This window comes from Shimia sp. R11_0 (assembly GCF_017744035.1).
GTDB lineage: Bacteria > Pseudomonadota > Alphaproteobacteria > Rhodobacterales > Rhodobacteraceae > Shimia > Shimia marina.
Map to the genome: position 1 here is coordinate 394863 of NZ_JAGHQY010000003.1, position 97023 is coordinate 491885.

102 protein-coding genes (1 of these 102 cut by a window edge) are annotated in these 97023 nt (G+C 58.3%); 50 read left to right on the forward strand and 52 right to left on the reverse strand.

Going from position 1 to position 97023, the window contains the following annotated elements:
- The 3 genes from plsX to J7382_RS08820 all read right to left on the reverse strand — a co-directional run.
- Positions 1-399: the 5' end (the start) of a phosphate acyltransferase PlsX gene (gene plsX, locus J7382_RS08810; protein WP_058239171.1), read on the reverse strand. Its footprint begins 690 nt before the window's first position; only the first 399 of its 1089 coding nucleotides appear in the window; the start codon lies at positions 397-399; the stop codon falls past the left edge of the window.
- 20 nt (positions 400-419) lie between these two features.
- Positions 420-626: a 50S ribosomal protein L32 gene (gene rpmF / locus J7382_RS08815; protein WP_058239172.1), complete on the reverse strand. Its 207-nt coding sequence runs from the start codon at positions 624-626 to the stop codon at positions 420-422.
- Between the two features lie 138 nt (positions 627-764).
- Positions 765-1325, reverse strand: a complete 561-nt coding sequence (locus J7382_RS08820) for a DUF177 domain-containing protein (protein WP_209068674.1) — start codon at positions 1323-1325, stop codon at positions 765-767.
- A gap of 111 nt (positions 1326-1436) precedes the next feature.
- Between J7382_RS08820 and bamE the strand changes: the two genes are divergently transcribed.
- The 3 genes from bamE to J7382_RS08835 all read left to right on the forward strand — a co-directional run bounded on the left by bamE (position 1437) and on the right by J7382_RS08835 (position 4597).
- Entirely contained in the window at positions 1437-1910 is a 474-nt protein-coding gene (gene bamE, locus J7382_RS08825; protein ID WP_058239174.1) for an outer membrane protein assembly factor BamE, read from the forward strand.
- A gap of 96 nt (positions 1911-2006) precedes the next feature.
- Positions 2007-2753, forward strand: coding sequence for a GNAT family N-acyltransferase (locus tag J7382_RS08830; protein WP_209068774.1), 747 nt, complete (start codon positions 2007-2009; stop codon positions 2751-2753).
- 32 nt (positions 2754-2785) lie between these two features.
- Positions 2786-4597: an ATP-binding cassette domain-containing protein gene (locus J7382_RS08835; protein ID WP_209068675.1), complete on the forward strand. Its 1812-nt coding sequence runs from the start codon at positions 2786-2788 to the stop codon at positions 4595-4597.
- A gap of 104 nt (positions 4598-4701) precedes the next feature.
- Here J7382_RS08835 and J7382_RS08840 read toward each other — a convergent pair whose 3' ends face one another.
- The 3 genes from J7382_RS08840 to J7382_RS08850 all read right to left on the reverse strand — a co-directional run bounded on the left by J7382_RS08840 (position 4702) and on the right by J7382_RS08850 (position 9305).
- Entirely contained in the window at positions 4702-5541 is an 840-nt protein-coding gene (locus J7382_RS08840) for a CDP-glycerol glycerophosphotransferase family protein (protein WP_209068676.1), read from the reverse strand.
- 249 nt (positions 5542-5790) lie between these two features.
- Complete coding sequence (locus J7382_RS08845; protein ID WP_209068677.1) at positions 5791-6975, reverse strand: MFS transporter; 1185 nt, start codon at positions 6973-6975, stop codon at positions 5791-5793.
- Between the two features lie 173 nt (positions 6976-7148).
- The gene (locus J7382_RS08850) at positions 7149-9305 is read right to left on the reverse strand and encodes a S8 family peptidase (protein ID WP_209068678.1); all 2157 of its coding nucleotides are present in this window, start codon (positions 9303-9305) and stop codon (positions 7149-7151) included.
- Positions 9306-9766: 461 nt separating this feature from the next.
- Here J7382_RS08850 and J7382_RS08855 point away from each other — a divergent pair, with 461 nt between their 5' ends.
- Both J7382_RS08855 and J7382_RS08860 read left to right on the forward strand, forming a co-directional pair.
- Positions 9767-11011 carry a GTP-binding protein gene (locus tag J7382_RS08855; RefSeq protein WP_209068679.1) on the forward strand — a complete coding sequence of 415 codons (1245 nt, stop codon included), beginning with the start codon at positions 9767-9769 and terminating at the stop codon, positions 11009-11011.
- Positions 11012-11098: 87 nt separating this feature from the next.
- Positions 11099-12496, forward strand: coding sequence for a M20 family metallopeptidase (locus tag J7382_RS08860; RefSeq protein ID WP_209068680.1), 1398 nt, complete (start codon positions 11099-11101; stop codon positions 12494-12496).
- Positions 12497-12504: 8 nt separating this feature from the next.
- On the opposite strand, the gene J7382_RS08865 is transcribed toward J7382_RS08860, so the two are convergent.
- On the reverse strand, positions 12505-13323 hold the full coding sequence (locus J7382_RS08865; protein WP_209068681.1) for a LytTR family DNA-binding domain-containing protein: 819 nt from the start codon (positions 13321-13323) through the stop codon (positions 12505-12507).
- A gap of 197 nt (positions 13324-13520) precedes the next feature.
- Between J7382_RS08865 and J7382_RS08870 the strand changes: the two genes are divergently transcribed.
- Positions 13521-14327 carry a phosphatase PAP2 family protein gene (locus tag J7382_RS08870; RefSeq protein WP_209068682.1) on the forward strand — a complete coding sequence of 269 codons (807 nt, stop codon included), beginning with the start codon at positions 13521-13523 and terminating at the stop codon, positions 14325-14327.
- On the opposite strand, the gene J7382_RS08875 is transcribed toward J7382_RS08870, so the two are convergent.
- A complete protein-coding gene (locus J7382_RS08875; protein WP_209068683.1) occupies positions 14324-15241 on the reverse strand; it encodes an AraC family transcriptional regulator in 918 nt (305 codons plus the stop codon). The two genes, J7382_RS08870 and J7382_RS08875, sit on opposite strands and share 4 nt — an antisense overlap.
- A 139-nt stretch (positions 15242-15380) precedes the next feature.
- Between J7382_RS08875 and J7382_RS08880 the strand changes: the two genes are divergently transcribed.
- On the forward strand, positions 15381-16214 hold the full coding sequence (locus J7382_RS08880) for a cysteine hydrolase (protein ID WP_209068684.1): 834 nt from the start codon (positions 15381-15383) through the stop codon (positions 16212-16214).
- A gap of 227 nt (positions 16215-16441) precedes the next feature.
- Here the strand turns inward: J7382_RS08880 and J7382_RS08885 are convergent, their stop codons facing one another.
- Positions 16442-17458 carry a ribose-phosphate pyrophosphokinase gene (locus J7382_RS08885; RefSeq protein WP_209068685.1) on the reverse strand — a complete coding sequence of 339 codons (1017 nt, stop codon included), beginning with the start codon at positions 17456-17458 and terminating at the stop codon, positions 16442-16444.
- A 107-nt stretch (positions 17459-17565) separates the two neighbouring features.
- Here J7382_RS08885 and J7382_RS08890 point away from each other — a divergent pair, with 107 nt between their 5' ends.
- Entirely contained in the window at positions 17566-18165 is a 600-nt protein-coding gene (locus J7382_RS08890; protein ID WP_209068686.1) for a 2-hydroxychromene-2-carboxylate isomerase, read from the forward strand.
- Positions 18166-18168: 3 nt separating this feature from the next.
- Entirely contained in the window at positions 18169-18972 is an 804-nt protein-coding gene (locus tag J7382_RS08895) for an alpha/beta fold hydrolase (protein ID WP_209068687.1), read from the forward strand.
- Positions 18973-19087: 115 nt separating this feature from the next.
- Here the strand turns inward: J7382_RS08895 and J7382_RS08900 are convergent, their stop codons facing one another.
- The 12 genes from J7382_RS08900 to tyrS all read right to left on the reverse strand — a co-directional run bounded on the left by J7382_RS08900 (position 19088) and on the right by tyrS (position 28947).
- Positions 19088-19444: an ester cyclase gene (locus J7382_RS08900; RefSeq protein ID WP_209068688.1), complete on the reverse strand. Its 357-nt coding sequence runs from the start codon at positions 19442-19444 to the stop codon at positions 19088-19090.
- 52 nt (positions 19445-19496) lie between these two features.
- Positions 19497-20117, reverse strand: coding sequence for an RNA ligase family protein (locus J7382_RS08905; RefSeq protein WP_209068689.1), 621 nt, complete (start codon positions 20115-20117; stop codon positions 19497-19499).
- Between the two features lie 105 nt (positions 20118-20222).
- Positions 20223-20870, reverse strand: a complete 648-nt coding sequence (locus J7382_RS08910; RefSeq protein ID WP_209068690.1) for a hypothetical protein — start codon at positions 20868-20870, stop codon at positions 20223-20225.
- Between the two features lie 149 nt (positions 20871-21019).
- On the reverse strand, positions 21020-22069 hold the full coding sequence (locus J7382_RS08915; protein WP_209068691.1) for an aminotransferase class V-fold PLP-dependent enzyme: 1050 nt from the start codon (positions 22067-22069) through the stop codon (positions 21020-21022).
- Positions 22069-22545, reverse strand: coding sequence for a YcgN family cysteine cluster protein (locus J7382_RS08920; RefSeq protein WP_209068692.1), 477 nt, complete (start codon positions 22543-22545; stop codon positions 22069-22071). Before J7382_RS08920 ends, J7382_RS08915 begins: the two co-directional genes overlap by 1 nt.
- Complete coding sequence (locus J7382_RS08925; protein ID WP_209068693.1) at positions 22542-23474, reverse strand: bifunctional riboflavin kinase/FAD synthetase; 933 nt, start codon at positions 23472-23474, stop codon at positions 22542-22544. Before J7382_RS08925 ends, J7382_RS08920 begins: the two co-directional genes overlap by 4 nt.
- A gap of 228 nt (positions 23475-23702) precedes the next feature.
- A complete protein-coding gene (locus J7382_RS08930; protein WP_058239194.1) occupies positions 23703-24146 on the reverse strand; it encodes a MaoC family dehydratase in 444 nt (147 codons plus the stop codon).
- A 101-nt stretch (positions 24147-24247) separates the two neighbouring features.
- The gene (locus tag J7382_RS08935) at positions 24248-25123 is read right to left on the reverse strand and encodes a TIGR01459 family HAD-type hydrolase (protein WP_209068694.1); all 876 of its coding nucleotides are present in this window, start codon (positions 25121-25123) and stop codon (positions 24248-24250) included.
- Between the two features lie 101 nt (positions 25124-25224).
- Complete coding sequence (locus J7382_RS08940; RefSeq protein ID WP_209068695.1) at positions 25225-25959, reverse strand: hypothetical protein; 735 nt, start codon at positions 25957-25959, stop codon at positions 25225-25227.
- An 88-nt stretch (positions 25960-26047) separates the two neighbouring features.
- A complete protein-coding gene (locus J7382_RS08945; RefSeq protein WP_209068696.1) occupies positions 26048-26662 on the reverse strand; it encodes a hypothetical protein in 615 nt (204 codons plus the stop codon).
- Between the two features lie 70 nt (positions 26663-26732).
- Positions 26733-27488 carry an SDR family oxidoreductase gene (locus J7382_RS08950; protein ID WP_209068697.1) on the reverse strand — a complete coding sequence of 252 codons (756 nt, stop codon included), beginning with the start codon at positions 27486-27488 and terminating at the stop codon, positions 26733-26735.
- 205 nt (positions 27489-27693) lie between these two features.
- Positions 27694-28947 carry a tyrosine--tRNA ligase gene (gene tyrS, locus J7382_RS08955; protein ID WP_058239211.1) on the reverse strand — a complete coding sequence of 418 codons (1254 nt, stop codon included), beginning with the start codon at positions 28945-28947 and terminating at the stop codon, positions 27694-27696.
- Positions 28948-29177: 230 nt separating this feature from the next.
- Between tyrS and J7382_RS08960 the strand changes: the two genes are divergently transcribed.
- The 3 genes from J7382_RS08960 to J7382_RS08970 all read left to right on the forward strand — a co-directional run bounded on the left by J7382_RS08960 (position 29178) and on the right by J7382_RS08970 (position 32689).
- Positions 29178-30923, forward strand: coding sequence for an alpha/beta fold hydrolase (locus J7382_RS08960; RefSeq protein ID WP_209068698.1), 1746 nt, complete (start codon positions 29178-29180; stop codon positions 30921-30923).
- A gap of 96 nt (positions 30924-31019) precedes the next feature.
- The gene (locus J7382_RS08965) at positions 31020-31364 is read left to right on the forward strand and encodes a hypothetical protein (protein WP_058239200.1); all 345 of its coding nucleotides are present in this window, start codon (positions 31020-31022) and stop codon (positions 31362-31364) included.
- A 215-nt stretch (positions 31365-31579) separates the two neighbouring features.
- On the forward strand, positions 31580-32689 hold the full coding sequence (locus J7382_RS08970; RefSeq protein ID WP_209068699.1) for an anhydro-N-acetylmuramic acid kinase: 1110 nt from the start codon (positions 31580-31582) through the stop codon (positions 32687-32689).
- 7 nt (positions 32690-32696) lie between these two features.
- Here the strand turns inward: J7382_RS08970 and J7382_RS08975 are convergent, their stop codons facing one another.
- From J7382_RS08975 to J7382_RS08985, 3 genes are read right to left on the reverse strand one after another with little or no spacing between them, the layout of a single operon-like run.
- Positions 32697-33605, reverse strand: coding sequence for a fatty acid desaturase (locus tag J7382_RS08975; protein ID WP_209068700.1), 909 nt, complete (start codon positions 33603-33605; stop codon positions 32697-32699).
- Positions 33602-34039, reverse strand: coding sequence for a cupin domain-containing protein (locus tag J7382_RS08980; protein WP_209068701.1), 438 nt, complete (start codon positions 34037-34039; stop codon positions 33602-33604). Before J7382_RS08980 ends, J7382_RS08975 begins: the two co-directional genes overlap by 4 nt.
- Positions 34040-34099: 60 nt before the next feature.
- The gene (locus J7382_RS08985; RefSeq protein WP_209068702.1) at positions 34100-34996 is read right to left on the reverse strand and encodes an alpha/beta hydrolase; all 897 of its coding nucleotides are present in this window, start codon (positions 34994-34996) and stop codon (positions 34100-34102) included.
- A gap of 286 nt (positions 34997-35282) precedes the next feature.
- Between J7382_RS08985 and J7382_RS08990 the strand changes: the two genes are divergently transcribed.
- On the forward strand, positions 35283-36005 hold the full coding sequence (locus J7382_RS08990) for a hypothetical protein (protein WP_209068703.1): 723 nt from the start codon (positions 35283-35285) through the stop codon (positions 36003-36005).
- An 80-nt stretch (positions 36006-36085) separates the two neighbouring features.
- On the opposite strand, the gene eno is transcribed toward J7382_RS08990, so the two are convergent.
- Entirely contained in the window at positions 36086-37360 is a 1275-nt protein-coding gene (gene eno, locus J7382_RS08995; RefSeq protein ID WP_209068704.1) for a phosphopyruvate hydratase, read from the reverse strand.
- A gap of 230 nt (positions 37361-37590) precedes the next feature.
- Positions 37591-38904 carry an HlyC/CorC family transporter gene (locus J7382_RS09000; protein WP_209068705.1) on the reverse strand — a complete coding sequence of 438 codons (1314 nt, stop codon included), beginning with the start codon at positions 38902-38904 and terminating at the stop codon, positions 37591-37593.
- 186 nt (positions 38905-39090) lie between these two features.
- Here J7382_RS09000 and J7382_RS09005 point away from each other — a divergent pair, with 186 nt between their 5' ends.
- Positions 39091-39951, forward strand: coding sequence for a metallophosphoesterase family protein (locus J7382_RS09005; RefSeq protein ID WP_209068706.1), 861 nt, complete (start codon positions 39091-39093; stop codon positions 39949-39951).
- Here J7382_RS09005 and J7382_RS09010 read toward each other — a convergent pair.
- Genes J7382_RS09010 through J7382_RS09020 form a run of 3 tightly spaced genes read right to left on the reverse strand, consistent with a single transcriptional unit; the run spans position 39915 to position 42525 of the window.
- Entirely contained in the window at positions 39915-40856 is a 942-nt protein-coding gene (locus J7382_RS09010; RefSeq protein WP_209068707.1) for a site-specific tyrosine recombinase XerD, read from the reverse strand. The two genes, J7382_RS09005 and J7382_RS09010, sit on opposite strands and share 37 nt — an antisense overlap.
- Before the next feature lie 4 nt (positions 40857-40860).
- Entirely contained in the window at positions 40861-42375 is a 1515-nt protein-coding gene (locus J7382_RS09015) for a hypothetical protein (RefSeq protein WP_247744915.1), read from the reverse strand.
- Positions 42376-42525 carry a hypothetical protein gene (locus J7382_RS09020; protein ID WP_188128131.1) on the reverse strand — a complete coding sequence of 50 codons (150 nt, stop codon included), beginning with the start codon at positions 42523-42525 and terminating at the stop codon, positions 42376-42378.
- A gap of 119 nt (positions 42526-42644) precedes the next feature.
- On the opposite strand from J7382_RS09020, the gene J7382_RS09025 reads away from it, so the two are divergent.
- The 3 genes from J7382_RS09025 to trpB all read left to right on the forward strand — a co-directional run bounded on the left by J7382_RS09025 (position 42645) and on the right by trpB (position 45641).
- Positions 42645-43196 carry a shikimate kinase gene (locus tag J7382_RS09025; RefSeq protein ID WP_209068708.1) on the forward strand — a complete coding sequence of 184 codons (552 nt, stop codon included), beginning with the start codon at positions 42645-42647 and terminating at the stop codon, positions 43194-43196.
- A 4-nt stretch (positions 43197-43200) separates the two neighbouring features.
- The gene (aroB, locus tag J7382_RS09030) at positions 43201-44313 is read left to right on the forward strand and encodes a 3-dehydroquinate synthase (RefSeq protein ID WP_209068776.1); all 1113 of its coding nucleotides are present in this window, start codon (positions 43201-43203) and stop codon (positions 44311-44313) included.
- Positions 44314-44432: 119 nt separating this feature from the next.
- Entirely contained in the window at positions 44433-45641 is a 1209-nt protein-coding gene (gene trpB, locus J7382_RS09035; protein ID WP_058240269.1) for a tryptophan synthase subunit beta, read from the forward strand.
- A gap of 54 nt (positions 45642-45695) precedes the next feature.
- On the opposite strand, the gene pepT is transcribed toward trpB, so the two are convergent.
- Both pepT and ssb read right to left on the reverse strand, forming a co-directional pair.
- The gene (gene pepT / locus J7382_RS09040) at positions 45696-46970 is read right to left on the reverse strand and encodes a peptidase T (RefSeq protein WP_348540018.1); all 1275 of its coding nucleotides are present in this window, start codon (positions 46968-46970) and stop codon (positions 45696-45698) included.
- 133 nt (positions 46971-47103) lie between these two features.
- Positions 47104-47628 (reverse strand): single-stranded DNA-binding protein, encoded by a 525-nt coding sequence (ssb, locus tag J7382_RS09045; protein ID WP_209068709.1) that lies wholly within the window; start codon positions 47626-47628, stop codon positions 47104-47106.
- A 226-nt stretch (positions 47629-47854) separates the two neighbouring features.
- On the opposite strand from ssb, the gene J7382_RS09050 reads away from it, so the two are divergent.
- Complete coding sequence (locus J7382_RS09050) at positions 47855-48451, forward strand: lytic transglycosylase domain-containing protein (RefSeq protein ID WP_058240272.1); 597 nt, start codon at positions 47855-47857, stop codon at positions 48449-48451.
- Between the two features lie 2 nt (positions 48452-48453).
- Here the strand turns inward: J7382_RS09050 and J7382_RS09055 are convergent, their stop codons facing one another.
- Both J7382_RS09055 and miaA read right to left on the reverse strand, forming a co-directional pair.
- The gene (locus tag J7382_RS09055) at positions 48454-49221 is read right to left on the reverse strand and encodes an AraC family transcriptional regulator (RefSeq protein WP_247744916.1); all 768 of its coding nucleotides are present in this window, start codon (positions 49219-49221) and stop codon (positions 48454-48456) included.
- A 208-nt stretch (positions 49222-49429) separates the two neighbouring features.
- On the reverse strand, positions 49430-50305 hold the full coding sequence (gene miaA, locus J7382_RS09060) for a tRNA (adenosine(37)-N6)-dimethylallyltransferase MiaA (protein WP_209068711.1): 876 nt from the start codon (positions 50303-50305) through the stop codon (positions 49430-49432).
- A gap of 118 nt (positions 50306-50423) precedes the next feature.
- On the opposite strand from miaA, the gene pyrH reads away from it, so the two are divergent.
- On the forward strand, positions 50424-51158 hold the full coding sequence (pyrH, locus tag J7382_RS09065) for a UMP kinase (protein ID WP_247744917.1): 735 nt from the start codon (positions 50424-50426) through the stop codon (positions 51156-51158).
- Between the two features lie 68 nt (positions 51159-51226).
- On the opposite strand, the gene J7382_RS09070 is transcribed toward pyrH, so the two are convergent.
- Positions 51227-52045, reverse strand: a complete 819-nt coding sequence (locus J7382_RS09070; RefSeq protein WP_209068713.1) for a formate/nitrite transporter family protein — start codon at positions 52043-52045, stop codon at positions 51227-51229.
- 235 nt (positions 52046-52280) lie between these two features.
- Here J7382_RS09070 and frr point away from each other — a divergent pair, with 235 nt between their 5' ends.
- The 12 genes from frr (at position 52281) to J7382_RS09125 (ending at position 63199) form a co-directional block, all read left to right on the forward strand.
- Positions 52281-52844, forward strand: coding sequence for a ribosome recycling factor (gene frr / locus J7382_RS09075; RefSeq protein ID WP_058240277.1), 564 nt, complete (start codon positions 52281-52283; stop codon positions 52842-52844).
- A 4-nt stretch (positions 52845-52848) separates the two neighbouring features.
- On the forward strand, positions 52849-53571 hold the full coding sequence (locus J7382_RS09080; protein WP_209068714.1) for an isoprenyl transferase: 723 nt from the start codon (positions 52849-52851) through the stop codon (positions 53569-53571).
- Positions 53568-54353 carry a phosphatidate cytidylyltransferase gene (locus tag J7382_RS09085; RefSeq protein ID WP_348540019.1) on the forward strand — a complete coding sequence of 262 codons (786 nt, stop codon included), beginning with the start codon at positions 53568-53570 and terminating at the stop codon, positions 54351-54353. Before J7382_RS09080 ends, J7382_RS09085 begins: the two co-directional genes overlap by 4 nt.
- A 175-nt stretch (positions 54354-54528) precedes the next feature.
- Positions 54529-55875, forward strand: a complete 1347-nt coding sequence (rseP, locus tag J7382_RS09090; RefSeq protein WP_209068715.1) for an RIP metalloprotease RseP — start codon at positions 54529-54531, stop codon at positions 55873-55875.
- Positions 55876-55971: 96 nt separating this feature from the next.
- Positions 55972-56103 (forward strand): hypothetical protein, encoded by a 132-nt coding sequence (locus J7382_RS20120; protein WP_280638108.1) that lies wholly within the window; start codon positions 55972-55974, stop codon positions 56101-56103.
- Between the two features lie 192 nt (positions 56104-56295).
- Positions 56296-58638, forward strand: a complete 2343-nt coding sequence (gene bamA / locus J7382_RS09095; RefSeq protein ID WP_209068716.1) for an outer membrane protein assembly factor BamA — start codon at positions 56296-56298, stop codon at positions 58636-58638.
- Positions 58639-58644: 6 nt separating this feature from the next.
- Positions 58645-59226: an OmpH family outer membrane protein gene (locus tag J7382_RS09100; RefSeq protein WP_209068717.1), complete on the forward strand. Its 582-nt coding sequence runs from the start codon at positions 58645-58647 to the stop codon at positions 59224-59226.
- Positions 59227-59372: 146 nt separating this feature from the next.
- On the forward strand, positions 59373-59837 hold the full coding sequence (gene fabZ / locus J7382_RS09105; protein WP_209068718.1) for a 3-hydroxyacyl-ACP dehydratase FabZ: 465 nt from the start codon (positions 59373-59375) through the stop codon (positions 59835-59837).
- Between the two features lie 5 nt (positions 59838-59842).
- Entirely contained in the window at positions 59843-60640 is a 798-nt protein-coding gene (gene lpxA, locus J7382_RS09110) for an acyl-ACP--UDP-N-acetylglucosamine O-acyltransferase (protein WP_209068719.1), read from the forward strand.
- 20 nt (positions 60641-60660) lie between these two features.
- Positions 60661-61461, forward strand: coding sequence for a UDP-2,3-diacylglucosamine diphosphatase LpxI (gene lpxI / locus J7382_RS09115; RefSeq protein WP_209068720.1), 801 nt, complete (start codon positions 60661-60663; stop codon positions 61459-61461).
- Positions 61461-62618 carry a lipid-A-disaccharide synthase gene (gene lpxB, locus J7382_RS09120; protein WP_209068721.1) on the forward strand — a complete coding sequence of 386 codons (1158 nt, stop codon included), beginning with the start codon at positions 61461-61463 and terminating at the stop codon, positions 62616-62618. The genes lpxI and lpxB overlap by 1 nt, the downstream gene beginning before the upstream one ends.
- Positions 62615-63199, forward strand: coding sequence for a hypothetical protein (locus J7382_RS09125; RefSeq protein WP_209068722.1), 585 nt, complete (start codon positions 62615-62617; stop codon positions 63197-63199). Before lpxB ends, J7382_RS09125 begins: the two co-directional genes overlap by 4 nt.
- Here J7382_RS09125 and mnmA read toward each other — a convergent pair.
- Entirely contained in the window at positions 63196-64341 is a 1146-nt protein-coding gene (mnmA, locus tag J7382_RS09130) for a tRNA 2-thiouridine(34) synthase MnmA (protein ID WP_058240287.1), read from the reverse strand. The genes J7382_RS09125 and mnmA overlap by 4 nt on opposite strands.
- Before the next feature lie 124 nt (positions 64342-64465).
- Between mnmA and J7382_RS09135 the strand changes: the two genes are divergently transcribed.
- The 5 genes from J7382_RS09135 (at position 64466) to J7382_RS20125 (ending at position 70222) form a co-directional block, all read left to right on the forward strand.
- The gene (locus tag J7382_RS09135; protein WP_058240288.1) at positions 64466-64744 is read left to right on the forward strand and encodes a DUF1153 domain-containing protein; all 279 of its coding nucleotides are present in this window, start codon (positions 64466-64468) and stop codon (positions 64742-64744) included.
- Between the two features lie 94 nt (positions 64745-64838).
- Complete coding sequence (locus J7382_RS09140; RefSeq protein ID WP_058240289.1) at positions 64839-65555, forward strand: response regulator transcription factor CtrA; 717 nt, start codon at positions 64839-64841, stop codon at positions 65553-65555.
- A 99-nt stretch (positions 65556-65654) separates the two neighbouring features.
- Positions 65655-67907 (forward strand): NAD-dependent DNA ligase LigA, encoded by a 2253-nt coding sequence (gene ligA / locus J7382_RS09145; RefSeq protein WP_209068779.1) that lies wholly within the window; start codon positions 65655-65657, stop codon positions 67905-67907.
- Entirely contained in the window at positions 67904-69994 is a 2091-nt protein-coding gene (gene recG / locus J7382_RS09150; RefSeq protein ID WP_209068723.1) for an ATP-dependent DNA helicase RecG, read from the forward strand. The genes ligA and recG overlap by 4 nt, the downstream gene beginning before the upstream one ends.
- A 105-nt stretch (positions 69995-70099) precedes the next feature.
- Entirely contained in the window at positions 70100-70222 is a 123-nt protein-coding gene (locus J7382_RS20125) for a hypothetical protein (RefSeq protein ID WP_262975172.1), read from the forward strand.
- 286 nt (positions 70223-70508) lie between these two features.
- Here the strand turns inward: J7382_RS20125 and J7382_RS09155 are convergent, their stop codons facing one another.
- The gene (locus J7382_RS09155) at positions 70509-70961 is read right to left on the reverse strand and encodes an iron-sulfur cluster assembly scaffold protein (protein ID WP_209068724.1); all 453 of its coding nucleotides are present in this window, start codon (positions 70959-70961) and stop codon (positions 70509-70511) included.
- Positions 70962-71029: 68 nt separating this feature from the next.
- Between J7382_RS09155 and hisI the strand changes: the two genes are divergently transcribed.
- On the forward strand, positions 71030-71392 hold the full coding sequence (gene hisI / locus J7382_RS09160) for a phosphoribosyl-AMP cyclohydrolase (RefSeq protein WP_209068725.1): 363 nt from the start codon (positions 71030-71032) through the stop codon (positions 71390-71392).
- On the opposite strand, the gene gluQRS is transcribed toward hisI, so the two are convergent.
- The 3 genes from gluQRS to J7382_RS09175 are packed head-to-tail and all read right to left on the reverse strand — an operon-like array spanning position 71389 to position 74470.
- Positions 71389-72231 carry a tRNA glutamyl-Q(34) synthetase GluQRS gene (gene gluQRS, locus J7382_RS09165; protein WP_209068726.1) on the reverse strand — a complete coding sequence of 281 codons (843 nt, stop codon included), beginning with the start codon at positions 72229-72231 and terminating at the stop codon, positions 71389-71391. The genes hisI and gluQRS overlap by 4 nt on opposite strands.
- 46 nt (positions 72232-72277) lie before the next feature.
- The gene (gene trmFO, locus J7382_RS09170; protein ID WP_209068727.1) at positions 72278-73633 is read right to left on the reverse strand and encodes a methylenetetrahydrofolate--tRNA-(uracil(54)-C(5))-methyltransferase (FADH(2)-oxidizing) TrmFO; all 1356 of its coding nucleotides are present in this window, start codon (positions 73631-73633) and stop codon (positions 72278-72280) included.
- A 51-nt stretch (positions 73634-73684) separates the two neighbouring features.
- On the reverse strand, positions 73685-74470 hold the full coding sequence (locus tag J7382_RS09175; RefSeq protein WP_209068728.1) for an enoyl-CoA hydratase: 786 nt from the start codon (positions 74468-74470) through the stop codon (positions 73685-73687).
- Between the two features lie 56 nt (positions 74471-74526).
- Here J7382_RS09175 and J7382_RS09180 point away from each other — a divergent pair, with 56 nt between their 5' ends.
- Positions 74527-74949 (forward strand): PaaI family thioesterase, encoded by a 423-nt coding sequence (locus J7382_RS09180; RefSeq protein WP_209068729.1) that lies wholly within the window; start codon positions 74527-74529, stop codon positions 74947-74949.
- A complete protein-coding gene (locus tag J7382_RS09185) occupies positions 74946-75584 on the forward strand; it encodes a DUF2459 domain-containing protein (protein WP_209068730.1) in 639 nt (212 codons plus the stop codon). The genes J7382_RS09180 and J7382_RS09185 overlap by 4 nt, the downstream gene beginning before the upstream one ends.
- Before the next feature lie 64 nt (positions 75585-75648).
- Here the strand turns inward: J7382_RS09185 and J7382_RS09190 are convergent, their stop codons facing one another.
- Positions 75649-75879, reverse strand: coding sequence for a DUF1127 domain-containing protein (locus tag J7382_RS09190; RefSeq protein ID WP_247744918.1), 231 nt, complete (start codon positions 75877-75879; stop codon positions 75649-75651).
- 89 nt (positions 75880-75968) lie between these two features.
- Here J7382_RS09190 and J7382_RS09195 point away from each other — a divergent pair, with 89 nt between their 5' ends.
- The 4 genes from J7382_RS09195 to J7382_RS09210 all read left to right on the forward strand — a co-directional run bounded on the left by J7382_RS09195 (position 75969) and on the right by J7382_RS09210 (position 79353).
- A complete protein-coding gene (locus J7382_RS09195) occupies positions 75969-77360 on the forward strand; it encodes a PLP-dependent aminotransferase family protein (protein WP_209068731.1) in 1392 nt (463 codons plus the stop codon).
- A 158-nt stretch (positions 77361-77518) separates the two neighbouring features.
- Positions 77519-77980, forward strand: a complete 462-nt coding sequence (gene rplM / locus J7382_RS09200) for a 50S ribosomal protein L13 (protein WP_058240296.1) — start codon at positions 77519-77521, stop codon at positions 77978-77980.
- Positions 77981-77983: 3 nt separating this feature from the next.
- A complete protein-coding gene (rpsI, locus tag J7382_RS09205; RefSeq protein ID WP_058240297.1) occupies positions 77984-78469 on the forward strand; it encodes a 30S ribosomal protein S9 in 486 nt (161 codons plus the stop codon).
- Positions 78470-78699: 230 nt separating this feature from the next.
- Entirely contained in the window at positions 78700-79353 is a 654-nt protein-coding gene (locus J7382_RS09210) for a class I SAM-dependent methyltransferase (RefSeq protein WP_209068732.1), read from the forward strand.
- Between the two features lie 53 nt (positions 79354-79406).
- Here the strand turns inward: J7382_RS09210 and J7382_RS09215 are convergent, their stop codons facing one another.
- The 8 genes from J7382_RS09215 to secG form a co-directional block, all read right to left on the reverse strand.
- Complete coding sequence (locus tag J7382_RS09215) at positions 79407-79892, reverse strand: pseudoazurin (RefSeq protein WP_209068733.1); 486 nt, start codon at positions 79890-79892, stop codon at positions 79407-79409.
- A gap of 207 nt (positions 79893-80099) precedes the next feature.
- Positions 80100-81368 (reverse strand): alpha/beta hydrolase, encoded by a 1269-nt coding sequence (locus tag J7382_RS09220; protein ID WP_209068734.1) that lies wholly within the window; start codon positions 81366-81368, stop codon positions 80100-80102.
- A 2-nt stretch (positions 81369-81370) separates the two neighbouring features.
- Complete coding sequence (locus J7382_RS09225) at positions 81371-81988, reverse strand: TetR/AcrR family transcriptional regulator (RefSeq protein WP_209068735.1); 618 nt, start codon at positions 81986-81988, stop codon at positions 81371-81373.
- Positions 81981-82850 (reverse strand): polyphosphate kinase 2, encoded by an 870-nt coding sequence (gene ppk2 / locus J7382_RS09230; protein ID WP_209068736.1) that lies wholly within the window; start codon positions 82848-82850, stop codon positions 81981-81983. Before ppk2 ends, J7382_RS09225 begins: the two co-directional genes overlap by 8 nt.
- A 92-nt stretch (positions 82851-82942) precedes the next feature.
- Complete coding sequence (gene metA, locus J7382_RS09235) at positions 82943-83887, reverse strand: homoserine O-succinyltransferase (RefSeq protein ID WP_209068737.1); 945 nt, start codon at positions 83885-83887, stop codon at positions 82943-82945.
- A 36-nt stretch (positions 83888-83923) separates the two neighbouring features.
- Complete coding sequence (locus tag J7382_RS09240) at positions 83924-84793, reverse strand: ATPase (RefSeq protein WP_209068738.1); 870 nt, start codon at positions 84791-84793, stop codon at positions 83924-83926.
- 332 nt (positions 84794-85125) lie between these two features.
- Complete coding sequence (locus J7382_RS09245; protein WP_209068739.1) at positions 85126-86769, reverse strand: CTP synthase; 1644 nt, start codon at positions 86767-86769, stop codon at positions 85126-85128.
- Positions 86770-87030: 261 nt separating this feature from the next.
- Positions 87031-87393 carry a preprotein translocase subunit SecG gene (secG, locus tag J7382_RS09250; RefSeq protein ID WP_058240306.1) on the reverse strand — a complete coding sequence of 121 codons (363 nt, stop codon included), beginning with the start codon at positions 87391-87393 and terminating at the stop codon, positions 87031-87033.
- A gap of 177 nt (positions 87394-87570) precedes the next feature.
- Here secG and nthA point away from each other — a divergent pair, with 177 nt between their 5' ends.
- The 3 genes from nthA to J7382_RS09265 are packed head-to-tail and all read left to right on the forward strand — an operon-like array spanning position 87571 to position 89182.
- Complete coding sequence (nthA, locus tag J7382_RS09255) at positions 87571-88185, forward strand: nitrile hydratase subunit alpha (protein WP_209068740.1); 615 nt, start codon at positions 87571-87573, stop codon at positions 88183-88185.
- Positions 88182-88859, forward strand: a complete 678-nt coding sequence (nthB, locus tag J7382_RS09260; protein WP_209068741.1) for a nitrile hydratase subunit beta — start codon at positions 88182-88184, stop codon at positions 88857-88859. The genes nthA and nthB overlap by 4 nt, the downstream gene beginning before the upstream one ends.
- Positions 88856-89182: a nitrile hydratase accessory protein gene (locus tag J7382_RS09265; RefSeq protein ID WP_209068742.1), complete on the forward strand. Its 327-nt coding sequence runs from the start codon at positions 88856-88858 to the stop codon at positions 89180-89182. Before nthB ends, J7382_RS09265 begins: the two co-directional genes overlap by 4 nt.
- A 6-nt stretch (positions 89183-89188) precedes the next feature.
- Here J7382_RS09265 and J7382_RS09270 read toward each other — a convergent pair whose 3' ends face one another.
- Entirely contained in the window at positions 89189-90064 is an 876-nt protein-coding gene (locus J7382_RS09270) for a transferrin-binding protein-like solute binding protein (protein WP_209068743.1), read from the reverse strand.
- A 343-nt stretch (positions 90065-90407) separates the two neighbouring features.
- On the opposite strand from J7382_RS09270, the gene J7382_RS09275 reads away from it, so the two are divergent.
- From J7382_RS09275 to J7382_RS09285, 3 genes are all read left to right on the forward strand, one after another.
- Complete coding sequence (locus tag J7382_RS09275) at positions 90408-91721, forward strand: adenylosuccinate synthase (RefSeq protein ID WP_209068744.1); 1314 nt, start codon at positions 90408-90410, stop codon at positions 91719-91721.
- Between the two features lie 32 nt (positions 91722-91753).
- Complete coding sequence (locus J7382_RS09280) at positions 91754-91999, forward strand: DUF2842 domain-containing protein (protein ID WP_058240312.1); 246 nt, start codon at positions 91754-91756, stop codon at positions 91997-91999.
- Between the two features lie 120 nt (positions 92000-92119).
- Positions 92120-92587, forward strand: a complete 468-nt coding sequence (locus J7382_RS09285) for a DCC1-like thiol-disulfide oxidoreductase family protein (protein WP_247744920.1) — start codon at positions 92120-92122, stop codon at positions 92585-92587.
- 62 nt (positions 92588-92649) lie between these two features.
- Here the strand turns inward: J7382_RS09285 and J7382_RS09290 are convergent, their stop codons facing one another.
- Complete coding sequence (locus J7382_RS09290; RefSeq protein WP_209068745.1) at positions 92650-94962, reverse strand: hypothetical protein; 2313 nt, start codon at positions 94960-94962, stop codon at positions 92650-92652.
- Between the two features lie 142 nt (positions 94963-95104).
- On the opposite strand from J7382_RS09290, the gene J7382_RS09295 reads away from it, so the two are divergent.
- Positions 95105-95785, forward strand: coding sequence for a thiamine diphosphokinase (locus tag J7382_RS09295; protein ID WP_209068746.1), 681 nt, complete (start codon positions 95105-95107; stop codon positions 95783-95785).
- Here the strand turns inward: J7382_RS09295 and J7382_RS09300 are convergent.
- The gene (locus J7382_RS09300; RefSeq protein ID WP_209068747.1) at positions 95742-96653 is read right to left on the reverse strand and encodes a DMT family transporter; all 912 of its coding nucleotides are present in this window, start codon (positions 96651-96653) and stop codon (positions 95742-95744) included. The two genes, J7382_RS09295 and J7382_RS09300, sit on opposite strands and share 44 nt — an antisense overlap.
- A 173-nt stretch (positions 96654-96826) precedes the next feature.
- A partial coding sequence (locus tag J7382_RS09305) for a hypothetical protein (RefSeq protein WP_209068748.1) occupies positions 96827-97023 on the reverse strand: 197 nt, incomplete at its 5' end.

Genomic DNA, 97023 nt, shown 5'->3' on the forward strand with positions numbered 1-97023 from the left:
CAGTATTTTGCGCAACCGAACCACGGACAGCATCATGAGGGCACCGGTATTGCCGCAGCTCACGACACCGTCGGCTTCACCACTGCGCACGCTTTCCAAAGCGGACCACATGGAGGTGCTTTTGCCGCGGCGGATCACATCGCGCGGCTTGTCTTCCATGGAGACAACATCTGGGGCGTCGCGAATCTCCACACGGCCTTCAAGATTGCGCTTGCGCGCCACCAGACGTTTGAGTTCGTCTTCGGGGCCGTGAAGAATAAACGCAATATCCGGGTTTTTATTGGCCGACAGCGAAATGCCGGCAACAACAGCTGCCGGCCCGCGATCGCCACCCATGGCGTCAACAGAGATCACTGTACGCCCGCTATCGGGGTTTGCTGATGTAGTCAAACCGGCCATGCGGGCGATGATCTCACTGTTTATGCTGCGTCGTCGTCCAGATCGACGTCGTCGACCATAGCGATCACTTCACGCTCGGCATAGGTGCCGCAGGATGGGCAGACGTGGTGGGGGCGCTTCAGCTCACCACAGTTGTCACATTCGTTAGGGTTCGCTGCAACCAGGGCGTCGTGTGCACGGCGGTTGTTGCGGCGCGATTTCGATACTTTGTTCTGCTGGACAGCCATGTCGCAACCTTTGATTTACGGGGGCCGAAGGCCCGATTTCCTGAGCGTTGTGAGCCTCTACGCGTTCTGCGCGCCTGAGTCCAACGCTAAATTCGAATGAGCGCGCGAAAATACTGCGATTTCCGCTCAACGCAAGCCCTATTCGTCGTCTTTTGCCGTCAGTTGATCCCGCAGGGCAGCCAATCCGGCGAAAGGGCGCGCATCTTCGTCGGTCATGGCCTTTTTTCCGGCCTCCGTAAAGACTGATTCCTTCAGTTGAGCGCCCTGGGCTCTCGGGAACTGTGGAATGAGCAGGGCTAAGGCCTCCTGAAGGACGGCATTGAGATCGATATGAGATTGGAGCGGCTCGGCGTTTTCATCATCGGGCATTTCAACTTCCTCCTCGTCAGAGCTGAACTCTGGCATGGTTTTGAGGAAGCGACGCTCGACGGGCTCATCCAGCCGGGTGGTCACCGGAGACAGGGTGACGACGCAGGGCTGCACCACCGTTGCGCCCAATTGCCCTTTAAGCTCCCAGTCAGTGTCGCCAAAGGCCCGCACTTCGCCGGTGAACACAAGTTTCTTGATTTGTTGCAGGTCAAGTTCTTCTGCCAGTGCGATCAGCGCGCCGGCATCGGGTTTGACTTCAAAGGCGGTGGGGCGGTTCTGCGGAAGATCCGCGACACGCAGCGAGGTTTGCGGGAGGGAAGATTGGGACATACGGCGGGACTTTGCACTGAAGTGTTGAAACGGCGCTTAGTTTCTTGAACGTCGCGCATTCATTCTATAAGCGAGATAAAAGGCAAGACGAGCCAACACAAGAGGGCAAGCATGAAGACGCGCAACACGGTGATCAAATTGTCGGTCATGGGAGTGCTTGTTTTGACGCTTGCGTCCTGTGCTACGCGCTATCGCAATCACGGCTATGTTCCTACAACAGAAGAGCTTTCTTCTATCACGCTGGGGGTTGACACACGCGATACCGTCACTGAGACGATCGGGCCGCCCTCCGCAACGGGGGTGCTTGATGGCAATGTGAATCTCTATGTGCGCACGCGGGTCAAACACTTTGGGCCGCGTAAGCCGGAAGTGGTGGAACGGCAGATTGTGGCGATCGGATTTGATGCTAATGGCATTGCACGAAATGTTGAACACTATGCGCTGGAGGACGGTCAGGTTGTTCCTCTGACGCGTCGGATCACTGACAACGGAATTGAAAGTGGCGGGTTGCTGCGTCAGTTGGCAGGTAACATTGGCAACTTCGGCCCGACGGGCGTGCCAAGCTCTTCAGGTGGTGGCTTCTAAGGTTTGTGTCTGCAAAGGCGGCGCTTTGTCATTCGGGTGTCACCGCATCTCTGTTAGGGTGCCGATGTGAAGCAACAACAGGGTGCATATGGCGTCATGCTGACAAAAGGCCGGTATTGCGTGAGAACTGCCGCGTCTGCGGCTGATCTGCAGGCGGCACAGCGTTTGCGGAATCTCGCATTTCACGGCTCCGACGCTGCGCTGGATGTGGATGCCTATGATGATCAGTGCATACACTATTTGATCGAAGAGACGGCGACCAATCGTTTGGTCTGTGTTTTCAGGATGTTATCCCTTAACGGTGGGCAGGACATTGGGCGCTCTTATGCGGCGCAGTTTTACGAGCTTGAGGCGCTTAAGACCTTTCCGGGACCGATGGTGGAAATGGGGCGTTTCTGTATGCATCCGGACGTCCATGACCCGGATGTGCTGCGGATCGCATGGGGGGCCATGACCCGTTATGTGGATGACCATGCTGTGGAGCTTCTGTTTGGTTGTGCCTCCTTTGAGGGTACGGATACCAGTCACTATCTGGACAGTTTTGCCATGTTGCGGGACCGTCATCTGGCACCACCACGCTGGTTGCCGCGTGTCAAAGCCCCCAAGGTTTTCCGTTTTGCCAACCGGTTGCGGCGCAAGCCCAATCTGAAGGCCGCGCAATTGGCGATGCCGCCGATGCTGCGCAGTTATCTTATGATGGGTGGCTGGGTCAGCGATCATGCGGTGGTTGACCAAAAAATGAATACACTTCATGTGTTTACGGGCGTCGAAGTGAAAGCCATTCCGCCTGCGCGCAAACGTCTCTTGCGCGCGATTTCTGGCGAGGGGCTGCGTCGAGGTTGACGCTGGCCGCCGGGCGAGCTACGCGCTTTCTCATGGCACGTATACCTCTTTTGCAGATGAGTGATATCTCCCTGACTTTCGGCGGAGATCCCGTATTTGATCAGCTGAGCCTTGTGGTGCAGCCTGGCGACCGTGTGGCGCTGGTGGGGCGCAATGGGTCTGGCAAATCCACCCTGATGAAAGTCATGGCAGGGTTGGTGGAAGCGGATCGTGGCGACATCGTTGTGCCCCCTGGCGTGAGTGTCGGATATATGGAGCAAGATCCTGATATGACAGGGTTTGCGACGCTTGGGGATTTTGCCTCTGCCGGCCTTGATCCGGGCGAACTCTATAAAGTGGAGCGCGCGGGAGAGGGGCTCAAGTTTGATCCTGCACGGCCGGTAGAGACGGCGTCTGGTGGAGAGCGTCGGCGTGCGGCGCTGGCGCGGCTGATGGCGGAGGCGCCGGAACTTATGTTGCTGGATGAGCCGACCAACCACCTAGATATTGAGGCGATTGCCTGGCTTGAAAGTGAGCTGAAGTCCACCCGCGCGGGCTATGTGCTGATCAGCCACGACCGCGCCTTTTTGCGGGCTTTGACGCGGGCAACCCTTTGGATTGACAGGGGAATGGTGCGTCGTCAGGAAAAGGGATTTGAGGCATTTGAGGCCTGGCGTGATAAGGTCTGGGACGAAGAGGATCTTCAGCGCCACAAGATGGACCGTAAGATCAAATCCGAGGCCCGCTGGGCTGTGGAGGGCATCAGTGCACGCCGCAAGCGCAATCAGGGGCGTGTGCGGGCGCTGAAGGATTTGCGAGCAGAGCGCGCTTCGATGATCAAGCGCCAGGGATCTGCTGCGATGGAACTGGCCGCAGGTCCGAAGTCTGGCAAAAAAGTTATGGAAGCCAAAGGCTTGTCCAAATCCTACGATGGTAAGAGCATTGTGCGTGACTTCTCTCTGACGGTGCAGCGCGGGGATCGCGTGGCCTTTGTAGGGCCGAATGGCGTTGGGAAGACCACCCTGATCAAGATGCTGATGGGGGATGTCGCACCGGACAGTGGCGCGGTCACTTTGGGCACCAATCTGTTGCCTGCGGTGTTTGATCAGGCGCGGGCCAAGCTGGACCCGGAGATGACCCTGTGGGACAGTCTTACAGGGGATCCTGAGATGCGGGTTTCGGGCAAGGCCGATCAGGTGATGGTGCGTGGAACCCCCAAGCATGTGGTTGGTTATCTTAAAGAATTTCTGTTTGACGACCGGCAGGCGCGGGCGCCGGTGCGCTCTCTTTCTGGGGGTGAGAAGGCGCGGTTGCTGCTGGCGAAACTGATGGCCAAAGAGAGCAATTTGCTGGTCATGGATGAGCCGACCAACGATCTTGATGTGGAGACACTCGATCTGCTGCAGGAATTGCTGGATGACTATGATGGCACGGTTCTGTTGGTGAGCCACGATCGGGATTTTCTGGACCGTGTGGCGACTACAACCATCGCCATGGAGGGCAATGGGCAGGCTGTGACCTATGCGGGTGGCTGGTCTGACTATCAGGCGCAACGGCAGGAAAATACGCCTATAAAGGTAGAAAAATCAAAGCCGAAAGCGGAAAAGGTCAAGCAGGAAAAAACGGTATCTTCCGGGTTGAGCTTTACGGAGAAGCACCGGCTTGAGGCCTTGCCTGCGGTCATGGAGCGGCTTGAGGCGGAGATTGCCAAGCTGGAAGAATTCATGGCGGATCCGGAGCTTTTCACCAAGGAACCGGTGAAGTTTCAGAAGGCCACAGAGGCGTTGGTGGAGCGGCAGAAAGCCTTGGCGGAGGCTGAGGAAGAGTGGCTGATGCTGGAAGAAAAAGCGGAAAGCAACGGCTGAAATCAACGTCGGTATCGCGTCTGTATTGTGGCGGTAACGCGGAGGTGCGCGTTTTCTGAATATATTGCGCCTGCGACGCCTGCTTCAGACCTTGGTAAGGGTTTTCAGCCTTGGGGCAAAAGCGGCGCGATGCGGGCCCATGCCCGTGCCTCAAAATCGGGAGCCTGCGGCTCCAGCATGTTCTGGCCCAAGAACCAGTAGAGATACTTTTCGTAGGCGCTCTTTGGATGAGGGTGGTCCGCGTTGCGCAGAGCTTTGCGCAGCTCCTGCGGCGTCTTTGCGATGGTCGCGATATGGCCGTAGTCAGAGCGCGCACAGAGGATCACGGGTTTCTTCTGCATCAAGGCTTCAAAGCCAGCGGCGGAATTCTGGGTGACCACCACATCTGAGGCGGCGGTGAGTGCATGGATGCTCTCTTCTGACACCACAACATTGTCAAAGCGGCGACAGATGCTGCGGTAGCGATTGGCCATGACCTCTGATTGTGCCGGATGCAGTTTCACATAAACGCGTGCGGTGGTGCTTTTGGCGACGGTTGCGATCATTTGCTGGCTGTCGAGAAAATGCACCGGCGTCGCATAGCTGTCGATCTCTTGCAGAAAGATCACGGCACGCGCAGGTGGCAGAGGCTCTGTGGTTTGGGGGGCTTGGGAGAATTTGGAGATGTTCTCTCGCAGCATATGGCCTGTGACACCGTTGAAGAAATAGCGCGCTTTGGCGGCGTCTGTGTCATCCGGAACAAAATCCGCATTTTCCAGTGAAGAGTCCCAGTTCACGCCAAGCGGGTCGAGATACCAAAATCCCCAGATATAGGAAGGAATGGCATAGAGGGCAGGGCGGGTGATACGCTTTGTTTTGCCAAGGAAGATATGCGCGTGATCTGCTGTGCAGAGGGTTTGGGACACCGGGCTGTCATAGGGCACGGCATAGGTTTGATGCCCCATCTGAGCGGCTTTTGCCGCAATCTTTTCAACGAAATCAAATTTCCCTTCACAAAGCGATTCAAACCAAGATTCCTTGGCATGAAAGATGAGGCTTGGCTGGTTTTGAAGGGAGGGATGTTTTGAAGACGCAAAGGTTGGAGGTAGGATCTCAATCACGGAGGAGCTTTAATGACTTTTGTTCTGTGAAAACGGCTGCGCCCGTTCTGCCATTTTGTGCGCGACCTGTACAGAGGCTAGGCGGCTTGTGCTTTAGGTCGCGTCTGTGAGTGGGGAAGATGGGCGTATGGGGGCCGCTCCCAAGTAGCGTGTCAGGGTGAAGCTGATGCAGAGGCCGGGCAGGAGAGCGGCCAGCGCGGCTGCCATGCCCCAGTTGTCCGCAAGCAGGCCGATGACGGGGGGCGCAATCACCGAGCCGCTGACCGCAACGATGGAGAGCAGGGCGATGTTGTCTGCCTCATGGTGATCATCCAGCGCGGCGGCGGCTGATACCGCCAGAGGAAATCCCACGGAGACGCCAAGCCCTGCCAAAGCAAAGCCCACAAAGGCCAGAGGCAAAGGCAAGGGCGCAATGAGTGACAGGAGCCCTATGATGGCGATGCCAACGGTGAGCTGGGCAAGGCGTGCGCCACCCAGGCGTGTTTTGAGGAAGTCACCTACAAACCGTCCGAGCGCGAGGAAGCCGGAATAGACCGTGACCGCCAACCCGGCAAGGGCGCTGTCGGCTGCCAGACGATCCGCCATATAGACAGCGGCCCAGTTGTTCATTGTGCCCTCTGCCATCGTGACGGAAAACACAAAGAGCGCCACGAGATAGAGTGTCTTTGGGTATTGGAAGGCGTTTCTGCGCTGTGTTGGCTGCGCAGGATCTATGGGGCGGGTGATGTTTGGCAGTTTGCGGGCCAGCAGGATGCCGACGCCTGCGGACCCGGCGGATTGCAACATCAGCATACCAATGGGCGTCAGCGGTGTGGCGAGCAGCGATACCAGCAGGGATCCTGTCATCAGCCCCAGCGCCCAGAAACCGTGGCAGCGGTTCATCACCGAAGCTTTCACGGCTTTTTCTACCTGACCGGCATAGACGTTAAGCGCGACCGTAAGGCAGGCGGCAGACGCGCCAAACAGGAACAGTGCGATCAAGAGGCTGACTTGGTTATAGGCCAGCATGGGCAATAGGACAGTGGCCGTTTGTAGAGGAAAAGCTGCCTTGAAGACCAGAGGGGCACCGCGTTTCGCGACCATAGCGGCGGCAAATTTGGACATCAGCACAAAGGCGGCCGGCATGCCCAGAAGTGCAAGCGCAAGTTCGGCGTTGCTCAGGGCAAGTTTGGTTTGCACCATTGGAATTTGCGCGAACCAGCCCCCCAGTGCGAAAGGCTGTAGAAAGAACAGCGCCATGGTCTGGCGGGCGGTGGCCGGTGGCAATGGGGCGCTCATATGGGGATCCTATGTACGGATTGCGACACTGCGTGGCAGCTAGCCGGATCTTGTGATCGCTATCAAGCCAAATGCGTGTGTCTTCATGTATGATTAAATCATGAGTTGATTGGTGGTCTGACCGGGACCACCATCTGGGAAAATTGGTGCTGTTTTTCCGGTCCGGCTATGGATCAGAAGCGGGTGCGCAGCCCCAGCAGCACGGCGGTTTCATCCACGCCGGAAATATGGCCCCGGTTCTGAGCATGGGCGAGGGAGACGTCGATGTTTGTGCGCGGGGTCAGGGGGCGATGATAGGTCAGCGCCAGACGCACTTCGCGGCTGCGCGGGGCAAGATCGATGCGCACGTCCTGATGCCGTGTCCCGCCGTCGTGGGTGGCCACCGGCAAAGACAGCGATGTGCTGCCGGAGGCAATTGCAGCGGGCAGAGACAGGGAGAGCGACAGCGCGTCATTGGCGGTCAGAACATGGTCATGGGCATAAGACAGCGCGGTGGCGTTGAGCAACACGTCGGCGGATTGCCCCAGATTGGAGTCTTCCTGCCCATAGGCATATCCCATCATCAGGCTGAGACGGGAACGATCGGTCAGAGCGGTTGAAAGCGTCATGTCCATGGCGGCCAGCGCTCCGCCGGAACCGCCATTCCATTCCGACAGCAGCGCAGCGGTATCAGCACCGTAGCTGGTGCTCAGTTGTAGGTTTGTGCGCCCAAGATCAAAGCCACGGGACAGACCAAAGCCAAGCGCATCTGTGCCGGAGGACTGGCCGTGGTAGAGCGTGAGATGGATGTCATCTGCGCCCAGCATCACCGGCAGGCCACGCTCTGTGCCAAAGAAGGCGGTTGCGGCGGTCGTGGGGCTTGGTGTTTGGGCAATTGTGAGCAGGTCCCGCGTGGAAAACAGCGGATCGGCCTGACGGGTGGCGACCAGTTGACCTGCGTTCACGGCGAAAGAGGCGGACAGGGCGTCGGTGCTTTGGATTTGCACTTTGGCGAGGGCACGGGTTACCGCGTCGCCGCTGGCGCTGCCAGCAACGACGAGGGGTTTGCTCATGTCCAATACGGTGCCGTTTTCCATGGTGGCGGTGGCCCGACCAATGGGCAGAAGGGCGGCGGCCACATCGAGAAACCCATGGCCCCATTCTTCGCTGTAATTGTGTGTAAAGCCGGGGGCGAGTTCGACACTGCCTTCGGTGGTGAAGCCGTCAAATGTGTTATCTGCGGAGGCCAGAAGGCGCACCCGCAGCTGTTGGTGGGTCATATTGGGGAAGGCCTCTGCGAGCAGGGCCAGGGCGCCGGATACCGTTGGGGCGGCATAGGAGGTGCCGGTGCCAAAGCCGTAGCTGCCGCTGCTATCTGCGGTTGCGCTTGTCCAGCTGCCATTGGCGGAGAGGCACCAAGCGGCGGCCTCCAGACAGGGCTCAGATACCCGGCGGGCGCCGATGACATCATCGCCGTTCATTTCCGGCACGCCATTCACCACGGCGATCCAGCTCTGTTCCAAAGAGGGTTCAAACAGCGGCAGGGCTGGCATCAGACCGGTGCTTGAAAAGTTGGAATTGTTGGGCACGGAGAACACCACAATACCCTCATCCGCATAGCTTTTGAGAGCATTGAGGTAAGCTCGCCCAGAGGAGGTGCCCAGAATGTTGTTGTAGTCAGAGCGGGTGGCGCGGGTGTTGGAAAAGCCCCAGGAGTTGTTGAGGGCAACGGCCCCTGCGGCTTCGGCGGATTCGGCGGTGGCGCGCAGCTGGGAGAGGCTGTCAAAGCTGCCAAAGATGAGATCTGCCGCCGGGGCGACGCCAATCATATCATCAGAATTGCCCGCCGCGATGGAGGCCACGAAGGTGCCGTGGTCGGCCACGGCCAGACCAGACCCTCGGGTGATGGCGCGGCCGGAGAAGGCCTCATGGCTGGTCAGAAAGCCGTTGTCAGAGAAGGCAATCACCTGACCTGCGCCGGTCAGCCCTGCGGCGTGGGCGTAGTGAATGCCGGCATCAGAAAGGGGATTGCCCCCCAGTTCCACATCGATACCGCTGTCAAAACGGCCATTGCTGTTTTTGTCCACATAGCGGCCGTCCGGGGCGGTTTGGCGGGTGTAGCGCGAATCCTGTCGGATCAGACGCGTGGCGCGGGCGCGTATGGGATCAAGACTGTCGATAAAAGAGGTCAGCAGCGTGGCGCTGTCGGTGATGGGGAGAGAGGAGCTGCCGCCACTGCCGGACTGATTGCTGCTGCTGTCGGTGTCGTCGCCTTCCTCGCCGCCGCCACATCCTGCCAAAAGGAACGGTGCCAAGAGAACTGTGGTCAACAGCAGGGTTTTGCGCGGCATCATCAGGTCACCTCAGAAAAATATGGGTGACGGCAGGCTAGAAAGTAACCCTTAAACAAGGCCCAATAATTGGGCGTTGGATCCAATTTTAAAGAGATAGATGGCTTGGCGTGGTGATGGGGGACAGCAAATGCGCGCTTGTATTTTTGGTGATGATATTACATATCAAAATAGATCAGGGCAAGGCAGATGCCCCACCTGAGCCTGTCACGGATGCGACGCTGTCCTGCCTGTGACAGACGGCATTTTTGTCCTGATCACCTCTGCCTGCCAAGCAACAGCGGGTCAAAGTCAGAGCCAATCAGAGAGCGCCAATGCCCTTTCATGCGCAAACCTTTGCAGACTGTGAGCTGTGCGTCACCGACACATGTGACCTCTGTCCAATGGGGGACAAGCTTCTGGCGCGCACTGCGCTTGCGTCAACCGCGCGCATGTCTGTGCGCAACAATCGGAGACAATAGATGAGCCGATCTGTGCCTTCTTCCTGTGCTGCGTCTGTGTCCGCGACGGTGCCGGTCACTGTTCTCAATGGTTTTTTGGGCGCGGGGAAGACAACGTTGTTGCAGAGCCTGTTGGTGCAGGCCCGCCAACTGCCGCATGTGCGCTTGGGGGTGATTGTGAATGAGATGAGCACGTTGGATGTGGACGGTGCCATTTTGGATGGCAGTGAAGTGCTGTCACGACAGGATGCACGGTTTGTTTCTATTGCTGCAGGGAGCATCAGCGGCCCTGAAGGTTTGGCGCAATTTGGCGCGGCGGTTGACAGGCTACTGGCGGCGGATGTGACCCATGTGTTGATTGAAACCTCAGGGAGCACACATCCCTGGCCGCTGCTGGAGGCCCTTCGGGCCCATGATGATCTGCGCCTGCATGGGTTTCTGTCGGTGGTGGATTGCCTGACGCTGGCGCAGGACCATGATTTTGGCCACACCATTGTACCGGGGGCATCGCGCAATCTTGCGGCAGGGCAGCGGGGCATCGAAAACCTGCTGGCGGAGCAGATCATGTTCTGCAACCGCATCCTGCTGAGCAAAATGGACCGTGTGGATCAGAGCGCGCTGCACAGGATTGCTCAGGCGGTACATCCCATCAATCGGGGGGCGGATGTGATGGGGATGCAATGGGGCAATCTGCGGCTTGAGAGTATTTTGCAGATGGGGCCTTATGATCATGACCGGGTGGCGCAGTTGGGGGCAGAGCTGACCGCTTGGGATGTGGAACACGACACCAGCTCTATGGCCAGCGCGGCGGATTACCGGATCGAGAGTGTTGTGATTGCAGATGCGCGGCCGTTTCATCCGCAACGCCTTTGGGATGTGTACAATCATTATCTTGGCACGGGCATCTATCGCAGTAAGGGTTTTTTCTGGTTGCCCTCCCGAGATCAGTATCAGCTTTTGTGGAACCAGACGGCGGGCAGTGTCGGGCTTGAGGTGGTGAATTTCTGGAAAATTGCCACGCTGGAGGATGACAGCCTGAACCTGTTGCCACAGGAGCGCGCCGAGATGCGTCGGCGTTTGCAGGGGCAGTCGCAGGCCTTTGGGGACCGGCGCTGTCGGTTGACCGTGATTGGGGACCGGGACGGGCTTGCAGACTTTGCGACGGCTGTGCGCGCCTGTTTTTGCACAGAGGCAGAGATTGCTGCATGGAAAGCGGGCATCGCCTTTGAGGATCCTTGGCCAAAGACGCTGGTGACCCTGTCCTGAGCGATTTGTGCATATCTGGAGATTGCACCTGGGCAGCAACTGTTCCTAAGGTGCGGCAGATTTTTTTTGCCACGAGAGGGTGATCTCATGACGCGTCGGACGGCCATCGCAGGTGCGGAAACCTATTTTGACGATGGCGGTTTTCAGTCAGACCTTGCTGCTCTGGTGGCGTTTGAAACCGAGAGCCAGAACCCGGCGCAGGCGGCGGAGCTGTCGCGCTATCTGACGGAGGCGATGGTGCCGCGTTTGCATGCGATGGGGTTTGAGACGGTGCTGCATGCCAATGCGGTGGCAGGGGCGGGCCCAATTCTGGTGGCGCAGCGCCATGAAGGCGCGGCTTTGCCAACAGTGCTGACCTATGGTCATGGGGATGTCACCCATGGGCAGGCAGGGCAGTGGCGAGACGGGCTGCATCCGTTTGAGCTGACCGAAGATGGCGCGCGGCTTTATGGTCGGGGGACGGCCGACAACAAGGGGCAGCATCTGATCACTATTGCCGCGCTGGAGGCGGTGCTTCGGGCGCGCGGGGCGCTGGGCTTTAACTGCCGGTTTGTGGTGGAAACAGGGGAGGAAACCGGCTCGCCCGGTTTGGCCGCCTTGTTTGCCGCTCAGAAAGACGCGCTGAAGGCGGATGTGCTGATCGCTTCGGATGGGCCGCGGCTGCAACCGGAGACTCCTACGATGTTCATGGGCGCACGTGGCTGTCTGGATTTTGATCTGCTGTTGGATCTGCGAGAGGGGGCGCATCATTCCGGCAACTGGGGTGGCTTGCTGGCAGATCCGGCGATTATTTTGGCACAGGCGCTCTCGGTGATCACCGATGCACGTGGGCAAATCCGGGTGGCGGAGTGGCGGCCCAACAGCCTGAGTGAGGAAATCCGCGCGGCGCTGCGCGACCTGCCTGTGTGCGAAGGCGCGGGACCTGCGGTGGATGAGAACTGGGGGGAGGCGGATCTGAGCCCGGCGGAACGTGTGTTTGGCTGGAACAGCTTTGCCGTGCTCGCGATGCAGAGCGGCATTCCGGAGGCACCGGTCAACGCGATCAGCGACAAGGCGCGTGCGCATTGCCAACTGCGCTATGTGGTGGGCACAGACACGGAGGAAATCTTACCGGCGCTGCGGCGGCATCTGGATGCGCATGGGTTTGCACAGGTGCAGATCCGTGCCAGTGAGGCAGGCGCTTTCAGCCCGACACGGCTGTCGCCAAGGCACCCCTGGGCGCAGTTTGTGGCGCGCTCCATTGAGGAGACCACGGGCAAAGCCCCCCATGTTCTGCCCAATCTGGCGGGCTCGCTGCCCAATGATATTTTTGTGGACCACCTTGGGCTGCCGACCATCTGGGTGCCCCATTCTTATCGTGGCTGCTGCCAGCATGCGCCCGATGAACATGTGCTCAAGCCACTGTGCCGTGAGGCGCTGGGCCTGATGGCGGGCGTGTTTTGGGACATCGGCGCGGGGGATGCGCCCGATGCGGAGCGCAGGTAAGGGCGCTGTCAGGACGGCTTCGGCGTGGCGGAGAGCCGGGCTTTGATCTCAGCATATTTGCGGCGGCTGATGGGCACTTCGTCCCCATTGCTGAGTTGGCAGCTGTAGGCGCTGCCTTTGCGGGTGATGCTGCGCAGATGATCGAGGCAGATCCAGTGGGATCTGTGACAATGAATGCCGTTGAGATGATCCAGCTTCTGCAGACAGTCGCCAAATTGCTCTGACAGCAGGCTGCGCCCCTGTGTGGTGGTGACCTCCACATAGTGATCCTGTGCGTGCATGCGGATGATCTCATTTCCCAGATCAAAAGGCAGGCCCGGCAGCAAAGCGCGCAGGTTGATTTCAACGGGTGTTTCGATGGGCTGTGGGGGCGGCGTATCTGCATTTTGGGCCGCCTCGGTGTGCTCGTCACTTTTGAGCAGGAAGATCAAGGCCAGCGCTATGGTCAGGCTGGCGGGGGTGACGGCGATGATTTCGCTCAGCACCAGCGCGATGCCCGTGAGGTTTTCTGCGCTGTCTTCATCCAGATTGCCAAAGCCGTAATCCAGAGCCAGTGACACCAGTGCAAAGAGGAGTGGCAGCACGGCGGTTGCGATCATGGCGGGCAAGGGATCTGACCAGCCGAGCCGCTGCACCAGATAGATCGCGGCGACAAAGATCGCGGCACCAAAAAACAGATGCGTGGCCCAAAGACCATAGGCTGTCAGAATGGGCAGGTGGGCGGTGTGTTCCGGGTTCAGAACAGACACAAAAAGCGCCCCGACCAAGGAGGCGATCAGCGTGTTTTTCAAGAGCGTCGCATTGGGCGCGATGGTCTGTAGCTTCATGTGCCTTGGTTAGCAGGTCGCGCGCGAGCGGTCCAGAAACGACCGTTCACGAAATTGCACCAACCATCAACGCAGGACACAAGCCGTTTGTGCATGCGGGCTGGCCTGTGGCTTGGGGCGCAGCGCAGGTGGGCAGTCATAGAGGACCAGCGTCTGTGCGGCGTGACGCCGTTGGACGCTTTGAGAGGAAAGATAGCATGCCCATGTCAAAACCACGCGGATCTGAGCACACACGCCCCTATGTGCCCCCCTCTGTTGTTGAACAGATAAGGGAGAGACGCAGGCATGCGCTGAATTGGCTGTTGTTACTGACCTTGGCCTGTCAGGCGCTGTTTGCCTCCATGCCGTGGATTGATCCGTGGGTGTCTGGGATTTTTGGCAGCGCGGAGCAGGGGTTCCCGATCGCGCAGGGGACCGGTTTTTTGATTTATCGAGAGTTTCTCAACCATCTGTTCACGGCACTGGGGTTGCTCGCGCTGTTTGGCGTATTGCTGGCCGCAATCGGGCGCAAGCTGTTTGCTCTGCCACAGCAGGTTTGGGTGTTTATTGTGGGGGTGTATCTTTTGGGGCCCGCTGTTTTGGTGAACGGCATTCTCAAGGCCAATTGGGGACGTGCGCGCCCGGTGCATACGGTTGAGTTTGGTGGAGACCGGCTGTTTTCGCCGCCCTTTGAGATTGCCTCGCAATGTGTCAGCAATTGCTCTTTTGTTTCCGGTGAAGCGGCGGCGGCCACGGCCTTTGCGATTTCCGCTTTTGTTCTGACCCGCTTCCTGGCCAGCCGCGTCTGGCGTAATGGTCTGTTTGGGGCCGCGCTGTCCTTTGCTGTCTCCGGCGCGCTGTTGCGTGTGGCGTTTGGCAGACATTTTCTGTCGGATGTCATCTTCTCGGCGCTGTTTGTGTCATTGATTGCGGTGGCGCTGTCGTTCATATTTGTCCGGCGAAAAGACCGTGTCACAGGAGATGCAAGCCGGAATGGGTCACCGGGGCTTCAGCGCGCAGGTTAGCGGTCTTTCAGAGCGGTGCGGAAGCTGCGCGGGCTTTGGCCGGTGGTCAGTTCAAACTGTCTTGAGAAGGCGCTGCGGCTAGCAAAGCCGACCTCTGCGGCAATGGCTTTGACGGGCTTGTCGGTTTCGCTCAGAAGCCGCCCAGCCTTGCGCATGCGCAGATCGCGCAGCAGCTCCATGGGGCCAGAGCCATAAGCCTGAGAGAAGCGCTTGGCAAAGCAGGAGCGGCTCATGCCCGCCAGTTCAGAGAGGCTTTCGACGGAATGGCGCGCTTGTGGCGCATCGAGCATGGCTTTCAGGGCCTTCCAGACGGCGGGGTCGCGCAGGGCGGCCATCCAGTGGAGTGCGCCGTCTCCCATCGCCATTCTCTGACGCAGCATTTCGATCACCGCCTGTAACAGGATGGCCCGGACCATGGCGCGGCTGCCCAGATCGGGACGGGACAGTTCGCCCAGCAGGGTTTTGAGCCCACCAAACAGCGGATGTTGTTGCGAGATGTGCATATGCAGCGGGTCATGCAGCAGGTCGATGAGATTGCCAGAACCTTTGAGGCCAATGACTATATGTGCGCAGAGCGCGAGCAGAGGCGCCTGTTCGGCTTCATCCGGCCCCCCTTTGGTGAGCACATGGCGCAGTTCCAACTCGGCGGGCTGGCAGGCCGGGGTCGGGATCGTCCCTGTGGCGGTGCTGCGGATCTCATGTTGCACAAGGGCGGGCACAAGGATCAGGCTGCCCGGCGAAATGGAGATCGCCGCACGGCGGGGCATGATCACATTGCCTTCTCCGGACAAGACATAGTGCAGGGTCACTGCGCCATCTGCGGGCAGGGCCACTTTGCGCACGCCTGCGATTTCACACAGGGCGAAGGGTTTGGTCTCGATCTCAAGACTGTCGAATATGTGATCGTACTTCATGAGAGTAGCATGGGCCAATTCTGGACGAAAAGACACGTTTGCTTCTCTGCGAGGTCAAATTCTGGACCCAAAGGCACATTGGGCCGCCCGATAGTCAGGGGGCAGGTGCTGAGGCCTGCGAATGCTAAGGAGATGACCAATGTGTGATTGTCATGATCATGATCCCAAGAAACTGTCACGCCGGGAGGCACTGCGTGGTGGGTTGATGGCTTCTGCGGCCGGAGCGGCTGCGGTGGCGGGGGCTGGTGCGGTTCAGGCGCAGGCCAAGGAAAACCCTTACGCCGACCCCGCACAGCCCGCCCTGCCGCCATCCGATATGAAGCTGGATCTGAGCCGTGCGGCACTGGTGGTGACCGACCCGCAAATCGACTTTCTGCATCCGGAAGGCGTGACCTGGGGTGTGATTGGTGCCAGCGTGGAAGAACATGGGACGGTGGAAAACATCGAGACACTGTTTAAGGCGGCCAAAGCGCATGACATCACCACAGCCGTGTCGCCGCATTACTATTATCCCACCGATCACGGCTGGAAGTTTGAAGGCGCTCTGGAAAAACTGATGCACAAGATTGGCATGTTTGACCGCAAAGGGCCTTTGATCATCGATGGGTTTGAAAACTCCGGCGCGGATTGGATGCCGCAGTACAAGAAGTACATCGAAGATGGCAGAACCATCGTCACCTCACCTCATAAGGTCTATGGCAATGACACCAATGATCTGAGCCTGCAATTGCGCAAGAACGGTGTGGATCAGGTGATCCTGGCAGGGATGTCTGCGAACCTCTGTACGGAAAGCCACCTGCGCGAACTGCTGGAAGATGGATTTGAAGTGGCTGTTGTCAAAGATGCCACCGCTGCGGCGATGTTGCCGGAGGGCGACGGCTATCTCGCGGCGCTGACCAACTTCCGCTATATGGCCAATGCGGTTTGGACCACTGAGGAGGCGGTTGCGCAGCTCAAAAAAGCGGCAGGCTGATCTGGAGAAGCCCCATGTGTTCGGTGTGCATGCATCTGTTGCGTCGCGTGGATGTTTAGGGCTTTGGGAGGAGGTCTTTGCCTTGCCTGTGTGGCAGGTTCTGACAGGGAAGCATGGGTCCTTTGCTGAGCGCGGTGCCCAGAGGTGCGGGTGAATGACCTTCTCCGCAAAAACAAAAAGCCCCGGCGTTTGTGCCGGGGCTTTGCTGTGTTGGGGCGGCGTGTCCGTTAGGAGGTGAACAGACCTTCGTAGGCTGGTTCCAGCGTCTCGGTTTCAAACAGGGAGCTGACGGAGGTGCCATTGGCGGTGTTCATGATCGCCTGTGCAAACATCGGTGCGGTGGGCACGATGCGGATGTTGCTGGCGCCCTTCACGGCTTCGGTGGGCTCAATGCTGTCGGTGATGACCAGAGACTTCATCACGGAGTTGGTGATGCGCTCAATCGCGGGACCGGACAGAACACCGTGGGAGATGTAGCTGTGTACCTCGGTTGCGCCATGCTCGATCAGCACTTCGGCGGCTTTGCAGAGCGTGCCTGCGGTGTCGCAGATGTCGTCTACAATGATACATTTCTTGCCGGTCACATCGCCGATCACGGTCATTTCGGCCACTTCGCCGGGTTTTTCGCGGCGTTTGTCGACGATGGCGAGCGGCGCGTTGATGCGCTTGGCCAGCTCACGGGCGCGGGCTACGCCGCCCACATCTGGTGAAATCACCATGACATCAGAGAGCGTGTCTTTGAACTGGGCTTTGATATCCAGTGCAAAGATTGGGGAGGCATAGAGGTTGTCGACGGGAATGTCGAAGAAGCCCTGAATTTGCGCGGCGTGCAGATCCATGGTGAGGATACGCTCAATCCCGGCTTCGACCATCATATTGGCCACAAGCTTGGCGGTGATGGGGGTGCGCGCCTTGGTGCGGCGATCCTGACGGGCATAGCCGAAATATGGGATCACGGCAGTGATGCGGCTGGCAGAGGAGCGGCGCAGGGCGTCGGCCATGACCAGCAGTTCCATCAGATTGTCGTTGGCCGGATTGGAGGTCGACTGAATGATGAACATGTCTTCGCCGCGCACGTTGTCATAGACTTCGACAAAGATTTCAGCGTCGTTGAAACGCTCAACCCGGGCATTGACCAGCTCTGTGGACGAGCCGCGGTGCATGGTCATGCGCCGCGCAATGGCGGAGGCCAATGGTTTGTTGGCGTTGCCTGTGATCAGTTTGGGTTCAAGAATGGTGGCCATAGCGCGGTAATCCCCAGGTGGCTGTGGTGACAGATTCGTGACATTGCGCTCCGCTTAACATGGCCCTAACGTCTCGCAAAGCGAAGCGTGGGTGCAGGGAGGCACAAATGGCGACGATCACCTATTATTTTTCGACAATTTCACCTTATACCTATCTTGCTGGCACACGTTTGGAGGAGATTGCCGCCAAACACGGGGCGGAGATTGTCTATAAACCGCTCGACATTATGGGGCTGTTTGCCCGGACCGGTGGCACAGCCCCCAAGGATCGCCATGTCAGCCGTCAGGAGTATCGTGCGCAGGAACTGGTGCGGCAGGCCAAGAAACTGGGCATGGACTTCAATCTGAAACCTGCGCATTGGCCCACCAATATGGCCCCGTCCTCTTATGCCTTCATTGCAGCGCAAAACGCTGGTGGCGGCGATCTGGGCGCGCTGGCGCATGGGTTCACCCGCGCGTGTTGGGTGGAAGAGAAAGACATTGCGCAGGATGATGTGATCCGCGCCTGTCTGAGTGCGGCGGGCTTTGATCCCAGCCTGGCGGACAGCGGTCTGCTTGTGGGGGCGGAGACCTATGCGCGCAATCTGGACGAAGCGGTGGAGGCCGGAGCTTTTGGCGCGCCGTTTTATATCACCGAGGATGGCGCGCGGTTCTGGGGACAGGATCGTCTTGAGGATCTGGACGCGCATCTGGCGGGTGCGCTCTGAGCCATGGCGCTTGATGAGGCACAGCGGCCCGATATCCATTGGCGTGTTCTGGGGCAGGGGCCGCGTGCGGCGCTGGCGCTGCATTGCAACCTTGGTCATTCCGGTGCCTTTCGTGGGCTTGCTGCAGCCCTGGACGATCTGATGACGATTGAGGCACCGGATATGCCCTCGCATGGGCGCAGTGGTGCCTTTGTGCCGGGGGCACTGGGTGGACAGATCATGGTGGAGGCGATTGTCGATCGGCTCAAGGCGCCTGTGGATGTGATCGGGCATTCCTATGGCGGGTTGATTGCTGTGCGCCTGGCGATTGAACACCCTGAGCTGGTGCGCTCGCTGTCCCTGTATGAGCCGGTGACCATGCTTGCGGCGCGGGGGGCGGCACCAGAAGAGGTCGCCAAGAACCACGCGCATATGTCAAAGGTTCTGGCGCATTATGACGCGGGGGAGCCGGAAGCGGCGGTGCGTTTGTTTGTGGAAGAATGGGGGGACGGACGCCCCTGGGCGGCCTTGCCGGAAGAGATCCGCGCGGCTTTCACCCGACAGGTGCCCTTTGTGGTGGCGTCTCAGCGCGATGTCTTGGATGACATCGGACAGATCATGCCCCGGCTTGGCAACATCGCCGTGCCAGTTGTGGTCATGGACGGAGCGCTTTCGCCTGCGATCATGACGCCCGCCTGCGATGGGCTTGCGGCCTCTTTGCAGACTGCGCGACGGGTGACGATTGCGGGTGCGGGGCATATGGGGGCGATCACCCATGCGGCCGAAGTGGCGGCGGAAGTGCGCAAAATTGTGACGGACGCCGCCTGAACGTGGACCATAAAACACCCGCTGAGCGTCAGAGTTCGGCGGGTGTCTCGATGTCTGAGAGATCGTCTATCAGTGTTCAAACGCGCCGATCTCGGCCAGGACCGCGATCCAGTCTTCAAGGTGATAGGGGGGTGACCATGCCGTCTTCGTTGAAGTGGTGCACGTCAATCGCCTTGGCGGTGAAGGATTTTCCAGTTGCGGCATGGCCCATGAAGTCGCCTGCGTGTGTGCCGCAGAAAGTGGAACGCGCCACAATCACATTGCCTTCTTCGATCAGCACTTTGTCCAGGGCATCCAGATCACCTTCCGAAAAGGCAGCATAGAAGTTCATCAGGTTTTTCTCGTTGTCCGACATGTCGTCAGCTCCCGCAGTTGTAGAGAAAAAGGCCAGCGTCACAGCGGCCATGACGGCGCGGGGCGGGCGCTTTTGGGTTTGATGATGCCAGTGATTGAATGGGTCGAAATGACCCATGCAGAGATCAAGGCGGATCGCGCGCAGGCCTAGGTCAAATGCCGCTCAGATCCTAGGTCTTCAGACCGTTTGGAATGAGCTCTGCCTTGCTCCAGTGGCTGTCACTCTGCACGTGGTTTGCTCTGACATATTTGCCCATGCAGTAAGGCATATCCGTTTCGGAAAAACCGTTGGAGATGCGTGCGACAAAGCCCTCTTGCGTGTCGGTGTTCAGTTTCTTTGCCATATCCTCAAACAGGTTGGCGCGGTATGGGCCACGATAGAGGGTTTTAACTGGTTGAATGCCCAGCTCTCCAAAGCGGGTTATTGTGACATCCCAGCTTTGAATCTCGTTGCCGACGATGAGGGCGAAGCCAAGAAAATAGGAAGGCAGCGCTGTGTAAGGCACGGAGTGCTGTGCGAAAAGGTTCTCGCCAATGATCCGTTCGTCAGGGGCGAGTGCGTAAGAAATCCCGGAGGCAAAGGCCTTCAGCCAATCGCGAGACGGGTGATACTTGCTGTCAGGGCTGCGGGCATGGGTGCCACCGCAATGAATTGTGGTGTTTTCGCCATCCATCTTTTCCGTGATGATCAAATCTGAAACTTGCAGGCGCTCAAGCGAGGGCATGACTTTGTCGTCACTGGTGGTGCCGGGGGAAATAGGCAGGTGATAGGTGCGACCGTATTTTCTCATAGGTTGTGTGATATCAAATCGTTTTCAATGACGCCACGGAAGTGGCGGCGGAAGTGCTGCGGACGGTGGTTGATCCGCGATAAACTCTTGCACCCGAGTTCAGAACTAGTGACAGATGGCGGTTTCGCCACCCACCCAGACGTTTATTTGAGCATCTGTTGGGATTTCATACCAGCCCATCGTGCGGTAGCTCCATCCAAAGGCCGTGTCATCGACAAGGGCCAGCGCGTGGATTTGGAATTGAAACTCTCTGGGTGCATTTGCCAGACTCCAGTAGACTGTGTTTCTCTGAAAATCGCCGAGCTGGGCCAGTGTTGCTGCTTCACACATGGCAGTTCTGCTGACAGTCTCCGCTGCCACGATCATTCCCAACAACGCGACAATTGTGGAGATACCGAAGAACCACGGCCTCGTCGCTTTGATCAAGACGCTGAGCAATGAACAGCCGACGAAGGAGACGATGCCTACGATGGCGAAATGGCTGATGAAATGCGTGAACTTACTTGCGTCTGCGATAATGAAATAGGCTGCTGGTAGCGGGACAAACAGGTTCAATAAGGCTTCGCCAGGTGCGCCTCTCGCAAGTGTGTAGAGACTTATGACAATCGAGATTTGAATCGAGCCGATTGCAAGCGCTCTACGAAGGCCGGGCTTGTAAATCCCTAGACATAGCCACACCCAAAATATGGCGCCGAGAGCGAGCACGCCAAGTGCGGTCACAGCGAATACAGCGAATAAGGTGTGTTTGTCCATAAGGTCGGCAGAGCATATCTGACGTGTTTTGTATACTTCAAAGTTAGAAACGCGTTGCGCAGGAACCGAGGGGTGGGACGCGAAGCGCCCGCCCCGTGGGGGCGGTTCGGGCGCTGCCAAAGCTTTGCTTTGGCATTTTTCGTTTGATTTTATCCCGCTGCCACATCCAAGAACTGGTCAATCTGATTTTTGCTCAGCGACCAATCACAGACCAGCCTGGCGGTGATTTTTTCATCTGGGTCGCCTTCCAGGGGACCGTCCCAGAGGTGGTAGCTTGCGCCTGCGTCAAACAGGCGTTGGTGGGTGGCGCGGGGCAGTGTGACAAAGAGCATATTGGCTTGCGGTGGATGCAAGAACGTCGCGCCGTCGATCTGGCGGAGCCCTTCGGCGAGCTGCGCGGCGTTGGCGTTGGCCTTGGTGGCGGCTTCGATCCAGAGGTCATTTTCCAGATAGCCCAGCATCTGCGCCGAGAGGTAGCGGTGTTTGGAAAACAGATGCCCGCCACGTTTGCGGCGCAGCTCAAATTCCTGCGCATGTCGGGGATCAAAGAAGATCACCGCCTCCACGCCCATACAGCCGTTTTTGGTGCCGCCAAAACTCACCGCATCCACGCCCGCTTTCCATGTCATGTCCGCAGGTGTGCAGCCCAGCGCGACCATGGCATTGGCAAAGCGCGCGCCGTCCAGATGCACGGGGCAGTCAAAAGACCTGGCGACGTCACAGAGCGCCTGAAGTTCGTTCAGCGTGTAGATCGTGCCATATTCGGTGACCTGTGTGATGGAGACCGGGCCGCGTTGCGGGCCATGCACGCCACGGGTGCCTTCGGCGGCGATGGCGGCCTGCAGGCTTGCGACGGTGAGTTTGTCGGCGTCTTTGGGGGTGGCCAGTGTCAGCTTGGCTCCGCCGGTGTAAAACTCCGGGGCGTTGCACTCATCCTTGTGGATATGGGCCACATCGGAGCAGAAGATGGTCTCCCATGGCTGACAGAGCGTGGCCAGCGCCAGAGAATTTGCGGTGGTGCCGGTGGCGACCAGATAGACCGCCGCCTCTGGGGCCTCAAACAGGGCGCGGATCAGGCGGGTGACCTCGGCCATTTCCGCATCTGCGCCATAGCCCATGGCATAGCCGGTGTTGGCCTTGGTGAGCGCGCTCAGAACTTCGGGCAGCGCCGGGCCGGAATTGTCGGAGGCAAAAAACATCAGAGCGGCTCCTCGATGATGTGGTCTTCCCACTGTTCCAGAGGGGTGTCGAATTCGGAGACCGTCCGGTGGCGCATGGAGACGCCTGCGGCATGGACGCTGGCCTGTGTGCCGGAGATCAGCGGGTGCCAGTCATGGAGCGGTTTGCCTTCCCAGAGCAGGCGGTAGGCGCAGGTCTGTGGCAGCCAGTAGGCGTGATCATCAATATTGTCCGGCGTCATGACGATGCATTCGGGCACAAATTGATGGCGGATGTCATATTGGCTGCACAGCCCGGTGTCATCATCCAGCAGACGACAGGCGACGCAGGTCAGGGCGACTTCGCCAGTGTCCTCATCCTCAAGCTTGTTGAGGCAGCATTTTCCGCAGCCATCACAGAGCGCTTCCCACTCGGTTTTGTTGAGCTTGGTAAGCGGCTTTTTTTCCCAGAACCGTTTGGCGAGCCCGTGGCGTGCTATGACGTCTTTGTCACTCATAAAGCGGCAAGAATTTCGCGGGCTTGATCACAATCGCGGCCCATCTGGGTGATGAGCGCGTCCAGACCGTCAAATTTAAGCTCTGGGCGCAGGTAGTCCACCAGCGCGACAGAGAGGGTGTGGCCGTAGAGATCTCCCGAAAAATCAAAGAGATAGGTTTCGATGTTGGCTTTGTTTTCGCCAAACATTGGACGGGTGCCAATGGAGGAGGCGCCAAAGTAGCTGCCCTGATGGGGGCCGTCGAGCACATCGACCAGCACGGCGTAGACGCCGTATTTGGGCTGATGCAGATCGTCGATCGACATATTGGCGGTGGGGAAGCCCAGATCGCGGCCGCGTTGCTCCCCGCCAATAACCGGGCCGTCGATGCGGTGCCAGTGGCCCAGCATCTGTGCTGCGTCACGGGGGCGGCCATCGGTAAGCGCCTGCCGGATGGAGGTGGAGGAGACCTGACCGTCGCCGCTTTGCACCAGGGGCGCTATGGTGACGCCAAAACCCATCTGTTGGCCAAAGGCTGCAAGATCTTCAGCGGTGCCTTTGCGCCCGCGTCCGAAACAGAAATCCGCGCCCACAACCACATGGCTGAGGCCCAGCCCGTCTGCGATCACATCACGTGCAAAGGATTCGGGGGTGAGATTGGCCAGGGCGGCATTGAACGGCAGTTCGTAGAGTTTCTCCACGCCGAGTTTGGCCAATCTATGGGCACGTGTCTCAGAAGAGGTGAGGCGGAAGCCTGCGCTTTGCGGGGCGAAATAGGCCCGCGGGTGTGGCTCAAAGGTGAGAAGGCCCAAAGGCGCTTGTGGTGCGGCCTTGCGCGCGAGGTCGATCACGGATTGGTGACCAATGTGCACGCCGTCAAAATTGCCAATCGCAGCGCTGGCGCCGCGGTCATCTGGGGTCACAAACTGATAGTCGCGTATGATCTGCATGAGGGCAGGGTTAGCGGCTGTCTCAACGGGGTGCAAGAGAGGAGGTGCTGGCTTTGGACTGCGCAGGACAAAAAGACAGGGGCCAGCTCCTCTGCGCCTGCGGCGCATTCACCTCGGGATATTTGGGGTCAAATGAAGGGCACGGCGTCCAGGAAAGACAAAAGCCCCGCAGATGGGCTGCGGAGCTTTGAAAATTGAGCGTATTAGGCCTGCTTCGGGACTGCGCCCTCAGTCGAGCTTGCGCGATGGCGCCAGTACGGTGGCTTCGCCGGCCAGCACTTTCTTGCCCTCAACCGTGCAGACGCACTCCATGCGCACGCGGCGCTTAGACATGTCGATGTCTGTCACGGTCACCGTGGCCACCACGGTGTCATCTGGGCGCACCGGGGCGAGGAACTTCAGCGACTGGCCCATATAGATGGTGCCATGGCCGGGAAGCTGTTCGCCAATCACAGCAGAAATCAGACCAGCCGTGAGCATGCCATGGGCAATGCGGCCGCCAAACATCGTGTCACGTGCATAGTCATCATCCAGATGCACCGGGTTGTGGTCGGTGGACACGGCGGCGAACATTTCGATGTCCTGATCGGTCACAGTCTTGCGCACATAGCGAGACATGCCGATTTCGAGGTCTTCGATAAAAATGGTGCCGCGAGGCAGATTGTCCAACATTTGGCCCTCCGAATTTGGATTGGCGAGTAACTTCGTGACGCGAGTCGCGCTTGATTGGCAACTTTATTACTTTGCAGTTGCAGAAAATCAAGTGTTTTGTGTCAGCGTAGACGTCCAATCGCAAATTGTGGGGTGACCTGTTCTGCCTCCAGATAGGCGGCCAGCGCCGCTGCATCGGGTTGGTGCGTGGTTTTTGTTTCCGCGGCCGCCAGACCGCCGGTGATGAAGAGGCTGTCGATGTTTTCGCCCATGCCCCCGGCAATGTCGGTTTGGGGGCCGTCACCAATGGCCAGAATCTCGCTGTCCTCAATCGTTACGCCCAGCGCCGCGAGGCGGCGGCGGGCAAGATCGTAGATTGGCGGATGGGGCTTGCCAAAATAGAGGCTCTCTCCGCCCATATCGGTGTAGAGTTTGGCCAGAGCCCCCGCACACCATTCCCGGATCTCGCCACGATCCACCACGATGTCGGGATTGGCGCAGAGCAGCTTCATGCCTTTGGTTTTGGCATAGAGGAAATCGGCGCGATTCACCTCTACGTCCGCCATGGGATCAAAGGGGCCGCAGCAGACGATGCCCTCGGCCTCTGCCAGTGGCACGCGGGTGATGGGCGCGGGGTTATCCAAAATTTCCAGCGGCTCAAAGAAGCCTTCGTCGCGCTGCCATTCCCCCATGAAATAGACTTTCTCACCCACGGCACCCTGAAACATGGCAGAGCGGGCGCTGTCGCCAGAGGTGGCGATGGTGTCATAGGCGTCTTTGGGCACGCCAAAGGAACTCAGTTGTTCCGCCACGCCAGCGCGGGGTTTGGGTGAGTTGGTGACCAGCACCACGATGCCGCCTTTGGCGCGATACTCTTGTAGGGCGCGCACGGCTTCGGGATAGGCGGTCACACCATTGTGGACGCAGCCCCAGAGATCGACAAAAAGGGCTTTGTAGCGGTCTGAAATCTCGGCGAGTGAAGAAATGATCTGAGCCATGAAGCTGTCCTGCGCATGAAGTCATGAAGTGTTGGCGCTAGATATGGCAGGGGATCTGCGAGAGCGCCAGCGATTCCGCTGGCAGGAGGGCTTGCGGAGGGTCAGGCGCGCGCGTGGTTGCGCAGACGGCGCAGTGTGGCGCTCAGGCTGCGGAAAGGTTCCAAGCGATCAAAGAAGGCCAGACTGTGGATGTCTGTGCGGGAGGCGCGCTGTCCGGCGAGGCTTTGTGCCGCGATGCGGAAGGTCACGTCAGGCAGTTTGCGGCGCATCAGGTTGAAGGCCCCGTCAAAGAACATGGAGCCGCCATCGGGATGTCCGGGGGGGCGGCGGCGCACAGTTTCCAGATAGTCGTGGAAGGCGCGGATGCAGTCGCCCTGAATGGCCCAGAGCTGGGTGCCACGGGTGCTGCCGGACCAGGGCATGAGGCCTTGCGCGCTATCCTTTGCGACACCGGGTGGCGTTTGTGGATCCAGATAGCCCAATGCGGCGATGTCCCAAGGGGTTTGTGTGAGGTCGTCGATCAGGCGGGTGAGTTGGGGGGATGGCACTGTGTTGAGCTGAAGATCGTCTTCGCAGATCAGGATGCGGCGATGGCCCTGTGACACCGCATCGGCAAGCACGCGGGTTTGGGAGCGGAAATTGCCAAGCGCCCCTATGGAGGGGAACGCGCCTTTGGCGTTCGGACGGGTGGCCTCAAAAAACGAGACTTTGGCCGAGGGAATGGCGAGGCCATGCCGTGCGAATTCGGCGATGGTTTCACGGCGGCGGTCCAGCCGGTAGGGGAGGTTGACGATATAGACGTGATCAAACTGCGCAATCAGATCGGCAAAGCTCATCTTGGGCCTCAGTATGGTGGGACATCATACTGTCTAAAGGCGCGATTTTGGGGCGACCCGTCGAGGGCGCGTTGGTATAGCTCTGTGCTCAAAGGGCGAATGGCAGGCGCAATTTCGGATGATATCCGTTTCTGAGGGCGATTTGCGTGGGTTTTGGGGTGAGCACAGGATGCGGTCCTGTGGGGCGTTTTTGTGGGGGCGCATAGCCTGTGGGGGAAAAGGGCAGGACCATATCCCCAAGCAGCAGGTGAGGGCCTGAGGCCGTCATGAGAAAGGTGCCGTCCGGCAGGTCGTCCACCTCCTGAAGCGACTGGCGGAGGTGATGCTTTCGGGGGGTGGCGCGGGCGGCATGCAGGCGCGCGTCAAAATCGGGTGTGCTGCCCATATGCTCTGCGGCGGCAAGAAAGATCGTGTGATCGGCGCGTCGGCATTCTGCGCAGGGCCGGTGCCCGGCGGCCAGTGCCACGGCTTCGTCATAGAAGAAGAGCTCTGTATAGCGGTTGGGGGACATCAGGCGTCGGCGGCGGTTTTTGAAGGTGAGCAGGCAGCAGACCCAGGCTTTGTGACGCCAGCGCCGATGTGTGAGCGCGCCGTGGTCATGGGCTTCGCGGTCATGCAGGATGCCGCGGTTGCCCATGAACGTGCCACGGGTGGGGTGGCGCAGGATCTCTCCGGTGGGCATCACGCGGTTTTGGCGCGGCATAGGCAGGCTCCTTTTGGGGGAGCCTAGCATGGTTGAAGGGCAGGTGCGCAATGAATGCGCACCCTACAGGTTATTGCATGCGCAGGGCACCGTCGATGCGGATGACTTCGCCGTTGAGGTAGCCATTTTCGACGATGAATCCGGCGAGGCGGGCATATTCGGACGGATCTCCTAGGCGTTTGGGGAAGGTCACATCGGCGGCAAGCTGATCCTGCACCTCTTGGGGCAGGCCCTGCAGCATGGGCGTGAGGAAGATGCCCGGTGCAATTGCCATGGCGCGGATGCCTGCGCGGGCCAAATCGCGGGCCATGGGCAGGGAAAGCCCGACGATGCCGCCTTTGGAGGCTGCGTAAGCCGCCTGACCACGCTGACCATCCATGGCAGCGATGGAGGCGGTGTTGATGATCACCCCACGGCTGCCATCGGCTTCAGCGTCGTTTTCAGAGATCACCTCGGCGGCGAGGCGGGCAACGTTGAAGGAGCCCACGAGGTTGATGTCGATGGTCTTTTGAAACAGGTCCAGCGGATGGGGACCTTTTTTGCCGATGGTGGTGGCTGCGGGAGCGATGCCCGCGCAGTTCACTGCAGCGGTGATGGTGCCCATGGCCTCTTTGGCGGCGGCAATGGCGGCGGCGACGCTGTCTTCATCGGTGACGTCTGTTTTGTGGAAAGTGCCGCCCAGCTCTGTGGCCACCTGCTGTCCACGTCCTTCATTCAGGTCAAACAGCGCCACTTTGGCACCCTGGGCTGCAAAATGGCGTGCGGTGGCTTCACCCAATCCGGACGCCCCCCCGGTGATCACAGCGCAGGTTTGATCAAGTTTCATGGGCGGTCTCCTCCAGATAGTAAATGAACGTGTGTTCAAATAACCTGAGCAGGGCGCATGTGTCTAGGGGCATGTGTCTGCGGCAGAGTGCAGGGGCCAGCCCCTCTGCGCCTGCGGCGCATTCACCCCGGGATATTTTGGTCAAGAGGAAGCAAAAAGCCCGCCGGAGAGGGCGGGCTTTTGTGTTTGTGCGTTGAGAGGGGGATTAGCCGTCCAGCTGCACCAATGCGTGGCGCTTTTTGCCCGCAGAGAGCTTGATCGGAGAGGATAGCGCGGCGGCGTCGATCATCAGGCCCGCATCTGTCAGCGGGGCGTCGTCCAGCTTGGCACCGTTTTCCTTGATCAGGCGTTTGGCGTCTTTGCCAGATTTGGCGAGGCCGGTTTTCACGATCAGCTGTACGATGGAGATGCCATCGCCGAGGTCCGCAGCGGTGAGAGACACGGTGGGCAGGTCATCGCCGATGCCGCCTTTTTCAAAGACTTCGCGCGCGGTGGCTTCGGCCGTGGCGGCGGCCTCTGCACCATGGCAGAGCGTGGTGACCGCATTGGCGAGAATGATTTTCGCCTCATTGATCTCACTGCCTGCCAATGCGCCGAGGCGGTTGCATTCCTCCACTGGCATTTCGGTGTAGAGCTTGAGGAAGCGGCCCACGTCTGCATCGGTTGTGTTGCGCCAGAACTGCCAGAACTCATAAGGGGAGCGCATGTCGGCATTGAGCCAGATTGCGCCATCGGCGGTTTTGCCCATCTTCTTGCCATCAGAGGTGGTCAGCAGGGGCGAGGTGAGACCAAACAGACCGCCATCATCCACGCGGCGGGTCAGGTCGATGCCGTTGACGATATTGCCCCATTGATCCGATCCCCCAAACTGCACCAGACAGCCGTAGCGGCGGTTGAGCTCCAGGAAGTCGTAGGCCTGCAGAATCATGTAGTTGAATTCGAGGAACGACAGGGACTGCTCCCTGTCCAGACGCGATTTCACGCTCTCAAAGGACAGCATCCGGTTCACCGAGAAGTGGCGGCCGATGTCGCGCAGGAAGGTGAGGTAGTTCAACTCATCCAGCCATTCCGCGTTATTGAGCATCAGGGCGTCGGTTTCCCCATCCCCGTAGTCGAGGTATTTGGCAAAGACCTTTTTGATGCCGGCGATGTTGTCGTCGATCTGATCATTGGTCAGCAGGGGGCGTTCATCTGCGCGAAACGAAGGGTCGCCCACTTTGGTGGTGCCGCCGCCCATCAGGGTGAGGGGCTTGTGGCCGGTTTTCTGCAACCAGCGCAGCATCATGATTTGGATCAGCGAGCCCACATGCAGAGATTTGGCGGTGGCATCAAAGCCGATATAGCCGGGCACCACGCCGTCACAGAGGGCTTTGTCAAAGCCTTCATAGTCTGTGCAATCGGCCACAAAGCCGCGCTCAAGCATCACGGTGAGGAAATCCGATTTGGGCTGGTAGGTCATGGGGCCACTCATCTGTTCAAGGTCTTGTTCAAGGTCTGTGCCAGCAGGCAGTTTGATGCCGGGCCGCGTGCGCGCCCGGTTCGGCCCTCTCCTAGCAGCTTGATGCGCAAGTTGTAAGCGGTGTTTGTGCGCAAGTGGCGGTCGCGGTTTGCAAAGGCATCGGGAAAACCTGACTAGCCGTGTGCCGTGGCGGGTCTTAGGGTCTTTTGATCATTTGATAGAATTTTATTATGACTGACCGTTTCGCACAGCTCACCCATTTGGTGTATGAAGCGTCGCTTGACAACTCTTTGTGGCCAGAGCTCATTTTGGAGCTGACAGAGGAGGTGCAGCGGGCGCGGGAAAGCCGTTACCTTGACGATCCGGAGGCCGGGGCCGATGGGCGGGCGCTCGAAAACCTGTCTCGGCATTTTCGGCGCGCCTTCAGTATTTCCGAACGTATGGTCGGGCTGCAGGAACGTGAAACCTATCTGTCCTCCATCCTGAACGCATTTTCCTTTGGGGTGGCGCTGTTGGATGATGAGGGGCAGGTCTTGATGGCCAATCGTGCGTTGCAAGACGTTTTGCCCAATATGGCGGCAGTGGCCTCGGCCCGTCCGTTGATTTCTGTGCAAACCGGGCACCACCAGTCGTTGGCTGACAGCGCGAAGGCGGTCAACAAAAGTGGTCAGGCACAGGAATTTCGCACGCATTTTGAAGGCCCGGCCAATCTCATGCTGCTGCCCCGCACAGAGGCCGCGCGCATCGGCTTTCCTGCGGTGGCCGCAAGCGTGCTGATTTCGACGGGCACCTCTGGGGATGTGGGGCTGATGCATGTGGCGCAGAAATATCAATTGACACGACGGGAGACAGAACTCCTGCAGCATGTGGGGCAACCCTACGATTTGAGAGAGATTGGGCAGAAAATGGGCATATCTTACGAAAGCGCGCGGACCTATCTGAAACGTGTGTATGAGAAGACAGGCACCAACAGCCGCAGCGATCTGGCCAGCAATCTGGCGCGCTCTCCGTTGACGGCGCTGCGCGTGCCGGAACCTGCGCCCGCCGATGCACGCAAGGTGCGGTTTCAGATGACCCTGCCGGATGGGCGCCAGCTTGAGTATTTTCGGCTGGGGCCCGCGCAGGGGCGTCCGGTTTTGGTATTTGATGCGCTGTCAGGGGTGACCATCGATATGATCGGCTACCCCGATCACTGCGGCGCGGTTCTGGAACGGTTGGGGATACAGTTGATCACCCCCTGTCGGCCTGGCAGTTTCCTGTCAGATGCCAAAGAGATGCAAAGCCTTGGGGATTTTGCTCCCGATGTTGCGGCGTTGCTGGATCATCTGGGATTTGAGACGGTTTCTGTCCTGTCGGTGTCTTTTGGCAGCGGTTCCGCGCTGGCGGTGGCCCATGCGCTGAAAGAGCGCGTGCAAAAGCTGGTGTTGTCATCTGCGACCTATCCGGTTTACCGGCATGAAAACTGGCGGGAACTGGATCAGTTTTATCATATGTCGAGTATTTTGGGGCGGCATTGGCCTGCCATGTTGCGTCAGATCATTCCGTTTCTGGTGCGTTCCATCCTGCAGAACCGGGATCGGTATTTTGACCGCTACTGCAACCGCTCGCGCAGCATGGATGACATTCGCATTTTGTCACATCCGGTGATCCGACGGCGCACTGCGGAGATGCTGGCGTTGCGCACGGCGGCCGGCATGCAGGGCATGGTGGATGAGAACCTGCTCAATACGCAGGGCTGGGATTTTGACGTGTCAGAGATTGATGTGCCCACAGAGATCTACCAAGGTCCCGATGACAATGTGGCGCCTTTGCAGGGGGCAGAGATGCTGGCGCGGCATATGCCGCAGGCCCGCCTGTCGGTACTGTTTGAGAAAGGCCATTATCACCACATTGAAAACTGGCCATGGCTGGTGGCGCGCGCCGCCGGGCTTGAGATGGGTCCGGATAGCATTACCTACAGGATTCCAGACCTTTAGCGAGATTGTCCCCAATTGGGGATAGGGCGTTTCAAAGGCGGGATATATGCCTGAGATCATTGAAACAGCCAACCATTTCCGGGGAGCGCATTTATTATGTTTGAAGTGATTACCAGTACTGCGCAAGCCCTCCCCAGGCCCGTTTCAGTTGGGTGTGGTGTGTTGGGATTTTGCCTCTATCTGACCAACTATACCCTGATCACGTTTCGCATCATCAGCAGTCAGGACATCAAGTTTTTTGTGATCAATATTTTTGGTGCATCACTTGTCCTGCTCAGTCTTTTTGACAGCTTTAACCTGGGTTCTTTTTTGATTCAGGTGTTCTGGATTTGCATGGGTGTTGTGGCCATCGTGGTCCGGGTGAAATCACGCGCATGCCTGCAAAGACGCGACGATCGACTCCCTCTGCCTGCGTCCCTTGGGGTTCCCCAGCCCCGCTAAGCGGACAGAGCGTTGCGACTTTGACTTGCCACGCCTCGGTATTGTGCCGGGGCGTGGTTTTTTATGCGCGCCTTGGGCGCGCCTTGGGCGTGGTTTGGGGCTGGTGGCGGCGGGTGGTGATCCTCTATGGTGCGCCTCAACCGGTCGGCGACCCGAAGCGGACGACGGTGAGGGCCGGATTCGCGGCACGGACGCAACACGATGAGGGGGCTGTCATGATCAAAGGCGAGAACGCCAAGGCGGTGCAGGTGGCATTGGGGGCCATGTCTGGCACCTCTCTGGATGGCGTGGATGCGGCGGTTGTGCACACCGATGGGGTGACCATTGAGGCCTTTGGGGCGGAGGCTTATCGCGCCTACAGCGGTGCCGAACAGGAGATTTTGACCACAGCGTTGGGCCATTGGGCCGGGCCAGAGGCAGAGGCTGCGGCGCAGGTTGTCGAGCAGGCGCATGCGGAGGTTCTGGCGGGGTTTGAAGCGGTGGATCTGATCGGGTTTCACGGGCAGACGCTGGCGCATGAGCCGCGCGGGCGCGGCACCTGTCAGGTCGGAGACGGACAGGCATTGGCAGAGAAATTGGGCGTGCCGGTGGTCTGGGATTTTCGCACGGCAGATGTGGAGCTGGGCGGCGAAGGCGCCCCGCTGGCGCCGTTTTTTCATTTTGCCTGTGCCAAGTGGATTGGCGCAACCGCGCCTGTGGCCTTTCTGAACCTTGGGGGCGTAGGGAATATCACCTGGGTGGATCCGGGCAAGGCGGCTGCGGAAGAGGAGGGCGCGCTGTTGGCTTTTGATACCGGGCCTGCCAATGCGCCGCTGAATGATCTGTTGCGCGCCCGGCGTGGTCTTGGGTTTGATGAAGGCGGTAGGATTGCGGCGCAGGGCACTGTAGCAACCGGCGCGCTGGAGCTGTTTTTGCAGGAGGCGTATTTCTCAAGAGTGCCGCCCAAGTCTCTGGATCGTAACGACTTTCCTGAAATGATGTCGCTGGTGGCCGAATTGTCGGACGAAGATGCCGCCGCCACTATGACTGCGATGTGTGCGGCCTCTGTGGCGCAGGGGATGGCCCATTGCCCGCGCCCGCCCAGTCGGGTTCTGGTGACCGGGGGCGGACGGCACAATCCGGTGTTGATGGAGATGCTGCGCGTCTCACTGGAGTGTCCTGTGGTGCCGGTGGAAGAGGTCGGGTTGAATGGTGATATGCTGGAGGCGCAGGCCTTTGCCTATCTGGCGGTGCGGGTGGCGCGCGGCTTGCCCACAAGCTGTCCGAGCACCACGGGTGTGATGGCGCTGGTGGGGGGCGGCACGGTCAGTGAACCCACGGGCTGAGTGTTGGTCAGCCTGTAGATGTCAAGGTGGCCTGATAGGCGATGTGAAACGCTGTGTAGCCTTCTGAGGTGCTGCGCAGATGTGGCGCGAGATCTTGATGCAGCGCAGGCAATTGATGGAATGGCACATTGGGGAAGGCGTGGTGTTCCGCATGATAGGGCATGTTCCAGGCGATAAAGCGCAGGAGCCGGTTGGTCAGCGTGGTGCGGGAGTTTTCCAGCATATTGGCCACCGGCGGGCAGCGCCCATGTTCCGCTAGAAGATAGGCGCGCAGCAGCGGCTGTGCGAGCAGACTAGGCAGGATCCAGACCCAGAAGGCCAGCGGAGAGATAAGCAGGCTGAGGGCAATTGTCCCATAGGCCAGCAACAGCAGGCGGGCTTCGCGGCGCATGGATGCGTGTTTGCGCGGCGGCAGGTAGGGCGCCGTGAGCGGGCCAAAGGCCACGCGCAGAAGGGTCGACACGGCGCCTTGCCAATAGCCCCAACCAGAAAGATAGCGCAGGTAGGCCCGCCAGTTTTCTGGGCGCGGGCCATGTTCCAGTTCCGGATCGCGCAATGGATCGTTGGTGTATTTGTGATGCGCCATATGGAAGGCGCGAAACCACGTAAAGGGCAGCATCAGAGGCAGGGCACAGGCGTGACCGATCCAGCGGTTGAGCCATCTTGTGGCAAAGGGGGTGTCATGGGTGCATTCATGGCAGAGCGTAAACAGAAAGACCCAGAGCGTGCCCAGCGGCAGCAGCATCAGCGGCCAGAGCGGCGCTTGCAGACCCACCCAGAGCGCCGCAGATAGCAGTGCCGCCATATAGAGGCCAAGATGGCGCAGCCCAGCCGCATCTGACCGCTGCTGTAGCTTGGCCCGCCGGTCTGGCGAAAGCTGCGCCAGCGCCGCCTTGTGAGGCAGGGGCGCGCTCATCTTGGGATGTCAAATCCGGGGGCGGCGAGCTCAAAGCCTTCGAATTGAAAGGCGGGGGAGACGGTGCAGCCCACAAGGGTCCAGTCGCCCGTGCTGCGGGCGGCCTGCCAGTGATGGGGTGGCACGATGTGCTGAGGCAGTTGGCCTGCAGCAAGGTCAGGGCCAAGCATCAAATCCTGCGCTGGGCCTGCTTCGGTTTCAGACAGTGACAGGATCAGCGGTGCGCCCGCATAATAGTGCCAGATTTCGGCGGCATCCACCCGGTGCCAATGGGAGGCCTCGCCCGCCTTCAGCAGGAAATAGATCGCCGTGCCAGCTGCGCGTGTGCCCTCCGGGGCATCGGCAATCCATGTCTGACGGTAATGGCCGCCCTCAGGATGTGGGGCAAGGTTGAGTTGGGCGATGATCTGCTCGGCGGAAAGGTCTGAAGACATTGCAGGACTCGGGGCATGGCGTTGCGGTTTTCGCCATTGGGTCGCAAAGCTGCCAGAAGGTCAAGCCGCCAGGCGCGCCAGTGCGGCTCTTGTGGCCTCTGCCACAGGGATCGGGGCCTCCAAGGGCATCATGTGGCCATGCGCTGTCAGATGCGTGAAGCGAAAATCGGGGCGTTTGGCCTTGAGTTTGGCTTCAATGGAGGCATCCATATAAAGTGACGGTCGCCCCCTAATCACCTCTGTGGACACGCTCAGGCGTGTGAGAGTTGGTAGGGTGTGGGGCGCTGAGGCATAAAGATGGGCCTCCCAGGCGCGGGGATATTCCAGCGCCACCTCCGCCGTGCCTTGGGGCACCGTTTCATCACAGGGCACGAGCAGGCCTTCAAGCAAAGCGTGAAGCGCCTGATCGTCAAACCGGCGAAAGGCTTTGCTGGCGCGCAGATCTGCGAAAGCCGCCTCTTTTGAGGGCCAGCGCGTGGGGGACGAGAGCGCGTCTTTGATAGGGCCAAGGCGCAGGCGCATCCCATAGGGCAGAAGCCCCAAGAGCAGCGCCTGCCGTCGCGTGGTGCCTGAGGGTTCAATCAGCACCAGCCCCTTGAAGAGTTCTGGCCGTTTGGTCGCGGCCATGGCGAGGGTCGCGGCACCGATGGAATGGCCCACGGCGAGCACGGGGGCCTCCTGTGTGGCTTCGATCCAGTGAATGAGGTCATCGCCAAAGAGATCCCAGCCCCATTTTGGATCCGGGGGCGGCGCATCCGCCCAGAGCGGACGCATGGCCAGCGCCATGACGTCGTAATCCTGCGCCAAGGCTTTCAGATACGGTGCATAGCAGCGTGGCCCCACGGCAGTGGCGTGGTGAAACACGAGTTTTGGTCGTGTGGGATGTGTCAAAGTCGGCCCATGCCAGGCCGCTGCGGTGCCCTCAGGGAGAGGGGTATGGTGCCACGTCATTTCCATGTCGGCACGCTAAGCTGTGCGGTTTTGGGTGCAAGGATGACGTTGCGGAGCGCGAGGGCCGGGGCGGGGACGGGGGCAGTCATGTTCAACCGAAAGATAGGCCCGCTGGGAGGCGGAGCTTTTCTGCTTCTGTTACGGTGCGCAGTGAATGCGCACCCTACGGGTGGTTTAGGAGGCGATGGTAGTCACTCAAATACTTGAACAATTCACTTTATGGTTGAGGAGATGATGTTTTGCTGGTCTTTTGATTTTGCCACCGAGGCTTGTGGCTGTTTCGGAGATCTAAATGTACAAATACGCACTCCTTCTTTTTCGCCAAAACTGGATGTTTGTACTTCTAACCTCCGTTGGGTTGGCAACTGTTGATCTGCTTTCAGGCAGCTCCGGCGTCGCTGCCAGTGTTATAGTCCAAGGTTTCTTGGTCTTTGTTTTTCATGCGGCGCTTTTGACAGGGGCGTCTCCGAACATATTTGGAAATTTTGGCAAAGACCTACAGCCGACATGGCGGTTCTGGGTTGCCTATGCTGTGCCTTTGACGTTTTGCATTGCTGCGATGCTCATTGTCGCGTTTCTGTTTCTGGGCGGGGTCGCTATTGGAGGTTCCACGGAAATATGGGTCATACTCGTTTTTCTGGTCGTGGTGCCCTTCTGGGGTGTTCTGATCGCTTTGATTGGTACGATGGTGCCAGCAGCGACGCTTCGGCAATCCATTTCCTTGTCGGCAACGCTTAAGCGGGGGCGGCGAAGTTTTTGGTTTGTACTTTGGCGCTTGGCCCTTGGGCCTGGGGTGTTTGCGTCCGCCTTGTTCGCCCTGTTGATGTTTTTGGAGAGCCACTCGATTGCGCCCAGTTTTCCGGAGACGTTTCAGGAGCTCACAGTGATTAACGGAGCGTGGAGCGTTTTGGTGGAGTTCATTGGTCTGTTCAGCAGTGCCTTAGCGGCGTCAGTTCTATCGATGGCCTATGTTCGCGTAGAAGGCGGCGAGCTGTTTCCTGAACCGGCCAGCTAAAAGAAGAAAGCCCCGCACAATGGCAGGGCTTTCTGTGAATTTGCCTTGGACAGTGCGCAGTGAATGCGCGCCCTACGGGCTTATTTCAGGATCGAGCGGCCCGCGTATTCGGCGGTTTCACCGAGCGCCTCTTCGATGCGGATCAGTTGGTTGTATTTGGCCAGGCGATCAGAGCGCGACAGGGAGCCGGTTTTGATCTGACCACAGTTGGTGGCCACGGCGAGGTCGGCGATGGTGGCGTCCTCGGTCTCACCGGAGCGGTGGGACATCACGTTGGTGTAACGCGCGCGGTGGGCCATATCGACGGCTTTCAGCGTCTCGGTCAGCGAACCGATCTGGTTCACTTTCACCAGCATGGAGTTGGCCACGCCTTGGGCAATGCCGTCTGCCAGACGGGTTGGATTGGTTACAAAGAGGTCGTCCCCCACCAACTGAACTTTGTCGCCGATTTTGTCGGTCAGAAGCTTCCAGCCGTCCCAATCGTCTTCGGCCATGCCGTCCTCAATGGAGATGATCGGGTAGTCGTTGCACAGTTCTGCGAGGTAGTCGGCGTTCTCGGCAGAGGTGAGCGATTTGCCTTCGCCCTTCATCTCATATTTGCCGCCCTCGTAGTATTCGGTGGAGGCGCAGTCGAGTGCGAGATAGATGTCTTCACCCGGTTTGTAGCCTGCTTTCTCGATGGCGCTCATGCAGAAGTCCAGCGCCTTGCGGGTGCTTTCCAGCGCCGGGGCAAAGCCACCCTCATCGCCGATACCGGTGTTGTAACCCGCAGAAGACAGCTCTTTCTTCAGCACATGGAAGACTTCGGCGCCCATGCGGATGGCTTCGCGAATGTTCGCTGCGCTCACCGGCATGATCATGAATTCTTGGATGTCGATCGGGTTGTCGGCATGCTCGCCGCCGTTGATGATGTTCATCATTGGCACCGGCAGAACGCGCGCGGAGGTGCCGCCCACATAGCGGAACAGCGGCTGCGCGGTGTGATCTGCGGCGGCTTTGGCAGCGGCGAGGGACACGCCGAGGATGGCATTTGCACCCAGACGGCCTTTGTTTGCTGTGCCGTCCAGTTCGATCATGGCGCTGTCAATGGCGACCTGCTCGGTCACATCCATGCCCACGAGCGCTTCGGCGATTTCGCCATTCACGGCGTTGACAGCTTCAAGCACACCTTTGCCCAGGTAGCGGGATGCGTCGCCATCGCGCTTTTCAACGGCTTCATGCGCGCCGGTGGAGGCGCCAGACGGCACAGCGGCACGGCCCATGGTGCCGTCTTCGAGGATCACGTCGACTTCAACAGTTGGATTGCCGCGGCTGTCGAGGATTTCGCGGGCGAAAATGTCAATGATTGTGCTCATCTTGGAGGGGTCCCTGATATGACGAAATGAGTTGGTCGCAGCTATAGCAGGGTGGGGTCAAAAGTAAACGCTATTTGATAGCGCTAACGGCGCTTTTTTCAAAGGTTAGGGCTAACACTTACAAGTTTTTTCAATAGCTTCCTCTTGACCCAAATATCCCGGGGTGAATGGGGCAGCTTGCTGCGCCAGAGGGGCTGGCCCCTGCCTGATTTTGAAGCAGGGCCCAGAGCCTAGAGTGGACGGATCTTGAGGTTGGTGATCCGGTTCGCCTCGCGCCCGGTCACCTCAAAGCGGAATCCGTGGAAGGAAAACACCTGTCCGACGGTTGGGATCATCTGTGCCTCATGGATCACCAGACCAGCGATGGTATTGGCTTCCTCATCGGGCAGGTTCCAATCGGTGGCGCGATTGAGATCGCGGATTGTCATGGCCCCTTCGATCAGGAATTGCCCGTCTTCGGATTTGCGGATCAGCTGATCGCTGCCGCCGTCAAACTCATCTGTGATTTCGCCGACGATCTCTTCGAGGATGTCCTCCAGCGTGATCAGCCCCTGAAGGGAGCCATATTCATCCACCACCAGCGCAAAATGGGCGTGGCGGCGCAGGAACTCGCGCATCTGATCGTCAAGCGAAGTGGTTTCCGGCACGAAATAGGGTTCTTTGGCGACCTCATCGAGCACGATGTCGGTCATGCGGTCGGCGGTGGAGTTGCCCGCCTCACGCACCCGGCGATACATGGCGCGGAACAAATCCTTGGCATGTACCACACCGATGATGTTTTCCGGTTCATCCTTAAACACAGGCAGGCGGGTGTGTTTGCTTTCCAGACATTGATTGAGGATCTCACCGGGGGAATTGTCGGCGTTGATCATCTCAATGCCGGAGCGGTGGAGCATGATTTCTTCGACGGTGCGATCAGAGAGATCCAATGCGCCAAGGATGCGATCGCGATCTTCTTTTTCCACGATGCCTTCGGAATGGCCCAGTTGGATGGCTCCAGCGATTTCTTCACGTACGGCAAGCACCTGACTGTCCGGATCCGTCTCTACGCCAAAGAGACGCAGCACCGCACGCACCAGCACCCGCACGGCCGAGACCATGGGAGAAAAGATCGTCACAATCAGACCGATGGGACGGGCGGCCGCAGAGGCGGCATCTTCGGGACGGGTGATGGCATAGGTCTTGGGCAGCACTTCGGCAAAGATCAGCACCAAGAGCGTCATCACCAAGGTTGCCAGCGCCACGCCGCTTTCGCCAAAGGCACGGGTGAACAGCGCAGTGGCCAGAGAGGTGGCGAGAATGTTCACAAGGTTGTTGCCCAGCAGAACAGAGCCAATCAGGCGTTCGCTGTCTTCCGTGATGTCCAGCGCCCGCTGGGCACCCCGATTGCCTTTGTCGGCCTGCGCGCGCAGCTTGCCGCGAGAGGCCGCCGTGAGCGCGGTTTCTGAACCGGAGAAAAAGGCGGACATCATCAGCAGAAACAGGATCACACCACCGGTAATCATAAAGGCTGTGTCAAAGGTCGTGGGGGTCACGGGCGCCATAGGGTCCTCTTTTGCATGGGTAAATCTGTTATGGGCGTGGTGTGATGGGGGATCAAGGGGTGGGGGTGCAAACGGGGCGTTTCTGTTGCATTTGCGATGACCCCGATGTGACTGGTCTTGGGACCTCACAGAGGTTAGGCAGATAGAGGTGTATCGGTCTGGCCCGTTTGCAAGGAGGCACGCGTCATGAGGTTTCAGGATCTGGGAGAGCTGCCGGGAACGGTGCTTTTGTTTGGCGGGCCTTATTCCAACCTGCAGGCGACTGAGGCGCTTTTGGCGCAGGCAAATGGGCTTGGCCTTGCGTGGGACCATCTGATCTGCACGGGCGATATTGTGGCCTATTGCGCGCAGCCTGCGCAGACCGTCGCCCTGCTGCGCGACAGTGGGGCCTCTGTGGTGGCGGGCAATTGTGAAATTCAACTGGGAGCGCATGCGCTGGATTGTGGCTGTGGGTTTGACGCGGGCACGGCCTGTGACCTGTTGTCGGTGAAGTGGTATGCCCATGCCAATGCCCGGGTCGATGATGAGGCGCGGCGCTGGATGGCGCATTTGCCTCAGATTTTGGTGTTTACGCAGGCGGGAAAACGTGTGGCGGTGATCCACGGCGGTGTGACGGATGTGGCGCGATTTATCTGGGAAACTTCACCTGAGGTGGTTTTTGAAGAGGAAATTGCGGCGCTGCGCGCGGTGGTTGGCGCGGTGGATGTGGTTGTGGCCGGGCATTCCGGCATATGTTTTTCACGTCAGATTGGTGGGGTGCATTGGGTCAATGCCGGTGTCATTGGCATGCCGCCTCATGATGGGAAACAGGCAACGCGATATGCGCTGATGACCGAGGGCACCGTGTCTTTCTGTGATTTGGCCTATGATGTGGCTGCTGCGGTTTCAGACATGCAACAGGCGGGGCTGACGCAGGGCTATCATCTGGCGCTGCGTGACGGGTATTGGCCGTCAGAAGATGTTTTGCCAGAGGCGCTGCGGGTGCCGTTGGCAGATCGCCGCTCTGCTGCTCAGGAGGGTTTCCCGGAAGTTTTGGCCAGCGGATGATGGCTGGTCACCAGATCGCGCAGGCGTTCGTCCAGAACATGGGTGTAAATCTCTGTCGTGGCCAGATCCGCATGGCCCAGTAGGGTTTGGATCACCCGAAGGTCCGCGCCATTGGCCAGAAGATGGGTGGCAAAAGCGTGTCGCAACGTGTGTGGTGTCACTTTCGCCGGGCTGACACCTCCGGCGACGGCAAGTTCTTTGATGAGCGCGTAAAAACGGTGACGGGTGATGTGGCCCTGCTTGCTGCGTGTTGGGAACAGAAATTTTGAGGCAGGTTTGCCTTTGCTGCGCGCATTGGCCTCCGCTTCGTCTCGGCTGATCAGCCAGGCGGCGAGGGCGTCTCTTGCTGGTGGGGACAAGGGAACCATACGTTCTTTGCTGCCCTTGCCCATCACCAGCAGCATTTGAGGATCGCCGCGGGCGGCGGACACCGGCAGGCTGACCAATTCGGTAACCCGCATGCCAGTGGCATAGAGCAGTTCCATCAGGCAGGTGTTGCGCAGCCGGTCGCTTTCCGTGCGGCCTTGGTTGCGTGCGGCGTTCAGCAGCGCATCGACATCTTTGACCTCAAGTGTCTTGGGCAGACGTTTGGCGCGACCTGGGCCTTTGATTTGAATGGCGGGATTTTCGCTGCGCCAGCCTTCTTCAAACGCAAAGCGGTAAAGCTGTTTGATGGCAGAGAGTCGCCTCGCGCGCGTCGCTTGCGCCAGCCCCTGCGCCTCACAGAAGATCAGATAGTCTTCGATATTTTCGCGCGCCACAGTCTCAAAGGAGAGGCCGCGGGCTTTGCCCCAGTCATTAAAGTCCCGCAGATCGCGGGCGTAGGCCTCTTGCGTGTTGGTGGATGCCCCCAGTTCGGCGGCCTGTGCTTCCAGAAAGGTGACGATCCACTGAACGTTTTTCATGAGGTCAGCCGCGGGTGTCCAGAAGCGCCACCTGAAGTGCAGCGCGGCGGGCGGTGTCCTCGAGGCCAACGGCGCGGAAGGTGGCCAGAGCCTCCGTCAGAGCCACAAGATTGCCTGCGGCACCGTCATCCATCAGCGACATGGCGGTCAGGATGCCTTCGCCCAATTGGCCGCGTGCGAGCATGGTGGAGATTTCTTGCGGCACCCCGGCGCCATGAAAGGCATCGGCGATGGCGCGGTGCAGCGGATCGGTCGGCGTGCGGGCCGGGCTGCCCATTGCGAGCCCAGAGAGGAAATCGCGCGGCCCCATACGCGCGGCTTTTTCATAGTCTGAGGACAGCAGCGCAATGTCGCGGGCCAGGCGGGCTGTCACCCCCTGAAGCGGCAACTCCAGCAGAAGCGGCCCATAAAGGCGGGCAAAAGGCACTTCGAGATGAACCTGCTGCATCGCGGCCCAGGCCATCGGTAGCGCATCAGCCACCTGACGGGTGTCTTTGGCTGTGAGGGCCGCATCAAAGGCTTGCAGGGCGGCGACACGATCCCAGATCATGCCTGACGCAGCGGGTTTGCGATCAGAATAGATGCCCAGCAGGCGATTTTCATGCAGAGCCGAGGTGCGCGCGAGGCGCTCGGCGGCGTCCAGCTGTGCCTTCCAGCCTGCGGTGTCACGCAGATCAGCATGGGCAAAGGCACGCGGCAGGCCATTTGTGCTCTGGCTTTCGCCAATGGCTTCGTAAAGGCGGAACTTCAGTGGGGTGACAGGCCCAGCTGCCACCAGAAGCGGCTCTCCTTCAAAGAGTTCGGGATCCAGAAAGCGCAGCAGAAGCGCGTCCAGCTCTTCGGAGATCAGATCCAGCGCCTTGGCCGTGTCCAGCGTGAGCGCGGCGGCGCGCCAATCACCTGCGCGCGCCGTACAAAAAATGCGCGCGGCATAATCCGGGGCCAGATGAGGCGCTTTGACCAAGGCGTCACAGGCGCGGTTTTCCTCGCCCATGAGCAATGTCACATCAAACCAGCGCGCAAACAGCGCAGGCGTTGTGGCGCCTGCGCGTTCCAGCAAAGCGGCGGCCTGCTCCAATGCACCCATTTCCACAAGCTTATCGATGCGGGCCAGCAAAAGTTCATCATCCTGCCCCCCGCTGCGAGGGGCATCGGCTTCGGCGAGCAGAAGAGTGTACAGCAGGGCCTGCATTGCAGGCAGAACATCCGGGCGCTGATGGGCGACAAGCGCGCTGAGATCTGTGGCGTCTGACAGAGACCAGAGGGTCGGAGGCAGGCCGGTGACATTTGCAGGCAGCAGGCCAACGGCCTCATTGCCTTTGTCATCCAGTGCGGAGACGGAAATGTCGGGCGTGGCCACGCCTTCGGACACAGGCACTTCGCCAGAGGGCAGGCCGATGTCCAGCGTGACTGTGGGGGTGGGGTTCAGCCAGTCGATGGCAGAGAGCGGGGCGTCCTGCGCCCAAAGCGGGCTGGTTGTCATCATAAGCAGGGCACTGGCCCGCAACACCCGTGACATTTATTCACCCTGAAGTTCGACAGGCACCCGGACTTCGCTTTGTGGGGCAGAGAAATCGGCGCCGAAAATCGGGCCGAGATAGGCGTAAGCCACCAATGCCACCGCAGCGAGAAGCAACAGAACCAGTAAGGCGCGGAAAAGTTTGCCCATGAATACCCTCGATTTCCTGCTCGTTTTTTTCAACTTATAACTGGCCTTTTGGCCAAGATCACGTCATTCAATGCCAAAATCTAACTTTTGAGCAAGGCTTGGCCGATTGCGGGCGTTTCATGAGCTATAACCTGAAGAAAACCGTTGTGCTGGTCGGCATGATGGGCGCGGGCAAGACGGCGGTGGGCCGGGCTTTGGCTGCAAAACTGGATGTTCCTTTCATCGACAGCGATGCGGAGATTGAAAAAGCGGCCAATATGAGCATCGCTGAAATCTTTGCGCGCGATGGGGAGCCGTTTTTTCGCCAGAAAGAAAGCCAGGTGATTGCCCGGCTGTTGGAGGACGAGCGCTGTATCCTGTCCACGGGCGGTGGTGCCTATCTTGCAGAAGGCAACCGGGCTGTGATTTCGGAGCGTGGCGTGGCTGTTTGGTTGGATGCGGATGTGGATCTGCTTTGGTCTCGTGTGAAGCACAAGGACACGCGCCCGCTGTTGCGCACGGATAATCCACGCCAGACGCTGGAAGAGATTTTTGCGGCGCGGGTGCCGCTTTACAGTCAGGCGGATTTGCCCGTGCCTGCGGAGGCGGGGCTGTCGATTGAAGAGATGGCAGATCGTGTTGCACAGGCGCTTTTGGAGCGGCGCGCAGATGTTTTGGAAGAAAAGGGCTGAGACGATGATGGAAACCGTGCATGTGGGCCTGAAGGGGCGCGAGTATGACATCCACATCGGCCCGGGGCTTCTTGCCCTATCCGGGGCTTTGATTGGCCCGATGCTGAAGCGCAAACAGGTCTGTGTGGTGACCGATGAAAATGTCGCCGCATTGCATCTGGAGACGCTGCGGGCCGGGCTGGCTTCGGAAGGGATCGGCATGGAAGCGCTTGTGCTGCCTGCCGGGGAAAGCACCAAGAGCTGGCGGTATCTGGAGCAGACCGTTGAGTGGCTTCTGGCGCAGCGTGTCGAACGCAACGACCTTGTTGTGGCGCTGGGCGGTGGCGTGATTGGCGATCTTACCGGTTTCGCGGCGGCGGTTTTGCGGCGCGGCGTGGGGTTTGTGCAAATCCCAACCAGTCTGCTGGCGCAGGTGGACAGTTCCGTCGGGGGCAAGACCGGGATCAACAGCCCGTTGGGCAAGAACCTTGTGGGTGCCTTTCATCAGCCGCGTCTTGTGCTGGCCGATATTGATGTGTTGGGCACGCTCACACCGCGCGATTTTCTCGCGGGTTATGGTGAGGTGGTCAAATACGGCATGTTGGGGGATGCGGGCTTCTTTGAGTGGCTTGAGGCGCAGGGGCCAAAGCTGGCGGCGGGGGATGAGGCCGCGCGGATTGCGGCCGTCAAACGCTCCTGTGAGATGAAGGCCGAGATTGTGATGCGTGATGAAACCGAGCAGGGCGATCGCGCGCTTTTGAATCTTGGGCATACGTTCTGCCATGCGCTGGAAGCGGCGACGGGATACGGCGACCGCCTGCTGCATGGCGAAGGCGTAGCCATTGGCTGTGCGCTTGCCTTTGAGGTGTCGATGCGGTTGGGACTTTGTGCGCAGGAGGCTCCCAGCCGGGTGCGGGCGCATCTGCGTGACATGGGAATGAAGGTGGATCTCAAAGACATCGAGGGGGATTTGCCGGATGCCGATGCGCTTTTGGATTTGATGGGGCAGGACAAGAAGGTTGTCGATGGGCAGCTGCGCTTCATTTTGGCACGGGGCATTGGCGAGGCTTTTGTGACCGCCGATGTGCCGCGGGAGGTGGTGCGCCAGTTGCTTGAGGAAGAACTGGCGGCGCGGTGACGGCTACGCTGGCGTTGTGAGATCACGCTAAAGTTGCGGGCGCGGCAATCGGTCCTATGACAGGATTGTGAAAAGCGGACAGGGTCCTTTCCGGAAGAATAACGGAAGGACCACCGCTTATGTCATCATACTTGAAAGAGACGCCAACCCGTGACGGATTTTTTGGCGACTATGGCGGCGCGCAATTGCCGCCGGTGCTGGAGCCACATTTCAAGGCGATTGCTGAAGCCTATGATAAGATTTCAAAATCCGCAGATTACATTCGCGATTTGCGCTATATCCGCAAACACTTTCAGGGGCGTCCGACGCCTGTTTCTCATCTGAAAAACCTGTCTGAAATCTGTGGCGGAGCACAGATTTATGCCAAGCGGGAAGATCTGAACCACACCGGTGCGCATAAGCTCAATCACTGTATGGCAGAGGGTCTTTTGGCCAAGCATATGGGCAAGACCAAGCTCATGGCAGAGACCGGCGCGGGGCAGCATGGTGTGGCGCTTGCGACGGCGGCGGCCTATTTCGGGCTGGAGTGCGAGATCCACATGGGGGAGATCGACATTGCCAAGGAAGCGCCCAATGTCACCCGCATGAAACTTCTGGGCGCCGAAGTTGTGCCGGTGGGTTTTGGCGGACGGTCACTTAAGGAAGCTGTGGACAGCGCATTTGAAAGCTATGTGCCGCAGGCGGATACGGCGCTTTTTGCGATTGGGTCTGTGGTGGGGCCGCATCCTTTCCCCAAAATGGTACGTGATTTTCAGCATATTGTTGGCATCGAGGCACGCGAACAGTTTTTGGAAATGACAGGCGATTTGCCTGATATGGTGGCGGCCTGTGTCGGTGGCGGATCCAACGCCATGGGCATGTTTGCCGGGTTTATTGATGATGCGGATGTGGCGCTTTACGGGGTGGAGCCGATGGGCACCTCGTCCAAGCTTGGCGAGCATGCTGCCACCATCACCTTTGGCGAAGATGGCGACATCCATGGGTTCCGCACCATGCTGTTGAAGGATGAGGCGGGAGAACCTGCGCCGGTGCATACGGTGGCGTCAGGGCTGGATTATCCGGGTGTGGGCCCGGAGCATGCCCATCTTTATCGCACCGGGCGGGCCAATTACACGGCAGCCAATGACAAAGAGGCGCTTGATGCCTTTTACAAGCTGAGCCGCCATGAGGGCATTATCCCGGCGCTGGAAAGCGCGCATGCGGTGGCTTTTGCCATGCGTGAAGCCGCCAGCAATCCGGGCAAGTCCATCCTGATCAACCTGTCAGGGCGTGGCGATAAAGACATTGACTATGTCACGGAAACCTACGGGTTCAGCGTCGATAGCTGAGACAGTTGAAGTGCGTGTTTGCGGCGCCCAAGAGATCTCTTGGGCGCCGTTACGTTATTTGGCAGCGATCTGCACCAGATTGAGACACATGCGCGTGGCGCTGGCCATGTCTTGGACAGATATCCATTCCAGCGGGCCGTGGATTTCCATCATGCCAGTATAGAGATTGGGGCAGGGCACGCCCAGTTCAGTGAGGCGGGAGCCATCGGTGCCGCCGCGGATGGGCACGGATTTTGGATCAAAGCCTTCGGTGCGGATGGCTTCGCGGGCCAGTTCGACCGGGGTCATGTCGTTTTCCAGCCAATAGCGCATGTTGCGGTATTGCTTGGTGATGTCGCAGGTGACTTTGGAGCCGGGAAAATCGGCTTCGGCTTTGGCGCAGGCGGCTTTGAGGCGCGTGGTCTGTTCCGCCAGATCCTCCATCTCAAAGGCGCGCAGGATGAAACGCAGGGTGGTCTCGCTGCTGCCGCCTTCTTGCGCATAGACATGGGTGAAGCTTTCACGACCGGAAGTGGTTTCCGGTGTGGTGCCGCTCTCATCGAGGTCTGAGATGATTTGCGCAGCCACATGCAGGGCGTTGGTCAGCTTGTCTTTGGCATAGCCGGGGTGCGCGGAGGTGCCGGTGATTGTCACCACCGCCCCATCGGCAGAGAAGGTTTCATATTCCATGGTGCCACGTGGGCCGCCATCCAGCGTATAGGCAAAATCCACGCCAAAATCGGCAGGAAGATCTGCATGTACGCCGCGCCCGATTTCTTCATCCGGCGTAAAGGCGAGACGGATTTTACCGTGTTTGAGGCCCGGCGTCGTGAGCAGGTGCTCGGCCAGTGTCATGATGATGGCGATGCCGGCTTTGTCATCCGCCCCCAGAAGCGTGCGCCCTGAGGCGGTGATGATGTCTTCGCCCTCTTTACCGCTCAGATAGGCGGAAGTCTGTGGGGAAAGAATGAGATCGGGGTTGTCGGGATAGGTGATATCGGTGCCGTCCCAGTTGTGGATCACACGTGGTTTGACGTCGGTGGCGTTGAACTGCGGGGCGGTGTCCATGTGGGCGCAAAAGCCAATTGTGGGCGCGGCGGGATCCGTGGCAGGCACCGTTGCCAGAACGGCACCATAGGGCGTGAGTGTCACATCAACTGCGCAAATTTTATTAAGTTCTTCAATAAGATGTTTGGCAACGTTTAACTGAATTTCAGTGGAGGGGGAGGTGGCGGAATGCTCGTCACTCTGACTGTCGATGGCGCAATAGGTGGTCAGGCGGTGTTCCAGAGCGCGGTCAAAACTTGGCACGTCAAGGTTAGGGGCGTCAAAACTTGGGGTGTCGGCCACGGGAGGTCCTCACTTGTTCATTTGTTCAGGAAACATATGGGACCGGAGTGGTTTGTGTAAGGCCCTCAGGGCGATGCCGCCAAAATAAAAGGGCCGGCATGTGCCGACCCTTTTTGAATTTATCAGTGAGCGATCAGAACGGGATTTCGTCGTCCATGTCGCGGCTGGGGGCGCCACCGCCCTGATTGCCGCCACCGAAGCCGCCACCGCCGCCACCTTGATCATAGCCGCCGCCATAGCCGCTGCCCTGATCGTAGCCGCCGCCACCGCCACCAAAGCCGCCGCCACCGCCGCCTTCGCCACCGGAGCGGCCATCCAGCATGGTCAGGACGCCGTCAAACCCCTGCAGCACCACTTCGGTGGAGTAGCGATCCTGACCGGATTGGTCCTGCCATTTGCGGGTTTGCAGCTTGCCTTCCACATAGACTTTGGAGCCTTTGCGCAGATATTGCTCGGCGATCCGCACGAGCCCTTCCTGAAAAATCGCAACGGAATGCCATTCGGTGCGCTCCCGGCGCTCGCCGGTGTTGCGGTCTTTCCAGGTCTCAGATGTGGCAATGCGCAGGTTGCAGACCTTGCCACCGTTCTGGAAGGAGCGCACCTCGGGGTCACGCCCCAGATTGCCAATGAGAATTACTTTGTTCACCGATCCGGCCATACGCCTTGTCTCCCGCGGATTCTTTTCGTGGATTTGGGTCACCATACACCACCGCATCACGGGAATGGGAAGCGGATTCTTGTGGAAAACCGTATTCATCCCGACCTGTTTGGACCATTGGCTTGTGCAGGATTTTGCCCATGACCTGACGGAGGCGTTGCTGTGGTCTGGAAAATTTGCTGTGATTTGATATAGAAGCGGCAAAAGCAGGGTGGAGCAGCCACATATGGTGGGCAGGGTACTGGCAGTTTTAATTGGCGTAGCTGTGGCAGGTGGTCTGGCGAGTGGGCCGGTGTCAGCGCAGTCGGTGTCGACCAAATCGCAGGCGCGGCTGTTTAAAAATCAGACCAAAGTGCTGGATGGACGCGCAGCGGAACAATATCGCAACTCTGTGCGTTTGAAGCCGCGGCCGGTTTACACGCCCTCAAAATGGGGCGATGGCAGTTACAACGGCAAATACAAAGGGCCCTATCTGGCCATGGCGCGTGAAGCTGCGCTTTTGCATGGTATTCCGGTGGACCTGTTCCTTAAGCTTGTGCAGCAGGAGAGCAATTGGAATGCCTCCGCCAAATCGCACGCAGGTGCGCTTGGGCTGGCGCAGCTGATGCCGGGGACGGCACGGGCGTTGCGTGTGGATCCACTGGATCCGCGCCAGAATCTTGAAGGTGGCGCGCGTTATCTCAAACAGCAGTATCTGAAATTTGGCAGCTGGCGGTTGGCTTTGGCGGCCTATAACGCGGGCCCCGGTGCCGTCGAGAAATATGGCGGCGTGCCGCCTTATAAAGAGACCCGCAATTATGTGCGGATCATCATGGGCGGCTGACGTCAGGGGCTGTGCATGGCTTTGCGGATCTGACTGGGGGAGGCGCCAAAGTGTTTCTGGCAGAACCGTGTGAAGTAGGCCGCGCTGCCAAATCCCAGTGATGTGGCAATTTTCTTGATCGGCCAGTTCCCTGCGCGCAGCAGGCTGTGGGCGCGATGTTGCACCACCTGAGACAGCATTTCCGCCGCCGTGATGCCCGCGCTTTGTCGGCAGGCGCGTGTGAGATGTGTTGGGGTGATGTCCAGTTGTTCCGCATACCAGGCCATTGGGTTGCCCGTGGCAAACTCCTTGGCAAGACAATCACAGAACCGGCGCACGATGCGGTCGGCGGCCCGCTCTTTGGGGGCTGTGCCTGCGGCATCGATGCTGCGGCGTAGTGCCACCGACATTAGGCGTGCCTGTGCTGTCAAGGCTTCGGCCATGAAGGGCCTCTGCTCCTCCAGCTCTCGGCGCAGAGCGTCAAGTGTTGCGGTCAGTTCAGCTTGGCTTTTGCTGTCTTGCAGGCGCAGGTGTTGGGGCTGTGAGGGCAAAGGCACATGGCCGTCATCAGGAATGAGCGTGGCCAGCCCCTGCACCTGAAGGCCCAGTTCAAAAGCAAGCAGTTTGCCAGCGGGCACAAACACCGCGTTATGCGCCCCAAATCCGCGCCGCTGCCCATGCAGGAGCAACCGTCCCTGACCGCGCGTTGTCCACAGGAGCAGGTGGTGATCGCGCAGGTGAAGTTTTTCCAGAACCCAAGGCGCGCCTTGGGTCAGCTGTGCCAGCGTCATGACCCGTATTTGTGAGGATGGTTGGGGTGCCTCTGTGGGCGAGGGGGATTGCGTGCCATGAGGCGTGGAAAAGGATGGTGGCGTGTCAAATCCGGCCTGTGGTCGCGCCATGAATGACGGGATATGTAAATTTCGGTCACGCATTTGGCGGGGATTTATTCAAAAATGTCTGAACAAATCAATACTGCCATTTTCGAGCTGGAAAGGGTTAAGACGGAGTGTAGCTATGCCAATTGCGCATTTTTGAGCGAAACCACGTGCGCTGACGTTTGGCGAACTGACGGGTGGCAATCGTGGCGCGTTCCTGTGCTTCTTCCAAAGAGAGTGTGCCGCGCAGATGGGCAATCAATTCGGGTGCGCCAATTGCCTTGGCGGAGAGGTGGCTCGGATCATAGGTCGCAAGATTGGCCTCTGCTTCTGCGAGCGCGCCCTCTTGCAGCATCAGGTCAAACCGTTTTGCGATGCGGGCGTTGAGCCAGTCTTTGGGCACGTCAAACACAATCGGCATGGTGTCTGACAGCGCCAGACGGGGCGGCGGCGTGTCATCCTGCCACTCGGCAAGAGGGCGGCCTGTGGCCTGTAACACTTCCCATGCGCGTTGCACCCGCATGGGGTTTTGGCAATCAATACGCGCGGCGGTTTTGGCATCCAGCTCATTGAGCAGGGCTTTGTAGCCTTCCTCGGCCACACGGGCATTGGCAGCATCGCGCAATGCCGGCGGCGTGGGCGGGATATCGGCCAGCCCCTGCGTCAACGCCGTGAAGTAGAGACCGGTGCCACCCACGATGATCGGGCGCATTCCACTTTGCAGGAAGGGTTCAACGTCGCGCAGCCAGTGCCCCACGGAGTAGTCCGCATCGCCGGGGATATGGCCGTAGAGGTGATGCGGCGCGCGGGCCTCGTCTTCGGCAGGGGGGCGGGCGGTGAGCACACGCCAGTTGTCAAACACCTGAATCGCATCGGCATTCAGGATCACCCCGCCATGTTCTTCTGCGATGCGCAGGGCGAGTGCGCTTTTGCCGCTGGCCGTGGGGCCTGCGATCAGGACCGGCTGATCCGGAGCGATATGCGGCAAGGCTGTCATGGGGGAATTTCCGATTTCTGCGTGTTTGTTGCGCCGGGGGCAACTCTCGCATTGAACCTGCGGGCGTTTTCCGACATTTTGCGCGCAATCCTAAAACGATGCGCAGATGGAGTGCAACATGAGCGACGATGCCGTCCCCGCCGAGGCCACCTTTAACCGTGTGATGCTCAAGATTTCGGGGGAGGCGTTGATGGGAGATCAGGGATTCGGCCTGCATCCGCCCACCATTGAACGCATCGCCAAAGAGGTGAAGACCGTCCATGATATGGGCGTGGAAATTTGCATGGTGATCGGGGGCGGCAACGTCTTTCGCGGCCTTTCCGGGGCGGCGCAGGGGATGGAGCGCACCACCGCAGACTATATGGGCATGCTGGCCACTGTGATGAATGCGCTGGCGATGCAGAGCGCGCTGGAAGGTCTGGGCGTGTTCACCCGTGTGATCAGCGCGATCCGCATGGATGAGGTGGCCGAACCTTATATCCGCCGCCGCGCGGTGCGTCACCTTGAGAAAAAACGTGTCTGTATTTTTGCCGCCGGCACCGGCAACCCTTATTTCACAACGGATACGGCGGCCACGCTGCGCGCCAATGAGATGGCCTGTGAGGCGATCTTTATGGGTAAGAACGGTGTGGATGGCATCTATGACAAGGACCCGGCAGAGCATGATGATGCGGTGCGCTTTGATGAGATTACCTATGATGAGGTGCTGGCCAAGCGTCTGAAGGTGATGGATGCCAGTGCGATTGCCTTGGCGCGGGACAACAACCTGCCTTTGATTGTCTTCCCATTGGATGAGCCCGGTGGGTTTAAAGGCATTCTGGCGGGGCGTGGCACCTATACCAAAGTGCGCTGAGTAAGCACCATCAGATTTTATGAAAAACGGAGGGCTGGGCCCTCCGTTTTTTGTTGTGGGTGTCAGGATCAGTTCGGTGCGGCGGCGACCGGGGCGTCTTCGAGGGGGGCACGGCCATAGGCGAGGCGGTAGGCCAGAGCCACGCCGCCTGCGCCGCCGAGGATGTTGCCTGCGAGAACGGGCAAGATATTGCGCAAAAACCCCTCTGTGGTCAGTTCTGCCCCTGAGAGTGCGCCTGCTGGAATCAGGTAGAGATTGGCAATGGAGTGCTCCAGACCGATGGCGACGAAGGCTGTGACGGGCCAGACAATGGAGAGGATCATCCCCATTGCTGAGCGTGCAGAGACGGCAAGCCAAACGGCCAGACATACAAGGGCATTACACAGGATGCCGCGGCAGAACGCCTCCAGCGGGCCAAGGGAGAGTTTGCCGCTTGTGATGGCAGCAGCGCGGGCGCCGTGTGCGCCCTCATAAAGACCGGCCCCATAGACAAGCGCGAGCATGGCGAAACAGCCAAGCGCGTTGCCAAGCAGGACAACGGCCCAGTTGCGCAACAGCGCGCGTGAGGAGATTCGTCCATCCACATAGGCCATCACAATCATGGTGTTGCCGGTGAAAAGCTCTGCGCCTCCGACCACACAAAGGATGAGGCCCAGCGAGAAGGCCACTCCGCCCATGAGTTTCAGCCCGCCATGCAGATCAGTGAAACCGGAAGTGGTCTGTGTGTAAAATAAGGCGCCGAGAGAGATGAAGACACCGCCCAAAATGGACAGTGTGATGAGCGGGATAAGAGACATTTCGGCCTTGGCAATGCCGGAAAGCCGAATGAGGCGGGTGATCTCTGCGGGTTTGTGGGCGTCAAGCCCGGTGGGGATGAATTGGCTCATGGTGTGTCCTGACACGTGGATTTTGTTAAAACCTACAAAAATAGTCAGAATATTGTCGATTGGAGAAACGACATTTTGCGCGCCATTTGCGCAGCCGCGCGGGCTCAGATGTGTTGGGCGGCAATTGGGCGGGTAGGGGCAGTAAGCCTTCACCGCAGCGGCGCGGTGCTATACAATTTGTGAACAATAGCCTATGAGCTTTGTGACCAGAACATGAGAGACTGAAAGAGCAGCAATGTCTGAAGATTTTGAACTCGATACCGATGACCTGAACCGCCGCATGGAAGGCGCGATGGGGGCCCTCAAGACCGAATTCGCCTCGCTGCGCACGGGCCGGGCTTCGGCCACGATGCTGGAGCCGGTGATGGTGGACGCTTATGGCTCCAAGACACCGATCAATCAGGTGGGCACCGTGAACGTACCGGAACCGCGCATGGTGACCGTGAACGTCTGGGACAAGTCGCTGGTGAATGCGGTTGAGAAGGCGATCATGAATTCCGGTCTGGGCATCAACCCACAGACCAACGGCACCATCGTGATGCTGCCGATTCCAGAGCTGAACGAAGAACGTCGCACCGAGCTGGCCCGTGTTGCCGCGCAGTATGCGGAACATGCCCGGGTGGCGATCCGCAATGTCCGTCGTGATGGTATGGATCAGATCAAGAAAGCCAAAAACGACGGCATGTCCGAAGATGATCAGAAGCTGTGGGAAGGCGAAGTTCAGGAGATGACCGACACGTTTATCAAGAACGTGGACAGCGCACTGGAAAACAAACAGTCCGAAATTATGCAGGTCTGAGGATATGGCCGAGGATATTCCCGCGACTGGCCCGAGGCATGTGGCCATTATCATGGATGGCAATGGCCGCTGGGCCCAGGCACGCGGGCGTCCGCGGCTGTTTGGACACCACGCAGGAGCCAAGCGCGTCAAAGAGATTGTGCGCGCTTGTCGCCCTCTTGGGGTCGAGTATTTGACCATTTTTGGGTTCTCTACCGAGAACTGGAAACGCACACAGGCGGAAGTGGCCGGGCTTATGAGCCTATTCCGTCAGTATATCCGTAAGGAAGCACGGGCTCTGAAAGCGGAAGGTGTGCGGGTGCGGTTCATTGGGGATCGTCCGGGGCTGGATGCAAAGCTGCGCGCGCTGATGGATGAGCTGGAAGAGCTGACCAAGGAAAATACAGGTGTGAATCTGACCATCGCGCTGAACTATGGTGGGCGTGATGAGGTGGCACGGGCCACCCAGCGTCTGGCACAGGATGTGGCAGCGGGCAAACTGAAGCCTGAGGATGTGAACGAGGAGACGCTGCCGAAATATCTGGATACCTGTGTGTTGCCAGACCCTGATCTGGTGGTGCGCACCAGCGGTGAGGCGCGGATCTCCAACTTCTTGCTGTGGCAGTCGGCCTATGCGGAATATGAATTTATCGACACGCTCTGGCCTGACTTTTCCAAGGAAGAGTTCCGCAAGCTTGTGGATGCCTATTCGCGACGGGATCGCCGGTTTGGAGCGGTAAGCGCGTGAGCGGGGCACAGGAGAAGACGGCAGGACGCTGGGGGGATCTGCCGGCGCGGATGGCCTCGGCGGTTGTCATGCTTTTGGTGGGTGGCGTGGCCATCTGGCAGGGCGGCGTGTTGTTTCACGAACTGGTGGTGCTGATCTGTGGCGTCATGGTCTGGGAATTGACCAGAATGATGAATGGCGGCGAGATGCGCGGCGCGGTTCTGATGGGGGTGATTGCCAGCGGCGCCATGTTTGCCACCCATTTCCTGCCCGGAACGGCGCTTGCGCCGGTTTTGGCCGCTGTGGGGTTTGCAGGGGCGAGCCAGATCAAGAAAGATCGTTTGATTTATGGCGCTTATGCCATTGGGTTGATGTTTGCTTGCTATGGGTTGATCGTGTTGCGAGACGTGCGCGGTGCCTATTGGCTGATCTGGCTGGTGTCTGTGGTGGTGGCGACGGATGTGGCCGGTTACTTTGCGGGGCGCATTCTGGGCGGTCCGAAATTCTGGCCCAAAGTCAGCCCCAAGAAGACCTGGTCTGGCACCGTTGCAGGCTGGGTGGCTGCGGCTTTGGTGGGCTTGGCGTTTGGCGGCACTGCACTAATTGTGATTAGCATATTGACCTCCTTTGCGTCCCAGATGGGAGATGCGGCGGAAAGCGCGATCAAGCGCCGGACTGGCATCAAGGACAGCTCCAATCTGATCCCCGGCCATGGCGGTTTGCTGGATCGGTTTGACGCTATGATGGGCGCGGCTCTGTTGGTTTTGCTGATGGGCGCAGTGCTGGGCCTGCCAGCAACCTGACCTTGTGGTCAGCCTTTTGGGCTGGCCGTATTTTCTCATCACATCGCCTTAAGTTCGCCGAAATGCGCCTTGATACGGGATGCAAAACCGACCATGTCGGCCAGAGAAATGGCTGAGTGTGGCGGCTGTTGAGAGCGAGAAAGTGGCATAGCGCCCCAGAAAGAGGACGTAGAGTTTGGATATTTCGACGCTGATTCCGAGTTTCGGAAATGGGGCCTTCACGGTGCTTTGGTTTGTGGTGGCCCTGTCGATCATCGTGGCCATTCACGAGTATGGCCACTACATCGTTGGTCGCTGGTGCGGCATTGGGGCGGATGTATTTAGCATTGGCTTTGGACCGGTGCTGTGGTCGCGCGTCGACAAACGCGGCACACGTTGGCAGATCGCGGCCATCCCAATGGGCGGGTTTGTCAAATTCAAAGGGGATGCCAACGCGGCCTCTGGCAAGGACGGCGCGGCGATGGCTGCGATGGATGAAAGCGAATTGCGCCACACCATGCATGGCGCCCCTCTCTGGGCGCGCTCCGCAACGGTGGCGGCGGGCCCCGTTTTCAACTTTATCCTGTCTATCCTCATCTTCTCAGCGGTTATGATGACCAACGGTCAGGTTGGCGAAAAGCTGATTGTGGGAGAGGTTTGGGACATGCCCAATGCGCCCTATGAGTTGCGCGAAGGGGATGTGGTGCAGGCGATTGAGGGCACGGCTTTGCCGTCGTTTGACGATCCAGAGGCCTTTGATGCGTTTAGCACTGATCTCCCCAAGGCAGACCCGTTGACCTACACGGTGCAGCGCGGTGGCGATGTGATTGATGTGACAGGGCCGTATCTTTATCCTGCGCTTGTCAAATCCCTAGCACCGCGGTCTGCGGCCTATAATGCGGGCCTTGAGGCGGGGGATGTGTTCACAGCCATAGACGGGCAGCCGATTGTCGCCTTTTCTCAGCTCAAAGATGTGGTTGAAGGCGGCGAGGGCAAAACGGTTGCCTTGACGGTCTATCGCGATGGAGAAACACAGCAGTTTGATCTGACACCGCGTCGTGTAGATGAGCCCAACAATGAAGGTGGTTTTGTCACCAATTGGCGGATTGGCATTCTGGGCGGTATTGCCTTTGAGCCCGCCACCGAGACGCTGGGTTTTGGTGAGGCGGTACATGCCGGTGCACGCCAGACCCTGCGGATTATGGAAGGATCGCTGAGTGGTCTTTATCACATTGTCACCGGGGGCATCAGCAGTTGTAACTTGTCTGGCCCTGTTGGCATTGCGCAGACCTCCGCCGCGATGGCGAGTCAGGGAACCGAAAATTTCATCTGGTTCATTGCGGTGCTGTCCACAGCGATTGGTCTTTTGAACCTGTTCCCGATCCCCATGCTGGATGGGGGGCATCTGATGTTTTACAGCTATGAGGCTGTGACCGGTCGTGCGCCCTCTGATCGCGTGTTGCAAGTTCTGATGACCATTGGTTTGGTGGTTGTTTTGGGCATGATGCTCTTTGGTCTGACCAACGATCTTTTCTGCCCCTAAGAGATAGGCGGGCGCGCTTTGTGACAGCGCGCCCAAATTTCGCCCAATTCGGTCGGTAAACTCTTTGCTAATACGTAAAGAGATGAGGCTTTTGCCATGCATACGATCGAAGATGGATATCGCGCTTTGGGGCTTTTGATTGACCTCAATTGGGAGCGTTTGTTTTTCCCATCCGCGATTGTGATTGGGCTCATGCTGGGCGCCTATATTAGCAGTTGGCTGGTGTAAGGTCGCGCGAGGTCTCTGGAGAGGACGCACCTATCTCCCACCATATCCTGTGGCGGCCTTCGCAAAGCGCCGCAATACTTTGCGCATCCTTCCAGTTGGCGAAGTCTTGCGTTTCTCACGTAAAGCTCTTTTGACAATGTGAAGCATTCCCGTTAGTCACGTTCCAACAGGGATGTACTGCGGAGTTTGGGAATGACCAAACAATCTAGCGCTTTGGTGATCACCAAAGACGGAAGCGAGGTGCGTAAACTGCGCCTCCTGACTGGTTTTTTTGTTGTAATTTTTGGCGTGTTCATGGCTCTGCCAGGCCTGGCTCAGACCTATAATTTCAACAGCATTCAAGTGGATGGCAACCAGCGTATCGATTCTACGGCCATTGTGAACTACGCGGGCATTGCGCGTGGCACACCTGTCACGGCAGGGCAGGTGAATGCGGCTTATCAGCGGGTTCTGGACAGCGGGCTGTTTGAGGAAGTCGAAGTTCAGCCACGTGGCAATACGCTGGTGATCAAAGTGGTTGAGTACCCGACGATCAACCGCATCAGCTTTGAAGGCAACCGTCGCCTAAAAGATGAGAACCTGACACAACTGCTGGAATCCCAGTCCCGTCGTGTTCTTAACCCGGCGACAGCAGAGCGTGATGCTGCTCGGATTACGCAGGCTTATGCAGAGTCAGGGCGTCTGGCAGCACGCGTGACGCCGCGCGTTATTCGGCGCAGTGACAACCGTGCTGACCTGATTTTTGAGGTCTTCGAAGGCGATATTGTTGAAATCGAACGCATCGGTTTTGTTGGTAACCAGAACTTCAGCGATAGTCGCTTGCGGCGCGTGTTGAATACGAAGCAAGCAGGCTTGTTGCGCACCTTCTTCCAGCAGGACACCTTTGTGAATGATCGCATCGAGTTTGATAAACAAGTGCTCCGCGATTTCTATCTGTCCCGCGGGTACGTGGATTTCCGCACTCTGAGTGTGAATGCGGAACTGGCCCGCGAGCGTGATGGTTACTTCGTGACGTTCAATATCGAAGAGGGTCAGCAATTTAAATTCGGGGAAATTACAGCTTCCAGCGATGTAGATGGTGTCGATGCAGCCCTGTTTCTTGAGCCGCTGAAGCTGGAGTCAGGGGTGGTTTACTCGCCAACACTGATTGAGAACTCGATTTCTCGGATGGAACGTCTGGCGTTGAAACAAGGTCAGGACTTCCTGCGTGTTGATCCTCGGATCACCCGCAATGATCGGGATCTGACACTGGATGTGGATTTTGCGATCACCAAAGGCCCGAAGGTTTTCGTGGAGCGCATCGATGTGGAAGGCAACACTACCACGCAGGACAAGGTGATCCGCCATCAGTTCCGCATTGTGGAAGGCGATCCGTTCAACCCGCGTGAAATTCGCGAAAGTGCGGAACGCATTCGTGCGCTTGGCTTTTTTGCGAGCGCCGAGGTCAATGCACGTGAGGGCAGCACACCAAGTCAGGTGATCGTTGACGTGGATGTCGAAGAGCAGCCAACAGGCTCTCTGGCCCTTGGCGGTACATTCTCGACCAATGATGGCCTTGGTATTGCCGTTCAGTTCCGGGAGTCCAATTTCTTGGGGCGGGGCCAGTCTCTGGGGCTGTCGTTTTCGACGTCAGCAGATATCAAAGACTACAGCTTCTCCTTCAATGAGCCTGCCTTCTTAGGGCGGAACCTTTCTGCCGGTTTCCGGATTGAGTATCAGGATTTTGATCCGAGCGAAGCGCGTTTCACAAACTCTGTTGCGAACTTTGAACCGTCCATTGGCTTCCAGTTGGGCGAGCATTCCAGCCTTCGCCTGCGTTACACCCTGGCACGCTCTGAAATCGAAGTTAGTGACGAAAGCGCGGTTGCTGGATCTATCATTGATGCGGAAGCTGCCCGTGGCAGAATTCTCAAAAGCTCCGTGGGGTATACCTATCGCTATGATACGCGACGCTCCGGGCTTGACCCGACACGCGGTTATTTGTTCGAGTTTGGCCAAGACTTTGGCGGATTGGGCGGGGACTATACCTTCGTGAAAACAAATGCCCGTGCGGTTGCTGAAGCACGCGTCTGGCATGAAGAAATCACTTTGCGGGCGACACTGGAAGGCGGTGCCTTGTATTCTCCGAACAATGACAGCCGCATTGATGACCGTTTTATCGTAACAAGCCGGAATATCCGAGGCTTTGAGCCTTATGGTGTTGGCCCGCGGGAAGTTCAATCTGGTGTCCAGGATGACGCGTTGGGCGGCAATTACTTTGCGGTGGCTCGCTTTGAGGCCGAATTCCCGCTGGGGCTACCAGAGGAGTTGGGCATTACAGGCGGTTTGTTTTACGATGTGGGCTCGCTCTGGGGGCTGGATCAAACATCTGCAAATGTGCTCTACGATGAATTCTCATTACGCCATGTGATTGGGGCGTCGATCTTCTGGGACACGCCGATTGGGCCCTTGCGGTTCAACTTTACCCGAGCGTTGCAGAAAGAAGAGTTTGATCGTGAACAGACTTTTGACTTCACCATCAGCGCGCAATTTTAAGTAAAGATGCGCGCGGTTCTGGCAGCTTGTCTTCTATCAGCGGCGCTGTTTTCAGCGCCGCTCACGCATGCTCAGGGGACAAGTGAGGCCGCTTCGGGGCTGCCGCAGTCTGAAATTTTGGTTGTCGACAGTGAACAGCTGTTTGCGCAGTCCTCTTTTGGGAAACGTGTGGCACAGGAATTGGCGGCAGAAGAATCGGTCTTACTTGCAGAAAACCGACAGATTCAGGCTAAGCTGACTGAAGAAGAACGCGTTCTGACTGAACAGCGTGCGACGATGGATGCGAAAGCTTTTCGCGCGATTGCTGAAGCCTTTGATGCGCGGGTTGTGCAAATCCGCAATCAGCAGGATGCAAAATCCGTCAACATCGAACAGAAGCGCAAGCGCGAAGAAGACGCATTTGTACGTGCCGCAAGCCCGATTTTGACCGCATTGATGCAGGAGGCAGGCGCCAGCATTGTGATGGAGCGTCGTGCTGTGTTGATGTTTGATCCGGCCGTAGACATTACCCCTTTCGCCATTGAGCGTCTCAACCTTGTGTTGGGCGATGGCGCTGTGGCGCCGGCTGAGGAGCAGGCAGATCAGTAAGAGAGCGGTTTCTCATTTCTTTTGAGATCAGTTCTTGGAACCGCGACCTTGGTTTCTGTCCCCGCGGATAGGTGGGCCATGCTTGCCCCCAGCCGCGTGTATTGTTAGGGCTATTGCAAACAAGACAAAGGCAGCAGGAGCGCATCATGTCCGAAGATCTGAAAAGTGCTGATATTGATCTGATTCAACGTATCATTCCGCATCGGTATCCGTTCCTGTTGGTTGATAAAGTTGTTGATATTGACGGCTATGCCTCCGCAACTGGCATCAAAAACGTCACGATGAACGAACCCCATTTTCAGGGGCACTTTCCCAAGAAACCAATTATGCCCGGCGTGACGATCGTCGAAGCTATGGCGCAAACTTCGGCCGTGATGGTGGGGGTTGCCCTTGATATGGCAGACAAAGAGCTGCTGGTGTATTTCATGGGCATCGACAAGTGCAAATTCCGCCGCATGGTGGTGCCTGGTGATGTGCTGGAAATGAAGGTCACAACCACGCGCGGTAAACCAGGAGGCAAGGTCTGGAAGTTCTCCGGTGTCGCCACCGTTGAGGGCGATGTTGCCTGTGAAGTGGACTTCACGGCCATGATGGATCTGCCTAAGGAGTAAGGCGTATGGCAATTTCTCCAAACGCGCAGGTGCATGCTTCTGCTGTGGTCGAAGAAGGCGCACAGATTGCCGATGATTGCATCATCGGACCGTTTTGTGTTGTGGGCCCCAATGTTGTGCTGCACCGTGGTGTCCAGCTTAAGAGCCATGTGGTGGTGAGCGGTCACACGGAAATCGGCGCAGAGACCGAGGTGTTCAGTTTTTCCGTGATTGGCGAAGTGCCACAGGACCTGAAGTTTGGCGGCGAAGACAGCCAGCTGGTGATCGGTGAGCGCAACCGCATTCGTGAGCATGTCACCATGAACACGGGCACAGAAGGCGGCGGTGGTGTCACACGGGTGGGCAACGACGGGCTGTTCATGGCTGGCTGCCACATTGCCCATGATGCACAGATTGGTGATCGGGTGATCGTTGTGAATTCGGCTGCGGTGGCTGGGCATTGCGTGATTGAGGATGATGTGATCATCGGCGGGCTGTGCGGTATCCACCAATGGGTGCGTATTGGTCGCGGTGCGATCATTGGGGCCGTTAGCATGGTGACAAATGACGTCATTCCCTATGGTCTGGTGCAGGGGCCGCGTGGGGAGCTTGATGGACTTAACCTTGTGGGGCTCAAACGCCGTGGAGTGCCTCGGGCGGATATCTCTGAGCTGCGGGCGGCGTTTCAAATGCTGGCGCAGGGGGAGGGCGCTTTTCAGGAACGTGCCAAACGCCTTGGTGAGGAAAGTGACAGCACATATGTGCAGGAAATGGTCGCTTTCATCTCCGGTCACACGGATCGGTCTTTCCTGACACCACGCTGAGACGGAGCGAAACGGCTGATATGAGCAGACTTGCAATCCTATGTGGCGGCGGTCAGTTGCCTGTGGCGCTCTGTGCGGCGCATCCTGATGCTTTGCGGATCGGGCTTGAGGGCGTTGACCATGATGTTGTCGGGCCCGTTGAGATTCATAGTATCGAGAAGCTGGGTGGGCTGTTTGAGGCGTTGAAATCACAGGGCGTGACGCGCCTTGTGATGGCGGGCGGGCTTGGACGCCCGGCACTGAACCCTGCCAATTTTGATGCGGGGATGATGGCGATTGCGCCACGCTTGCTGCCTGCGCTGCAGGATGGCGATGATGCGTTGCTGCGGTTGGTCATTGCGATTTTTGAAGAGCAGGGCATTGCCGTTGTCGGTGCGCATGAGCTTTTGGAAGGGCTCTGTGCCCAAGAAGGGCTGATTGCGGGGCCAGAACCGAGCGCACAGGCGCTTACGGATGCCAGCAAGGCCGCCGATATTCTTTTGGCGCTTTCGCCTCTGGATCTGGGGCAGGGGGCCGTTGTCGCGGCGGGGCTGTGTCTTGGGATTGAGACATTACAAGGCACGGATGCCTTGCTGCGGTTTGTCTCTGAGACACCAGAGGCGTTGCGCCGCGACAAAGGTGTGTTTCTGAAGGCTCCGAAACGTGGGCAGGATCTGCGCGTGGACATGCCTGCGATTGGGCCAAACACGGTTTATGCGGCGGCCAAAGCCGGGGTGGCGGGCATTGTGCTGTCTGCCAATCGGGTGATGATCCTTGAACGCGATAAAACCTTGGCAGCGTTGCAAGAAACGGGGCTGTTCCTGCTGGGGCGGGTGATCTGATGAAGGTGTTTCTGGTCGCAGGCGAGATGTCGGGCGACCGGCTTGGCGGCGCGCTGATGGAGGGACTGCGTCAGCTTCTCCCTGATGTGGAATTTGCGGGCGTTGGTGGCCCGCTGATGGCGCAACAGGGGCTTGAAAGCCTGTTCCCCATGGACGAATTGAGCGTCATGGGCATTGCCGAGGTGCTGCCAAAATACCGGCATCTGCTGCGACGCATGCATGAAACGGTGGAGGCTGTGCTGGCCTGGCAACCGGATGTGCTGATCACGATTGACAGTCCTGATTTCTGTTTGCGGGTGGCGCGGGAGGTGCGGGCTAAGGCCGACATTCGCGCGGTGCATTACGTTGCCCCGTCAGTGTGGGCCTGGCGTCCCAAGCGGGCAGAGAAGATGGCAAAGTCTGTGGATCAGGTTTTGGCGCTTTTGCCTTTTGAACCGCCTTATATGGAGGCGGTTGGCCTGCGCTGTGATTTTGTGGGCCACCCCGTAGTGACTGAGCCTGTGGCCACAAGCGCGGAAGTGCAGGCGTTTCGCGCAGACTTTGGCATTGGAGATGCGCCTTTGCTGGTGGCTTTGCCGGGATCGCGCCGGGGCGAGGTGTCACGGCTGACGCCAGCGTTTGGCGATGTGGTCGCACGATTGAAGCAGGATGTGCCTGATTTACAGGTTGTTTTGCCAGCTGCCGCCCCCGTGGCCGATTTGGTGAAGGAAACGGTTGCCACGTGGGCGCATGCGCCCATTGTTCTGGATCCGCGTGATCTGGATGTGGATGCAGGGATGGCGCGCAAGCGGGCGGCCTTTGCTGCGGCAGATGTGGCGCTTGCGGCGTCGGGCACCGTGTCGCTGGAACTCGCGGCTTGTGACACGCCGATGGTGGTGGCCTATGACATGAGCTGGTTAAGCTGGCAGATCATGAGCCGCATGGCGTTGATTGATACGGTGACGCTGGTCAATCTGGTGTCAGAGACGCGCACCGTGGAAGAGTATCTGGGGCCTGCGTTCAAGGCAGAGGATATTGCCCCTGCGCTGTTGCGCGTGTTGCAAAGCCCAGAGGCGCAGCGTGCGGCGATGGCGCTGACCATGCAGCGGCTTGGGCGCGGTCATGAGGCACCGGGGCTGCGGGCCGCGCGGGCTGTGCTGGATGGGTTGAAAGCATGATCGACTGGATCGGGCTGGCGGTCTCTGCAGCGCTGGCTCATGTGGCGACCAATCTGGATAATCTGGCAATTCTGGTTGGTGTGACCCTGACCATTGGCCGCATCCGGGCGGTTTTTGGGTATCTGATCGCGCAAGGCGTCGTTTTGGCGGCGGCCTTTCTGCTGTCTGAAGGGCTGGAGATCGGGCTTGCGGCTTATGTCGGATATCTCGGTTTGATTCCCATGGCGGTTGGTGGTCTGGCGCTGGTGAGGCGCCAGAAGGCGGCCTTACAGGAAGATCTCACGCCATCGGAGCCTATGCGGCGACAACTGGTTGCGGTTGTCATGCTGTTTTTAAGTGTGTCGTTTGACACATTTGCCGTATTCACCCCGCTGCTGGCCGATTCGCGTCAGATATTTACCGCGCCTGTCCTTGCAGGGGCGGCGATGTCCGCGTTGCTGATTTCTGGGGTGGGGGCCATGCTTGCCCGGCTCGCACCGGAGCGCGTGCGTCGTATGGGGCGGCTTGAATGGTTCGCCCCATACGTAATGATCGCGGTGGGGTTCTATATTGTGTTGAACACCACCACCGACGCGCTTTAATAGCCGCGCCAGATCCAGCCGCCTCCAAAGATGCGGGAGCTGTCGGTGTCATAGAACACACATGCCTGACCTGGTGACACGCCTTCTTCCGGGGTCAGCAACTCTACTTCGGCCGTGTCTGGGCCAAGGGGGCGAATGATGGCGTCACGTGGCGGGCGTGTGGAGCGCACTTTCACGGCCACATGCCATTCTTCCCGGCTGTCAAATGGCTCATCCCCAAGCCAGTTGATTTCGCGCACCGGGATTTTGCGCGTGGCGAGCATTTCTTTGGGGCCGACGATGACCTGTTTCTTGTCCACGTCGAGTTTGACCACATAGAGCGGTTGGGACAGACCTCCAATGCCAAGACCCCGTCGTTGGCCGATGGTGTAGTGAATCACCCCATTGTGGGTGCCCCGCACGATGCCTTCATGGTCAACGATTTCACCCGGATCTGCCGCGCCGGGGCGCAGTTTTTCGATCACGCTGGCGTAGTCACCGTTGGGGACAAAGCAGATATCCTGACTGTCGGGCTTGTCTGCCACGGCCAATCCATACTCTGCGGCCAGTGCGCGGGTGGCCTCTTTGTTGGGCAGATGGCCCAGAGGGAATCGCAGATAATCGAGCTGTTCCGGAGTTGTGGAGAACAGAAAGTAGCTCTGATCCCGGCGCGCATCGGCGGCGGAATGCAACTCGGCCCCCTTGTCGCCAACCTTGCGCTGAATGTAGTGGCCGGTGGCCATGCAATCAGCATCCAGATCTTTGGCTGTCTCCAGAAGATCCTTGAATTTCACGCGCTCATTGCAACGGATACAGGGCACGGGCGTGGCCCCGCCCAGATAGCTGTCGGCAAATTCATCAATCACGGCATCCTGAAAAATATTTTCATAATCAAGGACGTAGTGTGGAAAGCCTTTTTCCTCCGCAACCCTGCGGGCGTCATGAATGTCGATGCCCGCACAGCAGGCCCCTTTTTTGGCCAGCGCAGCACCATGATCATACAGCTGGAGCGTCACGCCAACCACATCATAGCCTTCATCCGCAAGTTTGGCCGCGACAACGGAGCTGTCCACGCCGCCTGACATGGCCACAACCACGCGGGTTTCGGATGGGGGCTTGGCAAAACCAAGCGAATTGAGGGGCGTGTCGCTGTCAAGCGCCATGGTGAGTCTCTCCGGATCAGAAGTCGTCGAGAATATAGGAAAATCTTAGACACTCTCAAGGGCCGCTTTAGGGCCTCGTTAAGTCCCATAGACGAAAATTTTTTCATTCATGAGGACGAACTGCATGTTTTTGAAAAAAGTCGAAGGGCCAAGGTGTGTTACGCTGTCTGATGGACAGGTGATGACCCGCGCCGATCTGCCGCCTGCCAATACCAAACGCTGGGTGGCCTCACGTAAGGCTGCGGTTGTGCGTGGTGTAGCCTATGGGTTGATCACTCAGCGCGAAGCCCTTGAAACCTATAGCCTTAGCGAAGATGAATTCAACGAATGGGTGACTGCTGTTTCGACCCACGGTCAGGAGGCATTGAAGGCGACGGCTGTTCAGAAATTCCGGCAAACCTGATTTTTCTTATTAACCTTCCTAAATTGGTAACGGCGCGTTAACCTTTATTCGTTAAGGTTAATACCTGAAACCTCCCAGAAGTAAGGAAGTCGACATGAGAGTGCTGCTGGTCGAAGACGATCCAACAACATCAAAAAGCATCGAAATGATGCTGACACATGCCAATCTCAATGTGTACGCTACGGATCTTGGCGAAGAAGGCATCGACCTTGCAAAGCTTTATGATTACGATTTGATCCTCTTGGATCTGGGCCTGCCTGACATGACGGGCCATGAAGTGCTGCGCCAGTTGCGCACATCTCGGATTGATACGCCGATCCTTATCTTGTCTGGGGCAGATGACACCGAAAGCAAGCTGAAAGGCTTTGGCTATGGTGCGGATGACTATCTGACCAAACCGTTCCACCGCGAAGAGCTGGTGGCGCGGATCCATGCGATCATCCGCCGCTCCAAAGGCCACTCGCAATCTGTGATCAAAACCGGCCGTATTTCGGTCAATCTGGATGCCAAAACCGTTGAGGTGGAAGGCAAGCCTGTGCATCTCACCGGCAAAGAATATCAGATGCTGGAGCTTTTGAGCCTGCGCAAGGGGACGACCCTGACCAAAGAGATGTTCCTGAACCATCTCTATGGTGGCATGGATGAGCCAGAGCTGAAGATCATTGACGTGTTTATCTGCAAGCTGCGCAAAAAGCTGAGCGAAGCCACAGCGGGTGAAAACTACATCGAGACCGTTTGGGGCCGTGGCTATGTGCTGCGCGATCCGGAGCCGACTACGGCAACGGATGATCCCGTGGCGATGCGCGCCTGAAACCGCGCGGCGGCTCTGGACGTCACCTTCTGTCACCCCTATCACTTGGGAGGGTAAGATAGGGAGACGACCGTGACAGACGAGATCGCCGTCACAGAAATGACTTTGCAACAGGCGCGCGAGGAATTGGCGCGCCTTTCTGCTGTGCTGAGCGAGGCGAATCGCGACTATCATGGGGCCGATGCGCCAAAGCTTTCAGATGCAGATTATGACCAACTGAAACGACGTAATAGCGAGATCGAAAGCCGGTTTCCTGAGCTGAAACGCGCAGATAGCCCCAGCGAACAAGTGGGCGCGGCCCCGGCGGAGGGCTTTGGCAAGATCACCCATGAAGTGGCGATGTTGAGCCTTGGCAACGCGTTTGAGGATCAGGATGTTGCCGATTTTGATGAGCGCATCTGCAAATACCTTGGCGTGGGTAAAGGCACGGTTTCCTATACTGCGGAACCTAAGATTGATGGTTTAAGTCTCTCTATTCGTTATGAAAATGGAGAAATGGTCTATGCGGCCACACGCGGGGATGGGGCCACGGGCGAAGACGTGACAGCCAATGCGCGCACCATTGCGGATATCCCCCAGCGTATAGAGAATGCCCCTGCGGTGCTTGAGGTGCGGGGCGAAGTCTATATGAGCCACGCCGATTTTGAGGCGCTCAACGCCCGGATCATTGCGGAAAACGCGGAGCTGGAAGCGGCGGGCAAGAAACCACGGACAGTGTTTGCCAACCCGCGCAATGCGGCTGCGGGCAGTTTGCGCCAACTGGATGCGCAGATCACCAGAGAACGCCCGCTAAAATTCTTTGCCTATGCCTGGGGGGCTTTGTCAGAGCCCTTGGCGCAGACACAGATGGAGGCGATTTCGCGGCTGCAGGGCTTTGGCTTTGTGATCAATGATTTCACCAAAGTCTGCGCCTCTCCAGCGGAGCTGATTGCGCAGTATCGTCTGATTGAAGCGCGGCGCGCGACACTTGGGTATGACATTGATGGCGTGGTCTATAAGGTCAACGATCTGGCGTTGCAGGGGCGGCTTGGGTTTCGCTCCACCACGCCGCGTTGGGCCGTGGCGCATAAATTTCCGGCCGAGCTGGCCTGGACCCGTCTTGAAGCCATCGACATTCAGGTCGGGCGCACTGGCGCGCTGAGCCCGGTGGCACGGCTTGCGCCGGTGACGGTGGGCGGCGTGGTCGTTTCCAATGCGACGCTGCACAATGAAGATTACATTGCCGGTCGCGACAGCAAAGGCGCGGATATTCGCGATGGCAAAGACATTCGCGCGGGTGATTGGGTGCAGGTCTACCGCGCGGGGGATGTGATCCCCAAAGTGGCGGATGTGGATTTGTCCAAACGGCCAGATGGCGCGCAGCCTTATGTATTTCCTGATCTTTGCCCGGTCTGTGGATCCGCCGCCGTGCGCGAAGAAGGCGACGCCGTGCGCTATTGTACAGGCGGGATGATTTGTGCTGCGCAAGCAACTGAAAAGTTGAAACATTTTGTGGCGCGTAAGGCCTTTGATATCGACGGTCTGGGCGCAAAACAGATTGAGATGTTCTATGAGGATCCGGATCTTGCGATCAAGGAGCCTGCGGATATTTTCACGTTGGAGCGCCGCGATGGTGCCAATCTCAACCGGCTGAAAAACCGGAAAGGCTGGGGTGATCAGAGCGCCGCCAATCTGTTTGCAGCGATCAACGACAAACGCAAAATCGGCTTTGCACGCGCGCTGTTCAGTCTTGGTATTCGCCATATTGGAGAGAGTGCGGCGAAGGATCTGGCGTTGCATTTTCTCACTTGGGAGAAGCTGGTTGAGGCGGCGGATAAGGCCCGCCCTGCGGCGCTTGCTCATCGTGCGGCAGATGCCGCAGAGGAGCGTGAGCGCATTGCGGCGCAGCAAGCAGGGCGTCGCGCCAAGATCAAGGAAAGCCGCGAGGCGGCCATGGCGACATGTGATGTTGATGTGGTGGCCAAGAGCGTTTGGAATGATCTGACCGGGATTGATGGCATTGGCGCGGCGGTGGCGCTGTCGCTGACGGATGCCTTTGCCAACGCTGATGAGCGCGCGGCGATTGCGCGGTTGATGAATGAGCTTGAGATCATTCCGCCAGAAGCGCCCAGTCAGGCGAGCCCGGTTGCGGGTAAGACGGTGGTGTTTACCGGGAAGCTCGTGAAAATGACGCGTGATGAAGCTAAGGTGCGTGCCGAGGGGCTGGGGGCCAAAGTGTCTGGATCTGTTTCCAAGAAAACCGATCTTCTGGTGGCAGGCCCCGGTGCAGGCAGCAAGGCGACCAAGGCCGCAGAGCTGGGCATTGAGACGCTTGATGAAGACGGCTGGCTGGCGTTGATTGAGGGGCTATGAGCGGACGGCCGGAAATTCTGTTTCCGCTGTTTGCGGATGTGACCAAACTGGAGGGTGTTGGGCCAAAAACGGCGCAGCACCTTGAGCAAATCGACGTGGAGAAACCGCGCGATTTGCTGTTTTTGCTGCCCTATTCCGGAATCGACCGCGCGCCAAAGCTATCGGTGCAGGAGGCGGAGCTGCCCGGGGTGGTGACGGTTCAGGTGCTGGTGGGGGCACATCGCCCGCCGCGCAATCGCGGCGGCGCCTATCGGATCACGGTGCAGGACACGCAGACCTCGTTTCAGATCGTGTTCTTTCATGCGCGGGGGGACTATCTCAAAAAGATCCTGCCGGAAGGGGCGCGGCGTGTGGTCTCAGGCAAGGTTGAGCTGTTTGATGGTGTCGCTCAGATGGTGCATCCGGAATACGTGGTGGGCCCGGATGAGGCAGAGGAGATCCCGGCGTTTGAACCGGTCTATCCGCTGACACATGGGGTCTCTCAGAAGACCATGGTAAAGGCGGTGCGCTCTGCATTGGACCGTGCGCCGGAGCTTGAGGAATGGATCGATCCTTCCCAGAAAGATCAGGCCAAATGGCCCTCTTGGGCGGCGGCCATGGCCGCGGTGCATCTGCCCCAAAGCATGGAGGAGGTCTCTCCAAATAGTGCCGCGCGGGAGCGTTTGGCCTATGATGAGTTTCTGGCGCATCAGATCACTCTCGCATTGGCACGCAGCCAGCTGCAGAAGGCCAAGGGTGTGATTTCGCAGCAGACCGGACGGCTGCAAGCCAAGGTGCGTGCATCTTTGCCCTATGCGCCCACCGGGGCGCAGGAACGGGCGATTGAGGCGATTGCGGCGGATATGGCGCTCTCCACGCGCATGAATCGTCTGCTGCAGGGCGATGTGGGCGCGGGCAAGACGCTGGTGGCGTTTATGGCGTTGCTCGTGGCGGTGGAAGCGGGCGGGCAGGGGGTGATGATGGCCCCGACCGAAATTCTGGCACGCCAGCATATGGAGGGCTTGCAGCCTTTGGCAGAGAGCGCCGGTGTGGTGCTGGAAATCCTGACAGGGCGCGACAAGGGTAAGGAGCGCCGGTCCAAGCTGGCCGCGCTGGCGCGGGGGGATATTCATATTCTGGTGGGCACCCACGCGGTGTTTCAGGAGGATGTGCAGTTTGCTGATTTGAGGCTGGCCATCATCGATGAACAACACCGCTTTGGGGTGCGTCAACGGCTGGAGCTGGGCAAGAAAGGGGAGGGCGCGGATGTGCTGGTGATGACCGCCACGCCGATTCCGCGCAGCCTCGCGCTTGCCCAATATGGGGATATGGATGTCTCGGTGCTGGATGAGAAGCCGCCCGGACGTCAGCCGATCACAACCGCGCTGGTCTCCACCGCGCGCATTGATGAGGTGGTGGCGCATCTGCGCAAGGCTGTTGCAGAGGGCAAGCAGGCCTATTGGGTCTGCCCTTTGGTCGAGGAAAGCGAACGGGTCGACTATACGGCGGCGGATGTGCGCTTTAAGGCGCTGCGCGCGGAGCTTGGCGAAGGCGTGGTGGGGCTTGTGCATGGTCAGATGCCACCTGAAGAAAAAGACGCGGCCATGGCGGATTTTCAGGCCGGAAAGACGCAGGTGCTTGTGGCGACCACGGTGATTGAGGTTGGCGTTAATGTGCCCAATGCCACGATCATGGTGATTGAGCGGGCCGAAGTGTTTGGGCTGGCGCAGTTGCACCAATTGCGCGGGCGTGTGGGGCGTGGCTCGGAAGCGTCAACATGCCTGTTGATGTATCAGGCACCGCTGAATGACAGCGGAGAGAAGCGGCTTAAGGTGTTGCGGGAAAGCGAAGATGGTTTCGTGATTGCAGAGACCGATTTGCAGATGCGGGGGGCCGGGGATCTGATTGGTACGGCGCAATCTGGCCTGCCGCGGTTTCGCATTGCGGATGTGGAAACGCAGGCGGGGCTGATGGCGATTGCGCAAAGTGATGCGCGCAAACTCTTGCATGATGATCCAACACTGGAAAGCGCACGCGGCAAGGCGGCGCGTGTTCTGCTTTGGCTTATGGAACAGGATCAGGCAATCCGTTTGATTACAGTGGGTTAAGTCCATAAGTTCCGTTTTGTTCTCAAATGTTCTCACAAAGTTCTTTACTCGAATCGGAGTGTGTGAGAACAAAGTGGCAACAAAGGTGAGCTAGGGAGACGCCCCATGATGCAGCAGATCAAACAAGTTGTCCGCAATTCCGGTGATACGCTTTGGCAGGATGCTGTTGGGGGGATCGCTCTTTTTGTGATGTTGATTTTGGCACTGCATGTGCCGGGCTTTGTGTAGGGCGCCTATACAAGCCTTTGAGGAATGCCTCTATCACATGTGTTTGTGCCGCGTCGTTCGCGCATCTGTCCCCATTTGATGCGTCCTGACTGACACTGCCTGTTCATAGTCCTTGAGGGGGTCTGCCTTCCCCCGCTGTTGAATGGCGTGGGTCCCACGCAATTACATGTGATCTTGCCGCCGCCTCCCTTTTGGGAGTGCGGCGGTTTTTTTATTTGCCTTCGGTGTTGGCACAAAAAACGCGCCGGAGCGCGGCGCGTTTGGAAGACCTGTAATGAGGTGGCTGTTAGGCGCAGTCAGACTGTTTGATCTGTTCAAAGGCTTCTGCCAGTGCGTCCAGCGCCAACAGGATGGAGGCGTGACGGTTTTTATAATCCCGCGCCGGGCGCAGAACTTCCAGACCTTCAAAGGGGGCAGGGGGCGTTGGCCCGTCTTCCTTCAGCATCGCTTTGAGTGCGTCGCGCGCTGCGCAAATCTCCTCTTTGGAGCGGCCAATGGCATTGGCTCCCACCACAGAGGCCGCTGCCTGTCCCAGGGCGCAGGCTTTCACATCCTGCCCAAACTGCGCAATCACACCATCTTTGAGCGCAATGTCCACGGTGACGGTGCTGCCGCAAAGGGGGGAGCGTTTTTTGACGCTGGCATCCGGGGTGGGCAGACGATCCGTATGCGGGATTGCAGCTGCAAGCTGCAAGATCTGGCCAGAGTAGAGCTTGATCAGGTCGGTTTCGCCGGACATGGAGGTTTCCTTTGTTGCTGCTTTTGTAGATAGAGAGGAAAATACCGGATGCAAAGAGGGACGATGGTATGGGCTTTGATGCAAAAGCGCTGAAATATAATGACGCGGGGCTTATCCCGGCCATTGCGCAGGACAGCGAGAGTGGCGAAGTTCTGATGATGGCCTGGATGAATGTCGAGGCGGTGGAGCGTACCTTGGAAACCAAGCGCGTGACCTATTGGAGCCGGTCGCGTCAGTCTTTCTGGATCAAGGGGGAGACCTCCGGGCATGTGCAGGAACTGGTCGATTTCCGCTATGACTGTGATCAGGATTGTATTTTGGTTCTGATCAGGCAGACCGGCGCGGCCTGTCACACCAACCGGCGCACCTGTTTTTACACGGCGGTGCGCGATGGGGAAAATGTCGAGCTTATGACACCGATGGCGGATTAAAGCCCGACCATGGCGCGGATATCGGCAGGGCTGGCGCCCTCTGCGCGATATTTGGCAATCGCGCGGGCGTCGTCGCGTTTCGCAAGACGTTTGCCTGCGGCATCGCGGATCAAATCATGGTGATGGTAGTGCGGCGTCGGCAGCTTGAGCAGGGCCTGTAACAGCACATGGATGGCGGTGGCCTCAAAGAGGTCTGCGCCGCGAATGACATGACTGACCTGTGTGGCAGCATCATCAAGCACCACCGAGAGATGATAGGATGCGGCCATATTGCGCCGCGACAGAACGACATCTCCGACATGTGTCATGAGGGTCTCTGCGTTGAGGGTATGATCGCCAGCGTGCAGCGGGCCGCTCTCTGTGAAGGTCAGAGGCAAGGCGATCGCACAGGCTTTTTCCATATTGAGGCGCGTGCAGGTGGCGTCTTGCGCCATATGGTGGGCGTGGCGGCAGGTGCCCGGATAGACGCGGCCGTCAGGGCCAAATTGCGGCACGCCTTCCTGCGGGGCATTTGCCGCAGCTTCGATGTCGCGCCTTGTGCAGGTACACTCATAGGTCAGCCCCATATTGCGCAGCTGATCCAGAGTGGCGCGATAGGCGTCAAAATGGGCGGATTGTTTGCGCACCGCGCCATTCCAGGTGATCCCGAGCCAGTGCAGATCCTCATAGATCTGCTCTTCCCATCCCGGGCGCGCGCGGGACTGGTCCAGATCATCAATCCTCAGGAGAAACTGGCCAGCTGCGTCACGTGCCATGTCATGCGCCAGAAGGGCAGAATAGGCATGCCCGAGGTGCAGAGGGCCAGTTGGAGAGGGCGCAAAGCGCGTGATGAATGTCACGTTGAGGAACCGCTTTTAAGTTTGCGCCATCCTAAGGTGAAGCGCGTTAGGCGTCCACCTTGGTCTGAGCATCCAGCCATGCCTGCCAGTCGGATTTGGCTCGGTCTGTGTAGGCTTTGTAGCGGTCTTTACGCCCGCGACGACCGCCTTTGAGCCCCTCAACCGGATGGAACAGCCCGAAGTTCACGTTCATGGGCTGGAAGGTTTTGGCTTCGGCCCCGCCGGTGATGTGATGCACAAGCGCGCCCATGGCGGTGTTTTGCGGGGCAGTCTCCAGTGCGGTCCCCAAGATCTCAGCGGCGGCAAGGCGGCCCGCCAGCAGACCCATGGCCGCGCTTTCCACATAACCTTCAACACCCGTAACCTGCCCAGCAAAACGGATGTTGGGGCGGGATTTCAGGCGCATCTGGTCGTCCAGAAGGGTGGGCGAATTGATGAAGGTGTTGCGGTGAATGCCGCCAAGACGTGCGAACGAAGCGTTCTCCAGGCCGGGGATCATTTTGAACACATCGGTCTGCGCGCCGTATTTCATCTTGGTCTGGAAGCCGACGATATTATAGAGTGTTCCCAATGCGTTATCGCGGCGCAGTTGTACCACTGCATAGGGTTTGTCATCGGGCTTGTGCACATTGGTCAGGCCCACTGGTTTCATGGGGCCAAAACGCAGGGTCTCGCGGCCGCGCTCGGCCATCACCTCAATTGGCAGACAGCCATCAAAATAGCCCGCAGTCTCGCCTTCGTGGAATTCTGTTTTGTCGGCCGCCAACAGCGCGTCGATGAAGGCCTCATATTGGTCCTTCGTCATTGGACAGTTGAGGTAGGCTTTGCGCTCTTCTTCGGTCTCGCCTTTGTCATAGCGCGACTGTAGCCAGGCCACATCCATGTCGATGCTCTCGGCATAGACAATCGGGGCAATGGCATCAAAGAACGCCAGACGGTCCGCGCCGGTTTCGGCCTGAATGGCCGCGCCAAGCGCGGTGGAGGTCAGCGGGCCTGTGGCGATGATCCAGTGGCCGTCGCTGGGCAGTTCGGTGATCTCGCAGTATTCAACCGTGACATTGGGGTGCGCCATCAGCGCCTCTGTCACAGATTCGGCAAATGGATCACGGTCCACCGCAAGTGCGCCCCCAGCGGGAAGACGGTGTTCATCGGCTTTGGCCATGATCAGCCCGTCCGCCGCGCGCATTTCCCAATGCAGCAGGCCCACGGCGTTTTGCTCATCATCGTCAGAGCGGAAGGAGTTGGAACAGACCATCTCCGCCAGATGCCCGGTGCGATGGGCAAAGGTTTCCACCTTTGGGCGCATCTCGTGGATCACCACCTGAACGCCCATGTTCGCGGCCTGCCATGCGGCCTCGGAGCCGGCCATACCGCCGCCAATGATATGCAATGTCTGTGTCATGCAGGCGGACATAGGCGAGGGGCTGCGGTTTGGGAAGGGGGGAAGCGTGCTCTATTGGTCCCAAGTGGGGGTTTCTTTGTTAAGAAAGGCGGCAATGCCTGCTTCGGTTTCGCGCCAAAGCATGTTTTCGACCATCACGTCGCCAGTGTAGTCATACGCCTCGGCCAGAGGTTTCTGGAGCTGCTCATAAAAGGCTTCTTTGCCAATCTTGACCGCCAGCCCCAGTTTGGAGGCCACGGTTTCTGCAAGTGCTGTAGTGGTGGCGGCGAGATCTGCTTCGGGGACCACGCGGTTGATCAGCCCCAGTGCTTCGGCGCGCTCTGCGGTGATGAACTGGCCAGTGGTGAGCATTTCCATAGCATGTTTGCGGCCAATGTTGCGGCTGAGCGCCACCATGGGCGTGGAGCAGAAGAGGCCGATGTTCACACCATTCACGCCAAAGCGGGTGCCCTCAGCGGCCACGGCCATATCGCAGGTGGCCACCAGTTGACAGCCAGCCGCCGTGGCAATGCCATGTACCTGGGCAATCACGGGCTGTGGCAGTTTTTGAATGCTTTGCATCATCGTGGCGCAGCGGGTGAACAGATCTTTGAAATAGGCTTTGCCCCCGTCTTCGTTCTGACGCCCCGCGGTCATCTGTTTGAGGTCATGACCGGCGCAGAAGGCTTTGCCCGTGCCAGACAGCACCACGGCGCGCACCGTATTATCTTGCGCGATCTCCGCCAGGGCCGTTTGAAGCGCAGCCAGCATTTCATCAGACAGAGCATTGAGCCGCTCCGGCGCATTCATTGTGAGATGTGCCACTGCATTTGTGTCGCGACGTTCCAAAATTGTCATCTTGCCCTCCCTAAGTAATGCCGCAACGTTAGCGGGAGAGGAGAGGGAGGAAAAGCATGCAAGCAGTTATGAGCGCGGAGGAAATGAACGCGTTTCTGGATGACGTGTTTCCGCAGGTGAAAGACGCCTTTGTTGTTGAGCATCTGGATGGGGTCAACACGGTGATGCGGATGCGGATTTCCGAGCAGCATTTGCGCCCCGGCGGGACGGTATCGGGGCCCACGATGTTCACGCTGGCAGATGTTGCGGCCTATGTTGCGACATTGGCCTGCATTGGTCGCGAAGCCCTGACGGTGACCACCAACTGTTCATTGGATTTTATGCGTAAGCCGGTTTCGGGTCGTGATTTGATCGCCAAGGCCACGCTTTTGAAACTGGGACGGAACCTGTCCGTGAGCCATATTCTGATTTATTCGGAGGGCGAGGACATGCCGGTGGCGCGTGCGAATATGACCTACGCGATCCCGCCCAAGTCATGAAGATTCTACGCTGGTGTCTGTGGGTCGTGATGCTTGCGGGTGCCAGCCGGTTTTTTGCATTTGAGCAGGGGGTGCCGCTGGATCCTGTTGGCGGCACCCCGGTTTGGGTGTTTGATCACGGATATCACGCGGGGCTTGTTATACCCAGAGAGGGATTGGAACGGTTTGGTGAGGGATCGGCCGAGGCGTGGTTGGTACAATTTCCAGATGCGGACTGGTTTGAGTTCGGTTGGGGGGACGCAGGATTTTATTTCGAAGTTCCGACGTTTGACGATGTGACCCTCTCGATAGGAGCGCGGGCTTTATTGATGCCTTCGCTGAGCGTTTTGCATATCGCGACGGGGCGGGGATCTCCTGTGGAGGTCTTTGCAGCTTCAGATCATGTGGCGCTGAAGCTGTCTGACCAAGCGCTGTCAGATGTGTTGAAATTTGTGGAGCGCTCTGCAGTGTCGCCAGACCAACTGGGGCCGGGGCTGTATGGCGTCAGCGCATTCTATGACGGGCGTGGGAAGTATCATCTGTTTCAAACTTGCAATTCCTGGGTGTCGCAGGCGCTGCGGGCTGGCGGGCTTGCCTCTGCGCCGGGGCCTTCGGTGATCAGTGGCGGTTTGTTATGGGATCTTCAGCGACGTTAAGGCCGCACGTAAAAAGGGGTCGGGAAAATCCCGACCCAGTGGAAGAGGCAAAAACTGACGGGGATCAGATTTGCCACATCTTTTTGCGGGCTTCAGCGCGCGCTTCTGAGAGCGTCATACCAATATCTTGCAACTGAGCAGCGTCGAGTCTGGAGAGTTCGCGGCGTGTACGGCTGCGTTGATCCCATAGTGTGACCGTTGCCGCAAAAGACAGTGCCAGACGTGCCGCAACCGGAAGACGGTTGGTGGTGGCGTGCAGGGACAGGCTTTCAAGATGTGCTGTGGTCATTGTCATGGTCATCTCCAATATTGTATTGATACAATCCTCAAGTTTGTTACAGTGCCTGTGTAGCTTCGGGTGGGTACAATTGCGAGGAAAACATTGTGACTGGTACAATATGGCCGCCAGATTTTGAAAATTGTACTGATCCAAAATACCTTGTATTGGTACAATCTCTTCGCTGTGCTGTCCGAAGCGGTCATTTGGCTGTTGGAGAGAAGCTGCCGCCTGTGCGGGATTTGGCCTGGCAGTTGGGCATCACACCGGGAACTGTTGCTCGTGCTTACAAGTTGGCAGTAGAAGAAGGGCTGCTTGAAACAACGGTGGGGCGCGGGACCTTTGTGGCGGATGGGCGTCTGGAACCCATGCTAGGCCCAGAGCCTCTTGTCACTCTGTCACAGAGCGAAGATGTCGATTTGCGTGCGGTGCGTGTGCCGGACGTGGGGCAGGACAAGGCAATTCATGGTGCCATGGCGCGGGTTCTGGCCGCGGAGCCCTCTTATTTGCTGTGCCCGGATTCGGTGACCGATTTGGTGGCGCGGCAGGCTGTGGTGAATTGGATCGGCCATGACATCGCCGCGCGACTTTCCATAGATGATGTGGTTCTGACCCTTGGTGCGCAGAATGCCTCTATGATTGCAATGCAGTGCTGTTTGCATGGCTCTTCTCCGGTTGTGTTGACGGAGGAGGTGACCTTTCCGGGGGTGCGACATGCCTGTCGGTTGCTGCGCGCGGATGTGATTGGCGTAGGGATTGATCAGGATGGTTTGCGTCCTGATCGCCTGGAGGAGGCTTTGCGGCGACATGGCGCGCAGGTTCTGGTGACCTCTGCGCAGGCCCACAGTCCAACAACCGTTCATACGCCTTTGGTGCGCCGGCAGGAGATTGCCGAACTTGCCCGGCGCTACAACCTGCAAATCATTGAGGATGATTGCTACGGTTTGAATGCCTCTGAAACACCTTCGTATCGGATGTTGTGCCCGGATCGCGCTTGGTATCTGGGATCACTCACGAAAGCGGTCTCCTCTGCCTTGCGGTTTGGGTTTCTGGTGCCACCGGAAGGGCGCGCGCAGATGGCGCGACATGTGATGCAATCCAACTGTTATGGCGTGCCACAGCCGATGCTTGATATCTGTGCGGAATTGATTTTGAGCGGCGAAGCCGCCGCCATCCGTCAGAAGGTGATTGCCGCCATCGAAAAACGTGTGCGTGTCGCGGTCAACATCTTGGGAAGCTGGGATATCCGCTGGCGTTGCGATGTGCCTTTTGTCTGGCTTAAGCTGCCTCAGGGCTGGCGGGGCTCAACCTTTGTGCGCGCTTGCGATGCGCGTGGGATACGGATCAAGTCCGCTGATGAGTATGCTTTGCCCGACGGGCAGGCGCCCAATGCCGTGCGTATTGCGCTCGCACCTGAGTTGCCTGTCGCGGATTTGCAGGCCGCGCTTGAGATTGTGTCTGAGTTGCTCGCGAAACCGCCGCTGTGGAATGAAAATTAATGGGGTAAAATAATACCTATTTTTTAGGATGTTGTTTTTGCTTGATTTATTTGGGTTTTCGACGCTTGACGCTGTGTGTGGCTGCTTTATAACCCCGCCATCGCATTTTGATGCGTCAGCCATTGGCGCATCTGTCAACCAATCATGGAAGACCTGACATGAAAACCTTCTCTGCTACTCCGGCAGACATCGAGAAGAAATGGATCATCATCGACGCCGAAGGCGTGGTGCTGGGCCGTCTCGCTTCGATCGTCGCCATGCGCCTGCGCGGCAAGCACAAGGCATCCTTCACTCCGCACATGGACATGGGTGACAACGTCATCGTGATCAACGCGGATAAAATCCAGCTGACCGGTAAGAAGCGCTCTGACAAGACCTACTACTGGCACACTGGCCACCCAGGCGGCATCAAGTCCCGTACTGCTGAGCAGATCCTGGAAGGCGAGCACCCAGAGCGTGTTGTGACCAAAGCGGTTCAGCGCATGCTGCCTGGCAACCGCCTGTCCCGCAAGCAGATGACCAACCTGCGCGTTTACGCTGGTGCAGAGCATCCGCATGAAGCACAGGCCCCTGAAGTGCTGGACGTGAAGTCCATGAACAGCAAGAACACCCGGAGCTAACCCATGGCTGATCAAATCAACTCGCTTGAAGAGCTGAACGCCGTAGCCGGTGAAGAAGCTGTTGTAGAAGTTGCGGCTCCTCGTGAGCCAGTGCGCGACGAACTGGGCCGCTCCTATGCGACCGGTAAACGTAAAGACGCTGTTGCCCGCGTTTGGATCAAGCCGGGTTCCGGCAAGGTCATCGTGAACGGCAAAGACCAGGACAAGTATTTTGCACGTCCGGTTCTGCAGCTGATCCTGCGCCAGCCTTTTCAGGTTGCCGGCGTAGAAGGTGAATTCGACGTATATGCCACCGTGAAAGGTGGCGGTCTGACCGGTCAGGCCGGTGCGGTGAAGCACGGTATTTCTAAAGCTCTGCAGCTTTATGAACCCTCCCTGCGCGCACCTCTGAAAGCCGCTGGCTTCCTGACACGCGACAGCCGCGTTGTGGAACGTAAAAAATACGGTAAGCGCAAAGCGCGTCGTTCGTTCCAGTTCTCCAAGCGTTAATCGCTGGACAAGCAAACCAAAAAGAAAGGGCTCGCAGATTTGCGGGCCCTTTTTGTTTGTAAATATAGCGCTGTGATCTGTGTGCGCTGAGAGGTGTCATCGAGATTTGGAGGGTTGGTGTTAGATGGCGATTGGGTGCCTGCGTCCGATGCGGCTTGTGTTCCCAATGGGCGCGCCTAGTATAACCAGCGACCGACAGCAGGGGCTGAGCTCCTATTCTGGAAAAATAGATGATTAAAGAGTTTATTAAGAAGCTTGCCTTTCGGCACACAAATTTTGGTGCGCCCAAGTATTCCTACAATATTGAGCCGGAGCAATTGGCGGAAATTATTTCCAGCATTGTTGCCTTGAGCAAGCGGGGGCACCCTCTCAATCTTCTTGAGATCGGTGTCGCCCGAGGTATGACAACACGCTTCATTGCCGAGCATATTGAGAAAAACAGGCTCGATGTTGCCTTCTATTGCTTGGACACGTTTTCCTCCTTCACTGCGGAAGATGTGGATTATGAAATCCAAAACCGCGGCAAATCCAGAGGGGAGCTTGCCGGGTTTTCCTATAATGATTTTGAAACCTGGAAGCGCAACTTCTCTGAATATGACTTTGTCAAAGCGATACAGTGTGATGTGGCGGATTTTGACTTTGCTGAAATCGAAGGTGGCATCGACTTTGTTTTCTTGGATGTCGACCTCTATCAGCCCACATTAAAAGCTTTGCGGAATATGCGGGGTTATCTCAACGCAGGGGCCATTATTCTTGTGGATGACGTTGCCGACAACAACAGCTGGGATGGTGCGTTCGAAGCCTTCTTTGAATTTGTGAAGGAAGAGGGGATTGATTATGAGGTTGTTGGCAACAGATGTGGCAAGATCATCTGGCAGGGGTGATTAAAGACAAAAGGGGCGCGAGGACGCCCCTTTGTGTGGTCTTATGGTAAAGATCAGCTGTTGGCCAGACCTTCCGCCTCAACCTGTTCCCAGATCGCATCCCAGACTTTTTGCATACGGCTCTTGTGCTTCACCGCTTTGGCGGCTTCGTAGTTGTCCATCATACCTTCGCCCTGAACGATGATCAGGCCAGCCATGCCCATGCTGACGTGGGGTGTGCATTTATAGCCGTAAAACCCCGGAGTGGTGAGCGTGACTTCAAAATCTTTGCTGATCTTGCTTTTCCACGCCTCGGCGCCCTCTGGCAGCATGCCCTCTAGGGTTTGTGTATTGTGGCCCTTATCGACGGAGACGAAGCGGACGGTATCGCCGGGTTGCACAACCTGAATCAGAGGTTTGAAGATCATACGACGCTTTTTGTCGTCGGGATCTTTGTTGAGCATTTCAATGTCGAGGGTTGCCTGACCCAAAGCAGGCTGTGCAAGCAAAAGGGCGGCTCCGGCGAGGATCACTTCGCGGCGGTTCAGTTTGAGTGTCATTTTATGGTTCTCAGATACAACTCACGCATTCAAAAACATGCGCTTTCCGGTTTCCGGCTGTCCACAGATGCGCAAACATAAGCAGTTGGCTCCTGCCGCCTTAGATAGGCAAGCAGCGCGGGGGCATCAACTTGCAAAATGTGCCAGAGGTCGCGTCAAATCGCCACCACCCTTAGGCGCTTGCGCCACAGGCAGCGAGCTTGCGGATCACATGCCTGAACTCAGACGTAAAATCCGATCCGGGTAGTCTTTGGGAAAATGCCATACTGCTGAGTCTGGCGTGCGTTCCAAGCCACGTTTGGCAGGCGGTGAGCCTTTGAGCAGAGAGAGGAAAATGTCGCTGCTTGTCCAAGGGGATGAGCGGAAATACCAATGGCCATTGCCAAGCGCGGCACCCGGTGCGTCGGTCACATCAATCAGGCTGACCTTCGGGACGTCAATCAAGCGATGCTCAAGCGCGCGCGACTCTTCGCTGTTGTCGCCGATCTGTCCAAGGCGGTGGCGCCCAAAAACAAGACGCGACATGCCCAATGCGGAATCGCTGCTCGACATGTAAATGGAGAGATGATCCATGATATCCAGCAGCCCGTCCCCGATCGCTTCGGCAAAATAGGTGCGGTCCAGATCGCTGCCTACCAGGATCACCTGACCCAATTTGGCGTTGGACGGATTGGATTTATGTTTGAGGGCCAATTGATATGTGGCCTCAAATGCCAAGCGCGAACCGGCGCTATATCCAATCAGATGAATGCGACGCACATCCGTTTCCTGGGCCAGGAATTCGATCAAAACACGTAGGTTTTTGCGTGTGGCATTGGCCGTTTCCAGATCTTTGAAATAAGCCGTACGGCGCGGTGTTGCGGCCCAGTTGTAGCTGATGAAGGCCCCTTTGTAGCCCAGAAAGTGCTGCAACTCCTGTGAGATCAGCGTGGGATATTCGAAATCCACGTTGTAGCCATGCACATAGATCACCGCATCTTGACCGCCTGAGGCAGCTAATTGGCGATTGATGCTGTCCCGAAAGTCACGATGTACCCGTGCGAGCGTGTCCGCAGGGGGCGGCGTGATCAAGGGATTGGGCGAGGTGACGGGCAGTGGCCCGAGTTCCTCAACGGCCGTCACGCTCAAGGTGCGCTCAATCTCGCGGTTCTCCGCCAGCGTGATGTCTTTGAACTCTGCCCAACTTTTGATGCGAGGGGTCATATTGACGGTCGCCACGCCCACCCTCAGCAGATGGCCGCGTCGATTGGCATAGAAGTCGCTGGCGTCATCCGGCGTCGCAGGAGCGCGATCTGTGGCATAAAAAAGGGTGGTATGCCCAATTAGTTCTTTTTCGCCATGGCCATGGAAAGGATCCAGGGCGCCGCTTGTGAAAGCGACTGGCGAGGGCATCAAAGTCACTTCATTATATTGGTTCTCTCCACAGGCGATGAGCCCAAGGCAGAGTGTAATCATGAGCGCGACAGGGGATCTCATGGCTATGTGTCCGCATCAATCAGGCCAAGACCACGCAGATAGACCCCGATCCCGCTCTCAAGCAGATCCTCTGGGGCGAAGGGGCTTTGGGTGCCGGGGGAGTTGCGGGCATAGAGTTCAACAACGCCGTGGCTCATGGCCCAGACATGGGCGGAGAACATGCTCGCCGGAGGGCGTTTTTCGGGGGGGATGTGTTTGGAGAGTTCCGCAGCGGCGTGTTCCATAACGCCACGCGCGCGGCTTGCCACAGCGGCCAGTTCTGGTGTGCGGTTGACAGAAATGCCACTTTCAAACATCGCGATGTAATGACCGGGGTATTTGCGGGCAAAGGCGAGATAGGCGCGTCCGGTGGCTTCAAAAGAGGCCAAGGCCGATGGTTGGCCTTTGTCAAAGGCAAACTGCATGAGATCTGCGAAGATTTCATAGCCTTGGCGCGCTGCTTCTGCGATGAGATCTTCGCGCCCCTCAAAGTGGCGATAGACCGCCGCTGGGGTCACCCCTGCGGTTTTGGCAGCCTCAGACAGGGTAAAGCCCGTGGGGCCTTTGGCCTCAATCAGGCTCAGAGCCGCCTCCACCAGCGCCTGACGCAGGTTGCCGTGATGATAGCCACGTTTAGGCATTCCAGATATCCGGTCCGCCGCAGATCAAGGGGTCAATCTCGCCCAGTGCGACGGTATCTTTGCCGTCGTAGGGCAGGGCCTGTAGCACAGTGCGAATGGCGCTCAGACGCGCGCGTCGTTTGTCGTCAGAGCGGATCACGGTCCAGGGGGCGAGCGCGCTGTGGCTGCGGGTCAGAGTTTCGTCGATGGCTTGTGTGTAGGCGTCCCAGCGTTTGAGGCCTTCGACGTCAATCCAGCTCAGCTTCCACTGTTTGAGCGGATCTTTTTCGCGGGCCAGAAAACGACGCAGCTGTTCGGCGCGGCCAACGTTGAGCCAGAATTTGAAGAGATAGACGCCATCGTTCACAAGTGCCTGTTCAAATCCGGGCACCTGGCGGAAAAACCGCTCTCTGTCTGCGTCTTCGGTGAAGCCAAAAACCTGTTCCACAACACCGCGATTGTACCAGCTGCGATCATAGAAAACGATCTCCCCGCCAGAGGGGAGGTGATTAATATAGCGTTGAAAGTACCATTGGCTCTGTTCGGCGTCTGTTGGCTTTGACAGGGCGACCACGCGGGCACCGCGCGGATTGAGGTTTTCGCGAAACCGCTTGATGGTGCCGCCTTTGCCAGCGGCGTCACGGCCTTCAAACACCATGGCGATGCGTGCACCGCTTTGCTTGGCCCAGTGCTGCATCTTGACCAATTCGATTTGCAGGGCTTCAAGCGCAGCTTCATAGGCTTTGCGTTCTAGCCGATCCTTGTGAGGGTAGCTGTCTGACAGGATATCCTTCTTGCCCGCATCCATGATGGCAGTGCGGATCTCTTTGGGCGCATCTTCATCAAAATAGCGGCTGATGGCACCGTCAAATGGCAAGCCCATGAAACATCTCCCTTTTCCCCACTATGGGCTGCAGCGGATGGTGATGCAATGCGCGGTGTTAACTTACGTTACATCGCATCCCTGAGAAGGCGTCAGGCGCGCAGGTCGGTGATTTCGTGGCCAATGCGAGACATGTCAAACGGCGTGGTTTGATAGATCTCAGAAATCCAGTTGCCATAAAGCAGATGTGCGTGGCTGCGCCAACGGTTCTGCGGAGGGTTGGCCGGGTTGTTGTCTGGATAATAGTTATCCGGCACGTTGATTCGCGTGCCTTCGGCAACGTCGCGATCATATTCCTGTTTCAATGTGTCACTGTCGTATTCGAAGTGATTGAAAATAAATAGGTCTCGCGTCTTTGGGTTTTCTACAAGACAGGGGCCGACCTCTTCGCTGTGCAGGAGGGTGCGCAGCTCAGGGCGGGTGTCTATTTCGTCTTGGCGAATTTCTGTCCAGCGGCTCACCGGAATCACGCAGTCATCAGAAAAGCCGCGCAGGAAAGGCGAGGTGTGGGCGAGGTTCTGGTGTCGGAAACAGCCAAATGCCTTGTGATCAAGGATATGTTTCTGCACGCCATGGAAGTAGTTGATCATCGCCATGCCCCCCCAGCAGACCCCAAAAGTGGAGTGCACATGCGTGCGGGTCCAGTCAAAGACTTCGCAGAGCTCATCCCAATAGGTGACCTCTTCAAAGGGCATATGCTCAATGGGAGCACCGGTGATGATCAGCCCGTCAAACTTTTCTCCGCTGGCCTTAATATCCTGAAAAGGCCGGTAGAATTCAGCCATATGTTCTGCGGCTGTGTTGCGGGTTTTGTGCTCTGTCATGCGAATGAGCGAGAGCTCAAGCTGCAACGGGGTGGCACCGATCAGACGGGCGAATTGATTTTCCGTCTGGATCTTCTTGGGCATCAGATTGAGCAGACCAATCCGCATGGGGCGGATGTCCTGACGCGCGGCTTGATCCGCGGCCATGACCATGACGCCTTCGTGCTTGAGCACGTCAAAGGCGGGCAGGTCGGCGGGGATCTTGATAGGCATGTCAGTCTCTCTGGTGTTTTATGGTAGGGGCCATAGTTAGGCGGCTGAGGCGTGATCCTCAAGGGCCGTTGCGATCACGTCGATGACATCAGAGGCGGAAGCAACGGCGGCAACACGTTCGGCGGGCAGCGTCAGACCCCATTTTGCCATGGCTTCATAGCGCGGTTGGCGGTGGGCAAGGGCGCGGGCATAGGTCCAGCGCACAAAGGTGTCCGGATCGACCGAGCTTTCGACATGGCCGGTTTCGCCAAGATAGTCTGACCATGCCTGTATCAGGAATTCTGGCTGATAATACATAGGCTTGGGGGCGCGATCAAAACGGCGCACCAGCTCTTCTGTATGGGCGTCAGAGCCTTTCAGCCAGACCATCAGGGTGTTCTGTGACAGCATGGTGAGCAGAGGATCCTCTGGGTCTGAGGGATCTACCACCTCACAGATGGACCCGCCGGTATCGCAGACAAAATGGTCATAGCCATAAAGGGTCTGCGCACGGTCAATAAAGGGTTTGGTATCCATCAATGCGGCAATCTCTGCAGTGCGATGCTGCTCTTGGCGCTGCATGTAATCGGCAAAGGCCAGGCCACCCTGTTCGGGGTTGCCGGGCTTGCCGAGATAGGTGGAGAGCGGGGCGAGATTGTTGAAGGTGATGTTGGAGGCGATGTAGATCGAATCCGACATGAGAAGGTCGCGCAAAAAGGGAACTTTCATGGCCTCGCGCTTGGCGTTATCGGCGATGTATTCGCCCATGTAGCGGGTGCCAATGCGGTAGTCTACAGAGTAGTGAAACCATGCGCCACTGTCACGTAACGCATTGGAAAGATGAGTTTTCCCAAGACCTGACATTCCAAAAAGCAGCAGTTTTTTCTGGCTGGCGTCCCGCCATTCCTGCGCCGATGTGTAGATCATGGCTGTGTCCCTTTGTCTTGTGGCACCGGTGGTAAAGCGCGGGGGCGGAGGGGTCAAATGCAATTGCGCAACGGCGGCATTAACCAAAAAAATCCGTGTCGGTATTGCGTCGGTATCCCGGCGGTAAAGCGTCGGTGCAAAATTGGGAGCGGATGAAACCTATGTGCGGCGTGCGCGGGCCGTTGCCCTGCGCGGTGTGGGGGCTTTGCAGGGGGGGCTGTGCAGTGGGGGCCAGCCCCCACACCCGCGGGATATTTGTATCAAGAGGAAGCAGGCGACATGCAAAAGGCGCGGTGTGACTGCCGCGCCTTTTGAGAGAATGATGTATTGTGTCAGACCAGCCGCGAGTTGTCTTTGGCGGCGCGCACGAAATCGCGGAACAGCGGGTGCGGATCAAACGGCTTGGATTTGAGTTCCGGGTGGAACTGCACGCCGATGAACCATGGGTGATCTTCCCATTCCACAATTTCGGGCAGACGGCCATCGGGGCTCATACCGGAGAAGCGCAACCCGCAGGCTTCAAGCTGTTCACGGTATTTGATGTCGACCTCATAGCGGTGACGGTGACGCTCTTCGATGGCGGCGCTGCCGTAGACTTCGGCCACTTTGGAGCCTTCGGTCAGGGCTGCGTCATAGGCGCCAAGGCGCATGGTGCCGCCTTTGGCATCCGTCGCCTTGCGGGTGACCTTGGCGTTGCCCTGTACCCATTCCTTGAGGTGATAGACCACCGGCTCAAAGCGGGTTTCGCCAGCTTCGTGATCAAACTCTTCGGAGCCCGCATCTGTGATGCCGGCTTTGTTGCGGGCCGCTTCGATCACGGCCATTTGCATGCCCAGACAGATGCCAAGATAGGGGATCTTGTGCTCACGCGCATATTGCGCCGCTTTGATCTTGCCTTCGGTGCCGCGCTCGCCAAAGCCGCCGGGCACCAGAATGGCGTCATAGCCTTCCAGATGCGGCGCAGCGTCACCTTTGTCAAAGACCTCGGCGTCAACCCAGCTGACCTTCACTTTCACACGGTTGGCCATGCCGCCGTGGGTGAGCGCTTCTTTGATCGACTTATAGGCGTCTTCGAGCTGGGTGTATTTGCCAACGATGGCCACATTCACCTGACCGTCGGTGTTGTGCAGACGGTCGTTCACGTCTTCCCAGACAGAGAGATCAGGACGTGGGGCCGGGGCGATGCCAAAGGCATCCAGAACCGCCTGGTCAAGACCTTCGCGATGGTAGGCCAGCGGGGCTTCATAGATGGATTTCAGATCATAGGCGGCCACAACATGTTCTTTACGCACGTTGCAGAACAGAGCGATTTTCTGACGCTCTTTTTCCGGGATCGGCTGCTCGGAGCGGCAGACCAGAATGTCGGGTGCGATGCCGATGGATTGCAGCTCTTTCACAGAGTGCTGGGTGGGTTTGGTCTTGAGCTCGCCGGAAGCTGCGAGATAGGGCAGCAGGGTGAGGTGCATGAAGATCACATCGCCACGAGGTTTGTCATGGGCGAACTGGCGGATGGCTTCAAAGAAGGGCAGACCTTCGATGTCGCCCACGGTGCCGCCGATTTCGCAGAGCATGAAGTCGACCTCATCGTCGCCCACATGCAGGAAGTCTTTGATTTCATTTGTGACATGGGGCACGACCTGAATGGTTTTGCCCAGATAGTCGCCGCGGCGCTCTTTCTCCAGCACGTTGGAATAGATGCGGCCGGAAGAGACTGAATCGGTCATGCGGGCGGGCACGCCGGTGAAGCGCTCATAGTGGCCCAGATCCAGATCGGTTTCCGCGCCATCGTCGGTCACGAAGACTTCGCCATGTTCAAAAGGCGACATGGTGCCCGGATCGACGTTCAGGTAAGGATCAAGCTTGCGCAGTCGGACAGTGTAGCCACGTGCCTGCAGCAAGGCTCCCAATGCCGCTGAAGCAAGACCTTTGCCCAGCGAAGAAACAACCCCACCCGTGATGAAAATGTAGCGAGCCATGCCTCTGGCGTCCCCCGTGATTGTGGACCCTCGTGTCGAAGGTGTGTGTCGATGTAGCAGCGCCCGGGCCCTTGGAAATGGTCCCAAATTTGACCCAGCATCACGGGACTTAAGTCATATAGGATTCGCAGCAAAAAGGCAACCAGACCGCAAGATGCTGTTGCGGGTGATTGTCATGCCTCAAGCTGTGGTGGATGCCCGGTTTGGGCAAAAAACAAGTGGCCCCGGAAGGGCCACTTTGATCTGCGATGAACGCGTTTATCAGTCTGCGCGTGGCACCAGAGGGGCGTTGTCACCCTCAGATGGGGGCAGCAGAGAGTCGCCTGCGCCCGGCAGAGTTGGGGCGGTTTCTTCTGCCGCAGGGGCGGTGGTGCCGAGGCGATCAAAGACCGAGCTGGAAGAAGAGTTTTTGGCCGCAATCACGGTCAGCGCGATAGAAGTACAGATGAAGGCCGCTGCCAAAATCCATGTCACGCGGGTCAGCGCGCTTGCGGCTGCACGACCGGAGACGGCACCGCCGCCGCCACCCATGCCAAGGCCACCGCCCTCAGAACGCTGCATCAGAACGACGCCAATCAGCGCCAGAGCAAGAAGAAGATGGATGATGAGGACAACGTTTTCCATTGGGACCTGTAAAGCGAGCGTTCGGATTTGTTAGCGGCGTATGTAGGCAAGTTTGGCGCGGGGGGCAAGGTGGTTTCGTGAAGTTGGCCGGCTCTGGCGCTTTCGGGGGAGATCTGGCGCGATGAGGGCGACGTTTTGGTGATAGACGGGTATGGAGGCTTCTGGCAGGGTTGCCCCATGCCACATGATCACGACCACCCGCATTCACATTTGCCCTCCGACCCTGCTTTGCGGGTGAAGGCACTGGAAACATTGTTGACGGACAAAGGCTTGGTGGATCCGGCCGCCCTAGATGAGATCATTGATCTCTATCAGAACAAGATTGGTCCCCAGAATGGGGCCAAGGTGGTGGCCAAGATGTGGACGGACCCGGAGTTTCATGCGGTGATGCTGCGCGATCCGATGCCGGTGTTACGCGATATGGGGCTTTATGGGCGGCAGGGGGAGCATATGGTGTTTGTTGAGAACACCGAGGAGACCCACAATATGGTCGTTTGTACCCTGTGCAGCTGTTACCCGTGGCCGCTTTTGGGTATTCCGCCGGGCTGGTACAAATCCGATGCCTATCGTGCGCGGGCGGTGCGAGAGCCGCGCAAGGTGCTGGAAGAGTTTGGCCTGACCTTGCCAGAGGGCCAGAAGGTGCGGGTGTGGGACAGTACGGCGGAGGTGCGCTATCTGGTGGTGCCGCAGCGGCCTGCGGGCACGGAAGGCCTTAGCGAGGCGGCGCTGGCAGCGCTGATCACACGCGACAGTATGATTGGCACCGCGCTGGCGAAGGATGCGCAGACATGAGCCGGATCCACGATATGGGCGGGCGTCTGGGTACGGGGGCGGTGGACCCGACGGATGGCTATGATTTTGCAGAGGCCAAGGAGTGGCACAAGCGGGCGCTCGCATTGAATGTGGCCTGTGGGTTTCTGGGGCAGTGGAACATTGATGCCTCCCGCCATGCGCGGGAGCTTCTGCGCCCGGAGGATTACATGCGGTATTCCTATTATGAAAAATGGATGGGCGGCCTTGCGGATTTGATGGTGGCGCGTGGCGTTTTGACGGAGGCGGAGCTTGCGAGCGGGCAGGCGGAGGGGATGTCTCCTGTGGCGGAGCGGGCGGCGAAGCCCGGCGCGGTCACGGAGGCTTTGATGAATGGCAGCCCTTATACGCGCGAGGCCGCTGCGCCGCAGTTTGCGGTGGGTGCAAAAGTGCAGACCCGGCGGCCTGCGCGCAATGTGAAGGTGCCGGGCGGGCATACGCGCCTGCCAGACTATGCCAGCGGGGCCAAAGGCGAGGTGATCCTGCAGCATGGCGCACATGTGTTTCCTGACAGCAACGCGCATTTTCAGGGGGAGGCGGCAGAGCCGCTTTATGCGGTGCGGTTTTCAGCGCGGGAGCTTTGGGGCGCGGAAGCAGATCCGCGTGATGAGGTCGTGCTGGATTTGTGGGAGAGTTATCTGGAGCCAGCAGAATGACGTGGTGTGGCGACAGGCCGGATCCCGCCTTTGAGGCCCCCTGGCATGCGCAGGTCTTCGCGCTGACGGTGGCGTTGAATGAGGCAGGGCATTTTGAGTGGGCGGACTGGGCTGCGCGGTTTGGTGCCACACTGAAAGCGCATGGTCTGGCCAAGGAGCTTGATGGCGGGGAGGATTACTTCAACGCTTGGCTGGAGACTCTGGAAGCGCTGCTGATTGAGATGAAATTGGCCGAAGCAACCGTTTTGACGCAGATGAAAAAGGCGTGGACAGAGGCCTATCTGTCCACGCCGCATGGTCAGCCGGTGAAGCTGTCTCACTGAGTTTGCTTAGGGCTGCGATGCGCCATAGGCGCCGATATGGGTAACCGTTGAGCCAGAGACACTGAAGGTGCCGCCCACTTCTTCGGCGTTGGGGCCATAAAAGTTGCCTTGAGTGCTGCCCGTACCGCTACCGGACGTCAGGTTGGCACTAAAGCCAGAGTCCGTGATCGTTCCTGTGCCGTTGAAGTCGAGTGAACTTAAACGGCTGGTGCCGCCGTCGATCAAATTTGTTGCCAGTGTGTTGTTGCTTGAGATGGCGATAGTGTTGAAGTCTGTGGTGGAGAGCGTCACGTCAAACTCTGTTCCATAAAGATCACCGTCACCCACAGTGGCCATGCCCACACCCTTGCCGTTGTAGGTTGCAGTGCCAGATGTCGGTACGTCTGCTGCGGCTGTTCGTGACCCGTAAGATCCGGCTGCGACCGATCCGCGTGTGTTGGTGTCACCATCGAGCCAGGTGCCGTAGCTGGTGTGATCCAGCCCTGCGGTTTCCGGGTTGGCAAATATTGCAACGGATCTATCGCTGCTGCTGCTCAAAACTGCAATGTGTTGGCTGACACTGCTTGTGCCATCATCGCGCGTGTCGATGTTGAAGCCAGAGCTTCCGGCCGTTGCGCGCGTGGCGACTTGCTCACCGTTTCTAAAGGTCGCGGTAAGTGTGCTGTCTGTTGGCCGATTTGGATCTTCAAAAGTCAAACGCCCGGTCACTGTATTGCGGCGATAGTTCATCGTGACGGCTTCTCCCTGAAGCGCAACGCTTCCGCTTTCGGGAAGGTCGCTGATCTCAGTGAAAGGAGTTGCGTCCGAACTTGAACCGCCGCCACCGCATGCAGAAAGCGCGGTTGCGCAAAGCAAGGCCGCGATCGTGAAGTTATATTTCATTGTACTGTCGTCTTCAGAATTGGATCTTGAATGAGTTGGTGTTGCGGGTGCATTCTCTGTGGATGCAAAAAAGGCTGTTTCTGCCTTGCTAGGAGCGGTTCACTCTATTTTACATCGCAGCTTGCGCGTGTGATTTACCACTTTCTAACTCACCTTAAAAGTGTGGTTTATCACCAGTTTTGGTCTGAAAAACCTTGGCATGTACATGCGGGAGACCAGCCCTGTGAGGGGAGCAGGCGGGAAATTCCTGCCGTGCGTCACAAATTTGAGAAGTTTGCGGTTTCACCGTTCGCACAACATCGCTAAAAGGGCGCGGGTTTGAACTCTCTGCAAAGGACCGGATATGGCCAATGTTGTTGTTGTAGGCGCTCAGTGGGGCGATGAGGGAAAAGGCAAGATCGTTGACTGGCTCAGCGAACGTGCCGATGTCATCGCACGTTTCCAAGGGGGACATAACGCTGGCCACACTCTGGTGATCGACGGGAAAGTCTACAAGCTGCACGCGCTGCCATCTGGCGTTGTGCGTGGCGGCAAGCTGTCGGTGATTGGCAACGGTGTGGTGCTGGATCCATGGCACCTGATCACGGAGATTGGCCAAGTGCGTCAGCAGGGCGTGGAAATTTCGCCTGAAACGCTGATGATTGCGGAAAATACCCCGCTGATCATGCCGTTCCACGGCGAGTTGGATCGGGCGCGCGAAGAAGCGGCCTCCAAAGGCACCAAGATTGGCACCACCGGGCGCGGCATCGGCCCGGCCTATGAAGACAAAGTGGGCCGCCGTGCGATCCGTGTGGCAGACCTCGCCGATGAGGCCACGCTGGAAGCACGTGTCGACCGTGCGCTGCAGCACCATGACCCGCTGCGCAAAGGTCTGGGTGTGGAGCCGATTGACCGCGATGCGCTCATTGCGCAGCTCAAAGACATCGCCAAAGACATTCTGCCTTATGCAGCACCCGTCTGGAAAGTGCTGAATGAGAAGCGCAAAGCCGGCAAACGTATCCTGTTTGAAGGCGCACAAGGCGCGCTTCTGGACATTGATTTTGGCACTTATCCGTTTGTGACCTCTTCCAATGTGATCGCGGGCCAGGCGGCCACCGGCGTGGGCATTGGCCCCGGTTCTATCGACTATGTGCTGGGCATTGTGAAAGCTTACACCACCCGTGTGGGTGAAGGTCCGTTCCCAACCGAGCTTCTGAAAGAAGACGGCACACCAGATGCGGATGGTGAGCGCCTTGGCACCCGTGGCCATGAATTTGGCACCACGACGGGCCGTCAGCGGCGCTGTGGTTGGTTTGATGCCGCTCTGGTGCGTCAGACCTGTGCGACCTCTGGCATCAAAGGCATCTGCCTGACCAAGCTGGACGTGCTGGACGGCTTTGAAACGCTGAAAATCTGCGTCGGCTATGAGCTGGATGGTGAAACGCTGGACTATCTGCCAACGGCGGCAGATCAGCAGGCGCGCTGCACACCGATCTATGAAGAGATGCCAGGCTGGAGCGAGACCACAGAAGGCGCGCGCAGCTGGAACGATTTGCCGGCCAATGCGATCAAATATGTCAAACGGGTGGAAGAGCTGATTGACTGTCCGGTGGCACTTTTGTCCACCAGCCCGGAGCGGGAAGACACCATTCTTGTGACCGATCCGTTTGCGGATTGATCTCGTAATCTCCCAAAACAGGAGAGGCTGATATGGCATTGAGTTACAAAGCACGTCGCCGGGTCGCATTGCTGGTGCTGGTGGTGGGGCTGCCGATCTACATTCTGGTGGCAACGGTGCTTGCGACAACCATAGCGCCCAATTCCTTTTTGGGCACTTTGGCGCTTTATGTGGGGTTGGGCATTGTCTGGATCATGCCGTTTAAATCGGTGTTCAAAGGCATCGGGCAGGCGGATCCGGATGCGGATCCAGTGCGCTTTGATGACGATCCGCAATAGGCTGAAATCAAATAAAATAATGAAACGGCGGCATCTCATGTGCCGCCGTTTTGCGTTGATTTGCCCCATTGTCAGGCGCCGAGAGATTGGGCAGTCTCTGATCCATTGGAGGAACAGGTTTTGGCAGAACTCCCCGCGCGTGCGCCATTTTCTTATCGGGATGACCCGGCAGTGCCTGCATTTGACGACAGCGGGCCGGTGACCGTGATGGATGGGGACTGCGCGTTGTGTAGTTTCGGGGCCCGTATGATTGCACGGTTCGATCATGCGGAGCGATTCAAGATCTGCCCGGCGCAGACCGCGCTGGGCACCGCGCTTTTGGGGCATTATGACCTGTCGCCTGATGATCCGGAAAGCTGGCTTTTGCTCTATGACGGGCGGGCCTATGCCTCTCTGGATGCGATGATCCGGGCGGGGGCGCTTGTGGGGGGGATTGGTCATGCGCTTTGGCCGTTGAAGGCCTTGCCGGGGCCCGCTCAGGATTGGATCTATCGCCGGATAGCGCGCAATCGCTATCGGTTGTTTGGGCGATCTGACATGTGTGCGTTGCCGGATGAAAAACTGAAGGCGAGGCTTTTGCTCAAGTGACTGTGGAAAGAAAAAGCCCGGTCACGGGGACCGGGCTTTAGAGATGAGATATGGTGCGAAGGTCAGCCGACCTCGCGATCCTCTGGCTTGAAGTTGATGGAGGCATTTGCGGTGAAACGCCCGCCTTCGAGTTTTTCAATCTTCTTCTCGCGCAGCAATTGGCCAAAGCTGCGCAGGCCCATTTCGCGGGTGAATTGCGGAATATTCACTTCGCGGGACATGCGCATCAGCATGGGGCGCGAAAATTGCTTGAGGCCTTCGACATAGGTCAGATAGGCGGCGGCCGCCTCGATGCTTTCGGGAAGCTGGGTGGCTCCTATGCTGGCCGCGTATTTGGAAAATCCGCTCAACGTGGCATTTGAAGAGCTGACCGGGGCAGCGGGCCGCGCGATTTGTGCGCGGTCCAATTGGTCAGAGGACACGCGGCGCGGACGAACAGGGACGCGACGCGGGGCCTTTTGTGGCTCTTCAGCCGACGATTGAGCGGATTGTTCCGGGGCGGCAGCCTCGGGTGTGTCGACGCGTTGCGACGGCACGAGTTTCAACGGAGCGACGGCAGGCTTGTCAGCGCGTTCGGCGCCTGCGCTTTTGCCGCCGGGCACAGCCCGCACAACGCTGGCCAGATCATCGCGGTAGGCGATGGTGTCATCCTTGCTCTTACCCGCTTTGCCTGCGCGTTTTTCGGCGCGAGTGGCTGCAACAGCGGCACGCAGATGTGCGATGGCACTGCGGCGTCCTTTGCCAGCAGGCTCTTCCATTTCCGTGTCTGCCTTGGCCATGAGGCGGGACAGATCCGGTTCGGGGCGGGCGGTTGCTTTTGACGCGGTGGGGGCTTGTGTTTCTGCCGTATCGTTTTCGTCTTCCGCAAACATATTGTCTGCTGCGGTGGCGTCGGTCTCCGTGTCATCTGACACTTTCAGTTCGGCCTCAACCTGCGCCAGTTCGGCGAGCAGGTCTGCCTCATCTTCCGGGGTCAGGCTGCTGGCGTCTGCGGAAGGCGCGGGCTGATCTGTTGGCGCGGTCTCAACAGCTTCGGCTTCGAGCGTGCCTGCGGCCACGGCCTCTTCAAAATCCGCCTTTTTCATGCGCACAACACGGGCGCGCAACGGGCGGACTTTGGGTTTGACCGGGGTGATCACGTCGGAGGCCTCCTGAGGGGCAACGTCAGTATCTTCGTGCGTTTCCGTCAGATCGTCAGATGCGTGAGAAGGGGCCTCTGTCAGGGACAGGTCTTCGGTGCGCAGTTCTGGCTGACCATCCTCGCTGGAGAGTGTGTCTTCGGGCGTGGTTTCCACGCGTGCCACAACAGCGCGGATGCGTTCCAGCTTGGCGGCAATCGAGTTTTCTTCATACTCGGGGGCGTCGTCTTCCCAATCCAGAGCTGTTTCTGCAACGTCTTCTTCGGCAACGGGGCTGGGTTCTGCAAAAGGATCTTCGCCGTCCTCAATGGTGTCTTCGAGTACCAAGAGATCAGAGGGAACGGCTGCATCATCGCTGGCCAGTTGGTCGTCACTCAGGGCGTCGACAGCAGAAACTGCAGCGGCGATGCTGTCCAGATCAAGGGCAACGTCTGGCGCCTCTGAGATGGCATTCTCGGGTGCTGGGCTGGCTTCCACCTCTGCAACAGGCGCGTCCTCGGCAACGCTATCCTCAGCGACTGCCGTCAGAACGCTGTCGGCGATGCCCATGTCTGTATCAAGCTCAGTCTCGAGGGTTGCCTCACTCAGAGAGGTTTCCTCCTCAGTGGGGGCCTCTTCAAGCACTGCTTCGGACAGGTCGGTGACAGGCATTTCGGCGGCGGGCGCGTCCTCGATGGCGTCCTCAGCGATTTCTGCGGGGATGTCCTCAGCGATGTTCTGTTCAGGGAGCTCTGGAGTTTCTGCCAGTTCGTCTGTGCTGATCGTCTCTGCCGGTTGTTCTGCGCTCTGAGTATCCTGAGGCGTTTCAGAAGGTGCGTCTTGCGTCACAGAGGCTGTTGCGGCTTCTGCTTCAGGCTGAGGCGCCGTGACAACGGGGGGGGCGCTACGTGTTTGCACGGGGCTTGGCGCAGCAGAGGCTTGAGCGGCAGGGGTTTGGGCCGCGGCATCGGCTTGCGGGCTGGCTTGCGACTCTGATTCAGGGTCGGATGCGCTGAGCACAATGGCACCATGGTCCAGACGGGCGCTGACGCGGCGCGCGATTTCCTTTTCGGCGATACGGGCCAGCATTTCGGCATCGGGCGTCGGAGGTTCCGCGCCAAAGTAACGGTCGTCTGCGGCCAGATCCCGGAAATACTCCGCGATCGCTTTCATGGTATCAAACGATTCCTCAAACCCTTCAAGGGTGCAGGAGAACGTCCCGTAAGAAACCGTAAGCACTTTGTTATTCGTAACCATCTTCTGAAGGTCCTTTGCACTACTCAGCGATCAAACTACCACTAGAGGAAAGACGAAACGTGACCGATTCTGTGATGATCAGCGTATCATTTCTGGGCGAAAATGTGGCGGGCGGCTCTGGAGCGGGGGAAAACCGGAAGTTATGACGGCGATTGTTCACTGTTTGGAACCAATCACGGTGGTCGGCGCGGGACCGTTGAACCGAGAGGCCTTTGACATGGCGACGGCCCTGGCACCGCGGATTGTGGCGGCGGATGGCGGCGCGCAGCATTGTCTGGACATGGGGCATGCACCAGAGCGGGTGATCGGTGATTTGGATTCTCTGCCGGCGTCTCTGCGGGCGCAATTGACCCCGGATCAGCTGTGTCCTGTGGCGGAGCAAGATACCACGGATTTTGACAAGGCGCTGCGCCATCTGCAGGCCCCTTTGGTGCTTGGGGTTGGGTTTTCGGGCGGACGACTGGATCATGAGCTTGCCTGTTTCAGCACCCTTCTGCGCCATCCCGGGCAACGGGTGATCTTAATCGGGGCAGAAGATATTGTCTGTCTGGCACCGCCGCGTTTGCAGCTGGACCTTACCAAAGGCACGCGGGTGTCGCTGTTTCCTATGGTGCCTGTTGTTGGGCAGTCCAGCGGCTTGCAATGGCCCATCAATGATATTGCGTTTGCACCAGATGGGATGATCGGCACGTCCAATGCCGCACTGGGGCCGGTGACGCTGCGCTTTGAGGCCCCGGGCATGTTGCTGATCCTGCCACGCGCCTGGCTCGGTGCGCTGGTCAGGCAGCTTCTGGAGACGCCTGAAGAATGGCCCGCTCTCTGAGGATCACATAGAGCCCTGCGGCCATGGTGATGCCAATGCCTGCTGTCGCCATAAGATTGGGCCACTCCCCAAAAATCATCCAGCCCACAACGGCGGCGAGCGGGATTTCAACATATTGGATGGAGGCCAATGTGGTTGAGGGGGCGTAGCGCAGGGACCATGTCATGAACAGGTGGCCGATTGTGCCGATGACGCCAATCAGAAGCAACAAACCCCAAGTGCTTGGATCTGGCAGGTTTGTCGAAAGTTCTTCAAGACCAAGTTCCGTGCCAATCGCCAGGGTGGGCAATAGCAGCAGGCTTGCAATCACGCCACTGCTGGCTTGCAGAGTGATTGGGTCCACCTCCTTTGCAATCTGGCGGGTGACCAGCATAAAAAGGGCAAAGATGACAGCCACGATGACCGGCAAGATAGCGGGCAGGCCCACAGCCAGAAAACTGGGTTGAATGATCAGAAGGGTGCCCAGAAACCCGACAACGCAGGCCATGAGCCGCCGCATGCCAACTTCTTCGCCCAAAATGTAATGGCCCAGAAGCAGCATGATGAAAGGCATGACAAAGGCGATGGCAATGGCATCGGCCAATGGCAGGTGCCGCAGCGCAATGAACATGCAGCCAATGCCCCCGATATGCAGCAATGTGCGCCAGAGCACGAGCCACAACACGCGCGGTGGCATCCGCCAGTCCCGATCTGTCAAGGTGACAATTGGGATCAGGATCAGCGCCTGAACGCCAAACCGCACCAGAAGCAATTGCCCCACGGGGAGAACATCAGACAGCAGTTTGGCTGTGGCATCGCCAAGCGGTGCCAACAGACAGAAGCACAGCATCAGAAAGATGCCGAGAAGAGGACGGTCCGCGTGTTTCATGTGACAATCTTAGGTTGCGCTGAATGATGGTTCAATTCAGGTTTGCCTGAGGTTAACCTAGCGTCAATGTTTTCGGTGTGACCGTGATTGCGCGCAAAAAAAGGGCCAGCGCAAGGCTGGCCCGACAGGGAGTGATCCCGGGTGGTTTGAGGCCACCCGAGTTCGGGGAACAGTCAGCGATTCATACGATTTTCGATGAGATCATCGACGACGGTTGGATCTGCGAGTGTTGATGTGTCGCCGAGGGCGGCGTAGTCGTTTTCTGCGATTTTGCGCAGGATGCGGCGCATGATTTTGCCGGAGCGGGTTTTGGGCAGGCCCGGCGCCCATTGGATCAGATCCGGGCTGGCGATGGGGCCGATTTCGGTGC

Coding starts and splice junctions, on each gene's coding strand:
- rpmF (WP_058239172.1), bottom strand. CDS start 626: ATGGCTGTCCAGCAGAACAAAGTATCGAAATCGCGCCGCAACAACCGC.
- J7382_RS08820 (WP_209068674.1), bottom strand. CDS start 1,325: ATGTCCCAATCTTCCCTCCCGCAAACCTCGCTGCGTGTCGCGGATCTT.
- bamE (WP_058239174.1), top strand. CDS start 1,437: ATGAAGACGCGCAACACGGTGATCAAATTGTCGGTCATGGGAGTGCTT.
- J7382_RS08830 (WP_209068774.1), top strand. CDS start 2,007: ATGCTGACAAAAGGCCGGTATTGCGTGAGAACTGCCGCGTCTGCGGCT.
- J7382_RS08835 (WP_209068675.1), top strand. CDS start 2,786: ATGGCACGTATACCTCTTTTGCAGATGAGTGATATCTCCCTGACTTTC.
- J7382_RS08840 (WP_209068676.1), bottom strand. CDS start 5,541: ATGGGGCATCAAACCTATGCCGTGCCCTATGACAGCCCGGTGTCCCAA.
- J7382_RS08845 (WP_209068677.1), bottom strand. CDS start 6,975: ATGAGCGCCCCATTGCCACCGGCCACCGCCCGCCAGACCATGGCGCTG.
- J7382_RS08850 (WP_209068678.1), bottom strand. CDS start 9,305: ATGCCGCGCAAAACCCTGCTGTTGACCACAGTTCTCTTGGCACCGTTC.
- J7382_RS08855 (WP_209068679.1), top strand. CDS start 9,767: ATGAGCCGATCTGTGCCTTCTTCCTGTGCTGCGTCTGTGTCCGCGACG.
- J7382_RS08860 (WP_209068680.1), top strand. CDS start 11,099: ATGACGCGTCGGACGGCCATCGCAGGTGCGGAAACCTATTTTGACGAT.
- J7382_RS08865 (WP_209068681.1), bottom strand. CDS start 13,323: ATGAAGCTACAGACCATCGCGCCCAATGCGACGCTCTTGAAAAACACG.
- J7382_RS08870 (WP_209068682.1), top strand. CDS start 13,521: ATGCCCATGTCAAAACCACGCGGATCTGAGCACACACGCCCCTATGTG.
- J7382_RS08875 (WP_209068683.1), bottom strand. CDS start 15,241: ATGAAGTACGATCACATATTCGACAGTCTTGAGATCGAGACCAAACCC.
- J7382_RS08880 (WP_209068684.1), top strand. CDS start 15,381: ATGTGTGATTGTCATGATCATGATCCCAAGAAACTGTCACGCCGGGAG.
- J7382_RS08885 (WP_209068685.1), bottom strand. CDS start 17,458: ATGGCCACCATTCTTGAACCCAAACTGATCACAGGCAACGCCAACAAA.
- J7382_RS08890 (WP_209068686.1), top strand. CDS start 17,566: ATGGCGACGATCACCTATTATTTTTCGACAATTTCACCTTATACCTAT.
- J7382_RS08895 (WP_209068687.1), top strand. CDS start 18,169: ATGGCGCTTGATGAGGCACAGCGGCCCGATATCCATTGGCGTGTTCTG.
- J7382_RS08900 (WP_209068688.1), bottom strand. CDS start 19,444: ATGGGTCATTTCGACCCATTCAATCACTGGCATCATCAAACCCAAAAG.
- J7382_RS08905 (WP_209068689.1), bottom strand. CDS start 20,117: ATGAGAAAATACGGTCGCACCTATCACCTGCCTATTTCCCCCGGCACC.
- J7382_RS08910 (WP_209068690.1), bottom strand. CDS start 20,870: ATGGACAAACACACCTTATTCGCTGTATTCGCTGTGACCGCACTTGGC.
- J7382_RS08915 (WP_209068691.1), bottom strand. CDS start 22,069: ATGTTTTTTGCCTCCGACAATTCCGGCCCGGCGCTGCCCGAAGTTCTG.
- J7382_RS08920 (WP_209068692.1), bottom strand. CDS start 22,545: ATGAGTGACAAAGACGTCATAGCACGCCACGGGCTCGCCAAACGGTTC.
- J7382_RS08925 (WP_209068693.1), bottom strand. CDS start 23,474: ATGCAGATCATACGCGACTATCAGTTTGTGACCCCAGATGACCGCGGC.
- J7382_RS08930 (WP_058239194.1), bottom strand. CDS start 24,146: ATGTTGGACAATCTGCCTCGCGGCACCATTTTTATCGAAGACCTCGAA.
- J7382_RS08935 (WP_209068694.1), bottom strand. CDS start 25,123: ATGGCTCAGATCATTTCTTCACTCGCCGAGATTTCAGACCGCTACAAA.
- J7382_RS08940 (WP_209068695.1), bottom strand. CDS start 25,959: ATGAGCTTTGCCGATCTGATTGCGCAGTTTGATCACGTCTATATCGTC.
- J7382_RS08945 (WP_209068696.1), bottom strand. CDS start 26,662: ATGCCGCGCCAAAACCGCGTGATGCCCACCGGAGAGATCCTGCGCCAC.
- J7382_RS08950 (WP_209068697.1), bottom strand. CDS start 27,488: ATGAAACTTGATCAAACCTGCGCTGTGATCACCGGGGGGGCGTCCGGA.
- tyrS (WP_058239211.1), bottom strand. CDS start 28,947: ATGACCTACCAGCCCAAATCGGATTTCCTCACCGTGATGCTTGAGCGC.
- J7382_RS08960 (WP_209068698.1), top strand. CDS start 29,178: ATGACTGACCGTTTCGCACAGCTCACCCATTTGGTGTATGAAGCGTCG.
- J7382_RS08965 (WP_058239200.1), top strand. CDS start 31,020: ATGTTTGAAGTGATTACCAGTACTGCGCAAGCCCTCCCCAGGCCCGTT.
- J7382_RS08970 (WP_209068699.1), top strand. CDS start 31,580: ATGATCAAAGGCGAGAACGCCAAGGCGGTGCAGGTGGCATTGGGGGCC.
- J7382_RS08975 (WP_209068700.1), bottom strand. CDS start 33,605: ATGAGCGCGCCCCTGCCTCACAAGGCGGCGCTGGCGCAGCTTTCGCCA.
- J7382_RS08980 (WP_209068701.1), bottom strand. CDS start 34,039: ATGTCTTCAGACCTTTCCGCCGAGCAGATCATCGCCCAACTCAACCTT.
- J7382_RS08985 (WP_209068702.1), bottom strand. CDS start 34,996: ATGGAAATGACGTGGCACCATACCCCTCTCCCTGAGGGCACCGCAGCG.
- J7382_RS08990 (WP_209068703.1), top strand. CDS start 35,283: ATGTACAAATACGCACTCCTTCTTTTTCGCCAAAACTGGATGTTTGTA.
- eno (WP_209068704.1), bottom strand. CDS start 37,360: ATGAGCACAATCATTGACATTTTCGCCCGCGAAATCCTCGACAGCCGC.
- J7382_RS09000 (WP_209068705.1), bottom strand. CDS start 38,904: ATGGCGCCCGTGACCCCCACGACCTTTGACACAGCCTTTATGATTACC.
- J7382_RS09005 (WP_209068706.1), top strand. CDS start 39,091: ATGAGGTTTCAGGATCTGGGAGAGCTGCCGGGAACGGTGCTTTTGTTT.
- J7382_RS09010 (WP_209068707.1), bottom strand. CDS start 40,856: ATGAAAAACGTTCAGTGGATCGTCACCTTTCTGGAAGCACAGGCCGCC.
- J7382_RS09015 (WP_247744915.1), bottom strand. CDS start 42,375: ATGTCACGGGTGTTGCGGGCCAGTGCCCTGCTTATGATGACAACCAGC.
- J7382_RS09020 (WP_188128131.1), bottom strand. CDS start 42,525: ATGGGCAAACTTTTCCGCGCCTTACTGGTTCTGTTGCTTCTCGCTGCG.
- J7382_RS09025 (WP_209068708.1), top strand. CDS start 42,645: ATGAGCTATAACCTGAAGAAAACCGTTGTGCTGGTCGGCATGATGGGC.
- aroB (WP_209068776.1), top strand. CDS start 43,201: ATGATGGAAACCGTGCATGTGGGCCTGAAGGGGCGCGAGTATGACATC.
- trpB (WP_058240269.1), top strand. CDS start 44,433: ATGTCATCATACTTGAAAGAGACGCCAACCCGTGACGGATTTTTTGGC.
- ssb (WP_209068709.1), bottom strand. CDS start 47,628: ATGGCCGGATCGGTGAACAAAGTAATTCTCATTGGCAATCTGGGGCGT.
- J7382_RS09050 (WP_058240272.1), top strand. CDS start 47,855: ATGGTGGGCAGGGTACTGGCAGTTTTAATTGGCGTAGCTGTGGCAGGT.
- J7382_RS09055 (WP_247744916.1), bottom strand. CDS start 49,221: ATGACGCTGGCACAGCTGACCCAAGGCGCGCCTTGGGTTCTGGAAAAA.
- miaA (WP_209068711.1), bottom strand. CDS start 50,305: ATGACAGCCTTGCCGCATATCGCTCCGGATCAGCCGGTCCTGATCGCA.
- pyrH (WP_247744917.1), top strand. CDS start 50,424: ATGAGCGACGATGCCGTCCCCGCCGAGGCCACCTTTAACCGTGTGATG.
- J7382_RS09070 (WP_209068713.1), bottom strand. CDS start 52,045: ATGAGCCAATTCATCCCCACCGGGCTTGACGCCCACAAACCCGCAGAG.
- frr (WP_058240277.1), top strand. CDS start 52,281: ATGTCTGAAGATTTTGAACTCGATACCGATGACCTGAACCGCCGCATG.
- J7382_RS09080 (WP_209068714.1), top strand. CDS start 52,849: ATGGCCGAGGATATTCCCGCGACTGGCCCGAGGCATGTGGCCATTATC.
- J7382_RS20120 (WP_280638108.1), top strand. CDS start 55,972: ATGCATACGATCGAAGATGGATATCGCGCTTTGGGGCTTTTGATTGAC.
- bamA (WP_209068716.1), top strand. CDS start 56,296: ATGACCAAACAATCTAGCGCTTTGGTGATCACCAAAGACGGAAGCGAG.
- J7382_RS09100 (WP_209068717.1), top strand. CDS start 58,645: ATGCGCGCGGTTCTGGCAGCTTGTCTTCTATCAGCGGCGCTGTTTTCA.
- fabZ (WP_209068718.1), top strand. CDS start 59,373: ATGTCCGAAGATCTGAAAAGTGCTGATATTGATCTGATTCAACGTATC.
- lpxA (WP_209068719.1), top strand. CDS start 59,843: ATGGCAATTTCTCCAAACGCGCAGGTGCATGCTTCTGCTGTGGTCGAA.
- lpxI (WP_209068720.1), top strand. CDS start 60,661: ATGAGCAGACTTGCAATCCTATGTGGCGGCGGTCAGTTGCCTGTGGCG.
- lpxB (WP_209068721.1), top strand. CDS start 61,461: ATGAAGGTGTTTCTGGTCGCAGGCGAGATGTCGGGCGACCGGCTTGGC.
- J7382_RS09125 (WP_209068722.1), top strand. CDS start 62,615: ATGATCGACTGGATCGGGCTGGCGGTCTCTGCAGCGCTGGCTCATGTG.
- mnmA (WP_058240287.1), bottom strand. CDS start 64,341: ATGGCGCTTGACAGCGACACGCCCCTCAATTCGCTTGGTTTTGCCAAG.
- J7382_RS09135 (WP_058240288.1), top strand. CDS start 64,466: ATGTTTTTGAAAAAAGTCGAAGGGCCAAGGTGTGTTACGCTGTCTGAT.
- J7382_RS09140 (WP_058240289.1), top strand. CDS start 64,839: ATGAGAGTGCTGCTGGTCGAAGACGATCCAACAACATCAAAAAGCATC.
- ligA (WP_209068779.1), top strand. CDS start 65,655: ATGACTTTGCAACAGGCGCGCGAGGAATTGGCGCGCCTTTCTGCTGTG.
- recG (WP_209068723.1), top strand. CDS start 67,904: ATGAGCGGACGGCCGGAAATTCTGTTTCCGCTGTTTGCGGATGTGACC.
- J7382_RS20125 (WP_262975172.1), top strand. CDS start 70,100: ATGATGCAGCAGATCAAACAAGTTGTCCGCAATTCCGGTGATACGCTT.
- J7382_RS09155 (WP_209068724.1), bottom strand. CDS start 70,961: ATGTCCGGCGAAACCGACCTGATCAAGCTCTACTCTGGCCAGATCTTG.
- hisI (WP_209068725.1), top strand. CDS start 71,030: ATGGGCTTTGATGCAAAAGCGCTGAAATATAATGACGCGGGGCTTATC.
- trmFO (WP_209068727.1), bottom strand. CDS start 73,633: ATGACACAGACATTGCATATCATTGGCGGCGGTATGGCCGGCTCCGAG.
- J7382_RS09175 (WP_209068728.1), bottom strand. CDS start 74,470: ATGACAATTTTGGAACGTCGCGACACAAATGCAGTGGCACATCTCACA.
- J7382_RS09180 (WP_209068729.1), top strand. CDS start 74,527: ATGCAAGCAGTTATGAGCGCGGAGGAAATGAACGCGTTTCTGGATGAC.
- J7382_RS09185 (WP_209068730.1), top strand. CDS start 74,946: ATGAAGATTCTACGCTGGTGTCTGTGGGTCGTGATGCTTGCGGGTGCC.
- J7382_RS09190 (WP_247744918.1), bottom strand. CDS start 75,879: ATGACAATGACCACAGCACATCTTGAAAGCCTGTCCCTGCACGCCACC.
- rplM (WP_058240296.1), top strand. CDS start 77,519: ATGAAAACCTTCTCTGCTACTCCGGCAGACATCGAGAAGAAATGGATC.
- rpsI (WP_058240297.1), top strand. CDS start 77,984: ATGGCTGATCAAATCAACTCGCTTGAAGAGCTGAACGCCGTAGCCGGT.
- J7382_RS09210 (WP_209068732.1), top strand. CDS start 78,700: ATGATTAAAGAGTTTATTAAGAAGCTTGCCTTTCGGCACACAAATTTT.
- J7382_RS09215 (WP_209068733.1), bottom strand. CDS start 79,892: ATGACACTCAAACTGAACCGCCGCGAAGTGATCCTCGCCGGAGCCGCC.
- J7382_RS09220 (WP_209068734.1), bottom strand. CDS start 81,368: ATGAGATCCCCTGTCGCGCTCATGATTACACTCTGCCTTGGGCTCATC.
- J7382_RS09225 (WP_209068735.1), bottom strand. CDS start 81,988: ATGCCTAAACGTGGCTATCATCACGGCAACCTGCGTCAGGCGCTGGTG.
- ppk2 (WP_209068736.1), bottom strand. CDS start 82,850: ATGGGCTTGCCATTTGACGGTGCCATCAGCCGCTATTTTGATGAAGAT.
- metA (WP_209068737.1), bottom strand. CDS start 83,887: ATGCCTATCAAGATCCCCGCCGACCTGCCCGCCTTTGACGTGCTCAAG.
- J7382_RS09240 (WP_209068738.1), bottom strand. CDS start 84,793: ATGATCTACACATCGGCGCAGGAATGGCGGGACGCCAGCCAGAAAAAA.
- J7382_RS09245 (WP_209068739.1), bottom strand. CDS start 86,769: ATGGCTCGCTACATTTTCATCACGGGTGGGGTTGTTTCTTCGCTGGGC.
- secG (WP_058240306.1), bottom strand. CDS start 87,393: ATGGAAAACGTTGTCCTCATCATCCATCTTCTTCTTGCTCTGGCGCTG.
- nthA (WP_209068740.1), top strand. CDS start 87,571: ATGCCACATGATCACGACCACCCGCATTCACATTTGCCCTCCGACCCT.
- nthB (WP_209068741.1), top strand. CDS start 88,182: ATGAGCCGGATCCACGATATGGGCGGGCGTCTGGGTACGGGGGCGGTG.
- J7382_RS09265 (WP_209068742.1), top strand. CDS start 88,856: ATGACGTGGTGTGGCGACAGGCCGGATCCCGCCTTTGAGGCCCCCTGG.
- J7382_RS09270 (WP_209068743.1), bottom strand. CDS start 90,064: ATGAAATATAACTTCACGATCGCGGCCTTGCTTTGCGCAACCGCGCTT.
- J7382_RS09275 (WP_209068744.1), top strand. CDS start 90,408: ATGGCCAATGTTGTTGTTGTAGGCGCTCAGTGGGGCGATGAGGGAAAA.
- J7382_RS09280 (WP_058240312.1), top strand. CDS start 91,754: ATGGCATTGAGTTACAAAGCACGTCGCCGGGTCGCATTGCTGGTGCTG.
- J7382_RS09290 (WP_209068745.1), bottom strand. CDS start 94,962: ATGGTTACGAATAACAAAGTGCTTACGGTTTCTTACGGGACGTTCTCC.
- J7382_RS09295 (WP_209068746.1), top strand. CDS start 95,105: ATGACGGCGATTGTTCACTGTTTGGAACCAATCACGGTGGTCGGCGCG.
- J7382_RS09300 (WP_209068747.1), bottom strand. CDS start 96,653: ATGAAACACGCGGACCGTCCTCTTCTCGGCATCTTTCTGATGCTGTGC.